Annotated in this window: 108 protein-coding genes, 3 tRNA genes and 2 pseudogenes (1 of these 113 running past the window's edge); 72 read left to right on the top strand and 41 right to left on the bottom strand. The window is 57.4% G+C overall.

Annotated elements, in window-relative coordinates; genetic code table 11:
- The 15 genes from tpiA to D1224_RS00885 form a co-directional block, all read left to right on the top strand.
- Positions 1–43, top strand: partial view of a triose-phosphate isomerase gene (tpiA, locus tag D1224_RS00955; RefSeq protein ID WP_119378070.1) — the 3' end only. The gene continues 713 nt to the left of window position 1, outside the view; only the last 43 of its 756 coding nucleotides appear in the window; the start codon falls outside the window, past its left edge; it ends in the stop codon at positions 41–43.
- A 67-nt stretch (positions 44–110) separates the two neighbouring features.
- Positions 111–620 (top strand): preprotein translocase subunit SecG, encoded by a 510-nt coding sequence (gene secG / locus D1224_RS00950; RefSeq protein ID WP_119378069.1) that lies wholly within the window; start codon positions 111–113, stop codon positions 618–620.
- A 59-nt stretch (positions 621–679) separates the two neighbouring features.
- On the top strand, positions 680–2,314 hold the full coding sequence (locus tag D1224_RS00945) for a CTP synthase (protein WP_119378068.1): 1,635 nt from the start codon (positions 680–682) through the stop codon (positions 2,312–2,314).
- 86 nt (positions 2,315–2,400) lie between these two features.
- Complete coding sequence (gene rpmF / locus D1224_RS00940; protein ID WP_119378067.1) at positions 2,401–2,580, top strand: 50S ribosomal protein L32; 180 nt, start codon at positions 2,401–2,403, stop codon at positions 2,578–2,580.
- A gap of 111 nt (positions 2,581–2,691) precedes the next feature.
- A complete protein-coding gene (gene eno / locus D1224_RS00935) occupies positions 2,692–3,966 on the top strand; it encodes a phosphopyruvate hydratase (RefSeq protein ID WP_119378066.1) in 1,275 nt (424 codons plus the stop codon).
- 68 nt (positions 3,967–4,034) lie between these two features.
- Complete coding sequence (locus tag D1224_RS00930; RefSeq protein WP_119378065.1) at positions 4,035–4,334, top strand: FtsB family cell division protein; 300 nt, start codon at positions 4,035–4,037, stop codon at positions 4,332–4,334.
- Positions 4,335–4,403: 69 nt separating this feature from the next.
- Positions 4,404–5,423: a pyruvate dehydrogenase (acetyl-transferring) E1 component subunit alpha gene (gene pdhA / locus D1224_RS00925; RefSeq protein WP_119378064.1), complete on the top strand. Its 1,020-nt coding sequence runs from the start codon at positions 4,404–4,406 to the stop codon at positions 5,421–5,423.
- Positions 5,423–6,817, top strand: coding sequence for a pyruvate dehydrogenase complex E1 component subunit beta (locus tag D1224_RS00920; protein WP_119378063.1), 1,395 nt, complete (start codon positions 5,423–5,425; stop codon positions 6,815–6,817). Before pdhA ends, D1224_RS00920 begins: the two co-directional genes overlap by 1 nt.
- Positions 6,807–7,130: a DUF5076 domain-containing protein gene (locus D1224_RS00915; RefSeq protein ID WP_119378062.1), complete on the top strand. Its 324-nt coding sequence runs from the start codon at positions 6,807–6,809 to the stop codon at positions 7,128–7,130. The genes D1224_RS00920 and D1224_RS00915 overlap by 11 nt, the downstream gene beginning before the upstream one ends.
- Complete coding sequence (locus D1224_RS00910; RefSeq protein ID WP_119378061.1) at positions 7,130–8,581, top strand: pyruvate dehydrogenase complex dihydrolipoamide acetyltransferase; 1,452 nt, start codon at positions 7,130–7,132, stop codon at positions 8,579–8,581. The genes D1224_RS00915 and D1224_RS00910 overlap by 1 nt, the downstream gene beginning before the upstream one ends.
- Positions 8,582–8,596: 15 nt before the next feature.
- On the top strand, positions 8,597–10,006 hold the full coding sequence (gene lpdA / locus D1224_RS00905) for a dihydrolipoyl dehydrogenase (protein WP_119378060.1): 1,410 nt from the start codon (positions 8,597–8,599) through the stop codon (positions 10,004–10,006).
- 76 nt (positions 10,007–10,082) lie between these two features.
- On the top strand, positions 10,083–10,817 hold the full coding sequence (gene pdeM, locus D1224_RS00900; protein WP_119378130.1) for a ligase-associated DNA damage response endonuclease PdeM: 735 nt from the start codon (positions 10,083–10,085) through the stop codon (positions 10,815–10,817).
- Between the two features lie 46 nt (positions 10,818–10,863).
- Positions 10,864–11,700: a mechanosensitive ion channel family protein gene (locus D1224_RS00895; RefSeq protein WP_119378059.1), complete on the top strand. Its 837-nt coding sequence runs from the start codon at positions 10,864–10,866 to the stop codon at positions 11,698–11,700.
- Positions 11,701–11,727: 27 nt separating this feature from the next.
- Positions 11,728–12,093: a DUF6460 domain-containing protein gene (locus D1224_RS00890; protein WP_119378058.1), complete on the top strand. Its 366-nt coding sequence runs from the start codon at positions 11,728–11,730 to the stop codon at positions 12,091–12,093.
- Between the two features lie 44 nt (positions 12,094–12,137).
- Positions 12,138–13,040: an SDR family oxidoreductase gene (locus D1224_RS00885; protein WP_119378057.1), complete on the top strand. Its 903-nt coding sequence runs from the start codon at positions 12,138–12,140 to the stop codon at positions 13,038–13,040.
- Here the strand turns inward: D1224_RS00885 and D1224_RS00880 are convergent.
- The 4 genes from D1224_RS00880 to D1224_RS00865 form a co-directional block, all read right to left on the bottom strand.
- Positions 13,037–14,032, bottom strand: coding sequence for an alpha-L-glutamate ligase-like protein (locus D1224_RS00880; RefSeq protein ID WP_119378056.1), 996 nt, complete (start codon positions 14,030–14,032; stop codon positions 13,037–13,039). The genes D1224_RS00885 and D1224_RS00880 overlap by 4 nt on opposite strands.
- Positions 14,029–15,600 (bottom strand): UUP1 family membrane protein, encoded by a 1,572-nt coding sequence (locus D1224_RS00875; protein WP_119378055.1) that lies wholly within the window; start codon positions 15,598–15,600, stop codon positions 14,029–14,031. Before D1224_RS00875 ends, D1224_RS00880 begins: the two co-directional genes overlap by 4 nt.
- A 39-nt stretch (positions 15,601–15,639) precedes the next feature.
- Positions 15,640–16,152, bottom strand: a complete 513-nt coding sequence (locus D1224_RS00870) for an ATP-dependent zinc protease family protein (RefSeq protein WP_119378054.1) — start codon at positions 16,150–16,152, stop codon at positions 15,640–15,642.
- 87 nt (positions 16,153–16,239) lie between these two features.
- Positions 16,240–17,826 (bottom strand): AMP-binding protein, encoded by a 1,587-nt coding sequence (locus D1224_RS00865; protein ID WP_233350339.1) that lies wholly within the window; start codon positions 17,824–17,826, stop codon positions 16,240–16,242.
- 131 nt (positions 17,827–17,957) lie between these two features.
- Between D1224_RS00865 and lipA the strand changes: the two genes are divergently transcribed.
- Both lipA and D1224_RS00855 read left to right on the top strand, forming a co-directional pair.
- Positions 17,958–18,905, top strand: coding sequence for a lipoyl synthase (gene lipA / locus D1224_RS00860; protein ID WP_119378053.1), 948 nt, complete (start codon positions 17,958–17,960; stop codon positions 18,903–18,905).
- A gap of 9 nt (positions 18,906–18,914) precedes the next feature.
- Positions 18,915–19,373, top strand: coding sequence for a type II toxin-antitoxin system RatA family toxin (locus tag D1224_RS00855; protein WP_119378052.1), 459 nt, complete (start codon positions 18,915–18,917; stop codon positions 19,371–19,373).
- A gap of 4 nt (positions 19,374–19,377) precedes the next feature.
- Here D1224_RS00855 and D1224_RS00850 read toward each other — a convergent pair whose 3' ends face one another.
- Together D1224_RS00850 and D1224_RS00845 are read right to left on the bottom strand one after the other, a co-directional pair.
- Positions 19,378–19,869, bottom strand: coding sequence for a CinA family protein (locus D1224_RS00850; protein WP_119378051.1), 492 nt, complete (start codon positions 19,867–19,869; stop codon positions 19,378–19,380).
- Between the two features lie 9 nt (positions 19,870–19,878).
- On the bottom strand, positions 19,879–21,024 hold the full coding sequence (locus D1224_RS00845; protein WP_119378050.1) for a bifunctional 2-C-methyl-D-erythritol 4-phosphate cytidylyltransferase/2-C-methyl-D-erythritol 2,4-cyclodiphosphate synthase: 1,146 nt from the start codon (positions 21,022–21,024) through the stop codon (positions 19,879–19,881).
- Positions 21,025–21,184: 160 nt separating this feature from the next.
- Here D1224_RS00845 and D1224_RS00840 point away from each other — a divergent pair, with 160 nt between their 5' ends.
- From D1224_RS00840 to hflX, 9 genes are all read left to right on the top strand, one after another.
- Positions 21,185–22,135: a tRNA dihydrouridine synthase gene (locus tag D1224_RS00840; protein WP_233350338.1), complete on the top strand. Its 951-nt coding sequence runs from the start codon at positions 21,185–21,187 to the stop codon at positions 22,133–22,135.
- On the top strand, positions 22,132–23,184 hold the full coding sequence (locus D1224_RS00835) for a two-component system sensor histidine kinase NtrB (RefSeq protein WP_119378048.1): 1,053 nt from the start codon (positions 22,132–22,134) through the stop codon (positions 23,182–23,184). Before D1224_RS00840 ends, D1224_RS00835 begins: the two co-directional genes overlap by 4 nt.
- Positions 23,181–24,548 carry a sigma 54-interacting transcriptional regulator gene (locus D1224_RS00830; protein WP_119378047.1) on the top strand — a complete coding sequence of 456 codons (1,368 nt, stop codon included), beginning with the start codon at positions 23,181–23,183 and terminating at the stop codon, positions 24,546–24,548. Before D1224_RS00835 ends, D1224_RS00830 begins: the two co-directional genes overlap by 4 nt.
- Positions 24,549–24,622: 74 nt before the next feature.
- Positions 24,623–26,818, top strand: coding sequence for a sensor histidine kinase NtrY-like (locus D1224_RS00825; RefSeq protein ID WP_147372296.1), 2,196 nt, complete (start codon positions 24,623–24,625; stop codon positions 26,816–26,818).
- Positions 26,815–28,203: a nitrogen assimilation response regulator NtrX gene (ntrX, locus tag D1224_RS00820; RefSeq protein WP_119378045.1), complete on the top strand. Its 1,389-nt coding sequence runs from the start codon at positions 26,815–26,817 to the stop codon at positions 28,201–28,203. Before D1224_RS00825 ends, ntrX begins: the two co-directional genes overlap by 4 nt.
- Before the next feature lie 2 nt (positions 28,204–28,205).
- Entirely contained in the window at positions 28,206–29,579 is a 1,374-nt protein-coding gene (gene trkA, locus D1224_RS00815) for a Trk system potassium transporter TrkA (protein WP_119378044.1), read from the top strand.
- Positions 29,580–29,618: 39 nt separating this feature from the next.
- Complete coding sequence (locus tag D1224_RS00810; protein WP_119378043.1) at positions 29,619–31,025, top strand: potassium transporter TrkG; 1,407 nt, start codon at positions 29,619–29,621, stop codon at positions 31,023–31,025.
- A gap of 85 nt (positions 31,026–31,110) precedes the next feature.
- Complete coding sequence (gene hfq, locus D1224_RS00805) at positions 31,111–31,365, top strand: RNA chaperone Hfq (RefSeq protein ID WP_018147228.1); 255 nt, start codon at positions 31,111–31,113, stop codon at positions 31,363–31,365.
- Positions 31,362–32,696: a GTPase HflX gene (gene hflX, locus D1224_RS00800; protein WP_119378042.1), complete on the top strand. Its 1,335-nt coding sequence runs from the start codon at positions 31,362–31,364 to the stop codon at positions 32,694–32,696. The genes hfq and hflX overlap by 4 nt, the downstream gene beginning before the upstream one ends.
- Positions 32,697–32,700: 4 nt before the next feature.
- On the opposite strand, the gene tyrS is transcribed toward hflX, so the two are convergent.
- Complete coding sequence (gene tyrS, locus D1224_RS00795; RefSeq protein ID WP_119378041.1) at positions 32,701–33,954, bottom strand: tyrosine--tRNA ligase; 1,254 nt, start codon at positions 33,952–33,954, stop codon at positions 32,701–32,703.
- A gap of 50 nt (positions 33,955–34,004) precedes the next feature.
- Between tyrS and D1224_RS00790 the strand changes: the two genes are divergently transcribed.
- Positions 34,005–35,135 carry an anhydro-N-acetylmuramic acid kinase gene (locus D1224_RS00790; RefSeq protein WP_233350337.1) on the top strand — a complete coding sequence of 377 codons (1,131 nt, stop codon included), beginning with the start codon at positions 34,005–34,007 and terminating at the stop codon, positions 35,133–35,135.
- On the opposite strand, the gene D1224_RS00785 is transcribed toward D1224_RS00790, so the two are convergent.
- Positions 35,132–35,878, bottom strand: coding sequence for an alpha/beta hydrolase (locus tag D1224_RS00785; RefSeq protein WP_119378039.1), 747 nt, complete (start codon positions 35,876–35,878; stop codon positions 35,132–35,134). The genes D1224_RS00790 and D1224_RS00785 overlap by 4 nt on opposite strands.
- 119 nt (positions 35,879–35,997) lie before the next feature.
- On the opposite strand from D1224_RS00785, the gene D1224_RS00780 reads away from it, so the two are divergent.
- From D1224_RS00780 to D1224_RS00740, 9 genes are all read left to right on the top strand, one after another.
- A complete protein-coding gene (locus D1224_RS00780) occupies positions 35,998–37,140 on the top strand; it encodes a cysteine desulfurase family protein (protein WP_119378128.1) in 1,143 nt (380 codons plus the stop codon).
- Complete coding sequence (sufB, locus tag D1224_RS00775; RefSeq protein WP_119378038.1) at positions 37,141–38,676, top strand: Fe-S cluster assembly protein SufB; 1,536 nt, start codon at positions 37,141–37,143, stop codon at positions 38,674–38,676. It begins immediately after the preceding gene.
- A gap of 9 nt (positions 38,677–38,685) precedes the next feature.
- Complete coding sequence (locus tag D1224_RS00770) at positions 38,686–39,093, top strand: nuclear transport factor 2 family protein (RefSeq protein ID WP_119378037.1); 408 nt, start codon at positions 38,686–38,688, stop codon at positions 39,091–39,093.
- A gap of 100 nt (positions 39,094–39,193) precedes the next feature.
- Positions 39,194–39,907, top strand: coding sequence for a hypothetical protein (locus D1224_RS00765; RefSeq protein ID WP_119378036.1), 714 nt, complete (start codon positions 39,194–39,196; stop codon positions 39,905–39,907).
- A gap of 64 nt (positions 39,908–39,971) precedes the next feature.
- Entirely contained in the window at positions 39,972–40,733 is a 762-nt protein-coding gene (gene sufC, locus D1224_RS00760) for a Fe-S cluster assembly ATPase SufC (RefSeq protein ID WP_119378035.1), read from the top strand.
- Positions 40,730–41,956 (top strand): Fe-S cluster assembly protein SufD, encoded by a 1,227-nt coding sequence (gene sufD / locus D1224_RS00755; protein WP_119378034.1) that lies wholly within the window; start codon positions 40,730–40,732, stop codon positions 41,954–41,956. Before sufC ends, sufD begins: the two co-directional genes overlap by 4 nt.
- The gene (locus tag D1224_RS00750) at positions 41,956–43,179 is read left to right on the top strand and encodes a cysteine desulfurase (protein ID WP_119378033.1); all 1,224 of its coding nucleotides are present in this window, start codon (positions 41,956–41,958) and stop codon (positions 43,177–43,179) included. Before sufD ends, D1224_RS00750 begins: the two co-directional genes overlap by 1 nt.
- 9 nt (positions 43,180–43,188) lie before the next feature.
- The gene (locus tag D1224_RS00745) at positions 43,189–43,572 is read left to right on the top strand and encodes an SUF system Fe-S cluster assembly protein (RefSeq protein ID WP_119378032.1); all 384 of its coding nucleotides are present in this window, start codon (positions 43,189–43,191) and stop codon (positions 43,570–43,572) included.
- Positions 43,573–43,607: 35 nt separating this feature from the next.
- The gene (locus D1224_RS00740; protein WP_119378031.1) at positions 43,608–43,964 is read left to right on the top strand and encodes a HesB/IscA family protein; all 357 of its coding nucleotides are present in this window, start codon (positions 43,608–43,610) and stop codon (positions 43,962–43,964) included.
- Between the two features lie 5 nt (positions 43,965–43,969).
- Here D1224_RS00740 and D1224_RS00735 read toward each other — a convergent pair whose 3' ends face one another.
- Together D1224_RS00735 and D1224_RS00730 are read right to left on the bottom strand one after the other, a co-directional pair.
- Positions 43,970–44,533: a hypothetical protein gene (locus D1224_RS00735; protein WP_182482114.1), complete on the bottom strand. Its 564-nt coding sequence runs from the start codon at positions 44,531–44,533 to the stop codon at positions 43,970–43,972.
- 201 nt (positions 44,534–44,734) lie between these two features.
- A complete protein-coding gene (locus D1224_RS00730) occupies positions 44,735–45,229 on the bottom strand; it encodes a hypothetical protein (RefSeq protein WP_119378029.1) in 495 nt (164 codons plus the stop codon).
- 376 nt (positions 45,230–45,605) lie between these two features.
- On the opposite strand from D1224_RS00730, the gene yajC reads away from it, so the two are divergent.
- From yajC to secF, 3 genes are read left to right on the top strand one after another with little or no spacing between them, the layout of a single operon-like run.
- On the top strand, positions 45,606–45,989 hold the full coding sequence (gene yajC, locus D1224_RS00725; RefSeq protein ID WP_119378028.1) for a preprotein translocase subunit YajC: 384 nt from the start codon (positions 45,606–45,608) through the stop codon (positions 45,987–45,989).
- 22 nt (positions 45,990–46,011) lie between these two features.
- Positions 46,012–47,688, top strand: a complete 1,677-nt coding sequence (secD, locus tag D1224_RS00720; RefSeq protein WP_119378027.1) for a protein translocase subunit SecD — start codon at positions 46,012–46,014, stop codon at positions 47,686–47,688.
- A gap of 9 nt (positions 47,689–47,697) precedes the next feature.
- Positions 47,698–48,666 (top strand): protein translocase subunit SecF, encoded by a 969-nt coding sequence (gene secF, locus D1224_RS00715; RefSeq protein WP_119378026.1) that lies wholly within the window; start codon positions 47,698–47,700, stop codon positions 48,664–48,666.
- Positions 48,667–48,668: 2 nt separating this feature from the next.
- Here secF and D1224_RS00710 read toward each other — a convergent pair whose 3' ends face one another.
- A complete protein-coding gene (locus D1224_RS00710; RefSeq protein ID WP_119378025.1) occupies positions 48,669–49,433 on the bottom strand; it encodes an NAD kinase in 765 nt (254 codons plus the stop codon).
- Positions 49,434–49,537: 104 nt separating this feature from the next.
- Between D1224_RS00710 and D1224_RS00705 the strand changes: the two genes are divergently transcribed.
- The 11 genes from D1224_RS00705 (at position 49,538) to D1224_RS00655 (ending at position 60,247) form a co-directional block, all read left to right on the top strand.
- Complete coding sequence (locus tag D1224_RS00705) at positions 49,538–50,329, top strand: class II aldolase/adducin family protein (RefSeq protein ID WP_119378024.1); 792 nt, start codon at positions 49,538–49,540, stop codon at positions 50,327–50,329.
- A gap of 120 nt (positions 50,330–50,449) precedes the next feature.
- Positions 50,450–51,667 carry a 5-aminolevulinate synthase gene (hemA, locus tag D1224_RS00700; RefSeq protein WP_119378023.1) on the top strand — a complete coding sequence of 406 codons (1,218 nt, stop codon included), beginning with the start codon at positions 50,450–50,452 and terminating at the stop codon, positions 51,665–51,667.
- Between the two features lie 158 nt (positions 51,668–51,825).
- On the top strand, positions 51,826–53,130 hold the full coding sequence (gene glyA / locus D1224_RS00695; RefSeq protein ID WP_119378022.1) for a serine hydroxymethyltransferase: 1,305 nt from the start codon (positions 51,826–51,828) through the stop codon (positions 53,128–53,130).
- Between the two features lie 7 nt (positions 53,131–53,137).
- Positions 53,138–53,608 (top strand): transcriptional regulator NrdR, encoded by a 471-nt coding sequence (nrdR, locus tag D1224_RS00690; protein ID WP_119378021.1) that lies wholly within the window; start codon positions 53,138–53,140, stop codon positions 53,606–53,608.
- Positions 53,605–54,261 (top strand): RibD family protein, encoded by a 657-nt coding sequence (locus D1224_RS00685; protein WP_119378020.1) that lies wholly within the window; start codon positions 53,605–53,607, stop codon positions 54,259–54,261. The genes nrdR and D1224_RS00685 overlap by 4 nt, the downstream gene beginning before the upstream one ends.
- 93 nt (positions 54,262–54,354) lie before the next feature.
- Entirely contained in the window at positions 54,355–54,984 is a 630-nt protein-coding gene (locus D1224_RS00680) for a riboflavin synthase (RefSeq protein ID WP_119378019.1), read from the top strand.
- The gene (ribB, locus tag D1224_RS00675; RefSeq protein WP_119378018.1) at positions 54,981–56,108 is read left to right on the top strand and encodes a 3,4-dihydroxy-2-butanone-4-phosphate synthase; all 1,128 of its coding nucleotides are present in this window, start codon (positions 54,981–54,983) and stop codon (positions 56,106–56,108) included. Before D1224_RS00680 ends, ribB begins: the two co-directional genes overlap by 4 nt.
- Positions 56,108–56,536, top strand: a complete 429-nt coding sequence (gene ribH, locus D1224_RS00670; RefSeq protein WP_119378017.1) for a 6,7-dimethyl-8-ribityllumazine synthase — start codon at positions 56,108–56,110, stop codon at positions 56,534–56,536. Before ribB ends, ribH begins: the two co-directional genes overlap by 1 nt.
- Positions 56,533–57,009: a transcription antitermination factor NusB gene (nusB, locus tag D1224_RS00665; protein ID WP_119378016.1), complete on the top strand. Its 477-nt coding sequence runs from the start codon at positions 56,533–56,535 to the stop codon at positions 57,007–57,009. Before ribH ends, nusB begins: the two co-directional genes overlap by 4 nt.
- Before the next feature lie 7 nt (positions 57,010–57,016).
- Complete coding sequence (thiL, locus tag D1224_RS00660; RefSeq protein ID WP_119378015.1) at positions 57,017–57,946, top strand: thiamine-phosphate kinase; 930 nt, start codon at positions 57,017–57,019, stop codon at positions 57,944–57,946.
- A 135-nt stretch (positions 57,947–58,081) separates the two neighbouring features.
- Positions 58,082–60,247, top strand: a complete 2,166-nt coding sequence (locus D1224_RS00655; protein ID WP_119378014.1) for a sodium-translocating pyrophosphatase — start codon at positions 58,082–58,084, stop codon at positions 60,245–60,247.
- Positions 60,248–60,355: 108 nt separating this feature from the next.
- Here the strand turns inward: D1224_RS00655 and D1224_RS00650 are convergent, their stop codons facing one another.
- A complete protein-coding gene (locus tag D1224_RS00650; protein ID WP_119378013.1) occupies positions 60,356–60,835 on the bottom strand; it encodes an outer membrane protein assembly factor BamE in 480 nt (159 codons plus the stop codon).
- 70 nt (positions 60,836–60,905) lie between these two features.
- Here D1224_RS00650 and D1224_RS00645 point away from each other — a divergent pair, with 70 nt between their 5' ends.
- The 6 genes from D1224_RS00645 (at position 60,906) to D1224_RS00620 (ending at position 64,529) form a co-directional block, all read left to right on the top strand.
- Positions 60,906–61,433: a ubiquinol-cytochrome C chaperone family protein gene (locus D1224_RS00645; protein ID WP_119378012.1), complete on the top strand. Its 528-nt coding sequence runs from the start codon at positions 60,906–60,908 to the stop codon at positions 61,431–61,433.
- Between the two features lie 98 nt (positions 61,434–61,531).
- A complete protein-coding gene (plsX, locus tag D1224_RS00640; protein ID WP_119378011.1) occupies positions 61,532–62,572 on the top strand; it encodes a phosphate acyltransferase PlsX in 1,041 nt (346 codons plus the stop codon).
- On the top strand, positions 62,569–63,537 hold the full coding sequence (locus D1224_RS00635; protein ID WP_119378010.1) for a beta-ketoacyl-ACP synthase III: 969 nt from the start codon (positions 62,569–62,571) through the stop codon (positions 63,535–63,537). Before plsX ends, D1224_RS00635 begins: the two co-directional genes overlap by 4 nt.
- A 50-nt stretch (positions 63,538–63,587) precedes the next feature.
- The gene (locus D1224_RS00630; protein ID WP_119378009.1) at positions 63,588–63,887 is read left to right on the top strand and encodes an integration host factor subunit alpha; all 300 of its coding nucleotides are present in this window, start codon (positions 63,588–63,590) and stop codon (positions 63,885–63,887) included.
- Between the two features lie 10 nt (positions 63,888–63,897).
- Positions 63,898–64,395, top strand: a complete 498-nt coding sequence (locus tag D1224_RS00625) for a MerR family transcriptional regulator (RefSeq protein ID WP_119378008.1) — start codon at positions 63,898–63,900, stop codon at positions 64,393–64,395.
- A gap of 57 nt (positions 64,396–64,452) precedes the next feature.
- Positions 64,453–64,529, top strand: a tRNA-Pro gene (locus D1224_RS00620).
- A gap of 2 nt (positions 64,530–64,531) precedes the next feature.
- Here D1224_RS00620 and glpK read toward each other — a convergent pair.
- Entirely contained in the window at positions 64,532–66,040 is a 1,509-nt protein-coding gene (gene glpK, locus D1224_RS00615) for a glycerol kinase GlpK (protein WP_119378007.1), read from the bottom strand.
- Positions 66,041–66,165: 125 nt separating this feature from the next.
- Here glpK and D1224_RS00610 point away from each other — a divergent pair, with 125 nt between their 5' ends.
- Positions 66,166–68,604 carry a putative bifunctional diguanylate cyclase/phosphodiesterase gene (locus D1224_RS00610; protein ID WP_182482113.1) on the top strand — a complete coding sequence of 813 codons (2,439 nt, stop codon included), beginning with the start codon at positions 66,166–66,168 and terminating at the stop codon, positions 68,602–68,604.
- 136 nt (positions 68,605–68,740) lie between these two features.
- A tRNA-Asp gene (locus tag D1224_RS00605) sits at positions 68,741–68,817 on the top strand.
- A gap of 86 nt (positions 68,818–68,903) precedes the next feature.
- Here the strand turns inward: D1224_RS00605 and D1224_RS00600 are convergent.
- The 7 genes from D1224_RS00600 to D1224_RS00575 form a co-directional block, all read right to left on the bottom strand.
- Positions 68,904–69,719 (bottom strand): crotonase/enoyl-CoA hydratase family protein, encoded by an 816-nt coding sequence (locus D1224_RS00600; RefSeq protein ID WP_119378005.1) that lies wholly within the window; start codon positions 69,717–69,719, stop codon positions 68,904–68,906.
- A gap of 103 nt (positions 69,720–69,822) precedes the next feature.
- Positions 69,823–70,854, bottom strand: coding sequence for a 1,9-bis(guanidino)-5-aza-nonane synthase (locus D1224_RS00595; RefSeq protein ID WP_119378004.1), 1,032 nt, complete (start codon positions 70,852–70,854; stop codon positions 69,823–69,825).
- A 116-nt stretch (positions 70,855–70,970) separates the two neighbouring features.
- Complete coding sequence (locus tag D1224_RS00590) at positions 70,971–72,158, bottom strand: type III PLP-dependent enzyme (protein ID WP_119378003.1); 1,188 nt, start codon at positions 72,156–72,158, stop codon at positions 70,971–70,973.
- 98 nt (positions 72,159–72,256) lie between these two features.
- Positions 72,257–72,412, bottom strand: a complete 156-nt coding sequence (locus tag D1224_RS16375) for a hypothetical protein (protein WP_182481959.1) — start codon at positions 72,410–72,412, stop codon at positions 72,257–72,259.
- 124 nt (positions 72,413–72,536) lie between these two features.
- Positions 72,537–73,697 carry a cystathionine beta-lyase gene (metC, locus tag D1224_RS00585; protein ID WP_119378002.1) on the bottom strand — a complete coding sequence of 387 codons (1,161 nt, stop codon included), beginning with the start codon at positions 73,695–73,697 and terminating at the stop codon, positions 72,537–72,539.
- Positions 73,694–74,545: a sulfurtransferase gene (locus D1224_RS00580; protein WP_119378001.1), complete on the bottom strand. Its 852-nt coding sequence runs from the start codon at positions 74,543–74,545 to the stop codon at positions 73,694–73,696. Before D1224_RS00580 ends, metC begins: the two co-directional genes overlap by 4 nt.
- Complete coding sequence (locus D1224_RS00575) at positions 74,545–75,549, bottom strand: cysteine synthase A (protein ID WP_119378000.1); 1,005 nt, start codon at positions 75,547–75,549, stop codon at positions 74,545–74,547. The genes D1224_RS00580 and D1224_RS00575 overlap by 1 nt, the downstream gene beginning before the upstream one ends.
- 46 nt (positions 75,550–75,595) lie before the next feature.
- Between D1224_RS00575 and D1224_RS00570 the strand changes: the two genes are divergently transcribed.
- Together D1224_RS00570 and D1224_RS00565 are read left to right on the top strand one after the other, a co-directional pair.
- On the top strand, positions 75,596–76,201 hold the full coding sequence (locus D1224_RS00570; protein WP_182482112.1) for a cupin domain-containing protein: 606 nt from the start codon (positions 75,596–75,598) through the stop codon (positions 76,199–76,201).
- Complete coding sequence (locus tag D1224_RS00565; protein ID WP_119377998.1) at positions 76,198–76,905, top strand: DUF6134 family protein; 708 nt, start codon at positions 76,198–76,200, stop codon at positions 76,903–76,905. The genes D1224_RS00570 and D1224_RS00565 overlap by 4 nt, the downstream gene beginning before the upstream one ends.
- Positions 76,906–76,954: 49 nt before the next feature.
- Here D1224_RS00565 and D1224_RS00560 read toward each other — a convergent pair whose 3' ends face one another.
- The 4 genes from D1224_RS00560 to D1224_RS00545 are packed head-to-tail and all read right to left on the bottom strand — an operon-like array spanning position 76,955 to position 81,793.
- Positions 76,955–78,187 carry an SAM-dependent methyltransferase gene (locus tag D1224_RS00560; RefSeq protein ID WP_119377997.1) on the bottom strand — a complete coding sequence of 411 codons (1,233 nt, stop codon included), beginning with the start codon at positions 78,185–78,187 and terminating at the stop codon, positions 76,955–76,957.
- Entirely contained in the window at positions 78,184–78,987 is an 804-nt protein-coding gene (locus D1224_RS00555; RefSeq protein WP_119377996.1) for a DUF1365 domain-containing protein, read from the bottom strand. Before D1224_RS00555 ends, D1224_RS00560 begins: the two co-directional genes overlap by 4 nt.
- Positions 78,984–80,315 carry an NAD(P)/FAD-dependent oxidoreductase gene (locus D1224_RS00550; protein ID WP_119377995.1) on the bottom strand — a complete coding sequence of 444 codons (1,332 nt, stop codon included), beginning with the start codon at positions 80,313–80,315 and terminating at the stop codon, positions 78,984–78,986. Before D1224_RS00550 ends, D1224_RS00555 begins: the two co-directional genes overlap by 4 nt.
- 2 nt (positions 80,316–80,317) lie before the next feature.
- Entirely contained in the window at positions 80,318–81,793 is a 1,476-nt protein-coding gene (locus D1224_RS00545; protein WP_233350336.1) for a cryptochrome/photolyase family protein, read from the bottom strand.
- A gap of 136 nt (positions 81,794–81,929) precedes the next feature.
- Between D1224_RS00545 and rfaE2 the strand changes: the two genes are divergently transcribed.
- Positions 81,930–83,381, top strand: coding sequence for a D-glycero-beta-D-manno-heptose 1-phosphate adenylyltransferase (gene rfaE2, locus D1224_RS00540; RefSeq protein WP_119377994.1), 1,452 nt, complete (start codon positions 81,930–81,932; stop codon positions 83,379–83,381).
- On the opposite strand, the gene D1224_RS00535 is transcribed toward rfaE2, so the two are convergent.
- From D1224_RS00535 to D1224_RS00525, 3 genes are read right to left on the bottom strand one after another with little or no spacing between them, the layout of a single operon-like run.
- Positions 83,378–84,286, bottom strand: a complete 909-nt coding sequence (locus D1224_RS00535; RefSeq protein WP_119377993.1) for a hypothetical protein — start codon at positions 84,284–84,286, stop codon at positions 83,378–83,380. The genes rfaE2 and D1224_RS00535 overlap by 4 nt on opposite strands.
- 2 nt (positions 84,287–84,288) lie before the next feature.
- Positions 84,289–84,666 carry a DUF6285 domain-containing protein gene (locus tag D1224_RS00530; RefSeq protein WP_119377992.1) on the bottom strand — a complete coding sequence of 126 codons (378 nt, stop codon included), beginning with the start codon at positions 84,664–84,666 and terminating at the stop codon, positions 84,289–84,291.
- On the bottom strand, positions 84,659–85,666 hold the full coding sequence (locus tag D1224_RS00525) for a phosphotransferase family protein (RefSeq protein ID WP_119377991.1): 1,008 nt from the start codon (positions 85,664–85,666) through the stop codon (positions 84,659–84,661). The genes D1224_RS00530 and D1224_RS00525 overlap by 8 nt, the downstream gene beginning before the upstream one ends.
- Before the next feature lie 80 nt (positions 85,667–85,746).
- Here D1224_RS00525 and D1224_RS00520 point away from each other — a divergent pair, with 80 nt between their 5' ends.
- Positions 85,747–86,487, top strand: coding sequence for a DUF502 domain-containing protein (locus D1224_RS00520; protein WP_119377990.1), 741 nt, complete (start codon positions 85,747–85,749; stop codon positions 86,485–86,487).
- Here the strand turns inward: D1224_RS00520 and recG are convergent.
- Positions 86,437–88,503, bottom strand: a complete 2,067-nt coding sequence (recG, locus tag D1224_RS00515; RefSeq protein WP_119377989.1) for an ATP-dependent DNA helicase RecG — start codon at positions 88,501–88,503, stop codon at positions 86,437–86,439. The two genes, D1224_RS00520 and recG, sit on opposite strands and share 51 nt — an antisense overlap.
- A 111-nt stretch (positions 88,504–88,614) precedes the next feature.
- Between recG and D1224_RS00510 the strand changes: the two genes are divergently transcribed.
- From D1224_RS00510 to D1224_RS00495, 4 genes are all read left to right on the top strand, one after another.
- Positions 88,615–88,875: a succinate dehydrogenase assembly factor 2 gene (locus D1224_RS00510; RefSeq protein ID WP_119377988.1), complete on the top strand. Its 261-nt coding sequence runs from the start codon at positions 88,615–88,617 to the stop codon at positions 88,873–88,875.
- Between the two features lie 57 nt (positions 88,876–88,932).
- The gene (mfd, locus tag D1224_RS00505) at positions 88,933–92,379 is read left to right on the top strand and encodes a transcription-repair coupling factor (protein ID WP_119377987.1); all 3,447 of its coding nucleotides are present in this window, start codon (positions 88,933–88,935) and stop codon (positions 92,377–92,379) included.
- Between the two features lie 111 nt (positions 92,380–92,490).
- The gene (locus D1224_RS00500; RefSeq protein ID WP_119377986.1) at positions 92,491–93,588 is read left to right on the top strand and encodes a CaiB/BaiF CoA transferase family protein; all 1,098 of its coding nucleotides are present in this window, start codon (positions 92,491–92,493) and stop codon (positions 93,586–93,588) included.
- Between the two features lie 325 nt (positions 93,589–93,913).
- Positions 93,914–94,288 carry a helix-turn-helix domain-containing protein gene (locus D1224_RS00495; protein ID WP_119377985.1) on the top strand — a complete coding sequence of 125 codons (375 nt, stop codon included), beginning with the start codon at positions 93,914–93,916 and terminating at the stop codon, positions 94,286–94,288.
- 11 nt (positions 94,289–94,299) lie between these two features.
- Here D1224_RS00495 and D1224_RS00490 read toward each other — a convergent pair whose 3' ends face one another.
- Positions 94,300–95,253, bottom strand: a complete 954-nt coding sequence (locus D1224_RS00490; protein WP_119377984.1) for a LysR family transcriptional regulator — start codon at positions 95,251–95,253, stop codon at positions 94,300–94,302.
- A gap of 199 nt (positions 95,254–95,452) precedes the next feature.
- Here D1224_RS00490 and D1224_RS00485 point away from each other — a divergent pair, with 199 nt between their 5' ends.
- The 4 genes from D1224_RS00485 to D1224_RS00470 all read left to right on the top strand — a co-directional run bounded on the left by D1224_RS00485 (position 95,453) and on the right by D1224_RS00470 (position 98,280).
- Entirely contained in the window at positions 95,453–95,950 is a 498-nt protein-coding gene (locus tag D1224_RS00485) for a hypothetical protein (protein WP_119377983.1), read from the top strand.
- Positions 95,950–96,594, top strand: a complete 645-nt coding sequence (locus D1224_RS00480; RefSeq protein WP_119377982.1) for a GNAT family N-acetyltransferase — start codon at positions 95,950–95,952, stop codon at positions 96,592–96,594. Before D1224_RS00485 ends, D1224_RS00480 begins: the two co-directional genes overlap by 1 nt.
- Before the next feature lie 108 nt (positions 96,595–96,702).
- The gene (locus tag D1224_RS16370; RefSeq protein ID WP_182482111.1) at positions 96,703–97,086 is read left to right on the top strand and encodes a hypothetical protein; all 384 of its coding nucleotides are present in this window, start codon (positions 96,703–96,705) and stop codon (positions 97,084–97,086) included.
- A gap of 504 nt (positions 97,087–97,590) precedes the next feature.
- The gene (locus D1224_RS00470; RefSeq protein WP_119377981.1) at positions 97,591–98,280 is read left to right on the top strand and encodes a hypothetical protein; all 690 of its coding nucleotides are present in this window, start codon (positions 97,591–97,593) and stop codon (positions 98,278–98,280) included.
- Positions 98,281–98,344: 64 nt separating this feature from the next.
- On the opposite strand, the gene D1224_RS00465 is transcribed toward D1224_RS00470, so the two are convergent.
- The 11 genes and pseudogenes from D1224_RS00465 to D1224_RS00415 form a co-directional block, all read right to left on the bottom strand.
- A complete protein-coding gene (locus D1224_RS00465; RefSeq protein ID WP_119377980.1) occupies positions 98,345–99,652 on the bottom strand; it encodes a hypothetical protein in 1,308 nt (435 codons plus the stop codon).
- Positions 99,653–99,654: 2 nt separating this feature from the next.
- On the bottom strand, positions 99,655–100,113 hold the full coding sequence (locus D1224_RS00460) for an RNase H family protein (RefSeq protein WP_182482110.1): 459 nt from the start codon (positions 100,111–100,113) through the stop codon (positions 99,655–99,657).
- A gap of 111 nt (positions 100,114–100,224) precedes the next feature.
- Positions 100,225–100,974, bottom strand: coding sequence for a M48 family metallopeptidase (locus D1224_RS00455; protein ID WP_119377978.1), 750 nt, complete (start codon positions 100,972–100,974; stop codon positions 100,225–100,227).
- A complete protein-coding gene (locus D1224_RS00450; protein ID WP_119377977.1) occupies positions 100,961–104,032 on the bottom strand; it encodes a type I restriction endonuclease subunit R in 3,072 nt (1,023 codons plus the stop codon). Before D1224_RS00450 ends, D1224_RS00455 begins: the two co-directional genes overlap by 14 nt.
- Before the next feature lie 42 nt (positions 104,033–104,074).
- The gene (locus D1224_RS00445) at positions 104,075–105,307 is read right to left on the bottom strand and encodes a restriction endonuclease subunit S (RefSeq protein ID WP_119377976.1); all 1,233 of its coding nucleotides are present in this window, start codon (positions 105,305–105,307) and stop codon (positions 104,075–104,077) included.
- The gene (locus D1224_RS00440; protein WP_119377975.1) at positions 105,304–107,742 is read right to left on the bottom strand and encodes a type I restriction-modification system subunit M; all 2,439 of its coding nucleotides are present in this window, start codon (positions 107,740–107,742) and stop codon (positions 105,304–105,306) included. The genes D1224_RS00445 and D1224_RS00440 overlap by 4 nt, the downstream gene beginning before the upstream one ends.
- A 164-nt stretch (positions 107,743–107,906) precedes the next feature.
- Complete coding sequence (locus D1224_RS00435) at positions 107,907–108,431, bottom strand: hypothetical protein (protein WP_147372295.1); 525 nt, start codon at positions 108,429–108,431, stop codon at positions 107,907–107,909.
- An 879-nt stretch (positions 108,432–109,310) separates the two neighbouring features.
- Positions 109,311–110,750, bottom strand: coding sequence for a tyrosine-type recombinase/integrase (locus tag D1224_RS00430; RefSeq protein ID WP_182482109.1), 1,440 nt, complete (start codon positions 110,748–110,750; stop codon positions 109,311–109,313).
- A gap of 100 nt (positions 110,751–110,850) precedes the next feature.
- Positions 110,851–110,935: transfer RNA gene (locus D1224_RS00425), tRNA-Leu, on the bottom strand.
- 336 nt (positions 110,936–111,271) lie between these two features.
- A pseudogene (locus tag D1224_RS00420) lies at positions 111,272–111,972 on the bottom strand (IS6 family transposase).
- 436 nt (positions 111,973–112,408) lie between these two features.
- Entirely contained in the window at positions 112,409–113,425 is a 1,017-nt protein-coding gene (locus tag D1224_RS00415) for an alpha/beta hydrolase (RefSeq protein ID WP_119377972.1), read from the bottom strand.
- A gap of 104 nt (positions 113,426–113,529) precedes the next feature.
- Between D1224_RS00415 and D1224_RS00410 the strand changes: the two genes are divergently transcribed.
- The gene (locus tag D1224_RS00410; protein WP_182482108.1) at positions 113,530–113,880 is read left to right on the top strand and encodes a MerR family DNA-binding protein; all 351 of its coding nucleotides are present in this window, start codon (positions 113,530–113,532) and stop codon (positions 113,878–113,880) included.
- Between the two features lie 90 nt (positions 113,881–113,970).
- On the opposite strand, the pseudogene D1224_RS16905 reads toward D1224_RS00410, so the two are convergent.
- Positions 113,971–114,063 (bottom strand): annotated as a pseudogene (locus tag D1224_RS16905) (IS6 family transposase); the annotation flags it as partial.
- A gap of 73 nt (positions 114,064–114,136) precedes the next feature.
- On the opposite strand from D1224_RS16905, the gene D1224_RS00400 reads away from it, so the two are divergent.
- Positions 114,137–115,317, top strand: a protein-coding gene (locus D1224_RS00400; protein WP_119377970.1) for an IS3 family transposase whose coding sequence is annotated in 2 segments (ribosomal slippage) — positions 114,137–114,386 and positions 114,386–115,317 — 1,182 coding nt in all. Because the reading frame shifts where the segments join, the coding sequence is not laid out codon by codon here.
- The last annotated feature ends 26 nt before the right edge of the window (positions 115,318–115,343 follow it).

Here is a 115,343-nt window from a genome sequence, read left to right as displayed (position 1 = left end):
TGACTTTCTGGCCATCTACGGCGCTTGTGTCAGCGCAAAGTGAGCTTCAGGGCTTGGCCTTGGCGTCTGAAAAGCCTATCGGGCGCGATTGAGATATTCAAGGACGATCCATGACCGTTATTCTCGTCATTCACATTCTGGCAAGCCTCGTGCTGGTCGGTGTCGTACTCATGCAGCGCTCTGAAGGGGGCGCTCTTGGCGTAGGTGGTGGCGGCGGTGGCGCAGGCGGCGGCGGCCTGATGTCAGGACGCGGCGCAGCTGGCGCACTTGTTCGGACGACAATCATCTTTGGTGCGATATTCTTCATCACCAGTCTTGTGCTGACCACGATCACCACCCGTAATCTTGGTGACCAACGTACCGATGTCGAACGGGCGCTAGACGAGGAGTTTGGAGGTTCTGGAGCAGGCGGTTTCGACCTTGATGATCCGACGTCGCCGCTTCTGGATGATGATCCGGTTACCCTGCCGTCTCAGCAGGGCACTGATCCGGTTCTTACGGAAACGGAACAGGATACGAGCGATCCGCTCGCCGCTGACGTTCCGGCTGACATCACTGAGCCAAGTGGCGTCGAAACAGAGCAGGGCGAAGATACGGCTGACGCGCCGACGCAGCCCTAACGCAAAGCAACGTCATTGCGCGTGTGCGCCGTGACGCGAATCGGGCAAACTGACTTCCCATGATCCGCTACATTTTCATCACAGGCGGCGTGGTTTCCTCGCTGGGTAAAGGTATTGCTTCGGCGGCCATGGGCGCGCTGCTGCAGGCGCGCGGCTATAAGGTCCGGTTGCGAAAGCTTGATCCGTATCTGAACGTCGACCCTGGCACGATGTCGCCGCGCCAACACGGTGAAGTCTTCGTGACAGATGACGGCGCCGAAACTGATCTCGATCTTGGCCACTATGAACGCTTCACAGGCGTGTCAGCTCGCCAGTCGGACAACATCACGACCGGTCGAATCTACCAGTCCATCATTGAGAAAGAACGCCGCGGCGATTTTCTCGGCGCGACCATCCAAGTCATTCCCCACGTAACGGACGCCATCAAGGATTTCATCCTGTCCGATCCGGGCGAGGGCGTTGACTTCGTTCTCTGTGAGATTGGCGGCACGGTCGGGGACATTGAGGGCCTGCCATTTTTCGAAGCGATCCGTCAGGTTGGGCAGGAGCTCGGCCCCGAGCGCACCTGTTTCATTCACCTGACCTTGCTGCCTTACATTCCTGCGGCCGGCGAGATGAAGACAAAGCCGACGCAGCACTCGGTCAAGGAGCTGCGCTCCATCGGCATCCAGCCACAAATCCTGCTTTGCCGGTGTGACCGCCCGATTCCCGAAAACGAGAAGGGCAAGATCGCCAGCTTCTGTAATGTGCGCCCATCAAGCGTGATTGAAGCGCGCGATGTCGGCCATATCTATGACGTGCCGGCAGCTTACCACGCCGAAGGGCTCGATACTGAAGTCTTGTGGCACTTCAGGATCAATGACGCGCCTCTGCCGGATCTCTCCCGGTGGAACGGCATCGCCAACACCATCCACAATCCGGATGGAGAAGTCTGCATCGGCCTCGTCGGCAAATACACGGATGTACCTGACGCCTATAAATCGGTGTCAGAAGCGCTGGTCCACGGCGGTCTGGCAAACAAGGTGCGCGTCCAAGTCCGGATGATCGATTCCGAGCAGTTTGATGACGAGCATCACCCGCTTGATATCCTTGACGGCGTGCATGGCGTGCTGCTGCCCGGTGGGTTCGGCGAACGCGGCGCGCGCGGCAAGATGCGAGCGGCGCGGTTCGCGCGTGAGAAGAATATCCCATGCTTTGGCATTTGTTACGGGATGCAGCTATCCGTGGTTGAGGCTGCTCGTCATCTGGCTGAGATCAAGGAAGCCTCGACCACTGAATTCGGGCCGACTGATGAACCTGTCGTGGGCCTCATCGAAGAGTGGACGAAGGGTAACCAGAAGATCACGCGGGATGAAACGACCGATAAGGGCGGCACGATGCGACTTGGTGCCTATCCGGCCTTACTGGAGCCCGGAAGCAAGGTTGCTGAGATCTACGGCACGACCGAAATTTCAGAACGTCACCGTCACCGCTATGAGGTGAACCGTTCCTATATTGATCGCATGAAGGGGACGGGGGTTCGATTCTCCGGCATGTCGCCCGATGGGCTGTTGCCGGAGATTATCGAGCTGGATGATCATCCGTGGTTCATCGGGGTGCAATTCCACCCGGAACTGAAGTCGCGCCCGTTTGAGCCGCACCCGCTTTTCGCAAGCTTTATCGAGGCAGCCAAAGTGCAGTCGCGTCTTGTCTGACGGGTTGCATTTGGCGAGTCGCACGGATATACGCGCGGTTTGATTTTCACGCAGTGTTCGCACTGCACAGAAACTGGAACGACAAAATGGCAGTCCCTAAGCGAAAAACGACGCCGTCCAAGCGCAACATGCGCCGTGCGCACGACCGTCTGTCCGCCCCGACCTTCATCGAAGATGCTGATTCCGGCGAGCTTCGTCGTCCGCACCACATTGATCTGAAGACCGGTGTCTATCGCGGCCGCCAGATCCTTGAGCCAAAGGACTAACGCTACGCGCAGTCTTGCGCTGCGTGGTGACACAAAGTAACCGACATGGCGCCCCTGGGAGACCGGGGGCGTTGTCATATCTGCTGAAGACGTAAGAGAGAGTGCGCCCCAATGAGCGAAATCGTCGATATCTATGCCCGCCAGATCCTCGATAGCCGCGGCAACCCGACAGTCGAAGTCGATGTGACACTGGACGACGGCTCCACCGGCCGCGCCGCCGTTCCATCCGGCGCCTCAACCGGCGCCTATGAGGCTCATGAGCTTCGCGACGGCGGGAAGGATTATGGCGGCAAGGGCGTCAATCAGGCCGTCGATGCCGTCAATGGTGAGATCAATGACGAGCTTGTCGGCCTCGACGCGACAGAGCAGCGCCTGATCGACGGTCTGATGATCGAACTCGACGGCACGGACAACAAGAAGCGCCTCGGCGCGAATTCGATTCTCGGCGTCTCTATGGCTGTTGCCAAGGCCGCTGCAGAGAGCTGTGGCCTGCCACTCTACCGCTATATTGGCGGGTCGAACGCGCGTATCCTGCCAACCCCGATGATGAACATCATCAATGGCGGTGAGCACGCGAACAATCCGATCGATATCCAGGAATTCATGATCATGCCTGTCGCAGCTGACAGTATCGCTCATGCGGTGCAGGTAGGATCGGAAGTCTTCCAGTCGCTGAAGAAGCTGCTGCACGCGGACGGTTTCAACACCGCGGTTGGCGATGAGGGCGGTTTTGCGCCGGACATCTCCTCTACCGAAGCTGCCATCGACTACATCATGAAAGCCATTGAAAAGGCCGGCTATACGCCCGGTGATGAAGTTGCGCTTGCGCTCGATGCCGCCTCGACCGAGTTCTACAAGGACGGCAAGTACGTCCTGAAGGGCGAAAACAAGACGCTCGATGCGGCTGGGATGGCGCGCTACCTCGAGGATCTTGTTGATCGCTATCCGATCATCTCCATCGAAGACGGCATGGCCGAGGATGATTGGGAAGGCTGGGGCATCCTGACCGAAACCGTCGGCGACAAGTGCCAGCTCGTCGGTGATGACCTGTTCGTCACGAACCCCGAGCGCCTGGCCCAGGGTCTGGAGCGCGGCGCAGCTAACTCCATCCTCGTCAAAGTGAATCAGATCGGTACGCTGTCTGAAACCCTCGATGCTGTGGAACTCGCGCATCGCCATGCCTACACGGCCGTCATGTCCCACCGTTCCGGTGAGACGGAGGATTATACGATTGCGGACCTCGCGGTTGCGGTAAACTGTGGACAGATCAAGACCGGCTCACTGTCGCGTTCTGATCGCCTGGCCAAGTACAACCAGCTGATCCGTATTGAAGAAGAGCTTGGCGCGACAGCGCTCTATGCGGGCCGTACGCTCATCAACGCGTAGGTCGCTTAAGACTAAATTTACCCAAATGGATTCCTCTGCCGATTCGCTTGTTGGCAGAGGTTTTTCCCATGGCTCCCAAATACGCAGCTGCAGGCATCTCCGCGCTGATCGCTTATTTCGCCTATCACGCCTTCGCGGGCGAGCAGGGCCTTGGGCGCTGGACTGATTTGCAGCAGGAATTATCCGAGAAAGAGGCTGAACTCGACGCAATCACCGCGGCGAATGACGTGCTGCGCCGGGACATTGCGCGCCTGACACCGGGGCGGGTCGATCCGGATCTCGTTGAAATCATGGCGCGCGAAGACCTGAATCTGGTCTACGCCGATGAGATTATTATCATAAATGACAGCTCCGGGGCTGCATTTTGACATAGGTGCTAAAACTGGACGAAGACCTGCTTCGGGGTACATAAAGGTAGCTTGATCAAGGGAGGCCTCATGGCCAAATCGCCGTCCAGAAGCAAGACTTCCAAATCTCCACCAAAGCTGCAGCGCGACGAAGCGCTTAAATACTATCGCGACATGCTGTTGATCCGCCGGTTCGAAGAACGGGCTGGCCAGCTTTATGGCATGGGTAAGATTGCCGGGTTCTGTCACCTTTACATTGGGCAAGAAGCTGTCGTTACCGGCATGCAGGCCTGCCTGAAAGAAGGCGACCAGATCGTTACGGGTTACCGCGACCACGGACATATGCTCGCCTGCGACATGGACCCGAAAGGCGTCATGGCTGAGCTGACAGGCCGCAAGGACGGCTACTCGAAGGGCAAGGGCGGCTCGATGCACATGTTCTCGCGGGAGAAGAATTTCTTCGGCGGGCACGGCATTGTCGGCGCACAGGTGCCCATCGGTACGGGGCTTGGCTTCTCCAACAAGTATCGCGGCACGGACAATATCTGCGTGACCTATTTTGGCGACGGCGCGGCCAACCAGGGCCAGGTCTATGAGAGCTTCAATATGGCGTCCCTGTGGGACCTGCCCGTCGTGTATGTGATCGAAAACAACCAGTATGCCATGGGCACGAGCGTTGCGCGCGCATCGGCTGAAACCGAGCTGTTCAAACGCGGTATCTCGTTCGAGATCGAGGGCGAGGAAGTTGATGGCATGGACGTTTACGCCGTGAAGGCGGCAGGCGAGAAGGCCGTCAAATATGCGCGGTCCGGTAAGGGGCCGTACATCCTCGAAATGAAGACCTATCGCTATCGCGGCCACTCCATGTCGGACCCGGCAAAATACCGCAAGCGCGAAGAGGTCGACGATATTCGAACCCATCACGATCCGATTGATGGCCTGAAAGGGCGAATCCTGGAGCAGGAAATTGCGACCGAGGAAGAGCTCAAGGATCTCGACAAAAAGATCAGGGAACTCGTGAAGGAGGCGGCGGATTTCTCTCTGGATAGTCCTGTGCCGGACCCGGAAGAGCTCTGGACGGATGTGTTGCGTGAAGTGGAGTCAGCCTGATGGCTATTGATGTTCTGATGCCGGCTCTGTCGCCGACCATGGAAGAGGGCACGCTCGCGCGCTGGCTCAAAAAAGAAGGCGACGAGATTTCGTCTGGCGACGTTATCGCCGAGATTGAGACCGACAAGGCAACGATGGAAGTCGAAGCCGTTGATGAAGGCACACTTGCCAAGATCCTCGTTCCCGAAGGTTCTGAGAATGTGAAGGTCAATGCGGTCATCGCGCGTCTCGCTGAAGAAGGCGAAAGCGTCGACGACGTGGATGACACGCCTGCGGGCGACGAGGCCACGGAGTCAAAAGCGCAGACCGAAGCTAAAGATGCCCCGGCCACCGAAGGCGACGGTGCGTCGGCGCCGCCGCAGCCTGATGAAGACGCGCTGACCGATCCTGACGTTCCTGAAGGTACGAACTTCGTAGACACGAGCGTCCGCGATGCGTTGCGTGATGCTATGGCCGAGGAAATGCGCCGTGACGAAACAGTTTTCGTCATGGGCGAGGAAGTCGCAGAGTATCAGGGCGCCTACAAGGTGACACGCGAGCTCCTTCAGGAATTCGGTGACAAGCGCGTTGTCGATACACCGATTACCGAGCACGGCTTTGCCGGTCTTGGCGTCGGTGCGGCCTTTGGCGGTCTTCGCCCGATCGTTGAATTCATGACTTTTAATTTCGCCATGCAGGCGATTGACCAGATCATCAACTCGGCGGCTAAGACGCTATATATGTCCGGCGGACAGATGGGTTGCCCGATTGTGTTCCGTGGCCCGAATGGCGCTGCATCCCGCGTCGGCGCGCAGCACAGCCAGGACTACAGCAACTGGTATGCGCATGTGCCCGGCCTGAAAGTCGTCGCGCCCTACGACGCGGCTGACGCAAAAGGCCTTCTGAAAGCAGCTATCCGCGATCCAAACCCGGTTGTCTTCCTAGAGCATGAGCTGCTCTATGGCGAAAGTTTCCCGGTTCCGGATGTTGAGGATTATGTTCTGCCAATCGGCAAGGCGCGTGTGCGCCGGACGGGTAGCGACGTGACGCTTGTTGCCCATTCGCGGATGGTTGGATTTGCGCTTCAGGCGGCTGAAAAGCTGGCCGAGGAAGGCATCGACGCAGAGGTTGTCGACCTGCGTTCGCTTCGCCCGCTCGATACGGATACGGTTATCGAAAGCGTGAAGAAGACCAACCGGGTCGTCACATGCGAGGAGGGCTGGCGTTTCATGGGTGTCGGCGCTGAAATCTGCGCGACGGTGGTGAACGAAGCGTTCGATTACCTCGATGCGCCTCCAACTCGCGTGCATCAAAAAGATGTGCCGCTTCCGTACGCGGCAAACCTCGAAGCCATGAGCCTTCCGGGCACGGCGGATATCATCAAGGCGGCCAAGCAGGTGTGTTATGTCAAGTGATCACAAAGAACTCTCCAAGCCCGGCACGATCCAGCAGGACGCCTTTGCGCAGGAAATGATCCGGTTCTGGATTTCTAACAATCAGGACCATGTTAGCCTGAAAGTTGGAGCCACGGGCGATCCGGAGAAAGAGCCGCCTATGTGGGGCTTCATGCTCGCGGACATTGCCAAACATGTGACCCGCGTGCTGCGCGAAGAAAACCCTGACGGTCCATCCGCGCAGGAGATCATGGAGCAAATCCTTGGCGGCATCGGTGAACGGCTTCGTCATGCGCCGGATCTCACGGGTACGACGATCAAGGGCAGGAACTGATGGCCATCAATATTACTATGCCCGCACTTTCTCCGACCATGGAGGAAGGTACGCTGGCCCGCTGGATGGTGAAGCCGGGCGATACAATCTCTTCCGGCGATGTCATCGCAGAGATTGAAACCGACAAGGCAACGATGGAAGTCGAAGCCGTCGATGAAGGCACCATTGCTAAGATCGTCGTTGAAGCCGGCACGGAAGGCGTGAAGGTCAATTCGGTGATCGCCGTGCTCGCTGAAGAGGGCGAAGACCCGGACGATGTGGAAGAGCCCGAAGCGGAGGCCTCTGGCGGCGTAGATGAAGACGACGACGCTTCTGAAGGCGACAAGAACGAGGAGGCTGAAAAGCCTTCCAAGTCAAAAGAAAAAAAGGCGTCCGACGAAAAGCCCGAGGAGAGCGATGCCGAGCGCACGACCTCCAAGGGTGAAAGCGCCCAGAAGCCGCGCGAGGCAGAAGGCAAGGACCTGCGCAAGGAGCTGGAAGGCACCACGTCAAAGCTTGCCGATGTTGGCAGTGGCAAGGATCGCATAAAGGCAAGTCCGCTAGCTCGGCGGATCGCGGCGCTGCGCGATATCGACCTCTCCACGCTTCAGGGTTCCGGCCCACGCGGACGAATCGTGAAGGCTGACGTCGAAGGCGCAGAGCCTGGCAAGAAGCAGGCAGCTTCCGAAAAGAAGGCGGACGACGCGCCGGCCGAAACGCCGAAGGCAGCGCCTGATGGTCTCATACTGCCACAGGTTCTCGACGACCGCGTCTACGACCCTGAGAGCTATGAGCTGAAACCGCTCGACGGCATGCGCAAGACGGTCGCCAAGCGCCTGACGCAAAGCTTCATGCAGGTGCCGCACTTCCCGCTTAACGTCGACATCAAGCTCGATAAGCTTCTCGCTTCGCGTGCTGATATTAATGAGGCAGCGCCTGAAGGCGTGAAGATCTCGGTCAATGACATGCTGATCAAGGCTTCGGCCCTGGCCCTGATGTCAGAGCCAGATTGCAATGCAAGCTTCACCGACAAGGGCATCGCCTACCACAAGTCGGCTCATGTCTCGGTGGCAGTCGCCATTGATGGCGGCCTCATCACGCCGGTGATTCGAGATGCGCAGACTAAGGGGCTCGCGACCATCTCGCGCGAGATGAAAGACCTTGCTACGCGCGCACGGGAGCGGAAGTTGAAGCCGCAGGAATATTCCGGCGGCACCTTCTCCATCTCCAATCTCGGCATGTTCGGCATCAAGTCTTTCGGCTCGATCATCAATCAGCCAGAAGGCATGATCCTATCGGTGGGGGCTGGGGAAAAGCGTCCTGTCGTCGATGAAGCCGGTGAAATTGTGCCAGCGACCGTCATGACGGTCACGCTATCATGTGATCACCGCGTTATTGGTGGGGCTGAAGGCGCGAAATGGCTCGCCACCTTCAAGCGCTATGTCGAACACCCCCAAAGCATGCTGCTTTAGAACTGGAGGCCAAGAATGGCTGACTATGATCTCATCGTCATCGGCTCCGGCCCTGGCGGCTATGTTGCCGCGATCCGCGCAAGCCAGCTTGGCATGAAGACAGCGATCGTCGAGCGCGAAAGCCTGGGCGGTATCTGTCTCAACTGGGGCTGTATCCCGACCAAGGCACTGCTGCGCTCCGCGGAGGTCCTCCATTACGCGAACAATGCCAAGGATTTCGGCTTGAAAATCGACAAGGCGGATTTCGACCTAGAGGCTGTCGTGAAGCGGTCGCGCGGCGTTGCAAAGCAGCTTTCATCCGGCGTCAGCCATCTGATGAAGAAAAACAAGATCGACGTCATCATGGGCGAAGCCTCCCTCAAGAAGGGCAAGCCCGCGCCGACAGTTTCGGTGAAAGACAAGGACGGAAAGTCTAAGGAATACAAAGCGAAGAATGTCATTCTTGCGACGGGGGCTCGGGCCCGCGCCATTCCTCAGGCTGGGCTTGAGCCGGATGGCGACCTCATCTGGACCTATCGCGAAGCGATGGTGCCGAAGGAAACGCCGAAGAAGCTTCTCGTGATCGGCTCAGGTGCGATCGGGATCGAGTTCGCAAGCTTCTACAATGAGCTTGGAAGCGATGTGACTGTCGTTGAGGCCGTGGACCGGATCCTGCCAGTTGAAGACGAGGAGATATCTGGCCTCGCTCGCAAGCAGTTCGAAAAGCAGGGCATCAAGTTCCGCACGGGCGCGCAGGTCAAATCGCTGAAGAAGGCGAACGGCAAGGTAACGGCCGATATTTCGTCTGGCGATAAGACCGAGAAACTTGAGGTCGACCGGGTGATCCTGGCAATCGGCATAGTCGGTAATGTTGAAGGACTTGGGCTCGAAGAGCTCGGTGTGAAGATCGAGAAGACCCACGTTCTGGTCGACGGCTTTGGCCGCACGGGCGTCGATGGCCTCTATGCGATTGGTGACCTTACGGGCGCGCCATGGCTGGCGCACAAGGCCAGCCATGAAGGCGTCATGTGCGTTGAGGGCATAGCAGGCGCTGAGGATGCTCATGCTTTCGACGCCTGGAATGTGCCTGGCTGTACCTATTCGCACCCTCAGATTGCCAGCGTCGGCATGACTGAAGCCCAAGCAAAGGAAGCTGGCCATAAGGTCAAGGTCGGAAAGTTCCCGTTCATCGGGAATGGTAAGGCGATTGCGCTTGGTGCTGCTGAGGGGCTCGTCAAGACGATTTTCGATGCGGAGACTGGCGAACTGCTCGGCGCGCATATGATCGGCGCAGAGGTGACCGAGCTCATTCAGGGTTATGTCATCGCGCGCGAAGGCGAGCTTACCGAAGAAACACTGATGCATACCGTCTTCCCGCACCCGACCCTGTCAGAGATGATGCATGAGAGCGTGCTCGCTTCGCAGGGGCGCGTTCTGCACATGTAGCAAAGAAAGCCCGGCGTGCAGCCGGACGGTTCTTGGCAAATTGACCTTGGAGGCGGCGCCCGGCATGTTTCTGCACATGTCGGCACCCCTCAGAAACACCGCCTATACACTGCAGCTGCACCATCGCGGTGAGCTGATGACGCCGCTTGCACAGGGGGGCCTCTGGTGGGAAGCGCGCCGGACGCTGATCGTTTCTGACCTGCACTTCGAGAAGGGATCCAGCTTCGCAAGGCGCGGCCAGCTCCTGCCGCCTTACGACACCAGTGTGACGCTGAAAGTGGTCGAAGCGTTGGTCGACGAATTCGCGCCTGACTGTGTTGTTTCGCTCGGAGACAGCTTTCACGACCCGGCTGCAGAAGCGCGGCTTTCCCCCGCTGAACGCCTGCGTATACGCGCCCTGACCGCGCGGACAGACTGGGTCTGGGTTGAAGGAAACCACGATCCGGATCCTCCGGCGCATCTGGGCGGACGCGGTGCGAAGACGTTCCGGTTGGGCGACTGCGTCTTTCGCCACGAACCAACCGGGGAGACCGGCGAGATATCAGGACACCTCCACCCCGTCGCACGCGTGGCCGGACGGGGCAGGGCCATGCGCCGCAAATGCTTCATCACTGACGGGCACCGTCTGATAATGCCATCCATGGGCGCTTATACAGGCGGGCTGAACATCCTGGACGACGCGGTTACACGCCACTTCGCAGACGGCTGGATAGCCTTCGCGGCAGGGGAGAAGCAGGTTCACATGATTGACCGGAAGCTTCTTGCGCAAGATCACCCAGCTTCTGCTAATGGACGGCGCTGGCGTTTGTAATCTCAGGATTTTGTCCTAGCTGAGGCTGTGGCAAAAAGAGGTCTACATGGAACAGCTAGAGAATATCGATTTTAACGCGCTTATGGCTGAATATTGGCCGGTACTGGTTAGCGGAGCTCTTAAAGTGCTCGGCGCGCTGGTTGTCCTTGTTATTGGGCTGCGGATCGCAGGGTGGCTCTCAAACCTCGTCCGTAAGCAGACGACCAAGCGCGCCGGTGTAGATGAAACGCTGGGTGCGTTCTTCGGGTCTCTGGTCCGCTGGTTTGTCACAGCCGCGGTAATCATCGCCTCGCTGCAAGTCTTTGGCGTTCAGGCGACCAGCTTCGTTGCCGTCCTTGGTGCGCTCACCCTTGCTATCGGCCTGTCTCTGCAGGGCGCTCTGGGTAATATCGCATCGGGCGTAATGATCATGCTGTTCCGCCCGTACAAGAATGGTGACTTTGTCGAGATCGCCGGTCAGGTTGGTACGGTGAAGGAAATCAACCTGTTCCAAACCATCCTCGCGACGTTGGACAATGTGAAGATCATCATTCCGAACACCGAAGCCATCGATGGCGTGATCAAGAATTATTCCGGCTACGATACCCGCCGCTGCGATATCGTTTTCGGCATCGACTATGATGACGACATGGACAAGGCACTGGGCATAATCCAGACGCTTGTCGACGCTGATGAACGTGTCTTCCGTGATCCCGAGCCATTCGTGAAGGTAACCAATCTTGGCGATAGTTCTGTCGACATCACGTGCCGTCTGTGGTGCGCCGCGACGGACCTCTGGGACCTCAAATTCGCTATCACCAAGAAGGTGAAGGAAGAGTTCGATGCGCAGGGTATTTCCATTCCCTATCCGCATCGCACACTGGTCCAGAAAGTGGCGAGCTAGCCCCGCAATCAGGAAAGTATTGAGGCAATGGCAGACACAGGCCCGGTGGAAGCGCCGGTCGTCACCAAAATTGGAGAGCCGGGGGGCAACGGCCCCACAGCTTCCAAGCCTCGACGCTCGCTGCAAAGACGCCTGTTTTCCGTTGGCCCGATTCAGGTCGCTGGACTGGTCGCGGCGAGCGTACTCCTTGGCATGTTCTTGCTTTCGCTTGATCTTGACCCGACCAGCGACAATCTGAATTTCAGAGGCGCGGTCTGGGGCGTCATCCAGAGCCTGTACAATTGCATTCTTTGGCTGCTTAGTACGCTCTGGAAGCCATTCCTTGCCGGTGCGGCAATCGTGGTGCCGGCGTTTCTTTTGTGGCGCCTAGCGAGTTTGCCCTTTCGAAAATAGCTTCGCGAACTAAGCTCTCCTGAGACGATAAAGGGAGACTATTCGTGGATATAGACAAGCTGATGTTCAAGCCGGGCCTCATGGATGGCGAACGGGTGCTCGTAACCGGCGGCGGCACCGGTCTCGGCAAGGAAATGGCGGAAGGCTTTTTGAAGCTTGGCGCTGAAGTTCACATCTGTGGGCGCCGCGGCAAAGTTTGTGAGGACACAGCGGAAGAGCTGATGTCCAGCCATGGTGGAAAAGTCGTTCCGCACGCGTGCGATATCCGGGTGGCAGAAGCCATTACAGACATGAACGATGCTATCTGGTCAAAACACGGTTCGCTGACCGGTCTGGTGAACAACGCGGCTGGTAACTTCATTTCGCGGACAGAAGACCTCTCGATTCGCGGCTTCGACGCGATCTCGAACATCGTCTTTCGCGGCAGCTTTTACATGACCCACGATATCGGCAAACGCTGGATTACGCAGAAGCAGCGCGGGAATGTAACGTCCATCCTTACGACATGGGTCTGGAATGGCGGCCCATTCGTGGTCCCGTCTGCAATGTCCAAGGCTGCGGTAAACACCATGACGCAGAGCCTGGCCGTCGAATGGGGTCGCTATGGTCTTCGCTTCAATGCGATTGCGCCAGGCCCATTTCCGACCGAAGGCATGTCCAAGCGGCTTTCACCTGAGACAGAAGGTGGCGAGAGCCGCGATTCAAGCGCAGCGAACCCGATGGGCCGCGTTGGCGATATGCATGAACTTGTGAACCTGGCCGTCTTCCTAATGGCGCCTGGCGCAGAATATGTGAACGGCCAGACGATTGCGATTGATGGTGCGATGTACAACGCATCGGGCGGCAATTTCGCCCAGCTGACGCAATGGGGCGATGAGGAGTGGAAAGCTGCGCGCGACGCGATTGAAGCTCAAAATAACAAGGACAAGGCGGCGCGCACGGTTTAGTGGCGGCGCATCTCTTCACCTGGGGCGAGAAATCGCTCCAGGGATTCTCCGTTCCAGTTGGCGTGGGCGATCTCGATCCGCTGATGTACATCTTCCGGTACCGATGGGAGCTTGTGGATAGGTAGCAAAAGCGGGCGCAGGCCCCTGAGGTTAGCGGTCTGAATTGCGATACCCGGGCGGGCATTCAGTTCGAGGAGAGTTGGCCCTTTGTGCTCGCAGATTACGATATCCACACCGACATAGCCCAGGCCAATATGGTGGCCGAGGCGGCTGGCGAGATCGAGTATCTCCGGCCAGGATGGCACCTGAAAGTCACGGACTGGAGTTTCGAAATCAGGATGAACATCCACCGAGTCATTGTGCTGAACGCCGCGCGTCGTAATGCCGGTCACCAGGTCGATGCCTGCGCCGATGCCACCCTGATGAAGATTGGCTTTCCCGTCAGACTCGGCGGTTGGAAGACGCAGCATCGCCATAACCGGTATGCCACGAAAAACAATCACGCGAACGTCAGGCACGCCCCCAAAAGCGAGCTTCGAAAATGCCGAATGTGGAACGAGGCGTTCTTCGACCATCACCTGATCTGAACCGTCCCCCATCGAGAACATACCGCTCAGCATATTGTTGAGATGGTAGCGGATGTCGGACCACAACATGATCTGGCCATTCATGCGGCGAAGTCCTGTTTTCGCTACACCGTTGAACACCATGATACCGCCGCCGCCTGATCCATTGGACGGCTTCACAACAAACGAGCGATGCTTTTCTGCGATCTTTTCGAGCAGGTTCATCTCGCCGCCATAACGTATTACGCCATACAGCTCCGGCACTGTCACGCCTGCTTCGATGGCAAGCTTCTTGGTGATGACCTTGTCGTCTACGAGAGGGTAGAAGCGCCTCGGATTATAAGCCGCGATGAAGTCCAGGTTCCGGCTGTTCATACCGAGCACGCCGGACCGAGCCAATTTGGATATCGGACCGAAACCGATCATGAGGTCTTGTCGCCTGCATTCGCCAGGACCTTGAAGCGGTAATACTCCGTCACTTTGTAACCAGTGTACCGGCCGAGCAGCAGCACGACAGCGAGCACGATGAGCAGCAGCTCAGGGAAGACAATTGCAAAGTGTTCAATGTATTCGCTGGTGAGGATATAATACGCCGGAATGGCACCGGCGAGCGATCCTAGCGCCTTCTTCATTGCTTCTGTCGCTCCGTCTTCTTCCCAGGTCAGCGACATGCGCTCGATGGTCATTGTTATAATGACAAGCGGGAAGAGTGAGATGGAGAGGCCGGTCTGGATACCCATCGCTTCACCCGCAAGCGCGATGAACATCATGACAAAAGTCACGATGATCAGGACTGCTGCGAGACGCGGGACCAGAAGCAATTGGAGCTGATTGAAGTAAGCGCGGAGCAGAAGGCCGACCGCCACGATACCGGTGAAGAGGGCGATACCGGTAAACAGTTGTGTCTCGCGGAATGCGAGCGCTATCAGCACGGGCATGAAGGTGCCGAAAGCGGGCATGCCGATGACCTGCTTAAGAATGACGATGATCAAGGCGCCTAACGGGATCAGCAGAAGCACGCGGAAGACGAGTTGAAGGTCAATCGGCAGACTGAGCAGGGACGTCGCGTTCACCCAGGGCGCAAATTCAGAGCCGCGCTCCATGGCACGGGACAGCTGGCTCTCGAAGTTCCGTGCCACCGACCAGGATACGCCGACACGATTGAAGCCATCACCGGCCACAATTGGTTGTCTGTCGTAGACGATGGGAAGGGTACGGGCATCGTTCAGGGGTTCCGCAGTGGTACCGTTCGCACTGACCCAGGTTTCACCCAACCAGTACTCTACCCACGTCGTAAGTGGTGCCTGGCGAGTGTCCGTGTCGAGAATAATGCCCTGAACATGCCGGGCCGGCGTACCCGCTGCGTTTAGCAAAAAAACGAGCCTGTCGGATGCATTCGAAATTTCAGGGGGACCACCTTCGATGATCGTCGAGATACGGTCTTCATCCTCGTCGGCGCTCAGGCGGGCCAACTGTGTAATGAAACTTCGCTCACCTGCCGACTTCTCAAGCGCTTCGGTGAGGATCGAATCCAGTGCGACCAAGAGCGGTGTCGCGTTCTCCTCAATCGCGCGGCGGCGTTCGGATCGACGGTAGTCAGATACTGCTTCAGGCGTGGGGCGGGCGTCATCGGCATAACGCTGATCAACAGCTATCAGCTTGGCACTGTAAAAAAGCACAGCGCTTCCGTCTTGCGCCCGGCGTTCAAAAACCGCCTGACGGCCAATTTCAGTTGTATCGGTTTCAACGCCAAAGCCTGAGGCAACGAAAGTCTCGTCGACAACAGTGAACTGGCCTTCGGAGTTTGGAAGGGCGAGACGAAGGGTAACCGGGTCGCCCCGCCCGCGGAATGAAACTTTCGCCTCAATTGTCCATGTATCGGAATCGAGATTCGGCACGACCGGAAAACCGAGGCGCGTGACCTTGTACGAGAATATGCCGAGCGCGGCCGCGATAAGCGCGCCCACGATAATCAGCAATTGAGTGCGTTTCAAAAATCAGCTCCGAGTCGCCCTTAAACCCCAACGGCCCGACTACTTAGAACAACGTGCCCGCTTCGTATAGATTTCACTTGCGTCGACGACGATGTCTGCTTTTTCAAGCATATTACGGCCGATCAGCGTCTCGTAGTTGAAGTTGCCTCTATCGGCGAGCGTGACCTCATCTTCGATGAGAAGGCCACCGAGACAGAACTCAAGCTCGACAACCGGCCGATGGATCAGGCCGCCCCGCTTGGTCTTGATGGCAGCCCAGCGGACAATCTCTGTCTCGATCGTGCGCTCTTCGTCGTCCTCATTGATGACTTTAAAAACAATGTCGCGCGACTTGTCTTCGTCGTCCCAGTCCTTGCGGGAGGGCGCATTGAGGATGACGGCGTGAATGGACGAGGTCTTGGCGCCTGAATCAAGCTTGGCATCAAGCTGAATATCAAGATCAGCAATCCGCACGTGCTCAAGCCAGCCGAGGACGTTTTTGTCGGTATCTGCAGCGGCGCTGAACGTCGTTCCAGCTATAATGGAAGTAGCGATGAGAAGTTTGCGCAACATGGATTCTTGCCTGCCTTTGTTTGTCTGGCGCTTTGAACAGCAAGAATGTGATTTTCGCGTGGCGAAACTCGTATCTAACTTTGACGCTCAGGCATCGCTGAGTTTGCGAACCAGCTGGTTCACGGCGCCATAGTCAATCTTGCCGGTCCCAAGCACCGGTATGTCATCGACATGATAGACCTTTCGGGGGACGGAAAGTTCCGAAACGCCGTGCGATTGCGACCAGGCCAGTATCTCGCTTCGGTTCGCTTCTCCTGATGTCGTAAGAAGCACGACCTGTTCGCCCTTGCGCGGGTCAGGAATAGCGCCCGCCGCGTGCATGTCATCCGGCCAGATAGCGCTGGCACAGTTCTCAACAACAGCAAGCGAGACCATTTCGCCGCCAATCTTTGCAAAACGTTTTACGCGGCCCTGGATACGAATGCAGCGATCCTTGTCGATTGCCACGATGTCACCGGTGTCGTGCCACCCTTCGTCCAGCGGCTCCAGCACCCCCGGCTTGTCAGCCCGCATATAGCCCTGCATGATGTTCGGGCCGCGAATGCGTAGCTTGCCGCCATCCTCGATGCCCTCGACCGGCAAAAGTTCATATTCCATGTCGGCCATAAGGCGGCCAACAGTGCCAGGCTTGTTCATTTCAACGCTGTTTGCTGCGACGACAGGCGAAGCTTCTGTTGCGCCATAACCCTCGAGGATCTCGATCTGGAATTTGCGGCGAACGAGCTGGCGAGTTTCATCGCGCACGCGTTCAGCGCCGCATACAGCGAGACGGACGCTGCTCATGTCGCCTTCCTCGCCTGCACGAGCGTATTGGGAAATGAACGTGTCGGTCGCAAGCAAGATGGTTGAACCGGTCTGTCGGATACGTTTGGCAATTTCGCGCGGCTGAAGCGGGGTAGGGTGAAATACGGCTTTCACGCCCGCGATGAGTGGCAGCAACGCACCGACTGTCAGACCGAAGCAATGGAAAGTCGGCAGCGGATTGAACACCGAATCCTTCTCTGGCGAGAGACCGATATGGGCGCGCACCTGTTCCACATTCGCGACGATGTTCTGGTGGCTCAGGACGACACCCTTTGGCTCTCCCTCAGTTCCGGAAGTAAACAGGATGACGCCGGTCTTCTTATGATCTGGCCCTTGGTAGACGAGCGATGGAAACAGGGGACCAATGGCACCCCTTGCCTTGTCGGTGAGAGACAGGTTCTCGCGCACGTCTTCAAGGTAAATGAACTCTGCGTCTTCGCTCAGACTTTCGACAAGCGGCTCGAGGCTACCAAGTTCGATGAACTTGTTGGCCGTGATGATCTTCGACACCTCCGCCGCGCGCATGGCGGAGCGGATGTTTGCCGAGCCCGCCGTGAAGTTCAGCATCGCCGGAATACGACCGGCAGCAAGAACAGCAAGGAACGCGATCACGGCACCTGCGCCGGTCGGCAGCATGATGCCGAGTACTTCGTTTTTAGCCGTCTTGCCGCGAATCGCCGAACCAAGTGCGAAGGCGGCCCGGGCAATCTCTGTGTAGGTCAGTTCCCGCTCATCGCCATCGACAATGGCCACGGTTGAGCCGCCAAACTCTTTCCGGGCCCGCATAAAGGCAGAGAAGATGTCGGTCCGCGTTCGCTTCAGGTTGAATTGGATCGGTTCTGGAACTGATGTCATAGCAAGCTTCGGCATTGTGATTTCTAAACTCAGTGTCACAAAATGTCACAGAGAGTGATAAAGGCAACTCGCTCAGGGCAGTAGGTCATTGCGGCCTTGCGATATTGCAGCTTGATGACGGGGGCTCATCGGTCCATCTATGCCGCATGGTTACACTGATCGAGAGCAAGCAGAAATTCCGGCATCCGGAGAAGCGCAACAGGCCGGATACGCCTGTGCTGCGCAAGCCCGACTGGATACGTGTGAAGGCGCCGACGAGCCAAGGCTTCCGCGATACGCAGGAGATCGTGAAATCCAAAGGTCTCGTGACGGTGTGCCAGGAAGCTGGATGCCCGAACATTGGTGAGTGCTGGGACAAAAAGCACGCAACAATGATGATTCTGGGTGAAGTCTGTACCCGCGCCTGTTCATTCTGCAACGTATCGACTGGAAAGCCATCACCGGTTGACGAGGATGAGCCGCGCCGCGTTGCTGAAGCGGTCCAGGAAATGGGGCTTCAGCACGTCGTTATTACGTCGGTCGACCGCGATGACCTTGAAGATGGCGGTGCGCTGCATTTTGTGAACGTAATCAGCGCCATCCGTGAAGCTTCACCTGGCACGACGATCGAGATCCTGACACCCGACTTTCTTCGCAAGGATGGCTGGGAAAACGCGGTCATTGATGCGCAAGCCGACGTCTTCAACCACAATCTCGAAACAGTTCCCCGCCTTTATTTTTCAATCCGGCCGGGCGCGCGCTACTATCATTCGCTGCGTCTGCTTGAACGTGTGAAGATGCGCGATCCGAACCAGTTCACGAAGTCTGGTCTGATGGTTGGGCTCGGTGAGACCAAGGAAGAAGTCATGCAGGTGATGGACGATATGCGTTCCGCCGGCATCGATTTCCTGACTATTGGTCAATACCTGCAGCCGACACGCAAGCATGCCGCCGTTGATCGCTTTGTTCACCCAGATGAATTTAGCTCTTACGAGGAAATTGCCCGCTCCAAGGGCTTCCTCATGGTTTCCGCATCTCCACTGACCCGGTCGAGCTATCACGCCGATGAGGACTTCGCGAAGATGAAAGCGGCGAGACAGGCCGCCAATCAGTAGGAGCAGCCTTTGCCGCGCCTCTCAAAACAGCTGGTGATCGAACATCGCGCCGACGAGGTGTACGATCTGGTCGCTGACATCCAGCGCTATCCCGAATTCATCAAGTGGATTCGGACAATGAACGTAAGCGGGCAACGCGAAGAGGACGGCGTTCGCAAATATCGCGGTGAAGTCGATGTCGGCTTCAAGGGGTTTTCCGAACGTTTCGCGACTGATGTGGCAGCTAACGACGCCAACAGGACCGTTGAGGTTTCGCTAGCACGTGGCCCATTTAAGAAGCTTCAGAACAGATGGAAGATGTCACCTGACGGCGAGCTTGGGACGGTGGTCGACTTTTTTATTGATTATGAGTTTCGCAATCCGATTCTCGCGCTCCTCGCCAAGGCAAATACCTCTCTTGCGGTGAATAAGATCATGACGTCATTCATTGACGAGGCTGACCGCAGGTATGGCGCAAGACGCACATAGGCGCTCAGGGAATTTGCTGGCGTATCATGTTAAGCGCGGCTTCAATCGTCGCCATACGGACTTCATGGCGACCGATGTCTCCGAAATAGCAGGCTTCGTGAAGTACGGCCTTGTTCTCGCGTGCGCAGGCAATGTGAACCGTGCCAACTGGCTTCATAGGCGTGCCGCCACCGGGGCCGGCTACGCCTGTTACGGCAATTGCCAGGTTCGCGCGGCTGGCTTCCAGCGCACCTTCTGCCATTAGTCGGGCAACTGCTTCCGAGACTGCGCCATAATCGGCGATCAGATCGCCCGGCACGTTGAGCACTTCTTCCTTGGACCGGTTGGAATAGGTGACGAAGCCCCGCTCGAACACGTCCGAGGAGCCTGAAAACTCTGTGAACAACGCCGCGATGAGGCCACCTGTACACGACTCAGCGGAAGCGATCTTTACGCGGCGCTCTCGCGCTTCGTCCATTGTCAGGAGGCAAAGGTTGCGGAGGCGGTCTGGAAACATTGGATTCTCCTAACAGATCTTGCGAAGCGTCGCGGCAGCCTGCGCGGCAATGCCCTCCCGGCGCCCCGTGAAGCCGAGACCTTCAGTCGTGGTTGCCTTGATGCTCACGGCATTGAGCGCAAGCCCAACAACTTCCGCGGTCCGCCGCCTCATCTCTGCGCGGTGCGGTTTTATCTTCGGTGATTCACAGATGAGCGTGACATCGCAATGGGAGACTTCCCAGCCCTTTTCGCGAGCGAGCTCGATGGCATGGCGAAGAAACACGCCGGAATCGGCATCTTTCCATCGATGATCAGTCGGCGGAAAGTGATCGCCGATATCGCCGAGCGCGACAGCGCCCAGAATGGCATCTGTCAGAGCGTGCCAGCCGGCGTCGGCATCGGAATGGCCTTTCAGGCGCGCGTCGTGCTCGATAAACGTGCCGCAGAGCATGACACCGGGGCCGGGCTCAAACGCGTGAACGTCAAAGCCGGTGCCGAACCTGAATTCTGTCTTCTGGCGGTCCATCATTTCTCCCATCTTGTCGAAGTCGCTCGCAAACGTAATTTTGCTTAGTCGTTCGCTTCCTTCAATCAGGGCAGCAGATGCACCCTGTGCTTCTACCGCTTCGAGGTCATCAACGAAATTCCTGCCATTGTGCGACAGCGCTGAAGCGAGCACGCCCGCCCTGAAGGCCTGTGGCGTCTGAACCCGGTAAAGATCTGATCGATTCACAGTCTCGAGCGTGCTGCCAGATCGACGCTTCAACGCATCGATCATGGGTAGGGCAGGGGCCGCCGCACTATGTATTTCCATAGCTTTTAGCAGCGCAGTGATCGTATCGGTTTCGAGCCCGGGGCGCGCAGCGTCATGAACAAGAAGGATGTCGTCATCGGCTGGAGTCAGCGCCTGCACGGCACTCCGTACAGACTCCGACCTCTCCCCGCCGCCAGCAACCAGTGAAAGGCGGTGACCCCCCGGTGTTTCGGCCCGAATTTCATTCAGGTGACCGGCTGGCAGAACGAGGCAGACCGTATCAATCCGCTCATCAGCAAGGAATGTATCCAGCGACCAGCGATAGACGGGCTTGCCAGCAAGGCTCTCAAATTGCTTGGGCAGTTTTCGACCAGTCCGGCTCCCCGAACCGGCGGCAACGATGATCGCATGAATTCTCATAAGAGCAGGGACTTACTCCTGCTGATGCAGATTGGCCACATGATTTATTGCAGCGTCAGCGGCACTAATGCGCAACTATTGTGCAGAGCAAAAAAGTGTTCAAACTAATTCTATGGAAGAGATGCCCCAATCTTTGGCAGAGCGCGTCTGGTTGGCCCCTATGTCAGGGTCGACTGATGCAGCTTTTCGCAGACAGGCCGTACGCTTCGGTGCGGAGGCCGTAGTTTCAGAGATGGTTGCAGGCGAGACGCTGGCAGTCGCGCGCCCAGATGTTGTGCGGCGCACATGCAGGCATGAGGGCCGGGGGCGCTGGATCGTACAACTGGCCGCCCGCCGTCCCGATGATATGCGGCGCGGCGCAGAGTTACTCGCAGAGTCCGGTGTCGATCAGATCGACATCAATATGGGCTGTCCCTCGAGGCAGGTTACCGGCGGTCAGTCGGGGTCTGCGCTCATGAAAGAGCCGGACCTTGCAAAGGCCATTATCGATGCCGCCCTGGAAGGGGCACACGGCCTGCCTGTCTCCCTGAAGATGCGTCTTGGCTGGGATGATGAGATGCTCAATGCGCCCGAGCTGGGACAGTACGCGCAAGCGGCCGGACTATGCATGGTTGCGGTTCACGGGAGAACGCGCTGTCAGTTCTACAAGGGCACGGCTAATTGGAGGCGTGTGCATGATACGGTCGACGCCATCGATCTTCCGGTAATCGTCAATGGCGACATCGACGACTGTGAGACGGCCGATGCCGCACTAGAACAATCAGGTGCTCATGGTGTGATGATCGGACGCGCAGCGATGGGGCGTCCTTGGCTTCTTGGACAAGTCTCTGCTCACTTGGCAGAGAGAGATGACTGGCAAGAGCCGAATGAAGCGGAAAAGCTTGATAGTCTGGTCGAGCAGATCGAAGACAGCATGGCCCTTTACGGCAAAACGCTTGGTCTACGCATTGTGCGCAAGCATATCTCGGCGGCAGTGGACCACCTGAATGGCAACTGGAGCCTCGATGTGCGGCGGGAGTTGCGTGCGCGCGCGTGCGGCTTTGACGAACCCATGCCGCTCTACGCGTTCCTCAACGAGCTCTTTGCAGACAGTGCGCAGGTCGCAGCATGAACGAGAAGACCAACCTCTCGGATCTTATTCCCGTCGCTATTCTTCAGATCGACAACCGCCGGAACATCATATCGGCGAACACCGAAGCACAGATCATCCTTGGCCACTCGCTAGCAAGCTTGCAGGGACACAATCTCAGTGAGTTCGTGTATCATGACTCGCCTTTGTTTGAATTGCTCGACAGGGTGACGAGCGAAGAGGGCGATATCTCTTCACACGGCCTGACGATCGCCGGCCCATCGGCCGTTCGGAGTAAGCTATACGATATCCGTCTCAGACCCGGGCCAGAAGACACGATCATTCTCGCCATTGCCGAAGCCCTGGTGCGCGATCCGTCTGACAGCGCCGTGGGGATTTCAGGGTTCGGGCGTATCTTGGGGCACGAAGTCAAAAACCCGCTCGCAGGCATTTCGGGGGCTGCCCAACTCCTGCTGCGCAATGCCAAGGATGACGAAGTTCCGCTGCTTGAGATCATCAAGAGTGAGGCAAGCCGGATAGAGCGCCTGGTCAGTCGGCTTTCCGCGTTTGAGCTTTTCTCCGCGCCGCGGCGGGACCGCTTCAATATCCACCAATTGCTGGACAAGATCCTGATCGCAGAAGAGGCCGCGCATGGTGGAAAGATCATGCTGAAGCGTGCCTATGATCCATCGCTACCAGAGATACTTGGCGACGAGGATCACCTGCACGAAGCCTTCCAGAACATTGTGCGCAATGCAGCTGAAGCGGCAAGCGAAACGGCAGGCCAGGGGCAGGTAACTCTTCAGACAGCGTTTGAGACAGGCTTCGCCTTCTCCAGCAAACGCAATGCTAGACGCCTTCAGCGCGCAATTCGCATCACTATTGAAGACAATGGCAAGGGCATCAGCTCTGAAACGCGTGACCAGATGTTTGACATGTTCAGTTCCACCAAGGCGGGCGGACGAGGTCTTGGCCTGAGCGTCGTATCCGAGGTGGTCGCCGCTCACGAAGGTCGCATAAAAGTCGAGAGCAAACCCGGGCAGACCAAGTTCTCGGTCTTCCTGCCAATGAAACGGGATACCGTCCAATGACACAGAAAACCGTCCTGCTCGCTGAAGATGATGCGAGTATCAGGCTCGTCGTCAATCAGACGCTCGTGAGCGCCGGCTACCAGGTGCGCGCCACAAGTTCCGTGGACGCGCTGGAGCGCTGGGTGCGCAATGGTGAAGGCGACGTGGTCGTCACGGATGTCTATCTCGGCGATACCGCCATATTCGAAGTTCTGCCATCCATACGACTGGCGCGCCCAGACCTCCCCGTGATCGTGATGAGCGGTCAGAACACCATTCTCACGGCCGCTTCGGCTGCGCGTCACGGCGTATACGATTATCTTCCGAAGCCGTTTGATATCGACCAGCTGACGGGTCTTGTGGGCCGCGCCCTGAAAGCACCGCTCCGCAAGGATGCGGCCGCGACTGAGGCATTGAAAACAAACGGCGAGCAGAGCCTTCCGCTTATCGGACGTTCTGAACCGATGCAGGATGTCTACCGGATCATCTCGCGAGTGATGAACACCGACCTTACGGTGCTCATCGAGGGCGAGTCGGGAACCGGTAAGGAGCTGGCCGCTCAGGCCATTCATGAGCTTCAGAGCGACAAGAAAGGGCCGTTCAGGGCTTTGGACCTCGCGGCTATGCCGACCGACCGCATCAGCGAAGACCTGTTCGGGGCGCCGGATAATCCTGGCATTGCTTTCGATCCCGGCGCGACGCTTTATCTTGATGAAATTGGCGACCTTCCGGCCGAGGCCCAGACCCAGCTCGTGAAGCTTATGCGTGAGGCGGGGGGCGCCCGGATCATTGCTTCGACGCGCAAACCGTTAAGTGCTCTGGTGGAAGAGGGCCGCTTCCGGGAAGACCTGTTCTATCGCATAAATGTCGTTCGCGTGTTCATGCCGCCACTCAGACAGCGCAAGGAAGACGTTCCGGAACTCGTTAGAGCTTTTTTGATCCGTGCACAGCGTAAGGGCTTGCCCAACAAGCAGGTCGAACCAGCGGCGATGGACCTGATCATGGCGTATGACTGGCCGGGAAATGTACGTGAGCTTGAGAATCTCATCATGCGCCTTGCTGCACTCAGCCCAGACCCTGTCATTTCCCAGCGCGATGTCGAACGGGAGCTCCGGTCAGAGGCGTTGAAAGACATTTCGTCTTCCGGTAACTTCGAGAAGGAAGTCGAGACACTGCTGCACAAATACGTCATGGCCGACCTTCTGCAGGCAGACCCGGACGACAGCGACATTCATCGAAAGATCATGGAGCAGGTCGAGCGACCGTTGATAAAGCTCGCCCTGTCAGTGACTTCGGGTAACAAGCTCAGAACAGCGGCGCTGCTTGGAGTGAACCGGAACACGCTTCGGTCGCGGATCAACCAACTAGGTCTCGCAGACGATTAATTGACCATGGCACGAGTGTTGCTTTATGGCCTCAGTGTTGCGGTTTGAGCACAGCCGCACGAGCGAGGTACAGTTTGGTCGACACCACCGCACCCGGAAAGCCGCGATCAGGCTGGGCATTGTTTCAGTGGCTTTTCCTTGTGGCAGCATTCCTGGCCGCGGCCGTGACGTTCGTTGCCGTATCGGGCATGGATCCGATCGAACCCGTCAGCCGAGACGTTCAGGCGATGATCATCGCCAACACGCTCATCATCATCACGCTCGGCATTATCGTGGTGCAACGTTATCGTGCTTCGCGTACTCTTGAGAAAGGCGCAGAGGGTAACCGGCTGGCGCGCCGTTTTCTGCTGCTTTTCAGCCTCTCCGCCGTTATCCCGGCGCTCGTGGTGTCTGTTTTCCTCTGGGCCGCAATCTCCAGAGGGTTCGATACCTGGTTCGGCGAACGTGTCTTCACGCTGGTTGAACAAACCGCCACGGTCGCGCGCGAGAATGTCGACGAGTACAGCGATGCGCTAGAAGAGGATACGCGCTTGGCAGCGTCTGACATCAACAATGCGCTGGAGGGCCTGACACAAGAGCCGGAGGCTTTTTCCTCCTATCTCGGCATGCAGGCCCTCATCCGGAACATGCGGGTGGGGTATGTCATCGACCGTGAGGGTCGGCCGCTCGCGATTGGTGAGAATGCATCAAATGACAGCCTCTACAGGCGCCCGACGCCCGACATGTTTGATGAAGCTGACGCTGGAGAGGTTTACCTCTCACTGTTCGAGGCGGAAGGCTTCACCACTTCGCTTATAAAGCTGGGTGGGATGGAGAACGCTTATCTCTATCTCGCAAAACCACTGGACCGGGACGCCTTCGCGCGCCTTCGCCGAGCAGAGCAGGCGCTTGAGGAGTACCGTATTGCAGGGGATATGAGCTCACGATCCCAGGCGCTCTTTTTCGTTGCCTACGGGCAGATCGTAGCGCTCGTTCTGCTAATGGCCATTCGTCTGGCACTGGAGGCAGCCAGCCGCATCACAGGACCGATCGGCCGGCTCGCAAATGCAGCTCAGTCGGTGCGCGACGGCGACCTTGATATCCGCGTGCCGCTTCCACAGGGCGAAGATGAGGTGCGCGCGCTGACGCGTTCGTTCAATGTCATGACCGAACAGCTTGGTGCGCAGCGCTCCGCCCTGATCTATGCACGCGAGGAAGCGGAGGACAGGCGGCTATTCCTGGAAACGCTGCTCGAGGAAGTTAGTGCCGGCGTCATCCGTATTGATGAGAGCTTCGTTGTTACGCTGGCCAATCCATCGGCGCAGAAACTTCTTGAGGCCGAGCCGCCAATTGACGGCTGCCACTTGTCAGAAATTGCTCCGGCTTTCATGCCGCATGTCGAAGAGGCGATGGCAACGCGGCTACCCATTGATGCGTCGCTGGATATGAGAACGGCCGGTGGTGCGCGTCATTTCAGGTTGAAGGCGGCGAGAGATTCGACAGGTGGTCTTGTACTGACATTCGATGACGCCACGCGCCTCGTCACGGCGCAGCGCCAGCTTGCTTGGCGTGATGTCGCCCGACGAATTGCGCACGAAATTCGGAACCCGCTTACGCCGATACAACTCTCTGCCGAACGCATTCGCCGACGTTACAGTCAGTACATACCGGAAGACGATACGGTGTTCGACAAGTGTACGGATACTATCCTGAGGCAAGTGAGTGATATCGGGCGGATGGTCGAGGAGTTCTCGGGCTTTGCCAGAATGCCGAAGCCAACGCTTGAGAGCTTCGATCTCGCTCAGTTGATCGATGAAACCGGTTTCTCGCAACAGGTGGTCAGTCCGGACATTGATGTCGAAATTAAACACGTGCGCAAACCGCTGATCATTTCTGCAGATGAGAGACTTCTCGGTCAGGCAATTGGCAATATCGTAAAGAACGCGGCCGAAGCTATCGAGCGGCGCCCCGAGAATGACGAAGCCAAGGGCGGAATCGAGATCACGACTGAGGATACTGAGGACTTCATCACCATAATCATTGAAGACAACGGGCCAGGATTTCCGGAGGAGGCCCGTGAGCGCCTGCTCGAGCCCTATGTGACTACACGCGAAAAAGGCACTGGCCTTGGACTTGCTATCGTGAACCGGATCATTGTCGATCATGGCGGCGCGATTCAGCTTCAGGAGCGTGATGAGTCACGCAGTGGCGCAAAAGTGAGGATCACTTTGCCAAAACAAGCCAATCTCGATGAATTCGCCGAACCAGAGACCACGGAGGCTCTCTCATGACCACGGACATTCTTGTTGTCGACGACGAACCCGATATCAGAGACCTGATCTCCGGCGTTCTTGAAGATGAAGGTTACGCTGTGCGCAGCGCGGCGACAGCTGCGAAGGCGCTCGAGGAAGTGCGCAAACGTGCACCGGGCCTCATCATTCTCGACGTCTGGCTGCAGGGCAGCGACATGGACGGCCTGTCCGTGCTGAAATTCATCAAATCCATCGATCCGCTGATCCCCGTCATCGTGATCAGTGGCCACGGCAATATAGAGACAGCCGTCGCTGCCATCCGACGCGGTGCCTATGACTTCATCGAAAAACCTTTCAAGTCGGACCGACTGCTTCACCTTGTGGCACGCGCAATCGAGTCGACCTCATTGAAGCGCGAAAACGCTTCGCTTCGTAACATGGTTGTCAGTAGCGAAGACTGGATCGGGTCGAGCCAGGCCGCAGCAACGCTTCGCGCCTCTATCGACAAGGTCGGCCCGACTAATTCACGAGTCTTGGTCACCGGTCCTGCCGGCGCAGGCAAAGAGCTCGCTGCCCGCCTGATCCATGCACAATCCAACAGACAGAACGGCCCCTTCGTCGTAGTGAATGCAGCAAATATCGCGCCCGACCTGATGGAGCAGGAGCTATTTGGCGAGGAGGATCATGACGGACGCCCACGTCGGATCGGCTTCTTTGAGAAAGCGCACACGGGCACACTGCTGCTGGATGAAGTCGCGGACATGCCGCTGGGCACGCAGAACAAAATTCTGCGCGTACTGACAGAGCAACGTTTCCAACGGGTTGGTGGGAAATCCGACGTCCACGTCGACGTGCGGGTCATGTCGGCGTCGACCAAGGACCTGAAAGAAGAAATCGATGCGCAGCGCTTTCGCGAGGATCTTTTCTACAGACTGAGCGTGGTCCCCATCAGAGTACCATCGCTCGCTGAAAGGCGTGACGATATTCCTGCTTTGATCGGTCACTTTACAGGCCGGATTGCAGACAGCTCCGGTCTCAACGCACGGACCTTTTCAGCTGAGGCCATAGCCGTGCTCCAGTCTATGGACTGGCCTGGGAATGTGAGGCAGCTCAAAAACCTCGTAGAGCGCATCCTCATTCTGTCCCCACACGACGCCAAACGACCTGTGTCGGTTGATGAATTGCCACAGGAAAGAAGTGGCCTAGCAAAGGGCGCTAGCCCGACAGCATCGGCCGATCTGGTCGGTTTGTCGTTGCGCGATGCAAGAGAGCAGTTTGAACGGGAGTACCTCTCACTGCAGATTACCCGTTTTGATGGCAATATCTCACGTACGGCCGAGTTCATCGGCATGGAGCGGTCAGCCCTGCACAGAAAGCTTAAAGCGCTTGGTGTGAATGCGTCAGCTTCACGGACGGACATCTAGCTATGCGTGTCATCATCTGCGGCGCCGGGCGGGTCGGCCAAGGCATTGCGCGGCGTCTCGCTATTGAGAACCACGACATTGTGATGATCGATCAGGACACCAAGCTCATCGATGTCGTGCAGACTGAGCTCGATGTTCGCGGCGTGGTTGGCCACGCAGGACATCCGGAAGTCCTGGAAGCGGCGGGTGGCAACGATTGTGATATGATCATCGCAGTCACGTATTCGGACGAGATCAATATGGTCATCTGTCAGGTGGCCGACACGCTGTTTAATATTCCGAACAAAATCGCACGGATACGAGCCCAGCAGTATCTTCAATTCGGCTATCGCCAGCTCTTCTCTCGCGAAGGGCTTGGCATCGACCTCGTGATCTCTCCGGAAATCGAGGTCGGAGACGCAATCCTGCAGCGGTTCAGCACGCCGGGCGCAATCATGAGCGTAAATTTTGGGCGCGGCGACGTTCAACTCGTTGCCATTGAAGTTCTGGATGACAGTCCGGTGCTCGATACTGCGCTTGACCAGATTCAAGGACTCTTCCCGAGCTTGAGTGCCCGTATCGTTGGCATCAATAGGGCGGGCCATGTTTTCGCGCCGCGCGGGAACGACCAGTTAAAGACGGGTGACACCGCCTATGTCGCTGTTCTGAAGTCACACAGTCACAGGCTGAACAGCATCTTCAACAGGCCTGAGCCGGAAATGCGCCGGGTCGTCATCGTCGGTGGGGGCAATGTTGGTCTTTACGTTGCCAAGGGACTGGAAAAACAGACTGGCGTCCGGGTCCGCGTCATCGAGTCTGAAATCGAGCGCGCTGAACGCGCAGCAGCGGAGCTGTCACGAACGATCGTTATCCATGGCGATGGCCTGACCCGGTACATCCTTGAGGAATCAGACGCCCCGACAGCTGATCTCGTCATCGCAACAACACATGACGACAAGACCAACATCCTCATCTCCAAGCTCGCAAAGCAAATGGGAGCGAAGCGGGCTCTCGCACTAGTAAATGCACCAGAGCTGGCGGGACTTGCGCGCGAGATGAAGCTTGATGCCGTGCTCGACCCGCGGGCGCTGACAGTCTCGCGCGTTCTTATGAAGATGCGCCGTGGACGAATTCTGGCTCTCCAATCACTGGAAGACGGCGCCGCAGAGATCGCGGAAGGCGTAACGCTTGATACGTCGCCTCTGATCGGCAAGTCACTTGGCTATGACGACCTTCCCAAAGGCATTACAGCCGCCGCCGTCTTGCGCGATGGCGAGGTCATATTTGCTTCGAGCGAGGTCACCGTCAGGGCGAACGACCATGCGTTGCTCTTCTATGAAGGCTCCATGACTAGCAAGGTGGAACAATTCTTCCGCGTCAGCGCCGACTTCTTCTAGCATCGGCCCTATAGTCTACAGGGAGGACAAACGGCCCGCATGAATTATCCCGCCATCATCCGCATGCTCGCATTCAGCGGCTTCGGTCTCGTGATGGCCATGGTGCTATCTGCGGTATTTGCCGTCCTCGCAGGGGAGTGGGCCCAGTTCCGTGTCTTCCTGACAACCGGAACGCTTGTGGTGACCGTGTGCGCGGCTATTATCGTAATGATTGATCGACCACAACGGCGGGCTCAGCCATCTGATGGTCTCGCCTTCATGGTGTTCTTTTGGGTTTTTGCTGGGATTGCCTGCGCACCACCCTTCCTGATGGGGCTGCCGAATGAGAGTGCGGTCGCAGCGCTTCACGAGGCTGTATCCAGCCTTACGACGACCGGTCACTCGGTATTTGATCCACAGACGACGGTGCTGCCCGACTCGATTCTCTTCTGGCGCGCGCTTCTACATCTGGCGGGCGCTCTTGCAACCATTACCTTTGCAGCCACCGTGCTTGCTGCTCTCAGTCTTGATGGCCCTGGCATCCACAGGACGCTGCTTTTCAGCCATTCAGATGAGAGTTTCTTCGACTCGATGCCGCGCGTCATGCGGATCACAAGTGTTTACTTCGGAGTCTGCCTACTCATCGTTTTCGTGCTGGAGGTCGTCGGGGGGCTTCCTGTCGGCACCGCATTCCTGGACGCCGTCAGTGCGCTGACAACTGGCTTGGCGGATCCCCGCAGTGCGTCAACAGACATTGTAAACGGGGCACGGTCCTTTGCGCTATCGCTGGGTCTCATTCTAGGCACGCTTGGTCTCTTCTTCATGATACAAATCGCAAACCGCGATTGGCGCGCTGCCGCGTTTGATGCTGAAACGCTAGCTTTTGGTCTCGCCATCATCGTCTTCACGGCTATCGGCCTTGCGTGCGGTCTTGCGGGACTGAACGCGATTGGCTGGTCCCTCTCGAGCCTGTCCACCAGCGGCATTGCGCTCGTCGCGCGCGAAACCACACGGGACCTGCCGCTCCTCGTGCAAGTCGCGCCATGTATGGTCGGGGGGGCTGCGCTCTCAGCAGCTGGTGGGATGAAGCTCGCCCGCCTCTACGTTCTCTTCAGGAGGGTGGGACAGGAATTTCTGCGCATGGGATACCGTGAATCATTGGTGCACTTTCAATTCAGGGGGCGCATTCAGTCCGATAGAACACTGATGGGTATCTGGGTCTATCTCGTAGCCTACATCATAGCTGTGGTAATCGGTTTACTGCTGTTTTCCCTCGCGGGACTTGGATTCGAAGACGCGCTATCGACGACATTCGGTAGTCTGACGAATTCGGGGCAGTTAATCCCTCAGGCCCAGCTGGAAGACGCAACGTTCTATCAAGTGCTGGCGATATTTGGTATGATATTGGGCAGGCTGGAAGTTCTCGCGTTGATTCCACTCCTGACCATCTCATTTTGGCGTCGGTAGGCAGCCGGGACTTGCAATACTCGGGCAATCCGGATAGCGCCTGCGAAAACGCATAGCGAACAGCGCCAGCATACGGATAAAGACCATGTCGTCGGATAAAAAACAGAACCTGCAGGACACGTTCCTCAATGCGGTCAGGAAATCACGGACGCCCCTCACCATCTTCTTGGTGAACGGCGTAAAACTTCAAGGCGTGGTTACCTGGTTTGACAATTTCTGCGTTCTATTGCGCGGAGACGGACGTCCACCTCAACTTGTCTACAAGCATGCCATCTCGACGATTGCGCCTGGCGCCCCGGTGCAGCTGTTCGATGAGGAAACAAGCGCGGACAAGGATTGAGCAGCGAACTGATCGATAGAACGCCGGTACCGGATAGGGCCGGCGTCATCATTCCCTGGACTATGCCTGTCGACAGGCCCGACCGCGAAAGGCTGTCGGAAACCTCCGGTTTGGTCGAAGCTCTGGGCTGCAACCTCGCTTTTTTGCGCCCGGAGAATGTTCGCAAGCCAAGTGCGTCTCACCTTCTGTCCGGCGGTATCCTCGAACGCCTTCGTGAAGATATTGCCGCTTCTGCGTGCACTTTATGCGTCATTGATGCGGCCCTGACCCCGGTGCAGCAACGCAACCTTGAACGATCGCTCAGCTGCAAGGTCATCGACCGGACGGGACTCATTCTGGAAATCTTCGGACTTCGTGCCCGCACCAGGGAGGGCAAGTTGCAGGTTGAGCTGGCGCGCCTCTCCTATGAGCGCTCACGCCTCGTTCGCACCTGGACGCACCTTGAACGCCAACGCGGCGGCCAGGGCTTTTTGAGTGGCCCTGGCGAAACCCAGCTTGAGGCCGACCGCCGTATGCTGGATCGTCAACTCGCTTCGCTAAAGTCTGATCTAGAAGAAGTGCGCCGGACGCGTGGGCTTCAGCGTTCTGGCAGGCGCGATGCTGGCTTTCCGGTCATTGCTCTTGTCGGATATACCAATGCTGGCAAGTCGACGTTGTTCAACCGCATGACTGGCGCGAACGTCTTTGCTCGTGACATGCCTTTTGCAACGCTGGATCCGACTATACGTAGACTGGAACTTCCAGGTCTGGGCGACGCTGCGCTTGTCGATACAGTTGGTTTCATCACGGACCTGCCCACCCATCTTGTCGACAGCTTCAGCGCCACCCTGGAAGAGACGCTGGAAGCTGATCTTCTCATTCATGTACGCGACCGGTCCGAGGACTCTGATGAGGCCCGCAAACAGGATGTCTTGTCTGTTCTGCGCCGACTGGAAGAAGAAAGCGAGAGACCACTTCCGCCGATCATTGAGGCCTGGAACAAGATCGATCTACTGCCTGAGGACATTCAGGAAACGTTGCGCATATCCGCGCACACTGGCGTTCACGATACGCCAGCGGTGATCACCTCCGCATTAACTGGGGAGGGAATAGACGATCTGCTCGCACTCGTGCAGCACTCAATTCAGGATGAACTCAAGACATTTGCGGTGCGGCTTGCACCAAGTGAGGGGGCGGCCCGGGCCTGGCTTTTCGAGTATGGAGCCGTGTCTCAAGAACAGGTGCAGTCTGATGGCCGTACTGATCTTGTTGTGGGACTAAGCGAAAAGCATGAGGGCCGCTTCAGGTCTCAGTTCTCTGACATTGAACTAAAACTTAAAACCGGCCCCTAAATACTCAGAATGCTTTCAAGAGCGCATGGCGTTTCTTGCCCGCCGACAGTTTCACTGCATCGCCTTCGCCAAGATCCGCAGCGGTGAGCGTCGCGTTCTCATCGCTGACAAGATCGTCGTTTATGCGAACTGCACCCTGTTTGATGAGACGACGAGCTTCGCCATTCGATTTGGAGAGCCCAGCCAGAGCGAATGCGGCTGCAACCAGGATGCCGCCCTCTAGTTCACTGCGTGCGATATTTGTCGTTGGAAGCGCTTCGTCGCGGCTTCCAGCGCCAAAGACTGCCGACGCTGCGCGCTCGGCATCTTGCGCCGCATCAGCACCGTGCAGCAAGGTCGTGGTCGCATTCGCGAGCGCAATTTTGGCCTGATTGATCTCAGCCCCTTCGAGGCTTTCCAGCTTCGCAATCTCGTCGAGGGACAGACCGGTGAAGAGGCGAAGGAAGCGACCGACATCGGCGTCTTCCGTATTCCTCCAGAATTGCCAGTACTCATACGGTGACTTCCGGTCAGCGTTCAGCCAGACGGCACCATCGGCAGTCTTGCCCATCTTGCCCCCAGACGCTGTCGTGATGAGATGGGCCGTGAGACCGTAAGCGTCGCCGCCATCGGCCTTGTGAACAAGGTCGACACCACCAACGATATTGCCCCACTGGTCTGATCCACCGATCTGAAGGCGGCACTCATGCTGTCGGAACAGTTCAAGGAAGTCGTAGGACTGCATGATCAGGTAATTGAATTCGAGGAAGGTGTAGGGCTGCTCATTGTTCAGTCGGCGAGCCACCGTTTCCTGCTTGGTCATCGTATTGATCGTGAAGTGGACACCCACCTCGCGAAGAAGATCAACATAGCCAAGCTTGCTCAGCCAGTCGTCATTATTGACCATGACAGCGTCTGTCGGCCCGTCGCCGAAGGTCAGGAAGGGTTCGAAAGCCTTCTTGATTCCTGCGATATTCTCTTCGATCTGTTCATTGGTGAGTAGAGGCCGGGACTTTTCCTTATCGGTAGGGTCGCCAACCTTGGTCGTGCCGCCGCCCATGAGGACAATCGGCTTGCCACCTGCCTTCTGGAGGTGGCGCAGCATCATGATCTGCAGAAGTGACCCAACATGCAGGCTGTCTGCGGTCGCGTCGAAACCGATATAGGCGACAGGCACACCATTGGCGCAATACGCATCGAGCTCCACTGGATGCGTGACCTGCTTGATATAGCCGCGGGCCTCAAGCGTGTTCAGGAAGTCTGACCTGTATTGGCTCATGCCGGTTTCTCCATTATCGAAGGGCGCTGCTAGCACGGGTCGCGGGACAATTGGAACAGCCTACAAATCATTTTGAGCCAGTGTGGGCCGCAGGCTTCATGTCCGGCACCTCGATTGATGCCGTTGATGCGGCGCTAATCCTGACCGACGGTGAACGGGTTCTTGATTTCGGTCCGGTGGCTGAGCGCAAATATAGGCCTCAGGAGCGGTCAATAATTAGGACGGCAGTCGACGCCGCACGGGCATGGAACTGGAGCGGCCCGCGGCCGGAAACTGCTATCCGCGCGGCCAATGAAGTGCTGACCCAAACCCATGCGGACGCATGGCGTCAGCTTATCGAGGGATGGAATGGTCCGGTACCAGCCATCGCGGGCGTACACGGGCAGACCGTTCTGCACAGGCCACCAACAGCTGAGGTGTCAGGCCAGACGCTTCAGATACTCGACGCGAGCAGTTTGCGTTCGCAACTCGGTGTGCCGCTCGCATATGATTTCCGAAGTGCGGATGTTGGAGCTGGCGGTCAAGGCGCACCACTGGCGCCCGCTTTTCACGCCGCGCTATTGCAGGCGCTTGGAGACACCAGTTCCAAAGCGGTCTTGAACCTTGGCGGCGTCGCCAATGTTACTTATCGCGCGGCGGACGGAAAACTTGTCGCCTTCGACACAGGCCCTGCGAACGGTCCAATCGATGAATGGATGGAACAGCACGGTCTCGGCACACATGATGAGAACGGCAGAACAGCAGCCGCAGGTCGCGTCGATGAGATGTCCATAGACCTGTGGATGGACAAGCCGTGGTTTGATCTGCCCGGCCCGAAAAGCCTCGATAGGTTCGACTTCGACGCAACGCTTGCGCGCGGCATGAGTGTCGAAGATGGCGCGGCAACACTGACGGCGTTTTCGGCCGAATCCGTCGCGCATGCGATCCGGAGTTTCACAGATCGGCCGGACCAGCTGATTGTCTGTGGAGGCGGGCGGCGCAATCCTCAGCTCATGCAAGAGCTAAGAGTCCGCGCGCCATGTGCCGTAAAGAGCGCCGAGGATGTCGGTTGGCTTGGCGACTCAATAGAGGCTCAGGCCTTTGCTTTTCTTGCAGTGCGCACGCTTCGCGGCCTGCCGATCAGTTGGCCAGGAACGACAAGTGCGCCCGCGCCGATAACGGGCGGGCGCCTCATCGATTAATCGTTGTCGCTCTCGGCTTCTTCCGTGTCGTCAGATCGATCGGCAATGGCAGCAGCGCCGCGCTTTTTCGAAGTGTCCGCCTCAAGACGCATCTTCTGCTCATCTTCGACAAGGCGGCGATCAACATAGGCCTCGCACTTCGCAAGCAGTTCTTCGTGCTTGTCGACGAAGAAGTGGTTGGCGCCGGCGATTGTGTCCCGCTCAATGACCTCGCCTTTTTGAACGCGAACCTTCGTCAGTGAACGCTCCACGTCTTTCGGTCCGGAAATCTTGTCATTCTCCCCAGAGATGATGAGGCCTGAAGCCGGGCAGGGCGCAAGGAAGGAGAGATCGTAGTGATTGCATGGTGGCGCAATTGCCAGGAAGCCGTCGATTTCAGGCCGACGCATTAGTAACTGAAGCGTAATCCATGCACCGAAAGAGTAACCTGCACACCACACGAAGCGCGGGTTCTCGGTCAGGTTTTCCATATAATCGAGAACATATGCGGCATCTTCAAGTTCGCCGACACCCTGGTCGTACACGCCTTGCGAGCGGCCAACGCCGCGCGTGTTAAAGCGCAGAACGCCAAAGCCGCGCTTTTCAAACATCTGATAGAGGCGGATCGTGATCGGATCCTGCATGGTGCCGCCAGCGCGTGGGTGCGGGTGAAGTACCAGTGCGATCGGCGCGCCTTCCTGTGCCGGTTCGGTATAGCGGGCCTCGATACGGCCCGCCGGACCAGGAATAATGAGTTCTGCCATGCTGGGCGCCTCTTTCTGTCGCGTATAGCTGGGAAGTGAAGTGGGCGCTTTAGGCGAAAGCAACCGCGGAATGCAAGTTTTTGTGTAAGGACGCGCCGTGTTATCCTATGTGCAGCACCATGATCTACGCTGATTACAATGCCACGGCACCGCTCCGCCCGGAAGCGCGGGAAGCGATGATTGCCGCGCTGGAAGTGGGGGCAAACCCTTCAAGCGTCCATGGACCGGGCCGAAAGGCGCGCAAGATACTTGAAACCGCTCGCATGCAGGTCGCGTCAGCGATCTCCGCCATTCCGCAGGATATCGTTTTTACGTCCGGGGGCACTGAGGCCATAGCGCTTGCCATTCATGGCGTTGTGCGCCAGCTCGAAAACAGATGCACGCTGCTTGTCTCCTCGATCGAACACGAAGCAGCCGCCAAGAATGCAGGTTACTCGGGCGCAGCCGTGCAATCTGTCTACGTCACCAATACTGGGCAAGCTGATCTGAAAGACCTGTCCGAGCGGCTGGCAGGCTGGGATGCGGACAAGCACGGTACGCCTGTTCTGGTGTTGATGCTGGCCAATAACGAAACCGGCGTGATCCAGCCTGTTGCCGAGGCTGCTTCCATGGTGCGCGCGGCAGGCGGCCTCACAATTTGTGACGCGGTGCAGGGACTCGGTAAAATTCCACTGAACGTTTCGTTGCTCGGCGTCGATTACCTGGCATTGTCTGCCCATAAGGCAGGCGGTCCGCAGGGTGCTGGTGCGCTCTGGCTACGAAGTGGCGCACCGTTGAAAGCCAGCCTGTTCGGCGGCGGCCAGGAGCGGTCATTGCGTTCTGGAACAGAAAACCTCGCAGGATTGGCTGGGTTCGGTGCGGCAGCTGAAGCGAGCATCGCCGATCTGTCGAAGTTCGAGGAACTGGCAAAGCTCAGAGACAATATGGAAACCCGGCTCAAAGCGGAAGGCGACGTCACGGTATTTGGAGAAGGCGCGCCGCGCCTACCGAACACATCCAACTTTGCCTACGGTGGATTCAGGGCTGAAACTCAGGTCATGGCGATGGACCTCGCTGGCATCGCTGTCTCGTCCGGATCTGCATGCTCGAGCGGGAAGGTGAAAAGATCGCTTGTCCTATCGGCAATGGGCGCAGATGACGCTCTTGCAGAAAGCGCAATCCGCACCAGCTTTGGTTGGAGGAGCACACCTGAAGATTTCGACCGCACTGCGGACGTTTGGCTGAAGGCTCTGCACCAGAGGAAGACGAAGGAGACGGCTTGAATGCCCGATGATGTAAGGGTCAAGGATAGTATCGATAAAGGCACTGTGGCTGCCGCGAAGGCGCTCGAGTCCGAGAACTACTCCGCAGGCTTCAAGACCGATATCGAAACCGAATATGCCCCGAAGGGCCTCAATGAAGAGGTTATCCGCTTCATTTCCGAGAAGAAGGGCGAACCCAGCTGGATGCTCGATTGGCGTCTGCAGGCCTATGAACGCTGGCAGACCATGGATGAACCAGACTGGGCTAAAGTCGACTACGAAAAAGTCGACTATAACGACATCTACTACTACGCCGCGCCAAAGCAGGGCGCGAAGTATGAGTCCATCGACGACGTCCCAAAGGAAATTCTTGAGACGTATGAAAAGCTCGGCATTCCGCTGCGCGAAGCCGAAGTCCTTCTTGGTGTGGAGGGTGCTGCTGATACGGCGGCTGAAGCACGCGGCGGCGATCAGAAACCAAGAGTAGCCGTGGACGCCGTTTTTGACAGTGTTTCCGTCGCGACGACATTCCGGAAAGAACTCGAGAAAGCCGGCGTGATTTTCATGTCGATTTCAGAAGCTTTGCGCGAACACCCTGATCTTGTTCGCAAATATCTTGGCTCCGTTGTGCCGCAATCTGACAATTTCTTTGCGACGCTGAACAGCGCAGTCTTCTCTGATGGCACGTTTGTGTACGTGCCTGAAGGTGTCCGCTGTCCCATGGAACTCAGCACCTATTTCCGTATGAACGCGGAAAATACGGGTCAGTTTGAACGCACCCTGATTGTCGCCGACAAAGGGTCCTACGTCTCGTACTTGGAAGGTTGCACTGCGCCGATGCGCGATGAAAACCAGCTTCATGCGGCCGTTGTTGAGCTGGTTGCGCTAGAAGATGCAGAAATCAAATACTCCACCGTGCAGAACTGGTGGCCGGGCGACGAGAACGGCAAAGGTGGCATTTTCAATTTCGTAACGAAACGTGGCGATTGCCGCGGCGCACGCTCGAAGATCAGCTGGACGCAGGTGGAAACCGGCTCAGCCGTTACCTGGAAGTACCCGTCCTGTATCCTGCGTGGCGATGATAGCCAGGGCGAGTTCTACTCAATCGCAGTGACCAATGGACGGCAAATGGCCGATACCGGCACCAAGATGATCCATCTGGGCAAGAACACGCGCTCGCGGATCATTTCGAAAGGCATCTCGGCGGGTCGGTCCGATAACACCTATCGTGGGCTCGTTTCGATCAACAAAAAGGCTGAGAAAGCCCGTAACTTCACGCAATGCGACTCGCTCCTGATTGGCGGTGATTGCGGCGCTCATACGGTCCCCTATGTCGAGAATCGGCGCGCTGACGCACAGCTTGAGCATGAGGCGACGACCACGAAGCTTTCAGAAGATCAGCTGTTCTATGCCCGGCAACGTGGGCTTGGCGAAGAAGAGGCAGTAGCGCTGCTCGTAAACGGCTTCGTACGCGAGGTTATGCAGCACCTGCCCATGGAGTTCGCTGTCGAAGCCCAAAGCCTGCTGAAGGTGAGCCTTGAGGGTTCTGTGGGCTAGTAAGCAGTTATGATGCTGACTGAGACCTTCTTCTACGAGTGGCTCCAAGCGTTTGGTAAAGCCTGGTCTGATCTCGACATTGAAAACTTCTCCCAGCTTTTTGCTACGGATGTCGAGTTCTACCAAAGTCCTTTCGTGGCGCCGACCCAGGGGCGGGCGGCGCTGACTGAAGTGTTGACCGAGACGTTTGCCCGACAAAAAGAGCCGAGTTTCGGGTTCGAGATAATCAGCGCTTCAGACCAGACCGGATGGGCCCATTGGACCGCATTTTTCACGCGTGACGGAATTGATGATCCGGTTCGTATGAACGGTGTTCTCAAAGCGGAATTTCGCGATGGGGCATGCTGCAGCTATCGACAATGGCACCACCGCCTCGAACCCGGCCAAGGCGATCTTATGCGCGATTTCGACGCTTGAAGGACTTCTTGTTTATTTTGGTTTAGGCTTATTAACGGTCGGCACACGGATTGCTGTTATGGAACGGAGAGTATCTTTAGGTTGACGTGATTGGACCTTCATGGCCCGCCTTTGTTTCATTTTGGGATGTCTCGCGCTTGCTTCCTGCGCGTCACCGGCAAAGCCCACTCCGTATTACATCCCGTATGATGGTTATGGCGCATCAGCTTCCTTTTCGGGATTCTCTCGTGGTGAAGTCATCGGCCGCGACGATGGGCGTTATGCGGCCAGCCTATCAGTTGCTGACATCGGCCCCGGTCTCGACCGCTTCATGTCCCCGCAGGCCGATAGCCTCATTCTGCTGCCCAACCGTCTGGACCGGTCGAAGCTCAATTACTCGATCGAAAGCCTGAAAACGATCGATGAGTGGCTAAAAGACGTTCACACCGTTAACCGGCTTCAAGCCGCCGAAGGCAGGGCAGGGGAGTCGCTTATTGCAGACGGGCGTGGCGACAACACGGTTACCTTTGCCGGCCTCTATCTAGGCGAAGTCATTCGCGCAAATTCTCATCTCGATTGGCGCTGGGAACGTTTCGACAGGTTCATGGCCGCCAATCCTTACTTCACCGAGCATTATGGTTTCGATCCGGGCCTCGACAGTTTCGTACTTGTAGGCCCCCAAGGTGTTGCGACGCCGATCAATACGGCGTTGAAGCGAATTCTGAATGGTCAGGAGGAGAGCCTCCATTATATCGGCACGCTTCTGCTCGATCCGATCGACCTTGATGCCGCTGTTTCCGGACATGATTTCTACGGTCTGACAGATATAAGCTGACATTTGCTTGCAGGTGCGGCGAAACGGGCTTTGAAAACGGGTCCGACATCTCTACATCGGCAGCATGTTGAAGCTTGATAATCTGACCGCCGATGTGGGCGAAGGTGATGGTCGCAAGACGATCCTCAATGGCCTGTCGCTCGAGGTGCCTGCGGGCGAAGTTCATGCGATCATGGGGCCGAACGGTGCTGGCAAGTCCACCTTGTCCTACGTGCTCACGGGCCGAGATGGCTACGAAGCGACCAGCGGCGCCGCAACGCTCGACGGCGACGACCTTCTGGAAATGGAACCCGACGAACGGGCAGCCGCCGGCCTGTTCCTGTCCTTCCAGTACCCGGTTGAGATTCCGGGCGTCCCGGTAATGACGTTCGTTCGTGCCGCGATAAACGCCCAGCGCAAGACACGCGGCGAGGATGAAATCTCTGCCCCCGACTTCATCAAGAAGGCTCGCGAAATCGGCCAGAAGCTGAATATCGACGCGGATATGCTGAAGCGTCCAGTGAATGTCGGTTTCTCTGGTGGCGAGAAGAAGCGGCTCGAGATCTTCCAGATGATGATGATGGAGCCACGCTTTGCCATTCTCGACGAAACCGATTCGGGGCTCGACATCGACGCGTTGAAGACGGTTGCAGACGGTGTGAATGCACTTCGGAACGAAGATCGCGGCATGCTCGTCATCACGCACTATCAGCGCCTGCTTGACCATATCAAACCTGACCGTGTGCATGTGCTCGCAAAGGGCCGGATCATAAAGTCTGGCGGTCCAGAGCTTGCGCTACAACTCGAGAAAGAAGGCTATGACGGGATCCTCGGGGAGGTCGCTTGACTACGACCGCCCTCAAGAACCCAAGCGAGGCAGAGCGCCAGCTGACGGACCTCTTCTCGCAGCAAAAGCCTGAGGCGTCTCAAAAGGCCGCTTTCGAAGCGTTCACGCGATCAGGGCTTCCTCATCGCCGGATGGAGCAATGGAAGTGGACCGATGTTCGGCAAGCGGTGTCTAGGCTCGCAACCGTTGACACAGCAGCGGACACATCAATCGAGCTTCCTTCTGACGCTATCGAACTACGTTTCGACGGCTCCGCCTGGACTATTCCTGACAAGCTATCTGAAGGTCTGAAAATTTTCGCGAAGTCGGGCGGACACGATTTCGCGCAGGCCGACGCGCTACCGCTAGGGGCGCTTGCTTCGTCGATGACCGGTCACTCCGGTGAAGACATGCTGATGATTGAAGTCTCAGCGAAAGTCGATCAGCCACTGGTCCTCACTTATCATGGCGGCGGCGCTGCAGCATTTTCACGTGTCGTCTTCGTCGTGCGCAAGGACTGTCATCTGGATTTGTTTGAGCATTATAGCGGCGGTGCGGGTTTTTCCGCCTTCCTGGCCGAATTTGGCCTGGCCGAAAATGCCAGTGTTGACCGGACGGTGTTGCAGGAATCCAGCCGTGAAGAGGTGACTGCAATCACCACCACAGCTCACCTGGATGCCAAGGCGACATTCAAACAGACGGCGCTGTCCTTTGGCGGCAAGCTTTGTCGCATGGAAACGCGTCTTGAGCATCAGGGCGAAGGCGCAGAGGCAACGCTCAACGGTGCTTACCTAGTCGCTTCAGGCTTTCATACAGATTTTACGACGCATGTAACGCACGGCGCGGAATCCTGTGTGACGTCACAGCTTACAAAAGGCGCGGTTGCCGATGGCGGACGCGGCGTCTTTCAAGGCAAGTTCCTGGTCCCGCGCACGGTCGGTCAGTTTACCGACGCCGAGATGCAGCATCAGGCGCTCCTGCTCGAAAACGGGGCCGAAATATTCGCTAAGCCCGAGCTTGAAATCTATGCCGACGACGTCGAGTGCGAGCACGGCAATACGTCTGGTCAGCTAGACGATGACGCCCTGTTCTATATGCAACAGCGAGGCATTCCTAAACCGGAAGCACGCGCTCTACTTACAGAGGCCTTCATCGCAGAGGCTCTCGGAGACGCGCTAAAGGGCGTGCGCGACCAACTCATCGAAGCAACCCGCCGTTTCCTCCGGAACCAGGGAAGCAATTAATGGCACGCGCTTTAGACCTCAACGCAGTCCGGAGCGAATTTCCGATTCTCGGCCGCGAAGTAAACGGCAAGCCGCTTGTCTATCTCGACAATGCAGCAAGCGCTCAGACCCCTGATGCTGTGCTAGACAGCATGTCGAACCAGGCGCAGACAGCTTACGCCAACGTGCACCGGGGGCTTCATACGCTCGCCAATGAGACCACAGAGGCCTATGAAGGCGCGCGCGGAAAAATCCGACAATTTCTGAACGCTGAAAGCGACGAGAACATCATCTTCACGAAAGGTGGTACCGAAGCGATGAACCTCGTCGCGAACGGTATCGTCGACATGATCGAACCGGGCGACGAGATTGTCCTATCGGTCATGGAGCACCATTCGAACATCGTTCCTTGGCATTTTCTGCGAGAGCGACACGGCGCGGTGCTGAAATGGGTCCCGGTACTCGATGACGGCTCGCTAGACATGGAAGCGCTGCAAGCAGCGGTCGGGCCCAAAACGAAACTCGTGTCACTGACGCATATGTCTAACGTGCTCGGCACGAAGGTAGACGCGAAACGCGCTACTGAGATTGCCCATGCTGTCGACGCCTATATTCTCATCGATGGCTGCCAGTCGGGTGTCCACCTCGATATCGATGTTCAGGACATCGGCTGTGACTTCTACGTCCTTACCGGACACAAGATCTATGGGCCGACCGGTATTGGTGCGCTCTACGGCCGTGTAGCGGCTCTTGAAGCTTTGCGCCCGTACCAGGGCGGCGGGGAAATGATCGAGATCGTCGAACAGGACCGCGTGACCTACAACGTCCCACCGCACAAATTCGAAGCCGGCACGCCGCCAATCCTGCAAGCCATAGGTTTCGGTGCTGCGATCGACTGGCTGTCTGCGTTCGATATGGACGCAGTCCGTGCCCACGAAACCAAGCTTCTGGAGAAGGCAACGGCTGAGCTTTCTGCGGTCAACGGCATACGTCTTCACGGCACTGCGACAGGCAAGGGCCCGGTCATATCCTTCAGTGTTGAAGGCGTTCATCCGCACGATATCGCGCAGCTCCTGGACCGCTACGGTGTCGCCATACGTGCAGGCCACCATTGCGCTCAGCCTTTGATGACCCACCTAGGTGTTAGTGCAACCGCACGCGCAAGCTTTGCGCTCTATAACACCGAGGAAGAAGTAGACGTGTTCATTGAGGCGCTAAACAAAGCGCGCGGAATGCTGTTATAAGGTCCTGTAATGCCAGACGATATGAGCCTTTCAGAAACGCCAAGAGCTAGCGACGAAACCAGCGGGTCTCAGATCCCGCAGGAGGAGCTTGACCGGCTCACTGATGAGCTGATCATGGCGTTCAAGTCCGTATTTGACCCGGAAATCCCGGTCGACATTTACGAGCTTGGCCTGATCTACAAGGTCGATATTGATGATGACCGCAAGGTCGACATCGATATGACACTTACCGCGCCAGGCTGTCCTGTTGCGGGCGATATGCCAGGCTGGGTCGAGAATGCTGCTCGCACAGTAGAAGGGGTTAAGGATGTCGAAGTCCGCCTCACATTCGATCCGCCCTGGGACCCTTCGCGCATGTCGGATGAGGCGCGTCTCGCGCTGAACATGTTGTAGTTGAAACACGAACTGACAGGTCACATCTAACCATCATGGCCAGAAGACCACGCCCACAACTTGTTACCCTGACAGACGCCGCTGCAGAGCGCGTCGGACAGATCATGACTGAAAAAGGCGCAGGCTATTTGCGCGTCGGCGTCAAGAATGGCGGCTGCGCGGGCATGGAATACGTCATGGATTACGTTGAAGCCCCCGCAGACCTCGATGAAGTTGTCGAGGACAAGGGCGTCAAGATTGTTGTCGATGCGAAAGCTGTGCTGTTCCTGCTCGGCTGCACCGTCGATTATGAAACGACGATGCTCCACGAGAAGTTCGTGTTCCGTAACCCGAACCAGACAGATGCCTGCGGCTGTGGGGAAAGCGTGACAATCGCGCCCGCTGAAGCCTGAATATCTTAGTCTGCGGCAGCCCTGGAAGCTGTCGCGGCCTTTACCTCGTCGGCAATCTCCGACGCTTTCTCACAATTTTCAACAAAAGCCATCACTTCCTCATCAAGCGGGGGGAGGGGAAGTGTCACGTCGAAATAGCCACCCGATTTGATGCGGATAGGCAAGCCTTGCAGAATTGCCCCCATGGCGATCGCCGACTGAATTGGCTTCTGGTTAGCAAGGACCTTGTCGGAGCGACGGACCATGTAATAGGCCGAGTCGTTCCTGTAATTGCCCGTCCAGACCCACATTGGAATAGACCGCAGACGCCGTGACTGTTGTGGCTCAGTGAACAAAGACAGCAGGTCAACAGCGTCGAAACTATATAGCACGTTCATGCCATATTCTTCGCTACAGGAGAACATCAGCCCCGGTTTGTCCGTCGCCGTTGTGTGCAACGTGTACAAGTCATAGGTCAGGTCTCTCGCTTTGCCGCCATTGTAGGTGATCTGACGCTTCCAGGAGTTGGCCTGCCAGCCTTCTTCGGCTGTCTCCTGAGCAATTGCCGCTCCTGAGCCCGCAATGATCATAACACTAGCTGCAAATAGCGCGATCTTCATAGCTCGCCCCTCAATCAATTCTGGATAGGATTGGCCCATCCCCACGGTCGGGTCAATCGAGCCCGTGTGAAACAGCAAGTAATACTAGCGGTCGAGGTTACGCGACCAGCGCTGCTCGCCCCCGACCACCAGATTTACTCAATCAATTGGCGCTCAGCCCATCTGGTGAGACTACTCTCCGGCAGGTGGCGAGCAGGTTGTCGCAAAAGCGCGGAAAACATCGTCCACAGCTGGGAGCACGAGCGCGACGTCGCCTTCCCGCTGAATGCTCACGGTCACGTCTTCGCCGAGAATTGTGGCGTTATAAATCTTGCCCGCGTCACCATGGGATTTGGTGTGTATCAGGTCCACCGCTGGAATGATTGTCCACGGAGATTCGGCGCTGTCGGAACCGTCGCGGACGATGCCGACATCTACCGTGCGTCGAAATGGGGCATTGGCCTTCATCTTTCGGGTGAGGTCGCCTCCCTCATAGGAGATCATTACGGATAGGTCGCCCTTCGCGTCGCACGAAAGAAGCGTCGCAACGCCGTCATTTTCCTGTGCGTAGATTGAACGAGGCGCATCAGCGCTGTGCTGCCCGTACGGTTGCCAACTTGCAGCAAAGGCTGCGGGTATAGACGTCGTACAAAGGATTGCGATTGCAGCTATCTTTATCTTCTTCATTTTGATGTTCCTAATTGGCCTGCCCTGCCTGAACGTCACATCGTTTATCATAAAAGCCATATCGAATAAAGATATATATTGTGAATGACCGATGCGCGCTTATGTTTTCAGGGGGCGCGCGGGCTTGCCCGGTCTCCCATTCGACGGTTTCCGCCAACAGACTGGAAACGACGAGTGGCCGTTTTTACTTTACGGGCCACGCGAGCCGGAAAACAGACTTGGTAAGTCTCGGCTCGATAGCTTGGAGGAACAGAAGCACTTGTCTGTTGCAGGGCGGTGTTTGCCCCGTACTGCAATCGCGCATTGATTGGTCTTGTTTGCAATGTAAGCCCTCCACAGATATAGCGACGAGCCTGAAATCCGCGGAGAAACAAAGATGAATTCAAGACTGGTCCTGGCTGCCCTGACAGCAGCAAGCCTCGCACCACTGGCATCGGCACAGGAAGCAGGTGGGGCAACCGGCGGAATTATCGGTCAGCTCATCTTCTTCGTGCCGCTGATCCTGATCTTTTACTTCCTGCTTATCCGCCCGGCGAACCAGCGTCAGAAGAAGCATCGTCAGATGATCGAAGCGGTCGTTCGCGGTGACACGGTGATTACGTCAGGCGGCCTGATCGGCAAGGTTGTGAAAGTTACCGAGCAAGAGCTTTCCGTAGAGCTTGCCGACGGCGTACGCGTTCGGGTCGTCCGTTCCATGATTGCCGACGTGCGCAGCAAGAACGATCCGGCACCGGCCGCGAACGACACCAAATCGTCCTGATCGCTCTGAGGGGGAGAGGGCCATGCTGAATTTTCCGGCCTGGAAAGTATCTCTGATCCTGATCGTGCTCGTCTGGGGCGCGCTCATGGCTATTCCGAACGCATTTACTGATGGGTTTCTTGGTGTTGAGCCGCGCGAACCACAATCGGATGCGCCGCAGGATATTGCTGCATTCCAGGATCAGATGGATGCGGCAGAGGAATCCTGGTGGCCCGGCTTCCTGCCGACTAGCAAGGTCAATCTTGGCCTCGACCTTCAGGGCGGTGTCTATTTGCTGACCCAGATCGATCCGGCTGAGGTCGCGGCAAACCGCCTCGAAACGCTGCAGACTGATATCGTGCAGGCGCTGAACAGGGACCCGCTCATTCAGCGAGACGTTCCGGAACAGCAGGGAACGACACTTCCGATCCAGCTGCGCAACCCGGAAGACATGGAAGAAGCGCTTCGTCGTCTGCGTCGTATCAATCCAACGATTGGCGCAACCGGCAGCGACCGCGTTCTGTCAATCGAGCGGGCGGGCCCGCAGCGTATCATGGTGAGCGTCAGCGAAGGTGCACAGCAGGCGCTTGCAGCCGATGCGCAAGGCACGATGATCACGATCATTCGTCGCCGCCTCGACCCTGATGGTGTCAGTGAAGTTTCTATCACCCCACAAGGCGATACGCGGATCGTTATTGAGGCGCCTGGTGAAGCCGACCCGCGCCGCATCAAGAACATTCTCAGCCAGGCAGGTCGTCTGACCTTTAACATGGCGAACATGGACCAGTCAGCCGTGAACGCTGCCCAGGCCACACGCCCGCCTCCGGGTTTTGAACTGCTCGTGGATGAGTTTGGTCGCCCGATGCTGGTCAACCGGACGCCTGTCGTTACCGGAAGCGACATTGCAAGTGCCAGCCAGGGGCGAAACCCAGATGACAACTCGCCTGCCGTCGACTTTCGCCTGAACGGCACCGGCGCCGAGCGTTTCGGTCAGACGACCGCAAACAATCGCGGGCAGATCTTCGCGATTGTACTGGACGGCACGGTCATGTCTGCCCCGCGTATCAATGAGCCGATCTGGGGCGGCAACGTCCAGATCACCGGACAATTCACGCTTGAGGAAGCTCAGGACCTCGCCGACATTATCGAAGCCGGTGAGTTGCCAGCAAAGCTGAACTTCATCGAAGAGCGTACAGTCGGCCCGGGTCTCGGCGCAGACTCGATTGCAGCCGGTACAAATGCGAGCCTTATCGGCCTCGCACTCGTCGGTGTGTTCATGATCATCGCCTATGGCCTGATCGGCAGTTTCGCAGTCGGCTCACTACTTGCCAATATCGTGCTGATCCTCGGCGCATTGTCTGGCCTCGGTGCGACACTGACCCTGCCGGGTATCGCAGGTATCGTTCTCACCATCGGTATGGCGGTGGACGCGAACGTCATCGTCTTTGAACGGATCCGTGAAGAACAGCGCAATGGCCGCTCTCCAACCACCGCCGTCATAGCGGGCTATGAGCGCGCGCTCTCGACCATTCTTGACGCCAATATCACGACCTTTATCGCCGCATCGATCCTCTATCTCCTCGGCTCTGGCCCGGTGAAAGGCTTCGCCGTGACGCTGGCTATTGGTATCGTGACCTCCGTCTTCACAGCATTCGTGGTGACCCGCTGGTTTACTTCGATGTGGCTGCGCCTTGCGCGTCCGCGCAAGCTTTCGATTTAGGGGACCGCTATGCTTCTCCAGTACTGGCCTAAAAGCACCAATGTCCGCTTCATGTCGTTCAGGCTGCCGGCGCTGCTATTCTCAGCGATCCTGATCGCGGCATCCTTTGCCCTGATTTTCACCAAGGGCATGAACTTCGGCATCGACTTTGCTGGCGGCTCCGTCATCGAGATCGAGCAGCCTGAAGGTGTTCAGGAAGAGGATGTCCGCGAAGTCATGGGAGGTCTTGGCCTTGGCGAGGTCGGCGTCAACGCCGCACGTGGCACAGGCGTCGAGGCTATCGAAGTTATCGTCATCCGATTTGCCACCCAGCCAGCTGAGCCGGGCACGGACCAGGATACAGCACAGCAGCAGGCGAATGACCGCGTGCGCGCGGCCCTGAACGAAGCGTTCCCCGGCCTTAATGTCCGAAGCAGTGCCGCCGTCGGGCCGAAGGTATCTGGTGAACTTCTGCGCAGTGGTTTGATGGCGCTGGCCGTCGCGCTTGCACTAATGATGGCCTACATATCGGTGCGCTTCCAATGGAAGTATGCGCTTGGTGCCGTCGCTGCGCTTTTCCACGATGTCATCATCACGATGGGCATGTTCTCGCTAACCCAGTTTGAGTTCAATTTGTCGACCATCGCCGCGCTCCTGACCATCGTCGGCTACTCTATGAACGACACCGTGATCGTCTTCGACCGCGTCCGTGAGGAAGCGCGTAAGTACAAGAAGATGGAGCCGGACAAGGTGATCGACCTTGCCGTAAACCAGACACTGTCGCGAACCTTGCTGACCTCTGGCACTACGCTTCTGGCGCTGTTCAGCATCTATCTCTTCGGCGGTACTGTGCTCAGCGGAATGAGCTTCGCACTCATCTTTGGTGTAATCATCGGTACATATTCGTCGGTTTTCGTCGCGTCTTCAGTGCTACTCCTGCTCGGCCTCGATCAGGGCGAGAAGCAGCGCCGCGAAGTTGAAGGCTTCCAGGGCGTCTGACGCTAGAAGGAAAACTGTTCGCGAAGGATGCGCTCATCCAGGGCGTGCCCCGGGTCGAACAGCATGGTAAGCGGCTTGCTTCGGTCTTCAGTGACCGTGACTTTGGCAATGTCGCGCACTTCCTGATTGTCTGCGGCCGCAGAAACCGGGCGCCGATTCGGTTCGACAATCTCGAACTCGACCCGCGCATCGTGGCGCAACAACGCGCCGCGCCAACGCCGAGGTCGGAATGCGCTGACAGGCGTCAGGGCGAGCAAGTTTGCTCCGATAGGTAGGATCGGGCCGTGTGCCGAAAGGTTGTAGGCGGTTGAGCCGGCCGGTGTGGCCACCATGATACCGTCGCAAGTCAGCTCAGTCATACGTTCATTGCCGTCGACACGAATGCGCAGTTTGGCGCTCTGGGCCGTCTCCCGGAAAAGCGACACCTCATTTATGGCGAGGCGCTCGAAGTGTTCTCCATGCACATCAGTCGCTACCATGCGCAGCGGCACCAGCATGGCTTTTTCGGCCTTGTTAAGTCTTTCGACCAGCTTGTCCTCGACATAGTCATTCATCAAGAAACCGACCGTGCCGCGGTTCATGCCATAGACCGGTTTGCGGTCATCGAAGCGCCGCCGCATCGCGTTCAGCATTGATCCATCGCCGCCGAGCGCCACGATGACCTCTGCTTCCTCTTCGGAGTATTGGCCATACTGACGGCTCAGACGTTGCAGGGCTTCCTGCGCTTCTGGCCTCTGCGACGCGGTGAAAGAGATCTTGATACTCATTTGCGTGGTGTCGCTGTGCTTGGAGCGAAGGTCAAGCTTGCGTAGGGGGATAGTGCAAACGGGGTCAATTGCTGTATGTTCGCGCAAAGACTTGGAGGACGAACATGCCGGACGATATGAAATCAGTTGATGTGAAGAATGCTGTTTCCGCAGAGGAATGGCAGGCACGTGTCGATTGCGCGATGCTTTACCGCCTCACAGCCCTGCATGGCTGGGACGACATGATCTTCACGCACATCTCGCATCGCGTCCCGGGCCCCGAGCATCATTTCCTGATTAATCCATACGGGATGCTCTTCGACGAAATCACGGCAAGCTCCTTGGTCAAGGTCGACCTTGAAGGCAACATCGTGATGGACACGCCGTACTTCATCAATCCGGCAGGTTTCACCATTCATTCCGCCATCCATGCGAATCGCGATGATGCGAATGTAGTAATGCACCTGCATACCGATCAGGGCGTCGCGGTCTCCTCGCAGAAGGAAGGCCTGCTTCCGATTTCGCAAACAGCGATGATCGTCCGTGCGGACGTCGCCTATCACGACTATGAAGGCGTAGCGCTCGATCTTGATGAGCGCGATCGACTTGTCGCCGATCTTGGACCGGAAAAGCATTCCATGTTGCTGCGCAATCACGGCACGCTGACTTGCGGTGAAACCGCGGCGATGACTTTTACCCGCATGTTCTTCCTGGAGCGTGCCTGTTCCATGCAGGTCATGGCACTATCGGCAGGCCGAGACGGCGTTCTTGAATGCGATGATGACCTGCAGGGCAAAGTGGCCGGGCAGGGCGGCATGACAGGTCACAGTTCGGGTATGGGTTCGCTCACCGAAAAGCTGGTCTGGCCAGCGATGAAGCGCAAGCTGGACCGCCAGTCGCCGGGCTACGATACCTGATTTCTAGCTGCTGCGACAAAAGCGGTATAGCGGAAAACACCTATGGATACCGGCTGTTGGCTTTGCCATATAGCCGGAAAGTCATTCACGAGCCCCAAGTACGGGAAAGGTGAAAAGCCGATGAAACATCTCAAGGCGTTCGAAGATGCGCTGACTGATATTCGCGATGAGGGCCGTTACCGGGTCTTTGTCGACCTTCAGCGTCACCGCGGCAATTTTCCGAAAGCGACCGCCAAGTTTGAAGATGGCGAGCGCGAGATAACCGTCTGGTGTTCGAATGACTATCTTGGCATGGGCCAGGATGATGATGTCCTGAACTCAATGCATGAGGCGATCGACAGCTTCGGCGCTGGTTCCGGCGGGACGCGCAACATTTCTGGCACCACGCGATATCACGTCGAACTGGAACGTGAACTGGCTGACCTCCACGGCAAGACCGGCGCGCTTCTGTTTACCTCGGGTTACGTCGCTAATGACGCGACCCTGTCGACGCTGGGCAAGATTCTGCCGGGCCTCATCATTTATTCTGACGCACTGAACCATGCCTCCATGATTGAGGGCATTCGCCGTTCAGGCGCAGACCGGCGTATTTTCCGTCACAATGATATTGAGCACCTGCGCGCTCTGATGGAAAATGACGATCCAGAGCGTCCAAAGCTTATCGCTTTCGAAAGCGTCTATTCCATGGACGGCGATGTCGGCCCGCTGAAAGAGCTGTGTGACCTCGCAGATGAATTCAATGCCCTTACCTATCTCGACGAAGTCCATGCGGTTGGCATGTATGGCGAGGAAGGTGCGGGCGTGGCGCAGCGTGAGAAGTTGATGGACCGCATCGACATTATCGAAGGAACGCTCGGAAAGGCTTATGGCGTCATGGGAGGCTACATTGCTGCACACGACACCATAATCGACGCGATCCGTTCAATGGCGTCGGGTTTTATCTTCACGACCTCGACCTGTCCGGTCATGGCGGCAGGCGCACTTGCCAGTGTTCGCAAGCTACGCACCGAAGATGGCCGCGCCCTTCGCGCCGACCACCAGGCGAAGGCAGCGCTCCTGAAGGAAAAGTTCCGGCAAGCTGGCCTCCCGGTCATGGATAGCGTTACACATATCGTCCCACTGCTCGTCGGTGACCCGGAGAAGTGCAAAGCACTGTCTGACACGCTTTTGTTTGATTTCGGCATCTATGTTCAGCCGATCAATTATCCGACGGTACCACGCGGCACGGAGCGCCTACGTTTCACGCCAGGGCCAGTACATGACGAAGTTATGATGGATGAGCTGGTTGCAGCGATCCTCGCCGTCTGGAAACAGCTCGGGCTCGAAGAAGCCGCCTGATTACAAGTCGCCATCAACAAGCCAAATGATGGCCAATTGCAAGCGCGCATCCAGCATGGGTGGTCGCGGGCATTGGTGCATTCGTCGCACACGCTCCTGTCTTGCTCCGGGACGTGAGGCCTCTTAGACAGTTCGAAACTCAAGATGAGGAATTGACCATGCCCGACACGTCTTCTTCGGCAAGCTTTGACCGCACGCATTTCTTCTCGGCCGGTGTGACTGATACCGACAAGGAACTCGCTGATGCGATCGCCAAGGAACTTGATCGCCAGCAGCATGAAATCGAACTGATTGCTTCGGAGAATATCGTTTCGAAGGCCGTCCTTGACGCGCAAGGCTCGGTTCTCACCAACAAGTACGCAGAAGGCTATCCGGGTAAGCGCTATTATGGCGGCTGCCAATTCGTTGACCTTGCCGAAAACCTCGCGATCGAACGCGCAACGAAGCTCTTCAACTGCACTTATGCAAACGTCCAACCAAACTCTGGTAGCCAGGCCAATCAGGCCGTCTTCCAAGCTCTTATCAAGCCGGGTGACACCATTCTTGGCATGAGTCTCGATGCTGGTGGCCACCTCACGCACGGCGCAAAGCCTAACCAGTCGGGCAAATGGTTTAATGCCGTGCAATATGGCGTTCGTGAGGACACACACCTCATCGACTTTGATGAGGTCCGTTCGCTGGCCAGGGAACACCAGCCAAAGCTGATCATCGCTGGTGGCTCTGCCTATCCACGCCAGATCGATTTCGCCAAATTCCGCGAAATCGCTGACGAGGTCGGCGCGTGGTTTCTGGTCGATATGGCGCACTTTGCGGGCCTGGTGGCCGGCGGCGCACATCCGAACCCACTCGATTATTGTCACGTCGCAACTACAACGACACACAAGACGCTTCGCGGCCCGCGCGGCGGCATGGTCCTGACCAATGACGAAACCATCTCCAAGAAGGTAAACTCGGCTGTCTTCCCGGGTATCCAGGGCGGTCCCCTCATGCATGTAATCGCCGCGAAAGCCGTAGCGTTCGGTGAAGCGCTCACCGACGATTTCCGTGCTTATGCCGCGCAGGTTGTAAAGAATGCACGCGCCATGTCAGACGCGGCAAAGGCGTCCGGTCTGGACCTCGTCTCCGATGGTACCGATACGCACGTTGCGCTGATCGACCTTCGGCCGAAGAAGGTTACCGGCAAGGATGCCGAGGCGGCCCTTGGCCGAGCCTATATCACCTGTAACAAGAACGGCGTTCCGTTTGACCCTGAAAAACCGGCCATCACCAGCGGCATCCGCGTTGGCTCGCCCGCTGGCACGACACGGGGCTTCGGCGAGGCTGAATTCCGTCAGATCGGCGAATGGATCGGCGAAATCGTAGATGCTGTGGCCAGCGGCGACTCGGCTGCGGCTGAAGCCCGCATCGCCGAGGACGTGAAAGCGCTGACCGCACGCTTCCCGATCTATCACACGCTGGGATAGACAGAAGGTGAAGTGTCCGTTCTGCACCGCTGAGAACACCGCCGTGAAGGACTCGCGTCCGGCTGAGGACAATACGGCAGTCCGCCGACGCCGTGCGTGCGAGGTCTGCGGCGGTCGTTTCACAACATTTGAGCGTGTTCAGCTTCGAGAAATCATCGTTGTCAAACGCGATGGCAAGCGCGCATTGTTCGATCGCGAGAAGGTCGCCAAATCGGTTACCATCGCACTGCGCAAGCGTGCCGTAGGCGATGAGAGTGTAGAGCAGCTCGTCTCGGGCATCGTTCGCAAGCTCGAGAGCAGCGGCGAAACCGAGGTCCGATCGGAAGATATCGGCGAGCTAGTGATGGACGCTCTGAAAACCGTGGATCCTGTCGGCTATGTTCGCTATGCGAGCGTCTATAAGGATTTTCGCGACCCAACCGATTTTGCGAAATTCATCGATTCCTCTTCGCTGGACGAATCTGGTTCAGACGAGTGAGCAGCAACGTTTCTGTCACACTGAAGCTCGCAACTTCGCTTGATGGCCGTATTGCGCTGTCGAACGGCCTCAGTCAGTGGATCACAAACAGTAAATCACGTGCGCGCGTTCATGAAATGAGGGCGCGCCACGATGCGGTGCTCGTTGGCGTCGGCACCGTGCTCGCCGACGACCCCTTGCTAACGGCGCGCACTGTTCCCGCGCCGGCAAAACAGCCCGCCCGGATTGTTGCCGACAGCCGCCTGCGCACACCGGCCCACTCACGGCTCGTGGAGTCTGCCGGGCTCGGCCGCGTCATCCTTGCACACGCCGACGATGCAGAGAGCGATCGCTTCGCGAATACAGGCGCTGAGACCTGGCCTGTTGGGACGGTAACCGAGCGACTTGACCTCGAACAGCTATTGCGTCGCTGCGAAGCTGAAGGTTTTCAGCGAATCTTTCTCGAAGGCGGCGGCACGCTTGCGGCCAGCTTCCTGTCCGCGGGGCTCGTCGATGTGTTGGCCTGGTTTCGTGCACCGATCCTGATCGGTGGTGATGGCATCCCGGCGGTCAATGCGCTGGGGCACGAACAGATGGATCAGGCTCGCCGGTGGGAGTTGCAGTCGCGTGAATCCTTTGACGCCGACTGTCTAGAAATCTGGACGCCAGCTTAGACGCACCGCGCCCGCGCGTCAGATTGACCCGAGGAAAGTGATTGGTACGTCTCCATCACACGCCTATATGCCGGTTGAGGAAGAGGAATTGCCATGTTTACTGGGCTCGTCACCGACATCGGCCAAGTTAAGAACGTCGACGACCAAAATGGCCTACGCAGGCTGCGCGTCGTCTCTCGCTATGCCGCCGATAGCATCACCATGGGCGCGTCAATCATGCATGAGGGCGTGTGTCTTACGGTTGTGGACTTTGGCGCAGAAGGGCAGGGCAGCTGGTTCGAAGTTGAGGCAGTCCCTGAGACTTTGTCACTCACCACTTTGGGCGAGCTTTCAACTGGCTCTAACGTCAATCTGGAACTTTCGCTCAAGCTTGGCGACGAACTTGGCGGCCATCTCGTTTATGGACATGTCGATGGTCTCGGCGAAATCGTCTCTATTGAAGCCGAAGGCGAGAGCTTTCGGGTCAGGATCCGCCCGCCTTCTGAAATCGCTCGATACTTCGCTACAAAGGGCTCGGTCACTGTAAGCGGCGTATCCCTAACCGTTGCCAAGGCGCACGACGACGGCGACTTCGATGTCGCGATCATTCCTCACACCTGGCAGGTTACGACGCTCGGCGCATTACAGCCGGGCAGCAAAGTAAATCTTGAGGTCGACATGCTCGCGCGGTACGTCGCCCGGATGATCGGTGCCGACGCACCGGAGACCAAGGGCACAACATGAGCGGCGATCTCCATTACGCAATCTCATCCATCGATGAAATCATTGAGGATGCACGCAACGGGCGCATGTTCATTCTGGTCGATGCGGAGGATCGCGAGAACGAAGGCGACCTCGTCGTCCCGGCAAGCTTTGCAACGCCGGAAGCAGTAAACTTCATGGCGAAGTATGGCCGCGGCCTCATCTGCCTTTCCATGACGAGGGAGCGTGCCCGCACGCTGAATCTCGACATGATGGCCCGTGACAATCGCGAAAGCATGCAAACCGCATTCACTGTGTCGATCGAAGCCAAGGATGGCGTGACGACGGGCATTTCAGCGGCTGATCGTGCAAAGACCGTCGCCGTTGCGATCGATCCCACGAAAGATCACCACGATATCGTGTCGCCAGGCCACGTCTTTCCGCTCGTCGCCCGTGACGGCGGAACGCTTGTACGTGCCGGTCATACCGAAGCGGCCGTCGATATTTCGCGGATGGCAGGGCTCTATCCAGCCGGCGTCATTTGCGAAATCATGAATGATGACGGGACGATGGCCCGGCTTCCTGAGCTCGTTTCTTTCGCGCAGCTTCACGGCCTAAAGATCGGCACGATTGCCGACCTCATCGCCTGGCGCCGCAAGAATGACCGGTATCTGGAGCGCCGCGTCGAAGCCCCGCTCGATAGCGAATATGGCGACGGCTTCAAGACGGTCGTTTTCCGCAATACGCTCGACAATTGCGAACACATCGCTGTTGTGCACGGCAAGATCACGCCAGATGAAACAGTCCTGGTTCGCGTCCATCGAACCGACGTCCTCTCTGACATACTCGGTCAGAAGGGACCGCGCGCCAACCTCGTTGAACGCGCCATGAAGATCATCGCGAATGCCGAAGAGCCGGGCGTTGTCATCTTCGTGAATACAATGCGCCCCAACTCAATTGCCGAGCGCCTTGGTCTCAAGACGTCCGAAGGCGACGATGGGCATATGCCGCTTCGCGAATATGGCGTCGGCGCACAGATCCTGCGCGAACTTGGTGTCCGCAAGATGATCTTCCTTTCTGATACCAAGCCGACGCGCGTGGCAGGCCTCGAAGGCTATGGCATGCAGATCGAAGGCTGGCGAACCCTCAATGATGGAAACAGCTGATGGCCCACCGCATCCTGATCGCGACCTCGCGCTACTATGAACATATTTCCCTAGAGCTTGAAGCAGGCGTTGCTGAAGCCCTCGCAGACGAAGACGTTACACTTGAAACGATCAAGGTGCCCGGCGCATTCGAAGTGCCTGGCATAATCGCCATGGCCGCTGATAGCGGTCGCTATGACGGCTTTATCGCTCTTGGTTGTGTAATCCGCGGTGAAACGAGCCATTATGACTATGTTTGTGGTGAAAGCGCTCGTGGCCTGATGGCGCTTGCTGTCGAACGTCGTCTCGCAATCGGTTACGGCATTCTCACCGTCGAGAATGAAGAACAGGCGCTGGCGCGCGCTGATCGAAAGCGCAAGAATAAGGGCCGCGACGCAGCTGTCGCCTGTCTGGAAATGCTGAAACTCCGCAAGAAGTTCGTGGGATGAGCGAAGCCCAGAAACTCCCGTTTGAAGTGATCCGTGCCCGCAGGGCAGGGGCACGCCTTGCTGCCGTTCAGGCACTCTACCAGATGGAGCAAACCGGGCGGGGCGCTCGCGCGGTCATCCGTGAATTCATGGAAGACAGGCTCGGCTTCGGCCCTGACGAGGAACCTGTTGAAGAGGCGGACCCGGATCTCTTCAAGGAAGTTCTGCGCGCAACTGTTGAACATCAGGCTGAAATCGACAAGGCCATCCTGAAACGCCTCAGCAAGGGCTGGAAGCTTTCGCGCCTTGATTCCACCACTCGTGCCATCCTGCGCGCGGCGACCGCCGAATTCATTGCTCATCCGGAGCTTACCCGGCCCGTCATTATCGATGAATATGTCTCGCTCGCCCACGACTTCTTCGAAAAGACGGAAGCAAATTTCGTGAACGCGGTGCTCGATAATATTGGCAAGGATATTCGCCCCGGAGAGTAGGGCCTGGATGAACGAGTTCGAATGGATCGATCGCTATCTGCGTCCCCTCGCCAAATCGCCGGGCGCAGACCGCCTGAAAAACGATGTGGGCGTCCTGCGCTCTGCAGGTTCGCCCCTCATCGCGACGCTCGATACGCTGGTTGAAGGCGTCCACTTCCTTAACACCGACCCGCTTTCGTCGGTGGCTCAAAAGCTTCTGCGAGTGAATATCTCTGACGTCCTCTGCAAAGGCGGTGTGCCTCGCGATGCGCTGCTGTCTATTGCGATGCCAACGAGCTTCACAGAATCTGACTTCGCGTCGCTTTGCGAAGGGCTAAGAACCGACCTTGATGATTGGAATATCGCTCTGATTGGCGGCGATACCGTTAGAACACCTGGACCGCTCACTCTCAGTCTTACACTCACAGGCGCATGTTTGACTGAAAGCGTCGTCCAGAGAAGCGGGGCCATCGTTGGGGATACCGTGTACGTAACCGGCGTTATTGGCCGTGGCGGACTTGGCCTCAGTGATGCGCTTAGAGGCGAAGAAAGCGATCACACCGATCATTATCGCATCCCTGAGCTCCCACCCGCAGCTATCGCTGACTTGATTGCCGCATTTGCGACCGCCTCGATCGATGTGTCGGACGGTCTCATCTCTGATAGCGGCCACATCGCTGGGGAAAGCGGCGTCAGTATCCAGTTGGACTTAAGCAAAGTCCCCTTCGCAGAACAGGTTCACGACGCTGAGGGGGCTCTAACGCTCGCAACAGCAGGCGATGACTACCAGACGCTCTTCACCGCCGCCGCGGAGGATGAGCACCGTCTTCTCGCGACGGCTGCAACACTGGGTATCCGTATCTCCTTCATCGGAACAGTAGGACAGGGCGACGGCGTCAAACTGAGCTTCAACGGTGAGGACGTGTCGTTGCCGGCGCTCACTGGCTACCGCCACTAGCGAGCCAGGCGCCAATCCTACCCAATCGAAGTTTCTTGCTAATCGCCCCACGGTTTGGCAGTCCTGAATCCACACAACGAGCAGAGCTGATTCACTTCGAATACAGCTCAGCCACAAAAGGGAGGAAGGGCACTAATGACCCTATGGTACTGGATCGCACTGGCGGCGGGCTTCGCCGCAGTGCTGTATGGCTGGCTACAGTCGCGCTCGATTATGAGCGCCGATGCTGGCACAGAGAGAATGAAGGAAATTGCAGGCGCAATCCAGGAAGGCGCGAACGCCTATCTGAAGCGCCAGTATACCACGATCGCCATGGTCGGTGTCGGGGTAATAGTCGTTCTTTTCATTGCCTTCAGAAGTTGGGAAGTCCCTGTCGGCTTCATCATCGGTGCCGTCCTTTCGGGCGCCGCCGGCTTCATAGGAATGAAAGTGTCGGTCCAGGCAAACGTCCGCACCACGCAGGCCGCGAGCAAGAGCCTGCAGGGCGGCCTCGATATGGCGTTCAAATCTGGAGCGGTAACGGGGCTTCTCGTCGTCGGTCTCGCTCTGCTGGGGGTTGTAGGTTATTATGGCCTGCTAACCGGGGTCGTCGGCTACGCTGATAGCGACCGTGCCGTCATCGATGGTCTCGTCGCCTTGGGCTTTGGTGCGTCTCTCATCTCGATCTTTGCACGCCTGGGCGGCGGCATCTTCACCAAAGGCGCTGACGTCGGCGGTGATATGGTTGGCAAGGTCGAAGCCGGGATTCCTGAGGATGACCCGCGCAACGCAGCAACGATTGCTGACAATGTCGGCGACAATGTCGGTGACTGTGCCGGCATGGCCGCAGACCTGTTCGAAACCTTTGCTGTTACAATCGTGGCGACGATGGTCCTCGGCGCGATCTACTTCAGTGGCCTCGGTTATCTTGGTTCGATCATGCTGTTGCCTCTGGCAATCTGTGCGGTCTGTATCGTGGCATCGATTGCGGGCACCTGGTTCGTGAAGCTCGGGAAGGGCTCCACCAACATCATGGGCGCTCTTTATAAGGGCCTGATCGCTACCGGCCTGTTCTCGCTTATTGGTCTTGCCATTGCGATCAATTACGGCCTGCCGAATGGCTTTGGTGAGCTTGAGGGTGCTGGCGCAGCGCTTCGTCTACTTTCCGGCGAAGGCGGTGAAGCCGCCACGGTTACAGGTCTCGACATCTTCTTCTGCGGCGTCGCTGGCCTGGTCGTAACGGCGCTGATCGTCGTCATCACTGAATACTATACCGGCACGGCCTACCGTCCGGTGCGTTCGGTGGCGAAGTCATCAGAGTCTGGCCATGGTACCAACGTGATCCAGGGTTTGGCTGTTTCGCTCGAGGCGACTGCACTTCCGGCGATCGTCATCATTGCGGGCATCATCCTGACATTTAACCTCGCTGGCCTCTACGGTATTGCGATCGCAACAACGACGATGCTTGCACTGGCCGGAATGATCGTCGCGCTCGACGCCTTCGGGCCGGTCACCGACAATGCCGGTGGCATTGCTGAAATGTCTGACCTTCCAAGCGAAGTGCGTGACACCACTGATGCGCTCGACGCTGTCGGCAACACGACCAAGGCCGTGACGAAGGGCTATGCCATCGGGTCTGCGGGCCTTGGTGCGCTCGTTCTTTTCGCCGCCTATTCGGAGGATCTCAGTTACTTTGCGACCAATGCAGCAGAGGGCAGCGTTCTTCTTGGAACTTCGGTAAACTTTTCTATTGCCAACCCTTATGTGGTGGTCGGCCTGCTGTTCGGGGGTCTCTTGCCATTCCTGTTCAGCGGTATGTCGATGATGGCTGTTGGCCGGGCCGCCCAGTCTGTGGTCGAAGAGGTTCGCCGTCAGTTCCGCGAAATGCCCGGCATCATGAAAGGCGAAGTCAAACCGGATTATAGCCGTGCGGTCGACATCCTGACCCGCGCAGCTATCAAGGAGATGATCGTTCCGTCCTTGCTGCCAGTCCTGTCTCCAATCGTCCTGCTGCTGGTCATCTGGCCAATCGGTGGCATCTCAGCGGCGCTTGCAGCCGTAGGTGCCATGTTGCTCGGCGTGATCGTAACAGGTCTTTTCGTGGCTATCTCAATGACGTCAGGTGGCGGCGCCTGGGACAACGCCAAGAAGTATATCGAAGACGGAAATCATGGCGGTAAGGGCTCCGAAGCTCACAAGGCTGCCGTGACGGGTGACACCGTCGGTGACCCTTACAAGGACACCGCAGGCCCCGCCGTGAACCCGATGATCAAGATCACGAACATCGTCGCGCTTCTGATGCTGGCCGTTCTTGCCCACTAGGCAGGACTGATACTTCCAAAAGAAAAGCCCCGGTCCTGAGCGGCCGGGGCTTTTTCGTATATGGTCTGACTTGTAGGCTTGAAGAGCCCGGACAAATGTCTGTCCGTTTTAGTTGCGGCGTCCCGTTGGATTGCCGGGTGTCGCTTCGTTCGTCTGTGGCAGTACGGAGCGCCCCACATTGCCGAAGATCTGCTCCCAAAGCCCAAGCTCACGGCCACGGGTCGGCGTTTCGCGCGACGCGTAGTTCAGGACGCGACCGTCATTCTGATCATACTCAAGAACTTCTTCGACCACGTCCTCATCACTAAACCGGATGGCGGTCACGGTACGCGTAGAGATGTCCGGACGGTAGAACGCAAAGCGTTCCTGGATGGTCGTGATGTACATCCATGTATTGTCGTCAAATATGGAACGCGTCGAGGGAGAGCCAAGCTGCGCCAGAACGCTCGATCGGGTGTCGACGCCCGGCGTTATTTGATTGGGCGCGACCTCGTCGGGTGCATAGCCGTGATATTCCTGCATGGGCGAGATGCAGCCAGCCGTAAGGCAGGCCAATGCCAGGCTAGCGAGAATGGTCCGATGTGCCATGAACAATTCCTTTCACTGCCAAATCGCTTACATGGCGGTACAGGCGATTGGCAAGTTATAGAGCGCAGATATGAATTGGCTCCGCAAACTTCTTCCAGGCAATACCGCAAGGGCGGACAGGGCGGCCGTCTCAAACCTCTATGCGGCCATTCTGAAAAGGGCACGCAATCCGGACATTTTCGGCGACCTTGGATTCGCTGACACGATGGACGGGCGAACTGGAGCGCTTGCAATCTATTCCAGCCTGGTGACCACGCGTCTATCTGCCATCTCTCAGCCCGGTCGCGCACTTTCTTCCCGGCTAACCGACAGGGTATTTGATGACATTGATGCTGGACTTCGGGAGACAGGGGTCGGGGACGCCTCCATCGCTCGTAAGGTAAGGACGATTGGTGAACGTTTTGTAGGTCTGGGGATCGCGGTGAACGAAGCGTTCCTGACGTCCGATCCTCATGTCAGTGTCAGCGATATTCTGGACAGGAATGGACTTACAGGCGGTACAGGCACGTCAAACGTGGCTGACGATATCATCGACGCTCGCCGAGATCTGGAGGCCCAATCTGACGATTCGCTGCTGTCAGGGCAGCTTGACTGGTAGCTTTATTGATTTCATCGCCAGTTGCGTTCAGTGAGTTGCACTGATCTGGCCGCGTGCGTACTGTCCGGCCAATTCAAGATTGGACCTGTTTTTATCCAATGAGTGACCTCACCCTTTCCATCGACGCAATGGGCGGCGATTCGGCACCAGAAGTGGTGCTGGACGGACTCAAGCTTTTCCGCGGGATGTCGCCGGGCGTGCGTTACCTCCTCCATGGTCGTCAGAGCGAACTCGTGGCGGGTGTTGCCTCACGCGGTCTGACCGACATCTGCGAGATCTGCAACCAGCCCGAAGTTGTCAGCATGAACGCCAAGCCGTCCTCTGCACTGCGCAAGGCAAAAGGTACCAGCATGTGGAGCACGGTTGAGGCCGTGAAAGATGGACGCGCAGCCGCGGGCGTTTCTGCCGGAAATACCGGCGCGCTGATGGCGATGTCCATGCTCGCTCTTCGCAAGATGGAGGGGGTACACAGACCTGCAATGACGGCTGTCTGGCCAACGCTCAAAGGGCGCGCCGTCGTGCTTGATGTCGGCGCTAACCTTGATGCTGATGCTGAGCAACTCGTTGAGTTCGCCGTTATGGGCGAATCGTATGCCCGCGCGGTTTTCGGCATTGAAAAACCAACGGTGGGTCTGCTCAACATCGGGGCTGAAGACGAAAAGGGCCCTGACGCCGTCAAGCTAGCGAGCGAGATACTCCGAACGCGCGATCTTGGCATCGAATTCAAGGGTTTCGTGGAAGGCAACGACATTTCCATGGGCGAGGTCGATGTTGTCGTCACAGATGGTTTCACCGGTAACGTCGCCTTGAAAACAGCCGAGGGCACGGCACGGCTTGTGTCGACCTATGTGCGTCAGGCACTCACATCGAGTCCGCTTTCAAAAGTCGGCGCGCTACTTGCGAAACGCGGTCTCATGGACCTGCGCACCAAGATGAATCCATCCAGCGTTAATGGCGGCGTACTGCTCGGCCTCAATGGCGTGGTCGTCAAGAGCCATGGCGGCACGGACGCGGAGGGCTTCGCGACGGCTGTCGGTCTCGCCGCGAATCTGGCACGCAGCAACTACATGCAGGAAGTTGCCACGGGGCTGACCCGTGTGGGACGTCAGGACATTGCAGCAGAATCGGTCAGCAAATGAGCATGCAGCGTAGCTTTATTCGCGGATCCGGTTCGTATCTGCCCAAGCGTATCCTTACCAATGCCGATCTATCGAAGATGGTCGACACGTCTGACGAGTGGATTCGCGAACGGACCGGGATCGAGCAGCGCTATATCGCGGCTGACGGAGAACTCACGTCAGATCTTGCAACAGGCGCCGCCAGGGACGCGTTAGTCAATGCAGGCATTGATGCCGGTCAGGTCGACCTCATTGTGCTGGCGACGACGACGCCAGACCAGACATTTCCGGCAACGGCTACCACGGTTCAGGACAAGCTTGGCATAAGGCAGGGCGCAGCTTTCGATGTCCAGGCGGTATGTTCCGGGTTTCTGTTTGCACTGGCAACGGCGGACTCAATGCTGCGTCAGAACCTTTTCAAGACAGCGCTCGTCATAGGCGCGGAGACGTTTACCCGCATCCTCGACTGGTCGGACCGCTCGACCTGCGTGCTGTTCGGTGACGGGGCAGGGGCGGTTGTCCTGCAGACCGGTACAGGTGCTGAAGATGAAGGTGTAATCGCCCACCATGTGCGCACTGACGGCTCGAAAAAAGACCTTCTCTACGTAGATGGCGGGGTATCCTCGACCGGCACCATCGGCCACGTGCGTATGCAAGGGAATCAAGTTTTCCGCCACGCCATTGCGAACATTTCCAGCGCGGTCGCGTCGGTTCTCGATGACACAGGCTACACGATCGATGACATTGACTGGTTCGTGCCGCACCAGGCCAACCAGCGTATCCTCAACGGGGTTGCCAAGAGACTTGGCCTCGACGAGGAAAAGGTCATATCTACTGTTGCGAAGCACGGGAACACGTCTGCCGCTTCCATCCCGCTCGCCCTTCACACGGCGGTTTCGGATGGTCGCATCAAGAAGGGCGATCTTGTGCTAAGTGAGGCAATGGGCGGTGGCTTTTCCTGGGGCGCTTCCCTCTTCCGGCTGTAATCTTTTCGTTAAGAACTCAGCCATATCTGTTAACCAGAGGAGCTGAATTCGTGAGCAATAAGACCGTTACCCGCGTAGAGATTTCCGACGCCATCGTGCGCGAGGTGGGTCTCACCCGTCAGGAATCAGGCGACATTCTCGACCGAGTGCTCGATCTAATCGGCAAGAGCCTCGAGCATGAGAATGAAGTTAAGCTCTCACGGTTTGGAAACTTTGTGGTTCGCAAGAAAGCGGCCCGGGCGGGGCGCAATCCGAAGACTGGCGTTGAGGCCAAGATTTCGGCACGCCGCGTCGTGACCTTCAAGCCGTCTCCGCTCCTCAAATCTGCCGTGGAAACAGATAAAGACTAGAGGGAAATTCATGGGAAATGCCGCAAAGCGGATCAAGAAGTCCGCAGCCGCCTATCGATCAATTGGTGAAGCCGCTGAAGAACTGGGTCTTCAGCCCCACGTGCTTCGCTATTGGGAGGGCAAGTTTAAGCGGCACCTTAAACCCATGAAGCGGCCCGACGGCCGTCGCATGTATCGGCCAGAAGACATTCGCGCTCTGCAAGCGATCAAGATCCTCGTCCATGAGAAGGGCTTCACTCTCAAGGGTGCAGGTCAACTTCTCAACGAGCAAGGGTTGGACGCCGTACTTGATGGTGCCGCTGTGCTTGGGTCGCATACGACACGCGCCAATGCCTCGACCGAAGGCCCGGCCCGAAAGCTTCAGGAAGCGGTTCGGGACGCTTTCTCATACGAAGACTCAGCAGAAGCTAACGGACCGAAAGGCAGTGAACGGCTCGAAACCATGCTGAGCGACCTGATGGATATCAAGGCTCGGCTTGATGCAGCGCGTCTGCGAAAAGCTGCCTGAGAGCTGCAGCAACAGTGATTGCAATCAAGAGGCGCGGCGATTAAGCAAGCGCCTAGTCGGAGCGTAGCGCAGCCCGGTAGCGCACTTGTCTGGGGGACAAGGGGTCGTGGGTTCGAATCCCGCCGCTCCGACCATTTCACTCGCGGTCGAGTTGAGCCCTGTAAAGCGTTGTCTTTACAGCCTTCTGCCATCCTGTAACGAGCACCTTGCGTTCAGCATCGTGCATCGACGGCCTGAACACGGTCTCGCTCTGCCAAAGCTTCTCAAGTGTGTCGACACTATCGAAGACGCCAGATTGGAGTCCCGAGAGAAAAGCCGCGCCACGTGCTGTGCTTTCGATCATGTCCGGCCGATCAATTGTCGTCGCCGTCACGTCTGCCAGAAATTGCAGGAACCAGCTATTGGCGACCATGCCGCCGTCAACGCGAATGCGACCCGCATCAAAGCCATCAGCGTTCAGCGCCGTAAGTAGGTCGAGCGTCTGGTACGCTACCGATTCCAGTGCTGCGCGCGCGATATCGGCTTTGTTGGTGCCTCGCGTAAGACCGTACATTGCACCTCTCGCGTCAGCGTCCCAATGCGGCGCGCCAAGCCCGGTAAAAGCGGGCACGAAGTAGACGCCCTCATTGCCACCAGCTTGCTGGGCCAGAAGTTCAGTTTCACTCGCACTCTTGATGATCTGGAGGCTGTCGCGGAGCCATTGCGAGACGGCACCCGCGATGAATATCGATCCCTCAACGGCGAATTGTGGCGCCGCGCCGGTACGGCAGGCAATTGTAGACAATAGGCGGTTTGTCGAGGTCAGACACTCATCTCCGCAATTGGCGAGCAGGAAGCAGCCCGTGCCGTAAGTGCTTTTTACCATGCCGGGGTGGAAGCAGGCCTGGCCGAATGCGGCAGACTGCTGGTCGCCCGCAACACCTGTCACGGGCAGCACGCGTCCAAACCATTCCGGCACCGCATCACAGAATGCTGCTGCACTGGTTTTCACGTCGGGGAGAACAGAGCGCGGCACTTTCAGGAGTCTGAGCAAGTCTTCGTCCCAACGTCCCTCTCGAATATTGTAGAGGAGGGTCCGACTGGCATTCGTTTCGTCCGTTACGTGCGCCTGACCACCACTCAGGCGGTACATCAGAAAGCTGTCGACCGTGCCAAAGGCTAGTTTCCCGGCATCGGCAAGGCTGGCAGCGTCAGGGACATTCTCCAGTATCCAGCGAAGCTTTGTGCCAGAAAAATAGGGGTCGATGGTCAAGCCGCTTCGTTCATTGACCATGTCTTCGTGTCCGCCGGCCTTTAGCGCCTCACACATCGAAGCGGTGCGCCTATCCTGCCAGACGATTGCCCGACTGACAGGTTTTCCGGTTTCTCGATTCCATACGATGACGGTCTCTCGCTGGTTGGCGATGCCAATCGAGACGACTTTTCCACCCGTCTCGGCCTCGGCGGCCACCATCGCACGCCGCGCTGTATCGAGCGTGGTTTGCCAGATGTCTTCCGGGTCGTGCTCAACCCAGCCAGGCTTGGGGAAGTGCTGGGCGAACTCTTCCTGAGCAACTGCGACGACAGCGCCGCTGGCATCGAAAACCATCGCCCGGCTGGACGTCGTTCCCTGGTCGAGCGTCAGGATGAGCGCATCAGATTGCATCGCGAAGACTCCTGTTTGACCAGAACACTCTCACCCAATCGATCAAATTTCAAAGATTGGTCTTGAGAGGATGTTCACATCTTCTCTCTAAGAGACGTCCCATAATTGCGCAAAGAGGAATGGTGATGGGCGATGCATCGCACCCGGCGGAGCCACCAAAACTGAAATCAGCCAACATTCTTGGCTCGATCGATATTCCGGATGAACAGCTTGGCGCAATTCGCGAAAAGCAGGTTGCTGCCGTCGGCTCGCTGTTGCCTGTGATTGGGCTCGCAAATCTCATAAATGCAGCCGTGGTGATGATCTCATTCGCCAACACACCCGCTAACCGATTGCTTGGCATCTGGTCGATGACGATGGTCATCGCGACATCTATCATGTTGGTCGGATTTTTCATCATGCGCCGGCGTGCCGAAAATCCGAGTGACTCACCTTTGGCGGACGGTGGTAAGAACAGCATTGATCGATTTGCGCGTTTCGCCTCGGTACTTGGCATGCTATGGGGAATACTGCCGCTTTTGATCCTCCCGCTCACGGATCATACCAACCAGCTTGCCGTAAGTTCGATCGTGGCGGGCGTCATGTTCGCCGGGGTCCTGCTCATCGGCCGGATACCGGAAGCCGCGATGGGTTTCCTGATCCCGACCGTGATCGGTTACATCGTGGGTCTCCAGCTCGGACAGGATCCGCGCAACGATTTCCTGTCGGTTCTGGCGTTTGTTTACGCTGTCGTATTGTGGACGTCTTCGAAGTGGTCATTCAACCAGTTCGTCGAACAACATCTCAACGGCTCCGCAGTCAAACAACAGGCCCAGCTTATCGGACTGCTTCTGCGAGACTTTGAAGAAAGTACGTCAGACTGGCTGTGGCAGACGGATGAAACCAATGCGTTGATCGATATTCCGCTTCCGACGGTATCAGAGCAAAACAATTTTGAACTGATGGCGGTTGGTGTCAGCCTAGGCTCGCTTTTCAAAGAGAACGAGGACGCAAGGACGCTGGCGCGGTGCCTCGACCGTCAGCAAAGCTTTCGCGACCTGAATCTGGAAGTCGAAGGCGAGGATGAGACCTGGTGGTCTCTGACCGGCAAGCCGATCTTCGATGGAGCAGGCAAGTTTCAGGGATTTCGTGGCGTTGCCTCTGACATTACCCAGTCGAAAGCCATTGAAGACCGCATTGCCTTCATGGCCCACTTCGATCCTCTGACGTCTCTGCCAAACAGGGCGAATTTGCATGAGTATCTTGAGAAAGCGTCGACCCGCCCGGTTCCTGGCGGTCGCTGCCGAGCTCTTCTCTGGCTCGATCTGGATAACTTTAAATGGGTCAATGACACGCTCGGCCACCCTGCGGGGGATGAACTTCTTTGCCAGGTCGCAAAGCGCCTGAAGGATGCCGCGCCTGATGCAGACGTTATCGCGCGTCTCGGCGGTGATGAGTTTGCAATGCTGCTCGAGTGTGATTCGCAGGATGAGCTCATCGAGACAGTGAAAGCGATGAGTGAACGTCTGAACCGGCCATACGATATCTGGAGTTCAATCGTTCATTGCGGCGCGAGTATTGGTGTGCGGATCATTGAGCAACACAATATGGAAATTCAGACGCTGCTCAAACATGCCGACCTTGCTCTCTATCAGGCCAAAGAGGCGGGGAAGCGCACTTGGTGTGTTTTCAGCCAGAACCTCGAAGACCGGGCCAGAGCGCGTCAGAGCATTGAGCTGGACCTCAACAAGGCGCTTGAGAACAACGAATTACGCCTGTTCTTCCAGCCCCAGCTCAACGCCCAGACTAATGAAATCATTGGTGCTGAAACCCTCATTCGCTGGCAGCACCCGACCCGCGGCCTGATCGGACCGGGTCATTTTATCCAGCACGCCGAAGATAGCGGCATCATCACCCGACTTGGCGACTGGGCGCTACGCGAAGCACTCAGCGCGGCCCGCCGCATGCCGGACAATATGCGCGTCGCGGTGAATATCTCTCCGCTGCAGATTCATAGCTCAAGCCTCGTGACGACGATCATCAACGCAATTGCGGTGAATCAGATTGATCCAGCCCGGCTTGAACTGGAAATCACCGAGTCGGTTCTGATGACAGATACCGAATTCACGCTGAAGCGTCTAAATCAGCTGAAGGAAATCGGCCTGCGTATCTCGCTAGACGATTTCGGCACCGGCTTTTCATCGCTGAGCTACCTGCGCCGGTTCCCGTTCGACAAACTCAAGATCGACAAAAGCTTCGTAGAAGATATCGACCACAATCATGAGAGCCGGGCCATCACAAAGGCGACGCTCCAGATTGCCAAGGCCCTTAATATGAGCTGCACCGCTGAGGGCGTCGAAACCGAAACCCAAAAGCAGTACCTCACCGAAATCGGCTGCGACGAACTGCAGGGCTATTTGATCAGCCGGCCGCAGCCGCTAGAGAAACTTGGCCATCTTTTCCCTGTGCGCTCTGAAGAAGAAGCGGACAGACTGCTCGCGAATTCAACCTCGGGCATTTCAATGTCAGGCGATGTCATCCGCCTCGAAGGCACGCCGCGCAACCGACAGACCGCCACGGGCTGACCCTGGTCACCAGCGAAATTCACTGTGCGAAGGGTGCAGCTGCAACTCGTCTGCATACAGGCACACTTCACGCTTGACCGGTGCGCGTGGCTTGTCTAATCAGGCGCCTCACCGCCAAACGCGGTGGACGATCTGCGCGGGTGTAGCTCAGTTGGTTAGAGTGCCGGCCTGTCACGCCGGAGGTCGCGGGTTCGAGCCCCGTCACTCGCGCCACTTCGTTTGAAGTGGAAAAACAGATCAAGAAAAAAGGCGACCGCCTCAAACGGTCGCCTTTCTTTTTGGACGAAATGTATTTGTCCTTAGCTATCCGCAAAGACAGCAGGGCGCTTCTGCAGCTCGGCCATAATTGCTTCGATCTGGTTCTTGCTTCCGATCAGTTTGTCCTGCAGCACCGATTCCTGAAGCAGGGCTTCTGCAGCCGTCATGTCCGGGAGATTGTTGAAGATCTCCTTGTTCGCGCGGATGGCGTCCGGGTTCTTTCCGGCAATCTGTACCGCAAGCTCCATGGCGCGCTCATACGGTGTCTCGCTGACTTCGGTGGCAAAGCCATATTCAGCCGCGTCAGCGCCCGAAAAGATACGTCCGGTATAGGTCAGCTCGCGCAGGCGATCATCGCGGCAGAGCGAACCCATGATCGCTGTACCCGCCATGTCTGGTACGAGGCCCCACTTGATCTCCATGATGGACAGCTTGGTCTCGGGATGAATAATCCGCATGTCGGCGCCCAGCATGACCTGGAAGCCGCCACCTAAAGCGACACCATGCACAGCGGCGATGACAGGCACGGGCAGGGCACGCCAGCCCCAGACAGCCTGCTGAGCCCGGTTCGTAATACCGTGTGTGCGTGGGGTGAGTCCCTGACGCCCGCTAGGCGAACCGCCCTCCTTGTTGCCTTCGGCCATCTTGCCGAAATTGCCCATATCCAGGCCTGCACAGAAGGCACGTCCGTCGCCGGACAGGACCACGCAGCGGACAGACTTGTCCCTCGCCAACTCTTCTGTGGTTGCCAGTAGCGCTTCGAACATCGCATCGTCCAGCGCATTCATCTTGTCGGCGCGAACGAGTTTGACGTCAGCGACGCCGTCTTTCTTCGTGACCTGAATCCTGTCGGACATGTGCGGTCTCCTCATGCTTGGAAATCTCGAAATAATCTGCCCAACGAAAAACGCCGGGACAAGTAATGTCCCGGCGTCATGGTCTATCGTGTCGCGGCGCGTTCTAGAGGAAGAGCTTTGCGAACTCTCGCTTCTTGCGGTTTTTCCAGGCCCCCTTATGCCAGGCAGCAGAGGCAAGCAGAGGCACGACGGAGCCGGCTTCGGCAAACACCATCTGCTCATGCACGGTCTGCACCTTGCCCCAGCTTGCGGCTTCTTTCAGCGTCGAGGATGAGCAGGCCCCATCGCGCGTGTCGGCCACAGTGATTTGCACGGCGTATTTGTGCATTTCGCATTCCTTGCCGAGAATTTCAGCGCAAACCACTGTGTCCTGCACGAAGTTCTTCGGCACACCGCCGCCAACCATAAGGAGTCCTGTCGTACCGGCTGCGATCTTCACATCGGTGAGCTCGCGGAAGTCAGCAACGCTGTCGATCGACATGTAATTTCCGGGATTTTCGACCTGGTGCTTCACGAGACCAAACCCTGCCGAACAGTCCGAAAAGGCCGGAACGAAGATCGGAACATTGTGGTCATAGCAGGTCTCGATCAGCGAGCCCTTCTTGACGGCATTATCCTTCAGCCACTTGCCCATTTCCCAGATGAATTCACGGGAAGAGTAGGGGCGCGGCTCCAGCTTGTTTGCGATGTCGTAAATGACATGGTCACAGGCCTGCAGCTCTTCTTCATCGATGAATGTATCATAGATGCGGTCGATGTAGAGATCGCGAAGGATGTTGTCGTCGACCGACTCTGGCGCCTGATAGTGCTTGTATCCGAGCGCTTCGAAGAAATCCATGTCGATGATCGACGCTCCGGTGGCGACGATACAGTCGATCAGGCCGTCCTTCACAAGGTCACGGTAGACATGCATGCAGCCGCCTGCCGACGTGGACCCTGCCAGCGTCAGGATGGTCGAGCAGTCCTCGTCCTCAAGCGCCATGTTGAAGATGTCGGTTGCCCGCGCGAGATCGCGAGAGGTGAAGGACATCTTGCCCATCGATTCCACGATTGGGCGGGCATCGAACTTGGTGATGTCGATATGCTCGACCGGATTGCTTAGAAGCTCGGCCTTACGGTTGGAATTGTCAGACATTTGGGTCTCCAATGACTTGGAAGGCGTTGTAACGATGTGGGGTGACGGGGTCCAGCAGGCAGGCAGCCCTCGCCCATGCAGGCGAAGGCTGCTGCCAGACTTGATTGAAGGGGTGACTACGCCATAACGGCGACGGTCGTCTCGCTGTAAAAGCCATTAAACCGCGAGGAAAGGGCCTGACCATAGGCACCAAGATGGCAGATTTCGACCCAGTCGCCTTCCTGCACGTCGGAAGGCAGATCGAAGGGGCCATTCATGACATCCAGGCTATCGCAGGTTGGGCCAAAGAAGCGGAACGCTTCGGTTTCAGCTTCGTCGCGCGGTTCGACCGTGTGGAGCTTTACAGGAAACTTCCAAGCGCACTGGGCCGCATCAAACAACGAGCCGTAGCTACCGTCATTGAGGTAAAGGTCGCCGCCTTTGCGAAGTTCAACACGGGCGAGCGTCGAACCACCCTGCGCGCAGAGGGCACGGCCCGGCTCGCCAAGGACTTGCAGGCCCGTAAAGCCATGAGCCGACAGCGATGAGCGAATTGCACTGAAATACTCACTCATCGGGCGGGGCGACATGCCGGGATAAGGCACCGGAAAACCGCCGCCGCAATCGATGGAATCGATCTCGACGCCGGACGCCTCCACGATGGAGCGGACATAGGCCAGAGCTGTGTCGTAGTCGCCAATCTCAAGGCACTGCGACCCCACATGGAAAGTAACGCCCAGCTTGAATGCGTGCCGCCTTACGTCAGCGAGCAGTTCAATCGCCTGATCGCGATCTGCGCCAAACTTGCCTGACAAAGGCATCGCAGCCCCGCCCTTTGGCAGCGCGACTCGCAGGTGCAGGTTCAGATCACTCGCATACCCTGTCACTTCAAGCATCTTTTGAAGCTCGTCAGCGGTGTCGAAGGAGAAATCACGTACGCCGCACTCATAGGCGTGACGGATCGCGGTACGCGACTTTACAGGGTGCATGAAAAACAGTTTCGCGCCTGGCACGACACTCTGAACAAGGTCTACCTCTCGGGTCGAGGCCACGTCAAAATTGCGGACACCGCTGGTCCAGAGCGTCTTCAGGACGGCTGGGTGCGGGTTCGCCTTCACGGCATAGAGAACCTTGCCGGGAAACCCATTCAGGAAGGTACGCGCAGCTGCAGCGATCTTCTTCGGGTAGAGTACGAAGATCGCATCATCGCCCTCATAGGCGCGCAGCACGTCACCCACACTCGCAAAAGCCGGAAGCCCAGTGCGGGTGGTGGTGTCGGGAAGAATAGCAGGGCGCGCCAGCGGCGCAGAACCAGATTTGAACATGGCAAGAATTCGGATTTTGGCTGGCACGAAGCCAGTGAACTTATTGACTGCACCAGAACAAACGTCTGATGCGCACGACAGTTCGGCGGGCGAACCCGCTACGGCCTTATAAGTTCAGCGACCGCAGCCGCATAATCTCCGAATTTCTTGTCGTAATAGTTGTAGAGCCCGGTGTCCCAGGCCACATCCAAACGGCTGTACGCTGCCGCCAAAGCGATCATGTTCGGTGCCATCCAAGTATCCTCGTCCAGCATTACCGGGCTCAGCACCCGATGATGAAAGTGAAGACATCTGGGCTCACCCGTACTGACGCCCTTTCGGGACCGTCGTAGCTCGCTTGCGTGTCGGCGGTCGAGATATTGAATCGCAATTCAAAGATCAAGTATTTTTTACGTTATCTAAGACGCTGAATGCTCGGGCCAGATCGTCGATAAGATCTGCGGTATCTTCGAGGCCTGCATGAAGGCGGATCAGCCGACCGTTGCGGGCTTGCGACCAATCTTCCGGCAGGCGGGTAAGCTGCTCATCAGAAGGAATGATCAAGCTCTCGAATCCGCCCCAGGAAAAGCCCATCTTGAACAGTTTGAGCGCTGACAGAAACGCATCAATGTGGACTTCATCGGGCGCATCGAGCAGAAACCCGAAAAGACCACAACTACCCGAAAAATCGCGCTTCCAGACTTCATGATCGGGATGATTGGGCAGGGCAGGGTGAATAACCAGGCTGACGTCTTCCTGCTTGCCAAGCCATTCAGCAATTTCGAGCGCACTGGCTTCGTGCGCTTTCAAACGGGTGTTGAGCGTACGCGTGCCGCGCAACGCTGCATAGGCATCGTCCGGTCCAAGGGAAATACCCCAGTCTTCGGTCAGGCTTTCAACTGACGCTGCTAGTTTCCGGTTTTTAGTTACGACAGCACCACCGAACGCATCAGCATGGCCGACGATATATTTTGTGAGTGCCTGAACAGAGATATCAACGCCGAGGTCCAACGGCCGGTGAAACACGCCAGCGCCCCAGGTATTGTCCATTACGGTCGTAATTCCTGCCCGGCCGGCAATGGCGACAATCGCGGGCGTGTCAGAAATCTCAAAGGTCAACGATCCGGGAGATTCTAGCACAATCAGCTTCGTGGAGGGCGTAATGGCGGCTTCAAGCGCCGCCGGGTCCCTCGGATTGAAGCGGGCAGCACTAATGCCCATGGTTGGCAGGCGCTTTTCACAAAAACGCCGGGTGGGGCCGTAAACTGAATCTGAAAGCAGCACGTGGTCGCCCGCCTCGACAGCTGAGGCGATTGCTACGGCGCATGCACTAAGCCCCGAAGGCGTCAGACGCGCATGCGTGCCGCCCTCGAGATCACACAGCGCCGCCTCCAGCTCCCTGTGAACCGAGAGCCCCATGCGGCCATACCCGGTACCGCCGCCATAAAGTGATTGCCGGTCAGGCAGGAGTACAGTCGATGCGCGCTCGACAGGGGGGTTCACCGTTCGCCGCTCCGGGTTTCCCTTGCGGTTATGGATGAGCCGGGTCGGGAGTTTCATACCGATGCTGTCGCGATCTTGCTTTCTGGATGTGAGGCCCATTCAGACCATGAGCCATCATACACCGCGCCATCCCAGTTGCCGATTTCTGCCAGCGCCAGCGCGATAACCGCGGCCGACACGCCAGAACCACAACTCGTAATCACCGGTCTCTCAGCATAGTCACCGAGAAGGGACTGGAGCTGTTCTCTCGCGGCGAGTTTGCCGTCCGCGCCGACCAGCTTGCCTGATGGGACATTGAAACTTCCCGGAATGTGCCCGGATGGGAGATCTGGGCGAGGCTCTTTCTCAGCACCAGAAAAACGGCCCGTGGGGCGGGCATCAAGTATCGAAAACTCGCCCGAGGCGGAAGCAGCCGCCACCTGTTTGCGCGACTTGATCAGGTCCGAGCGCACGCGCGGCGTGAAGTGCCGCCCGCCAGTAATCACAGGCGGCAGGTCTTCCAGTTCGCCGCCTTCTGTCTGCCAGGCCCGTAAGCCGCCATTCAGTACGTAGACCTCCTTGTGCCCCATGACGCGGAACATCCACCACACGCGCGCAGAGGCGAAAAAGTCATTCGCATCGTAAACAACGACCCGGTTGCCGTCCCCGATGCCGAGCTTGCGCACACGCGAAGAGAACTTCACGGAATCTGGCATCATGTGGGGCAGATCGCTTTCGCTGTCGCTGATCTCGTCGATATCGAAATAGACCGCGCCCGGAATATGCCCCCGGTCATAAGACTGGCGACCGGCACCGGCACTCGACGTCCAGCTCGGAAACCAGCTTGCATCGACGACGCGAAGGTCGGGCGCCTTCAGATTATCCTTCAACCAGCTGGCAGAAACGAGCGGCGATGCATGTGCCATCAGGACTCCTCCATCCATGGCGGAACAGGCAGATCCTTACTGCGTAGGAATTCCGGATTGTAGAGCTTGGATTGATAGCGATTGCCGTAATCGCAAAGTATCGTCACGATCGTGTGACCGGGTCCAAGATCCTTTGCCAGGCGGACAGCCCCGGCAATGTTGATACCGGCAGATCCGCCGAGGCAGAGCCCTTCATGAAGGATCAGATCGTAGAGAATCTTCAGCGCCTCATCGTCCTGACACCTGTAGGCGTAGTCAACTTTCAGCTCTTCAATGTTCTTTGTGATCCGGCCCTGACCAATACCTTCGGTAATCGAAGTACCTTCGGACTTCAGCTCGCCATTCTTGAAATACTCATAGAGTGCCGCGCCGCCCGGATCGGCGATCCCGACCTTCACGTCCTTGCTCTGCTCCTGAAGGTACTTCGCGACGCCAGCGAGCGTGCCGCCTGATCCCACCGCGCAGATAAATCCGTCGACCTTGCCTTTGGTCTGCTCCCATATCTCGGGACCGGTCGTGTCGTAATGCGCTTCGAGATTGGCAGTATTGTCGAACTGGTTCGCCCAGATCGCGCCATTTGGCTCTGTCTTGGCAAGCTCTCCGGCGAGCTTGCCAGAATATCGGGCGTAATGGTTCGGGTTGGAGTAGGGGACCGCATCCACTTCAATGAGCTCTGCGCCCAGGAGCTTCACGGCCAGTTTCTTTTCCTGGCTTTGCGTGCGCGGCATGACGATCACAACGCGATAGCCAAGCGCGCTACCAACCAGAGCAAGGCCAATGCCGGTATTACCGGCTGTACCTTCAACAATCGTGCCGCCAGGCTTCAGGGCTCCAGAGCGCTCTGCGTCTCGGACAATGCCAAGAGCCGCCCGATCCTTTACAGACTGTCCTGGATTGAGGAATTCGGCCTTGCCGAGGATGGTGCATCCGGTTTCCTCAGAAACACGCTGCAGCTTGATGAGGGGTGTATTCCCGATAGCGTCGAGAACCGAGTTGAGGATCATTCAGACTACTCCGTTTGCAGTTTCGATGTAGCTATCAGCCACCGCAGTGACAACACCGGGACCGGCTGATCCAGTCTGGCTCTCTGCGCGTATAGATTTCGAACCTAATCTGTTTGAGCGCACACAAATGTCCAACCCCGATACCTATCACGCCTTTATGCTGGATTACGCGACCGGAAATTTGTCGGCCAGCATGAGCCTCGCCGCAACACTGCACCGTCTCATGACCGAAGAAGGAGATGAGATAGCACGCACCTGGGAAGCGGTTCGGGACAACATCAAACCGGCAGGCGAAGATCACCTTGAAGCGCTGTTTCGGATGGAAGATATCGCGACCGAGATAATAAACACCGATTATGACGATGTTCCTTGGCGCAAAGGCCTCTCGGGGGCCCATTTCTGCAAGTTACCAGAAACGAGTGGGTCGCTGATGCGCCTGCAGCCCGGTGACCGGGTTTTTGCTCATGGCCATAGTGCACTCGAGGCAATGATTGTTCTTGATGGACGACTGGAAGATGGCCGCGACACCTTCGACGCCGGCGATCTTGTCCTGGCAGCACCAGGAGAGCGTCACCGCCCGGCCGCAGCGGGGAACAAGGCTTGTACCTGCTTCGTTGCTCGAGCTGATACACCATTCTGGAGATTTACGTGAAAACCACGATCAGCACACTCGCACTGGCTACCGCTCTCACCGCTTTGCCTGCTTTCGCAGACACTGCCGAAACAGACACCATGAGCGCACCAGTGTCACAGGAAGCGCCGGCCGCCTGGCAGCCCGAAGATGGCGACCAGATCGTCTTCAACGTACTGCGTAAAGGCAAGGAGTTCGGGACCCACAAGATTTCTTTCGACGTCGAGTCTGATGACACGTTTACTGCGCGGTCTGATGTCGAACTGAAGGCCGGTCTCGGCCCGATCACCGTTTTCAAATATGAACTCGACGCCACTGAAACCTGGGAAAACGGCAAGCTTGTTGGCTTGAAGGGACAGACGAATGACGACGGCGACGACGAATACGTAGAAGCGAGTGTCGACGGCGACAGCCTCGTGATTGATGGCTCGGCTTATTCGGGCGACGCACCAATCGGCATCATTCCGTCGAGCCACTGGAACATCCAGCAGGCTTTCAGCAGTCAGATCCTTTCGACTGAGACTGGTGAGCTGCTGGATACGAATGTTGAGAAAATAGGGCGTGAAACTCTCACGATCGGCGGTGAGGAAGTGGAAACAACCCACTACCGTCTTCAGTCAGACCTCACGGTAGACCTCTGGTACGATGATAAATCGCGCTGGGTGAAGCTCGGCTTCGAAGCGCGCGGTCAGCAGATCGATTATGTCCTCACACAGCTTTACTAGAAAAAAGCCACGATCAAGAAATGAAGGCGGGCAGCGATGCCCGCCTTTTTTATGCCCGAGACAGCTGGAACTGGCCGACATTGATCCGGCCGTTGCCGAACCCAGCTTCGCAATAGCTGAGATAGAAGCGCCAAAGTCTGCGAAAACGTTCATCGAAGCCAAACGTCTGGATCCTGTCCCACGCCTCTTCGAAACGCTCAGCCCAGAGCTTCAGCGTGCGGGCGTAGTCCTGCCCGAAATAATGCACAGCATCGAAACGAAGGCCTGCGTTGGCCAGTGATTCTCGTAGCGCTTTTTCGCTCGGCAACATCCCGCCAGGGAAGATGTAACGCTGGATGAAATCAGTGCGTTTGCGATAGCGCCGGAACAGGCCGTCATCAATTGTGATGATCTGGAGCGCTGCCTTGGCGTTTTCATTGAGGCTTTCGCGGACTTTCTCGAAATAGCTGGGCCAGTAGGCCTCTCCGACCGCTTCGAACATCTCGATAGACGCGACACCATCATACCTGCCTTGATGGTCGCGATAATCCTCCAGACGTATATCCACCCGGTCCGACAGTCCTGCGCGCTGCATGCGAGCCGCCGCGTAGTCGCGTTGCGCTTCTGAGATTGTCAGGCAGGTGACCTTTGAGCCGCGTGCTTTCGCCGCATATTCAGCAAACCCGCCCCAACCACAACCGATCTCAAGCAAATGGCTATCAGGGCCAGCGGCCAGCTGGTCTGCAATGCCCTTGTATTTGGCTGTCTGCGCCTGCTCCAATGACAGGTTTGGCTTGTCGTACAGGGCCGACGAATAAGTCATCGTTTCATCCAGCCAGGCAGAGTAGAAGTCGTTGCCGAGGTCATAGTGCGCCATGATGTTGCGGCGCGCGCCCGCACGGCTGTTGCGATTGAAGAAGTGGCGCATCTTGTTGATGGCCTTTACCATCGATCCGCCCACCGCAAGCTTGCCAGCTGCCTCGAAGTTCTCGGAGAAGTATTCCAGCACAGACGTTAGATCTGGCGTTGACCACTCGCCGTCCATGTAGCTCTCGGCGAAACCGATATCGCCGCCTGCCAGCGCACGTTTCGCAAAACCAAATTCGTGGACATCGACGACCGCGTGCGGCCCCGGCCTACCCTGATCGAACAGGACCGACCGGCCATCAGGCAGATTGAAGCGAAGCGAGCCATTTTCCGTCCGGAGGAGGAAAAGCCCAGCCAGCCTGAACCCTGCCGGAACACCTGACAATTGCCTTAGCGATGAGACCGTCGCGCGAATTTCGCCTGTGTGCTGGTTCATTGATGTGTCTCCTCCGAAAGGCGGCCAGAGGCCGTAGCAACCGACACCTTCCGCTGCGCCTGATGCGGTTTTGGATGATAGTTTGCGCCCTTCAGCCATAGCTTCAAGGCTTCCCAGTGAATGGCAAGAGTGACCCCGAGGGTCGAAAACGGCATTGAAACCGCCTTGCGGATCAGCGCACTGTCCGTAGCTGCAGCCGCTTTTGTCGACAGGGTCGCCATATGTTTCACGCCGCCTTCAGAGACAGTGCTCACCCCCAGGCGCAGCGTCGTCTCGTCTCGCTGAAGTGAAAACTCATACTTTCCGGACACGTCAAAGAACGGCGAGACGTGGAAGACCTTGTCCGCAGCATGCCGGCTCCACCCGCCGTCGGCCGCTGCCACATAAACGTGGCGCTCACCAAACGTGTTGCGCACTTCGTAAATGACCCCCGCAGGTCGTGCATCCTCATCCTCCGCAATCCAGACGGATATGGGTGCAAACTTGTAGAACAGGTGGCGGGGAAAGGTGATCAGCTTCAGCCTAAGCGACGACGCGTCGATACCGGCTTCCAGCAACCGTTCTTCCGCCCACCCTCGCAGAGACTGCTCACCCTGGGCACCGTGCTCATCAGTTTGAAAGCTGAAAAGCGCGCCCTCATCAATGCCGAAAAGGCGGCATTGCTCGCGCGCGTCTGGCAATCGGTCGATATCGACTTCAAGCATGAAGATGCGATAGCTGAAATCAGATACGAACGGCGTGAACCGGCGATGTACGGTGTCGCCTTCGTGTAGCCGAAGTGCAGGGCTGGCGCTGCTCACTGCGCTGCCGTCCCGGCTGCTCTAACATCGGCGGCCACCACCCGGTCCGCTGAGGGAACGACGCGTTCTACACCTTCAGCATCCCATGGGACTTGCCCGCCTAGCGACAGCGCGGCTCGAAGCCCGCTCTTGAGGCCATCTTCGTGAAAGCCGGAGCCTAGCCATGCCCCAGCCATCCACAGCCCCCGGTCGCCCTGAATGCGTTCCAGTGATCTGCAAGCAGCAGCGGCAGGCGCATCGAACTGGGGATGATCGAACGTCACTTCGTGGAATACGTTCTCAGGCGCTGGTGGAACTGACGGGTTCAGCGTCACGAAGAGAGGGCGGTCGTTCGGCAGGTTCTGCAGCCGGTTCATCCAGTAAGTGAGGCAAATGTTCTCGCCGTCAGAATACTTCTGAATCACGTTCCAGCTTGCCCAGGCAGCCTTTCGGCTCGGCATGTAAGCGGGATCGCGATGCAGAAAAATGCGGTTTGGCCTGTATCCGACCGAATTGAGCAGGAAGCGTTGATCTTCATAGGCCGGAGCCAGCATCTGCTGCGCCGTGTCTGAATGAACAGCCAGAATGACATCATCGAAAAGATGTTCGCGGCCATCCTCAGTCGTTACACGCACATGCTGGCCGAACGGGCTGACCTGTTTGACCGGCGCGTTGAGGCGCAGGCGCGATCCAAGGGCGCGGCACGCCTTGTCGACATAGCGCTTTGAGCCACCCGTCACCGTGCGCCATTTCGGGCGCTCTGCATGCATAAGGCGATGGTTTTCGAAAAAGCGGAAGAAGCTGAGCGCGGGATAATCCATCATTTCCGCGGGCGGCGTCGACCAGATCGCGCCCCCCATGGGCAGAATGTAGTTCTGCTTGAAGTCTTCGCTGAAAGCCTTCTGGTCCAGCCAGACGCCAAGCGTCTCATTTCCAATGCAACCGGCGGCGAGCTCCTCGCGCGCAATGTCATTGAACTTCAGGATCGTTCGCCAGAATTTGTGGAACCGCGGGCGAAGGAGGTTTCGCTTCCGCGCGAACATGCCCTTGACGGTCGAAGCCCATTCAAACCCGTCCTCGTTTGACACAGCAAAGCTCATATCGCTTTGCTCCGTTTCCACCCCCAGCGCCTCGAAAAATCCCGTCAGGTTTGGATAGTTGCGACCATTATAGACGATAAAGCCGACATCGACATTCAGCTCTTTCCCGTCATAGTCGATGGTTCTGGTGTGCGCATGGCCGCCGGCGCGCTCACGCGCTTCAAATACAGTGACGTCAGCGGTATCTTTCAACGCAAAGGCAGCACCGAGACCGGTAATTCCTGAGCCAATGACAGCTATCTTTTTCATGCTCAGTCCTGCTTTCCCTTAAGCGTTTCCCAGGCGTCCAGCGCACGCTGGCGGCCTTGCCTGTGTTCGATGATCGGTCGCGGATATGTTTTCCCGAGTTCGATCCCTGCTTTCTCCAGTACGTGGCGTCCTGCTTCCCAGGGTGCATGGAGATGTTTGTTGGGCAGCTTTTTCAGCTCCGGGCACCATCTGCGAACATAAGCGCCAGTCTGGTCGAACTTCTGGCCTTGTGTGATCGGGTTAAAGACACGGAAGTAGGGCGATGCGTCAGCGCCCGAACCAGCCGTCCATTGCCAACCCGCAGCGTTAGATGCCGGGTCAGCATCCACGAGCGTATCCCAGAACCAGTCTTCGCCTTCTGTCCAGTTCAGTAGCAGATGCTTGGTCAGAAGCGAGGCGACGATCATACGGACGCGATTATGCATCCAGCCGGTGGCCCACAGCTGGCGCATGCCAGCATCCACGATCGGGTAGCCGGTCTTTCCCTTTTGCCAGAGCTCAAGATCCTTTTTATTAGACCTCCACTCCATCTTGTTGAATTTGCTGTCGTAATTTTCCCGTCCCATCTTCGGATTATGATAGATCAGAACGTACGAAAACTCACGCCAGACAATTTCGGAGAGGAATGACCAAGCGCTTTCTTCTTCTTGCAAGCCGCGATTGATACGACCCATCACGGCGCGCCAGACAGTGGCCGGACTGATCTCGCCATGATGCAGGTGAGGAGAAAGCCCGGACGTCCCATCTTGATCTGGGCGGTTGCGCATCTCTTCATATTCGCGGACCGGGCCATCGAGGAAGCTCTGCAATCTCTCTTGCGCGCCTTCCTCACCCGGGGTCCACATGTCGTCGAACCCCTTGGACCAGTCGGGCTTGCTTGGATGCAGCTCCCAGCTCTCAATCTCATCGCCATTGATCCCGATACCGGCAAATGTCTCCGGCGCCTGCACCGGGTCCGGCGCTTCGAAGCTGCTGCGGACCGCCCGCCAATAGGGAGTAAATACCTTGTAATAGCCGCCAGACGTCGTCTGATAAGACCAGGGCTCGGTCAGAAGGCATGTGTTGAAGCTTTCGGCCTCTATGCCTTCATCCTGAAGCGCTTTCTTGATATCGGCATCACGATCCATTTCAGGCTGGGTATATCTGCGTCCCCAAAAGACCGCGTCAGCACCTGTCTCGCTGACGAGATCATGCAGGACCTTCTCAGCATCTCCCTTCCGGCAGATAAGCTTGCCGCCGCGCTGCGAGATAGCAGAGCGAAGCGATTTAAGAGACTTGTCCAGCCACCATTTCGAGGCGCCCCCAAGCTTACGTCCCCCGGCGACGGTATCCTCGAGTATGTAGACCGGAAAGATCTTCGCATCCGCTTTGACCGCGGCGGCGAGGGCTGCATGGTCTGCGAGCCGAAGATCGTTCCTGAACCAGACGATCACTGAGGTTGGATTTTCCTGTCCCAGCTTTTTCTCCTGTGTGCGCAATGTCGTAGGCGTCTACGCGGCAAACTGTGGCTCGGATCAGTCTTGTCCACATTGTATGTGTCTGGCGCCAAAGGAAATATTTGTTTAGTCAGGCGTGGCGCGACCAAAAACAGAGGCTGGCACGGGGAATTGCGGCTTGAGACAGCAAATATCTGACATTCTGCACAAGGCCAGCGGCAAGCAGATCATCTGCGTCGGCGATTTGATGCTGGACCGGTATGTTTATGGCAGCGTTGGCAGGGTCTCGCCAGAAGCACCTGTTCCGGTTTTGCGCAAATCGAACTCAACTGAAGTGCCCGGCGGCGCAGGAAACGTTGCCCGCAACCTCAGCGCCCTTGGCCTGCACACCATCATGATTGGCTGTATCGGCGATGATGATGCCGGCACGCATCTTACAGAACTTCTCGAAGCCGACCCGCTGATCAGCTGTCAGCTTGTCCGCACGAGCAGTATGCCGACGGTGATAAAGACCCGCTTCATTGCTGGCACACAGCAATTGCTACGCGTCGATACCGAGGACGATTGCCCAGACCTTGCTGACGCCTCATCAGAGATCGGCAAACTGGTCACAGACGCTGCAAGAACGGCCGCACTGATCATTGTGTCAGATTATGCCAAAGGTGCGGTCAATCCGATTGTTTTCGACGCCTGCATCAGAGCTGCCCGGGACAATGGCATACCCGTTCTGGTCGACCCGAAATCAAAGGATTTCAGCGTCTACACGGGTGCAAACCTGATCAAGCCGAATGCGAGTGAGCTTGCGGCTGCCAGCGGCCTGCCCACCACAAGCGATAGCGATGTCAAGGCAGCACTTGGCACCATGGCCGATAGCCTGCCTGACACCAGCTTTGTTGTGACTCGCGCTGGAAAGGGTATGTCCTGGTTTGAGGGAACGAAAACCTTTCATATGAAGGGCGAGGCCCGGCAGGTTTTCGACGTCTCGGGCGCTGGGGATACCAGCATGGCGGCGCTTGCAGCGGCCATCGCGGCAGGCGCAGAGCTCAAGGACGCGGTCGAACTCGCTATCGCAGCTTCCGGCATCGTCGTTGGCAAAGTCGGCACAGCAACGGTCAGCGCAGACGAGCTTCAACGTGCGCTCTCCGCGGGTGAGGCACCGCAATCGGCAGGATTGCTGACCCGCGCGGATATCGTTGAACTTGCAACGCGCTGGCGAGCGTCTGGACTACGCGTCGGATTTACCAATGGGTGCTTCGACATTCTGCATCCCGGCCATTTGAGGGTTTTGCGTCAGGCCCGGGCTCAGTGCGACCGCCTGATCGTCGCGGTCAACACCGACGCCTCGGTCAAGCGCCTCAAAGGCGAAAGCCGCCCGGTAAACACTGAACAGGACCGCGCCGAGCTGCTATCAGGCATTGCTGCCGTCGACGCTGTTACCAGCTTCGACGAAGATACACCTGCCGAACTGATCGAAGCCCTGCAGCCAGATGTTCTGGTAAAGGGCGGCGACTATAAAGCCGATGAAATCGTGGGCGCCGACACGGTCAGGGCCCGCGGCGGTGAAGTGATTATCGTGCCGCTGCTGGAAGGCCGGTCGACGACGAATATCATTGAGCGCTCGCGTAGCTAGTTCCCACGCTCGCCCGAAATATCGCGTTCCGAATTCGGGCGTCGGATGGGGGCTACATCCACCACTTCCTCTGCAGCCCAGGTGTCGAAGGGCTCTGCTGGTTTAGGCAGATTTTCTTCCAGCCATACTGACAGCGTATCCGCCCGCTCGTCGATCGTGTTGGCGAGAGTGCCGTCATCGCTATAGACTAGACGTGGACGCGGAAGGCTTGGCAGTAAGAAGCGCCTGAAAGGTTTGCTGGCGTCGAGACCTGTTGAGACCACGCAAGCATCCACGCCATCGCTGCAGGGGCCAGCAACTTCCATCCACTCGGCAACATCCATATCCGCTGGCAGCATCACGCCGCCAAACCTTTGACGGAAATCTTCATCAGCGGGCAGGGCGCTTAGCGCCCCTTCAAGAAGCGCCTCAGTGCCAGGTGCAGCCACAATCAGGACACCGCGCTTGCGGTTGTCGGCGGATGCATAACGGGACACGGCGGCAGCAACATCGGCGGCTGCCAGCGCGCTCGCCTCGTCGCGCATGCGCTTACCTAAAGCAGGCGAAGGCGCACGATAGGAGGGGGCATAGACGACCGAACTGAGCTCCGATGAGAGACCGGCCTCATCCATGAAACCGTCAAAATCGTTCTTGATGACATCGCTGGACGCTGTGAGCAGGCCTGCAGGCTGCGGCGTCGTTGGAAACGGAGCCAGTATGACGACATCTATGCCCCACGGGCTCGCCCATCCACCCGGCGGGGCCTCTGCCGGGCGCTCAAGCCAGTCGTCCTCCAGCGCATAGTCAGGCTCTACCGCTTCTCGCTCTCCCTGACCAAGCCAGGATGCGTAGATACCATCCTTGAACGCAACCCAACCAACAGCCAGCGCAGCGACAATGCCAAGCGCGATCAGGATAGGGCGCATATTCAGTCCTCTAGAGCGGTTGCCAGTCCGGAGTATTTCGGTTGATCGACTTTCAACTGCGCAATTGCGGTCTTTTTGAGGTGTTCCATCAGCGCCGCCGACGCGATCGTCAGCTCACCAGACCGGATCCTACCTTGAAGCTCCTCATTGAGAGCCTGTCTGGTTTTGCCGTCACTATCGGGCAGCAACGCCTTCAGCCGCTCATACTCGGCCCCATCATTGGCTTCGCGGGCGTCCAGATCCCGCAGGATCGTGGCCAGAACGTTGGAGGCGACGCGCGCATGGAAGGCGGCACGACCTTTCAGTTCCGGCATTGCTGAATGGTCGACGAAATTCTTCACCGCCTGTACGAGTTCACTGACGCTTGGCTGATCATGCATGACGCTGGCCCTCCAGAAGGTTCACAAGGTCCATTTCCGTCTCGGAAACGCGGCGGCCAATGGCGGCGCGCTCGACACTGGCATCAGCGCCTGAGCGGAACGTCTCGTACATTCCCATGCACATAATGCCCCATTTCATGCTGCCCAGCATGTCCCACCAATCAATATCTCGCGGTGTGAACTCTGCGCCGCCAGCTTCAGCATAAGCCTCCAGCAGCGGCTCAACGTCGCCGAAGCCGCCGAGGCGTTTCTCAGACTGTCCAAAGCGCCATGAATTGGTGCACATCCAGCCAATATCCTCACGCGGGTCGCCGTAATGGGCGAGCTCCCAGTCCAGCACCGCTGCGAGACCCTGTTCGTCCACCATGATATTGCCGAGCCGGAAGTCACCATGCACCAGCAACGGCGCGAGCGGCTTTGGGGCATTTTCCTTCAACCAGACAATTGCGAGGTCAAAGATCGGACGGCAAACGCCGATCTCCTGATAGGTCTGCTCATACTGTTCGACCTGGGCGAGGCCGGTACTCTCGCGAATGCGCGGGACGTCAGACCCGTCGATGCGGTGAATGCCCGCCAGCGCGCGGCCACACTGCGCAGGCAGGTGCTCCCTCGCTTTCGCATACTCGTCGTCTCGCAGGATGCGGCGGGCAATTGTTTCACCTTCAACACGCGACATGATGAAGCCTTCGCCGACACCTTCATCCGGTTCTAGAACATGGACAACTTCAGGGACGGCGACGCCCGTGGCCGCTGCCTTCCGGATAAGCCGTGCCTCATTCGGCAGGCCGATGGCGCGCGAATCATCGGTCGCTTCCATCCCCTCAGGCGCGCGGCGCAGAATAAGCGTGTCCGGCGCCCCGGTACCGCTGAGCGTAAGCAGCCAGGTTTCCTGGCTTGCGCCACCTGACAGCCTGTTTGCAGAGGCCAGCGCTATCTGCTCGCCATACACGCGTCTAAGGACCGCCTGCAGCCTGCTATCGAATTCTTGTTTCTCACTCATCTTCGCCACAATTAACGGAAATCATATGATCTCCAAGCCATACTCAACGTAAACCCAGACCACTTTTCAGGAGCGCTTTTATGGCGGACAAATCCGGTCACTCTGACCATGGATTGATGGCACCCGAGCCCAAACGGCCCAGTCTGTGGGCATGGCTGCGGGGCAGATTCCTTGCAGGCATAGTCATCGCCGCCCCAATTGCGATTACGTTTTTCGTCCTGCAATTCCTGATCAATTTCATCGACAACAGGGTCAAACCCCTGCTGCCGCCGATCATCCAGCCCGAAACATATACGAATATCGCGATACCCGGATTTGGCGTGATCGTAATGATCGTTGCGCTCACGATACTGGGCGCGGTCACGACAAACCTGCTTGGCCGCTCAATCGTGCGGGGGGCAGACCGGCTTCTGTCCAGCGTGCCAATTGTTCGCAACGTTTATGCAGCTTTCAAACAGCTGATCGAAGTTCTCACCAACAATCAGCAGGCCTCTTATGACCGCGTGGTCTTGGTAGAGTACCCAAAGGTCGGCTCATGGTGCATCGGATTCGTATCATCCAGCGCAAAGGGTGAGATCGCGCATAAGCTAGGCGATGATTTCATCGGTGTTTTCGTGCCGACGACCCCGAACCCGACATCCGGCTTCCTCATCTATGTACGCGAATCGGAGTGCATTGAGATGAACATGTCGATCGAGGAGGGTGCGAAGATGATCCTGTCGGCTGGTCTCGTCGTGCCGGAACATGGGGACGAAGCGCCGGAACAGCGTTCACTCCCGCTGACGGACGAGGGGACTGAGAAGCTCTCTGAGGATGCTTAGAGCCTGGCCCCGGTCGCTCGTAAGGCCGGGATCTGTCTCGATTGCATAACGCGCATCCTTGCGGGCAATCTCGATCAGGTCAGCGTCGGCTTGCAGATCGACAATACGGTAATCGACGGCGCCGGACTGGCGAACGCCCAACACATCGCCAGGTCCGCGAAGCTTGAAGTCAGCTTCCGCAATCGCAAAGCCGTCCTCCGTCTCGCGAAGCGTTTCCAGCCGTTTGTGTGCGATTTCACCGAGAGGCGGGCGATAAAGCAGGATGCAATAGGATTTTCGGTCACCGCGCCCGACACGTCCACGAAGCTGGTGCAGCTGCGCCAGGCCGAAGCCTTCGGCGCGCTCGATCACCATGACCGTGGCGTCGGGCACATCCACGCCGACCTCGATTACCGTCGTTGCAACCAGCACTTTCGTATCGCCGCGCCGGAATGCCTCAAGCGCCTCATCCTTCTGGTCCCCGCGAAGCCGGCCATGGACGAGCCCGACCTTCTGCCCCAGCCAGTCCTCTAGCGCGGCGGCGCGGGCAACGGCGGAACTATCGTCCTCGTCCGAATCGACGCGCGGACAGACCCAGAAGACGCGCTCACCCCTGTCGATGGCCCGCCCGATGGCTTCGACCACATCTTCAATGCGCGTATCGGGAATAGCCCGCGTCTCGATTGGCTGACGCCCGGCAGGTTTCTCATCAAGGACCGAGATATCGAGGTCACCATGAACTGCCTGTGCAAGGGTTCTGGGAATAGGCGTCGCGCTCATCACCAGCATATGCGGCGCCGATGCCTTTTCGATGAGGCGCATCCGGTCGGCGACGCCAAAGCGGTGCTGTTCATCCACCACAATAAGGCCAAGATTCCTGAACGAGACACTTTCCTGAAAAAGCGCCTGCGTGCCGACAGCGACATGAATGCTGCCATCGGCGAGCCCCATCAGCGTTGATTCGCGCTTGGGGCCTTTCTCCCGACCCGTGAGGATCGCGACTTCGTGCCCCAAGGGCGCAAGCAGGCCGGCCACCGTCTCAAACTGCTGCCGCGCCAGCACTTCGGTCGGTGCCATGAAAGCTGCCTGATAACCGGATGAAACAGCCTTCAGTGCCGCCATGACTGCGACTAGCGTCTTACCGGCGCCGACGTCGCCCTGCAGCATCCGTCGCATGGGATGGGGTCTCGCGACATCATCGGCAATTTCGCGGACAGCGCGCCTTTGCGCGGAGGTCAGCTTGTAAGGCAGGCGCGCCGAGAGCGCGTTCAGCGGATCATTCGGACCTTCGAGTGGCGGTGCAGTTCGCCGCGTCCGGCTCTCCCGGGCAAATGCAAATATGATTTCGCGCGCCAATGCTTCGTCATAGGAGAGGCGCCGGCGTGCGAGTTCGAACGCATCCGGGTCGTAGGCGTCCGGTGTGTGCAGACCGCTCAGCGCGGCCTTGAAGCCAGGCCATTGCTGCGCGGCAACCAGATCGCTCCCGAGCCACTCCGGCAGATCCTCTGGAACAAGTTCCAGGGCGGCGGTCATTGCCGAATGAACCCGCTTGTTCGTCAGGCCCGCGGTCAAACGATAGATCGGCTCAACGGGCGGCGGCGGTTCACCTCGTGTCGGATCTACGACATGGTCCGGGTGCGACATCTGCCGTTCACCCTGAAACTCACTGACAAGGCCGGACACGATCCGTTCCTTCCCGATTGGAAACTGGCCCTGAAGCCAGCGTGGGTCGGCGCGGAAATAAGTCAGCGTGAGGAAGCCGCTGCCATCGAATAACTGGATGCGGTGCGGCGCCCGGTCGGAATAGGGCGCCTTGTACGACATCACCTCGCCGCGAACCGTCGACACTTCGCCAGAGACCAAGTCCTGAAAACTGTCACGCACCCGGCGGTCCAGCCATTTTTCCGGCAGGTGTAATAGCAGGTCCCATACCGTTTCACCGTCGACCAGCCGCTCGAAAACCGGCTTCAACTTCGGACCAATCCCCGGGAGCTTGTCGACGGGCTGGAACAGGGGAAAGAGTCGTTCATCACGCATGGGTCGGCTGACAATATCGAAAGCGTCGCAGGCTTCAATTGAAGAGGTTGGTGGGCAATTGGTAAAGCTTCACCTATGTGACGGTTTCACGCTCAAACAGAGGTATCTCTCGTGGAAGAACGTAAACGCAAACTCCAGTTCCGCGCCTCGCGTCGCGGCTTCCGGGAAATGGACCTGATCATGGGCCAGTTCGCCCAGCAGAAGATTGACGCCATGTCCGAGACAGATCTGGATGAGTTCGAGCGCCTGCTCGCAACGCCGGACTGGGAAGTCTATGCCTGGATCATCGGCAACAAGCCTGTGCCGCCAAATTATGCAGGCCCTGTGCTGGACCAGCTGCTCGGCTTTAGATACGACGCGCGCGCTCTCTAAAAACACGGCGAACGCGCTGAAGGCGCGCTCCTGTCTATCCCGCCAGGTGATCGACCAATGCCCAGCCTTTCGCGCCTTTCCAGCCTGTCTGCGCCAACAAACGTAACTGGCGCCCCGTTCGGGGTGGACCTCAAGGCTTTCCAGGATTCCCTGCTGAACAAGGGCGGCATCGCGCTTTATGTAGCACGGGACGACAAGACCGCCGCTACGGCGCTCAAACTGGCAGAGTTTTTCCACCCGACGATGGACAGGGTGCTTCTGCCCGGCTGGGACATGCTTCCCTATGACCGGGTCAGCCCCAGTGCCGCGGTCGCCTCCCAGCGTTGCGCAGCACTTGCCCGCATTGCCCAGCAGCGCGACGGCAGCAAGCCGCTCCTGGTGATTACGACTGGCTCATCCCTGATCCAGCGCCTGCCACCTCGCGAGACGATGCACGCAGCCAGCTTCTCGATGAGCGTGGGGGAAGAACTCGCTGAAGACGCGCTCACCGACTACCTTTCGGTCAATGGCTATATCCGCTCCTCCACCGTCAGTGAGCGCGGCGAGTATGCCATTCGCGGCGGTATTATCGACATCTACCCGCCGACCAGCGATGAGCCGATCCGCCTCGACCTGTTTGGCGACACGCTGGATCAATTGAAAGCCTTTAACCCCGAAACCCAGATTTCGACGCGCGAACTGCCATCGATCACGCTTGCGCCGGTGTCCGAGATTCTCTTCTCCAGCGACACACTCAGCCTGTTTCGTGAAAAGTACCTCGATGCCTTCGGTGCGCCGGGCGGCGACACGATGTATGAAGCTGCACGGGCCCAGATCAGGCGCCAGGGCCTCGAAAACTGGCTGCCGCTCTTCCACGACCACCTTGATAGCCTGTTCGATTATATCGACAGCGATGCGCTGGTGGGTTTTGGCTATCTGGCTGGCGAAGCGTCCAGCGAGCGCCGTTCGCAGGCAGAAGACTATCACGCCGCGCGCCTCGAAGCGGCGACGGATGACCGGCCGGCGCGCGTCCTGCCGCCGGACGCGCTTTACCTCAATGCAAAGGATCTCGACGAAGAGCTCTCCTCGCGCGGAATTGCGCGGTTCACTGCGACCGGTGCCGAAACTGGCATCGACCTGGGCGGCAAGCATGGCCGCGATTTCGCGCCAGAACGCGCACAGCCCGAGACGAACGTCTTCAAATCTGCCGCAGCCCATGCAGAGGCGCTGCGCGAAAAAGGTCTCACCGTTATCTTCGGCGCATGGACATCCGGCTCGGCAGACCGGCTCGTCAATGTCATGGAAGACCACGGGCTCGGCGCGCTTCCACGAGTCTACTCGCTGGATGCAGCAGCCACTGCAGGTCTCAGCATCTGCGAACTGCCGCTAGAGCAGGGCGTCGAGACCGAGAACCTCGCCATCATCTCTGAACCGGACGTACTTGGCGACCGGCTCGCGGCCCCGCGCCGCAAGCGCAAGGCTGCCAACTTTATTTCCGAGGCTGCGTCTCTCAATACCGGTGACCTTGTCGTCCACGTCGATCATGGCGTCGGTCGCTACGAAGGCCTCAAGACGCTTGAGCTGACGGGCGCGCCACACGACTGCCTCGAGCTTGAATACTCAGGCGGAGACAAGATTTATCTGCCGGTTGAGAACGTCGATCTGATCAGCCGCTATGGCAGCGACGACGCTGAAAGTGCCGTCGACAAGCTGGGCGGTGTCGGCTGGCAGACCCGCAAGGCCAAGGCCAAGAAACGCATTCTGGAGATGGCCGCCGAACTGCTGGAGATCGCGGCAGCCCGGGAGCTCAGGAAAGCCGAACCGACGACGACAGGGCAGGGGCTTTACGAGGAGTTCGCCGCCCGCTTCCCTTATGAAGAGACAGACGACCAGCTCAACGCCATTGAGGACACGCTGGAAGACCTTGCCAGCGGCAAGCCAATGGACCGGCTCGTCTGCGGCGATGTCGGCTTCGGCAAGACAGAGGTTGCACTGCGCGCTGCTTTCGTCGCCGCGATGAGCGGTATGCAGGTCGCAGTCATCGCGCCAACCACGCTGCTTGCCCGCCAGCACTTCAAATCCTTTGCTGAGCGGTTTGCAAACTGGCCAGTGAAAGTCCGGCACCTTTCCCGGATGGTCACGCAAAAGGAGGCGAATGACGCCCGCGACGGTCTGACCAGCGGTGATGTTGATATCGTCGTCGGCACGCATGCGCTTCTGTCAAAGTCCATCGAGTTCAAACGCCTCGGCCTTCTGATTGTCGATGAGGAGCAGCGTTTCGGTGTGAAGCACAAGGAACGTCTGAAAGAGCTGAAATCGGATGTCCATGTCCTGACGCTTTCGGCAACGCCCATTCCGCGCACCCTTCAGATGGCGCTCACAGGCATTCGCGATCTTTCCATCATCGCGACACCGCCTGTCGACCGTCTCTCCGTGCGTACCTATGTGGCCGAGTTCGACACCGTCACGATCCGTGAGGCCCTGCTGCGCGAGAAATATCGCGGCGGCCAGGCCTTCTTCGTAGCCCCCCGGATTTCCGATCTCGATTTCCTAGAAACCTTCATGCGCGACAATGTGCCGGAAGTGAGTTTCATCGTCGCGCACGGCCAGATGCCACCGACCGAACTCGAGGACATCATGACCGCCTTCTATGAGGGTGAGTATGACGTATTGCTCTCGACCACTATCGTTGAAAGCGGCCTCGACATTCCGCGCGCAAACACGCTCGTCATCTATCGGTCCGACATGTTTGGCCTGGCCCAGCTCTACCAGCTTCGCGGACGTGTCGGCCGCTCGAAGCTTCGCGCCTATGCCTATCTCACCACGCCGCGCGAACACGTCATGACGCCCGGCGCCGAACGCCGTCTTCGCATTCTCCAGTCGCTCGACAGTCTCGGCGCGGGCTTCCAGCTCGCCAGCCACGACCTCGACATGCGCGGCTCCGGCAACCTCCTCGGCGACCAGCAATCGGGCCATGTCAAAGAGGTTGGGGTCGAGCTCTACCAGTCCATGCTGGAAGATGCCGTCGCCGCCCTAAAATCCGGCAGCGACCTTGAGGAAGAAGTCGCCGACGACTGGTCGCCGCAGATCAATCTTGGCGTCGCCGTCCTCATTCCGGAAGACTATGTTGAAGACCTCGGTGTCCGGCTCGCCCTCTATCGACGACTGGCTGAAATCGACACTGACGAAGGCCGTGAGCGTTTCGCCGCTGAGCTCATCGATCGCTTCGGCCCGCTGCCGGAGGAAACCAGGCAGCTACTCGACATCACGGCTATCAAGGCGGCCTGCAAAAAGCTTGGGATCGGCAAGCTCGATTCCGGTCCGAAAGGCATTGTGATGGCGTTCCGCGAAGACACACCGGTAGAGCCGCGCGAGCTGATGACCATTGTTCAATCTCGTCCGAACTCCATGAAGCTTCGCCCTGATGGCAAGCTTGTCGTGACCCGCGCACCGGATGAGAAACACAAACGCATCCAGCTCATCCGCAACCTGCTGCGAGAGCTTGGCGGCCTCGTGCCTGCCTGACGCCGCCCCACCGGTGCAAACCAGCGTCTGGCACGACGCGACGGCAAGTCTTGGCAGCAAGACCGGCTCTTATATGGTCTCGCCATTGCGAAATCATGGAGGAGCGAGGCAATGGCCAGCGGACCACTTACAGGCGTCAGGATTGTTGAATTTCAGGGCATTGGGCCAGGGCCGTTCTGCGGCATGCTCCTGTCGGATCTGGGGGCCGATGTTGTGCGGATCGACAGGGCAGGGAAGGGCGGCCGCGCCGCAACCCCAGCCAATGTCGAATCACGTGGGCGCCGCTCCATCGCGCTCGACCTCAAGAACCCCGACGATGTCGAAACCGCACTCAAGCTGATCGAGAAGGCAGATGGCCTGATCGAGGGTTTCCGCCCAGGTGTCATGGAACGCCTCGGCCTCGGCCCTGACGTCGTTCTCGCCCGCAATCCAAAGCTTGCCTATGGCCGCATGACCGGTTGGGGCCAGTTCGGCCCGCTGGCACAGGCCGCCGGCCACGACCTCAACTATATCGCCCTGACTGGCGCTCTCGGCGCAATGGGCCGCAAGGATGAACGCCCATACCCGCCGCTCAATCTGATTGGCGACTATGGCGGCGGCGCACTCTATCTCGCTTTCGGCCTCCTTGCGGCAATTCTGAATGCTCGAGGCGGCGGAGAGGGCCAGGTCATCGACGTTGCCATGACCGATGGCGCAGCCTCTCTCAGCTCCATGTTCTTCGGCATGCGCGCCATGGGCGTCTGGAACGATGAGCGCGAAAACAATCTTCTTGATGGGGGCGCGCACTTCTACGACACCTATGAAACCAAGGATGGCGGCTACGTCGCCATCGGCTCGATTGAACCGCAATTCTACGCGCTCCTGCTCGAGAAAGCCGGGCTCACCGATCCTGACTTCCAGCACCAGATGGACCGCTCCAAATGGCCGGAGCTTAAGGCAAAGATCATTGATGTCTTCAAGACGAAGACCCGCGATGAGTGGTGTGAGATCATGGAGGGCACAGATGTCTGCTTCGCGCCGGTTCTGTCCATGGCAGAGGCGCCTGAACATCCGCATAACAAGGAACGCCAGACCTTCGTGAATTATGAAGGTGTGACCCAACCGGCTCCTGCGCCGCGCTTCTCCAGAACGCCAGGCAAAATTCAGCGTCCGCCGGCAAGCCCGGGCGCGCATACCGACGAAGTCCTGAAGGACTGGGATATCGGCTGACCTCGGCCAGCCTAGCTGAACACGGCACAACGAGCCGTATGCGAAGGTGTTCAGCTGGGCTTTGCTATCAAAGGGACGTCGGCTGCAGCGACAGGAGAAAAGTTCTCCTGAAGTTTTGCGGTCCGGCGTCCTTCTTGCTTGAACTGGGCTGCCTTAGGGCGGCCCTTTTTTTTCAATTTTATATTATTGAAAACTTTCTCTAAACTCGAAGATGTATTTGTGTTTCATTTTCTTTATGAACGCCCCAATTGATGTAACGGGTAAAGCTAGGCGATAATGTAGATCGGAATATGTCAGTTAGAGTTGCAATTCACGAGGGGTTCCAATGAGTACTGTTTTGACTGCTTCGCCGCGCAAGGTAAGTGACGCTGATCGCGGAATTGGACAACTCGTAAGGCAGGCGCGCCGCCGTGTGGGTATGACCCTCGACGATCTCGCCAAGCAGCTTGGCCTGTCATACCAACAGGTTCACAAGTATGAGAACGGCACCAACCGCATCAGTGCAGGTACGCTTGCAGCCATCGCCAACCTTCTGGCGGTACCAATCGACCATCTCTTCCCGGACGAAGTTTTGCTCGGCGGCACGGACGGCGGTGACAGTGAGATTGATCGTATGCGCTCGGAGGTTAGCCGCGTGACCCGAACCATCGATGACCCCAAAAAACTTGAGGCCATCATCACCATTCTAAAGACGTTCTAAAGTATAGAGGCCTATTTTCCTCGCTCCGCGTACTTATCGAACTGGTTAGGATGCACGAACGTGTCCTGAAACCAGGGCGATTTCTCGCTGGAGAATTGCTTTCTCGTCCAGTCGATAAACTGGCGTCCCCGTGAAAGGCGCTGGATCCGGGGCGTATAGGTCAGCCAGAACTGGATCGGTGCAACTTCCGGCAGCTCCAGCGCGATCAGACGCGGATCAAGTTCCACCACATAGGATGGCATGACGGCGATCCCGCCGCCATTCGCGCAAACTTCGCGCAGGACAGTTCCTGAATTCGTCGTCAGTTTGAATCGGATTGCTTTCTTCAGATCGACTGCCCGGCTCGACCAGCTCTCGATCTGGTAGGAATAGGCGTCGTGCATCAGCACATCGTGACCAATCAGGTCATAAAGGCTTGCCGGCGCCGTACGCCCCGCAAGATAGTCTTTCGTCGTGAAAAACATGTAGTGAAGCACGCCAAGCCGGATTGAGAGAATATCCCTCAGGCGCGGCTCATTGAACGTGATGCTCAGATCCGCATCGCCTCCTGCGAGATCTGCTTCACGATCGGCGATCTGGAAGTCGAGATCTACCCCCGGTCTTTCTTCCTGGAATTGCGGGATGAGGCGGGCAAGCCAATGCGACGCCACGCCATCCTGTCCTGAAAAACGAAGGCTTCCGCTTCCCTCCAGATCAAAGTCGCTGACCGTGTTGACGATGTCGTTGGCGCTGTCAGACATGGTGCGGGTTCGTCTCTGGACTTCCCGGCCGGCCTCCGTCAGCTCCACGCCCTTCGTGGTGCGATTAAACAAGTCGCACCCGAGCATTTTCTCAAGCTCGTCTATTTTACGACTGACAGTTGGCGTGGACTCTCCGAGCCGTTTGCCTGCTGCGGTCAGGCTTTTCAGTTCAGCGACGACGCCAAAAACGCGCAGCTTGTCCCAGTCGAGGGATGTCTTTTTCATTCAGAAGCCTTCCGGACCAGGGTGACAGCAATGCCCTGACCGCGAATTCGAAAAAAGTAAATCACACAACTTGACAACCCTTGCGCGAAATCCGAAGAATCTCGCGTAAAGGGAGTTTTTCATGACCATTCACCGCACAGTTGTATCTCAAACCGCCCGGCCATACTGCAGCACATCACCCGGCCACGTCGCTGGGATCATGAGAAAGTACGCCATCCGCCGCGCTGAGCCTAGCGAAATCATCGAGACTTTAACGCTCGGCGAAACTCTCATCGGCGGCGCCCTCGCTCGGCCGGAAGTCGTCGCAACCATTGACGCAATCACGCAGATGACTGTCTGGAACACGGGTAATCCGATAGCAGGCATCTTCCTCTTGGTTCCGGTAACTGAAGAGGGGAGGGCCGCTGTCGAGAATGGTAGCTTCAACCCTGCAGACCCGGCCATTCGGCATATCGCGCCGGCTGATACACCGATCTTTGGGGTCTATTGTGGCATCTATGCTGGCGCCACGCGGGAGGCGCGAAAATCAGTGCTCATGGCAGCGGGAGATCTGCGTCTCAACGCCTTTGCGCCTGTTCCCACTTATGCCCGCGGCGCAACCGAAGATGGCGCACGATCCATGCTGACGCTGGGCTACCGTCGCGTATCTGGCGGACTAAGAGACCTTTTCGTTTCTGATCCTGTGAGCGCCACCTGATGTCCTATCCGCTTTCTTACCCGGCCATAGGCTGCAAGGCACTGCGCCGCGCGCCCTCGCCAGACAGTTTTCGCGCGCTGCGTGTGCGCCCCGTACAGTCACTGGATGACCTCCAGCGTGTCTTTGCCATCCGCGCCGCCGTCTTCATGGCAGAGCAGCGCTGCCCCTATGATGAAGAATATGACGGCAATGATCTTGCCGCGCTTCATCTCATTGCCTTCATGGGCAGGGAGCCTGTCGGCACACTTCGCCTCAGATGGTTTGCTGAGTTCGGAAAGATCGAACGCGTCTGTATTCTGCCTTCAATGCGAGGCCGCCACATTGAACGTATTCTGCTCGCCCACGCGATCGAGATTGCATCACGCAAAGGCTACCGCCTGATGATCGGTCAGATACAGGCACGCCTCTGGCCACTCTGGTCGCGCGTGCTCCACTGCGAGCTTCAGGATGGCAGGGAAAGCTTCAGCTTCTCGGACTTCGAGTATCTTGAGATCGACATTCCCGTTCCACGCCATCCGAACCCGATCACATCCGGAAGCGATCCCTTCATCCTGATACGTCCCGAAGGCGACTGGGACCGGCAGGGCATACTCGAGGAATCAGCCCAGCGTTCCACTGACCGGGACTGCGAGGAGGCTGCCTGAGCAGATTCCGAGGACAGACCTCCAAAAAACACCGTCACTACACCGGCACAAACACCATTCCTGCACCAGAGTTTCCGACACGTTCGTGGCCCGATTACGTTGGCTTCCATGATCGCCCGCGACTGGATCCTTGATGTGTTGGCAGAGCTGGAGCTCTGGTACTGGCCTATATTCCTCTGGGAACTCTACTGGCTGGACCGCTACCTCATAGCGAGACGTGCCGAAAATCGTTCTGGTCTTGTCGGCTACTCGGTCTGCAGAAAGGGCCGTATCTATATCACGCTGCAGGCTTTCGGGGACCAGCCAGATCCGAACGACTGGACCGCTTTTGCGCCCCGCCAACCGTGGGACAGACTGCCGCTCGATGCTTCAGGCCCTTGGCAAGGCATAAGAGACGCCGAATTCAAAGCACCCCCGCTACGGGTCCCGCAGGCAATGTATGACGCCTCGGGACACACACTTGCCGCACCCTTCGAACTCGTACCGCCTTAGTGACATGCGCCTCCGTGCCAAAGATACCTGCACAGGCAGGCATCCATAGCCCCGCACATATACAGGCGCGCTCACTGCTTAAGTCTCACCCTAGACACCTGACCCTCATCCGGAGCCCGTCAAAAAGAACGCAGGTGGCAGCAGCCGTCGCACCACCGATCACCGCAGCCCCAACGGGCCTGCGGCCGCAAGTGCTGGCCAGCCCCCAAGGTATTGGAGAGAAAGCCATACATTGATTTTAGAAATTTTCCGATGGTGCCAGGAGAGGACTGGAGGGCATCTGAGTGATTGAATTATTCCGTTTCTATACAAGAGGTTACAGAAGCGGTCAAGCAGGGGTACAAACCGCAATATGGAGTTTTTTGTACTCGAACCTTGCCGCCGCTTTGTACCGCTCATGCCGACTTTCAGTTACGCGGAACCAGCGACTCCAACGCGCGTTCATACCGTCCTGCCAAACAGCAGATACTTTCCTTTCCACCTCATCTCCACTCCGAGAGTCTCATGACAACAAAACGCTTGCGGCGCCAGACTAAAGTGCCGTCTCCCTTCCGTGCTGAAGACCATGCAAGAGCTGCTCGTCTTCCGACGATCCAACTCGGTCCAGATCTTCGCATTGAGTACAGCTTGAGCGCACCCGAGCCGGTTGGGCTCTATGACGTTCCTTTGGACGAGTTAATGTCGGTTATCCGGCGGCAGGTCTGTGACGCCTGGATCTTCTTGGGCTCTGACATAGTCGGCGGCGTTCAGCTCATGCGCTACAGTATACCCGCGTTTATGGACGCCGAAGAAGTGCTCTACGTAATGGATATGGATGAGCAGGAGGAAAGCGATCTTGCTTGCGCATTGGAAGCTGAGTTCGGCGACATTGGAGAAGAGGTCGGCGCCTATGGTGATATCGTTGAGATCCGTCGGGTCTGGATGAAACCCATCTCGTCCTTGGCTGGCCGGAGCTCGGATGCCGTGAACTCATTGGTAGGCGCCTTCTGTCCTGACTTCGCGTTGATCGTCCTCAAAGCGTTCCCGCTAGAGTATGAACATGCTTTCAACTCCCCAGATGAGTCCTTCGCTGATTTGGCGTTCAACAGACGGCGGGCTGCCATGATGCGGCTCTACACCAAGACCTACAGCGTCCAGCCGATGCAAGGATCTCACGGGGAGCAAGGTTGGATGTATCGACGCCGAGCAGAATAAGCGGCAAGGCGTGAAGAGATCGCTGTTGCCTTTGTTGGGCAGGCCAAGGAGCTTAACATTATTCCTATGCATCCTCGAAGAGATCACCGCCTGCAGACATCTCACCACGAACCGCTTCAGCCCCACCAGTCATCACAACCATGGCCTCACCCCCGCAAATGTCTTTGAAGGCTGTTCTCATGATCTCCTCTGCCAACTTCGTTTTGGAGTAGGGAACGTAGAGTGCATCATGAACTGGTAACGCCACGAAGCCGCTCTCCAGCGCTAACCTTGTGGCGCGGCTTATGATGTCACTCTCATAACGTTGAAGCTCTAGGCCTCGACCACACTGCAACCAGGGCTGTACGGCTTGATGATGGTCCAAGACCAATGCAGAGGCAAATCGTCCGGTCATAGGTCTGAAGGCAGGCGCTGTGCCTCGTGGAAGCCTTGTGCGCGGCTTCTCGTCCCAGATCATGGCATTGACGAGCTTCTTCACGTCGTCTCTTTGCGCCGCCTCTAAACCGGGAATGGCATAAACGTCTGAGCGCGGCGGAGCGGTCTTTTCAAGTGCGTAGGCGATGCGCAGCATAATACCAGAGTAGTCGAGCTCTACAGGGCGTTCCCCCTGAAGGCAAAGATAGTCAAAGCGGCTTTGTTTGCTCATCTGAAACCAGAAGCCACCAGCCATACGCCCGCCCAGCGTGCAAGCTTCGTCTCGAAAGCTTCGGTGTAACGTACGCTGTGAAAGGTCGACGCCATCAAGGGGGGACGTCCATCGGATATCAGCATTAATCAACCGCTTATTGATGTCGACCATCTCGGCCTGCACATGAGTAACTCGAGGCGAGTTGAACGAAGCAGCATCATGGGAGCGGCCTTGAGCAATGACCGGCGAACGAAGCAGTCGCTCGACAACATCAGTATCCTCGACGCTCCAAAGAGCGATCCGCCGCTGCAGCATTTCCCCGGCGCGTAGAACCGTCTGACGGCGCCCTTGGCTTGCCGATCGGCGGCCCCATTCGACGTTGAGCCATCCCTTCGATTCCAGTTCTTTGACGCGCTTTGGCAATCCAGAACTCTCTGCCAACGGCTTTAATAAGTCCTGGCGCCCGAGAAGCGCGACGTCCAAAGAGAGATAGACCCCAAATCCGCCGCCAAGCAGGTATTCTTGAGTGCAATTGCAGACCAGCATCGAGACTGCAGCCTCGAATGGATCTCGAAAGGCGGGCCGTAACGCTCTTGCCTGCTTCCCACTTTGTGTGGACCGCTCACGTCGAGCATCGTCGGCATCTTTAGTCGCCTCGGACACCAGGCAGCGCATCCTGTCTGAAGCGGGTACTCTGTTCCAGTTGATCGGCTTGTCGTTGAAGGGCTTTCTCGCCTCTGTCATCGCTATGTGTGTGACGCCAATTTCTGCGCCTGAAGAAGCTTCTTGGTGACTGCCTTCAACCTCGCCAGCTCCTCTCGTTCGGCATCTCCAGATGGGTGTTTAGCGTCGACTGTATGCACAGAAAGCCGCGCATAGATCCTCTGCCAGAGGTCGGCATTGCTAACCTCTTTTCCTTTCGCTGTCTTGAAGCCCTTGGAGACCCAGACCGGCAAGTCGCTCATGATAGATTTGACGATGTAGTCCTGATCGGAAATCACATGCAGAGTCGCTGGGTCCTCAACTTTTTCGAGGACATCACAAAGAGCCAAGAGGGCAGCTCTTGGACCAGTGGCCTCGCTAATCAATGCCCTATTAGTTTTGTCCTCCCTGTGGTGGCGGCGCCAGCATAGCGCCCACGCCGCATCTGGGCCTGAGGCTGTAGAGACGATGAAGACAGTCGCTTCGTGCTTCGTGATATTCAAACACGTATCTCCCGAGGGGTGATCAAAGATTGGATTGCGAAGGAACTGGGCCGGTGCCCGGGGAACTCGACAGTGCTTATCTTGAAGCCGTTATCCTCACAATGATCTCAATCAGGCAGATCTGTGGGTTTCGAGCTCGTCTTCAAAGGCTAGGGGGAGCGCATTGAGCTCCGCCCGGCGCTGGCGCCAGTTTGGCATGTGGTGATCCAGAAGCGCGACGAAGCGCTCATCATGCGTTGGCGAGAGGAAGTGCGCCATCTCGTGGAGGATCACATAGTCAATGCAGGGCTTCGGCTTCTTAGCAAGTTCGAGGTTCAGCCAGACTAGGCCGTTGTCTGGATTGCAGCTCCCCCACATCGTCTTCATTCGGCGAATGCCAAATCTTGGTACTTCAACGCCCAGGCGTTTAGCCCAGTCCTCGAGTTTCGGCTCTGCGTAAGCTTTCAGCCTCGCTCTGTAGAAGACTTGCAGCGCCCTTGCTCGGTCTTCGCGCATTGCGCTGTTGCTGACTTCCAGGGTCAATCGATCTGGCGAGGTTTGCGAGACGTTTACTCGCCGCCCTTTCGGCCTGACTTGAAGTTTCAATGGCGCACCGAAGAGATAATGTGTCTCGCCGGAAACGTAGTGCCGTTCCGTCTCTCTTGCCTGCTGCCGGAAGTCTCGCTGCATACGCCTGATCCAGTGGAGGCGGTTCAGGACGGAGAGTCTGATGGCCTCTTCGGCGATGAAGCCAGGCGCCGCCACCCTCACATGACCTTCCGGTGGGTAGACGCCGATGTGAAGGTTTTTGATGGGCTTGCGGACGACTTCGATCGGCAGGCCTGCAACTTCAAGGATGGTGCTAGCGTCAGTACTCGCCATTGGCTCTCGCAATCTCAAGGATGTTCTCAGGATCTGCGGCATCACCAAGTACCGGCTTGAGACTTTGCAGGATGCGGCGCTGCTTCATCATATGGTCGCGCCAACCAGCTTCTGCACTTGACCTGATCGCCTCGTCTGCCCGTCTGGCCAACTCTTCATCACTGCCGAGATTATCATAGAGCGCCTTTCGCCCCGGCGTATCCATGGAGGAAGGATAGGAGCGGCCATGCCCTGCGCGCGCCTGTCGGACAAGCTCGGCGATTTCCTTGAGGTACTCTGCATATTCAATGGCATCTTCGCGCCGCCGTTGTACGAGATCTGTCAAGAGCTCCGACATGTTCTCATAGAAACGCGGATTGACCGGCATTTCCTCGATGATCAGACGGCGGACATTATTGGCTATCGCTTCGGCTGAGTTTTCGCGATTTCGTATAAGCTCATCCGGCAGGCCCTTATCCAGGTCAGAGCCCTTGGCCTCGACCAGATCAATGAGGCTGACATCGTCAAGGTGAGAGATAACCTCTGGAGCGTCTGCCTTGATGTAGTTGTCGATGAGATGCCGCATGGCGGGCTCATAGAGCTTCATGTCGACGGCGTCCCCACTATGCAGGCGGACAGCGTCCCGAATGGCGATAGCCCGTTCAACCTCCTGACGGCACGTTTCGAGAAAGGTGCCCGGAAGTTCTGACGCATCCGGGTCTTCAGCCACTGCGCCATAGGCACGCGCATAGCGCCCGGCAAGATTGTAGAGCGTTTCTCGGCGCCGGGCTTTGTCGTCCTGAGACACGTCGCCTTCAACACCGTCGAGTGTCGAGAAGTACGAGTAGATCTCGGTGTCTCCAGCGGGCGGCGCCACGCGTTGCATCAGAGCAAGCCAGGCTTCCCGCGCGACTTCGAGGTCCTCATCCGCACGCTCTGCACGATCAGAGATCAGGCCCTCGACATCTTCCGCGTCAAAGCCGTCGAACGCTTCCGATGTGTAATCCTCGACCGCGTTTTCGATGCTCTTGAAGAGGTCCTTGTAGTCGACGATGTAGCCATACTGTTTGTCGTCCGTATCGAGACGGTTCACTCGGCAGATGGCCTGGAAGAGGCCGTGATCGCGCATCTGCTTGTCGATGTAGATATAGGTCGCGGTGGGCGCATCAAACCCGGTAAGCAAGCGGCTCACCACAATCAGAAGCTTCATCTGTCCCGGCTCCCTGCGGAACTTACGGAGCGCTTCCTTCTCATACTCTTCTTCGTCTTCGTCGCCGAGAAGATCATCGTAGACCCGGTAGACGTATTGGCGCTCAGTCTCACCGAGTCCTGTTTCCTCGCCTGTCAGTTCGCCTGCCGTGCGCTTGTAGGAAGTCACGATGGCGCACTTGTTCGCCAGCATCGAGCCGGACTTCTTGAAAATCTCCAGGAACTTGCAGGCCTCAGGGATCGAACCGGCCACTAGCATTGCGTTGCCGCGCCCGGACTCAAGGCGGGACTTGGTCTCCATATCGAAGATGATGTCGCTTGCGATCTGGTCCAGCCGGTCACGACTTGAGAGCACGCGCTGCAGCGTTCCCCAGCGCTGGCGCAAGGAAGCCTTTGCGACGGGCGTAAGCCCCTTGGTCTTCGCCTCGAACCATTCGTCAATTTTGCCCGGCGCGCTGATGCGTTGATCGATGTCGCGAGCCTCATAGCGCAGGTCTAGAACCACCTCATCTTCCACAGCCTGGTCAAAGCGATAGGGCTTGCCGATATAGGGGCCAAACACTTCAAGCGAGGTCTGCTTGTCTGAGCGCAGGAGCGGCGTGCCTGTGAAGCCGATAAACATCGCATCCGGTAGGATGGACCGCATGGCCTTTGCAAGCTTGCCCGATTGCGTCCTGTGGCATTCGTCGACGAAGACGAAAAATTCGCCTTGCGGCACGCCAATGCCTGAACTCTGGATCTTGGAGACGAGCGCCTGCATCTCCTCTTCCTCACTCTTGCCGAACTTGTGAACAAGGGAGCTCACAACACGGTCTGCGGGGTTGGCGAGGGCCGCCATGAGATCGGCGCCGCTCTTGGCTTGTCGGACCTTGTCACCCGTGCCCCCGAAGACGTCTTCCACGATTTGGCGGTCAAGCTCCTTGCGGTCCGTGATGACGAGGACCCGCCCATCCGGATAGGCTTCCCGGATCCAGCGCGCCAGCATGACCATGATGAGGCTCTTGCCTGACCCCTGGGTCTGCCAGATGATACCGCTAGAGCGCTCCCTTATGCGCGCCTGGGCAGCCTTCACGGCGAAGTATTGGTTGGGCCGTGCGATCTTCTTGGTGCCCGCATCGAAGAGCGTGAAGTCGTGGATAAGCTCCAGGAAGCGAGCGGGCGCCAGCATCTGTGTGACATCGCGGTCCAGGCGTTCGGCGATCTCGCTTTCTTCCTTCCAGGCGAGCCAGTAGGATTGCGGCGTGTCGATCGCCCCGTAGCGCAGTCCCTCGCTGTCATTGCCTGCGAGGGTCAGCTGAACGGTCGTGAAGAAGTGACGAATGAACTCCGCGCGCTGATTGTCTAGCGTCTGGCGAATGCCCTTGCCGACGCTCTGGGTCGACTTCTTGAGTTCGATGACGCCAAACGCGATGCCGTTCACATAGAGGACGAGATCCGGGCGCTTGTTGTAGGCCTTGGAGGACTTGCCGTTGATTGAGACTTCCTCCGCGACGCCGAGATCGTTTACGGCTGGATTTGACCAATCGACGAACGTCACGGTCACTGGGGCTTCACCCGGTCCCGGCGAGACCGAAATGCCGTAGCGCAGGGCTTCGTAGAAGGCTTTGTTGGCCTCATAGAGCTTGTCGCCCTCAAGGCGCGCCTCACGCTTCAGGAGGTTGATTGCCTGAGCGACAAGATCCCGCGCATAGCCTCGAGACAGAAGCCAGGGACGAAGCAGACCTTCTTCGATGTTGGCGTTGCCGTCTTGCTTCTGCCAGTCGCCGAGATAGCGCCAGCCGAGACCGCCCACTGAGCCAGATTTTCCGCCGCAGAGAAGATCTATGGTGCGGTTTTGCGCCTTGCGCTCTGCTTCGCCGATTGTGCTCATGCTCTGGCCCCGCGGTCTGGGTGGTCTCTGCGTGTCATAGCCTCAGACCAGCCTGATCCGTCCGGTCAGAAGGTTCTGCATCATGCCTTCCTTCACCTGCCGCGCCTTGTCGAGGCGAGTTTCGAGGGCTTGGATTTCGGTGTCCATATCAGCGAAGACACAGGAAATAGCTGCTTGTTCCTCGATGGTTTCGGGTACGAAGACCTCTGCTGCTTCAATGATCGCCGTGTTGATATTCATTTGTGAGCCTGTTTGGCCGTGCTGAGACCACTCAGGTTCCATTGTTTTGAGAAGATAATAAAGAAACAGCTGATCGACCTTGAGATCCGAGAACACGACAAATCCGTCGTGTATGCACGTGTCGATAGTAGTGATCGCAGGTTTTCCGACGGTCGCCGCGATGCTCATTATCAGACTGCCGATCGGAACGCGCCTGCTCCGGTCAATACCGTCTTGAGAGAGACGCTGAGTTGTTTGTGTGAGGAAACGCCCGGATTGAGGAAGATCTGAGATCCGAACCCATCCGGTTGACGAGGAATTATCAAACCATCTGGCACTGGCGATTGGTCGGGGTGAGGCTCCGCGGCTAACCTTGCATAGTGTTCTAAGCCGACGCTCTCCCCACTCTCCCGAGAACCCCGGGAGGCGGCGCTTGGCGGTCAGGAGGTCCTGCATCGCGCCCTGCTTGATGAGCCGCTTCTTGGCGATCAGCCGATCCAGCCCCTCGATCAGCGCATCCGCATCCGAGAGCACCTCGGCGATGGCTTCCTGCTCCGACCGGCAGGTCGGGACATAGAACGGATGATCTAATATATCGTCCTTTCCGAGGTTCCCCTGCGCACCTCCGGTCGCTTTTCCCGCCATGGCTTCAACGAAGGTCGGCTGCAGAAGAAGTTGAAATAGGAAACTCCGGGAGACGCGTCTCGGAGAAAGCTTTCCGACTCTCTGATTTAGTAAGCAATTGTCCTCGTTGACAAGACAAACGCGACCAACGTTTCCTGTCATGGAGATCAGTATGTCCCCATGGGAAAGGAGCTGATGACTTTGCAAATCTTTCGGAGCAGAAACGATACGACTGCATTGCCTCAAGTCCATTCGCCCCTGCTGAACGTTCGCGATAGTCACAATTCGATATTGGCCCAGGACATTGTAGGTAGAGCTAGCAAAGGCATACCCATTCTTTAGATCTGCAAGGTCGCCGAGCGAGACCTCGACCCAAGGTTCGCTGCCCTCTCCAGCTCGTACAAAACTTGGGCTATTAACCGCATCGTTCATTGTGCAAAGCCCATAGATGCGAGGTGCTTCTCCACCTTACATGTGAATTTCGACAGTCTTTCAGCTAACTCCGGCAACGTTTGCCCATACCGTTCCGTCAACACTCGCACCCTGGCCGTTAGCTGCTTTGTTCGAGCCTCGATTTCGGCCTCAACGAGTTTGGCAATATCTGACAACCACTTGTCTTCCATAACCAGCGCGCGGATCTCATCCTCTGTCAGCTTAGGATATTTCTTTAAAGTGGCCTCGGTCAGAGCCTCATCGGCCACTTTCACCGCCTTCTTCGCTGCCGTATCAGCGTCCATCAGTTTCTTAGCCTGCTTGAGCATTGCCAATTCTCCGGCGTCAGCTTTGCCCGATCCAATGCGGTCCTTGAGTGTGCCTTTTGTGAGCTTACCGGCATCCGAAAGCGCATCTGAGAGCAGCCCCTCGTCGCCGCCATGTTCTTCCACGAGCTCGTCGATCTCCGCCGCAATCGCATCGGCCTTCATCTGAGCCTCGTCCAAGGCCTTATGCAATTCCGGAAAGAAGCGGGCGACGATCAAGGTTGGCGGGATGACATCCGCGACCAGGCGCACCTTGTTGACGGTAAGGTCGGCCTCTTCCAACCACTTCGTTTTGTTGCCGTCGACTTCCTTGCGCGCCTCCCGAAGCTCCTTCGCCGCTTCCCAGCCCGCATCGGCGATGATGAAGGCGTCATCCTGCATGGTCTCCTGCCAGTAGGACATCAGCCGCTGATAGGCTTCATACTGATCAATGAGCGGAGCTTCGGCGAAGCGGGCCAGCATGTCCTCGGCGATCGTGTGGATGAACTCTGAGGGCTTCGCACCTTGACCAAAGGCCTGCATAAGTAGCCGATTGGCGTCGATCCAGCCCTGAAGGATGGCGCGAACCCGGTCGCGATAGGCCACAAAGTCTGCGTGATTGCGGATCGCCGCGCGGACGTCTTCCGGCTCGACCAGAGGGTCCGAGTAGCCCGGCCTCTCGTTCGGCCCGAAGAGCGTCACGCGTATACCAGGCATGACGGTCCAGAAGTCCTGCAACAGGTCAATGTCGCGGTTCGGCACGCCGCCCTTGAGGTGGGCTTCGATGTCCTGAAGGTCTTCCGGCTCCGAGCCATCGATGTAACGCGGGAGGTTGAGATTGAAGTCGTTGCGCTGGATCTCGTCGAAAGGGACGAGCCGCGAATAGCTGGGAATCTCGGCCTGGCGCGCGAAGGCGTCGGTAATCTTGTGGATGTCACGTTCCCGCAGGCGGTTCTTGTTGCCGTCCTTGATGAACCCCCGCGAGGCATCAATCATGAAGATAGGGCGCTCGGCTGTGGCTGCCGACTTGTCCAGAACGACGACGGACGCCGGGATGCCTGTGCCGTAGAAAAGGTTGGCGGGCAGGCCGATGATGGCCTTGATGTAGCCGCGCTTCAGCACCTTTTCGCGAAGCTCAGCCTCCTTGTTGCCCCTGAAGAGCACGCCATGAGGCAGGATGACCGCGCCGGAGCCTGTCGCCTTCATCGAGGCGAGGATATGCAGGAGATAAGCGAAGTCACCATTCTTGGCGGGCGGCACACCATCGGCGAAGCGATCGAAGCGATCGGCCTCTGCATTCATGCCGTCGCCCCAGGCCTTGTCCGAGAAAGGCGGATTGGCGACGACAAAGTCAAAGGTCTGCAGGCTGCCGTCCGTATTGGTGAATTCCGGATCCGAGAGCGTGTCCCCCTGGCGGATGTCTGCTGTCTCCTTGCCGTGGAGGATCATGTTCATAACGGCGAGGCCGCGCGTCGTGATGTCCTTCTCCTGACCGAACACCGTTAGCGACACAGGAGCCTGATCTGCTGCTTTCAGCAGGAGTGAACCAGAGCCACAGGTTGGATCATAGACGGATTGGCTGACGCGTTCTGCCCGCTCTACTCCTGCGACGGAAGCTACTACGCGGGAGACCTCTGCAGGCGTGTAGAACTGGCCTTTGCTCTTGCCGGACTCCGTCGCAAAGTTCCGCATGAGGTATTCGTAGGCGTCGCCCAGGATGTCATCGCCGCCCGCGCGGTTGCGGCTAAAGTCGAGCTCTTGGCGGCTGAAGATGTTGATAAGCGCGGTAAGTGTGCGCACCATCTTCTCGCCCTTGCCGAACTTTTCAGTATCATTGAAGAAGGCGCGATCGATGACGCCGCTCAGGTCATTTGCTTCGGCGATCTGGGCGATGATCTTGTCGATCTCTTCGCCAATGCTCTTGCGACCACGCAGCTTGCGCATGTCGTCGAAGGTGCAGCCCTCAGGGACGTGGATAAGCGAGTCCGCCTGGCCTGCCCGGTCAGAGACATATTTCACGAAGAGGAGGGTTAGGATGTAGTCCTTGTAGAGGGAGGCATCCATGCCGCCCCGGAGCTGGTCACAGCTGTCCCAGAGGGAGCGGTAGATGTCTGTCTTCTTGATTGCCATGGGGCCTCGCGTGCCAAGAATGAGTCGTCAATCGGTACGCTAATGCTGGATAGCGCATGAGTTCAACGTTGGGTGAATGCGCCGGGGCAACGGATGCCATCTTGTCCACTAGTTTTGGAAAAACGATAGAGGGTCACAGGGAGACACTCGAAAGCGGGGCTGCTCTAGAATGTCTCGCAGCTGCCTACCGCCATGAAAGACCCTGTGTAGCCGATTGAGTTCTCCCACTGATCCTTCGTGAAGGTTGACGACGTTGCGGTGTAGGGGTGCGTAACCAAGCCCAATCGCTCGCCGCGATAGATGAACGTATTGTTCTCTGTGTTGAAGGCGAAACCGGCACCCAAGGTCTGGCAGTCTATGTGATCAGACACCTCAAGTGGATTGCCCTTCTCGGCGAGCTGTCGGCGGAGATCGCCGCTTTCAGTCATATCTAGATAGCAAGGCAATTCGTCGCTGCGCGTGCTCAATTTGGCGGCAACAAGGCTTGGTTCATCCGAGCTTTCGACGAACGCAACTGTGAAACGGCGCTCAAGCTCGCTGGTCCGCCTTGCATCCGATGCAAACTCTCCATCCACAAGCCCCAAGTAAGAAACTTCGTCGGGGATGCAGTAGAAGACCTGTTCTGCAACCGCGAGCGACTGGGTTGAGAAGAATGCGATTGCGCCTACAAGCACACTAGAGCTCTTCATGTCGGCGTTCCCTCTGTTCTATTTACTACAGAGCTCATCTATACGCAGCGTCGCGGTCCGATCCATCCGACGGATCGTAAAACTCGTCAATCACATTGCTTGGCGCGATCTCCGAATACGATGCCCTACTCAGGACTCCTCCATATACGGCAACTTTTGATTGCCTGGCTTTCACTCGAGGACGTGAAGGCGAGGAAAGTCTGCCGCCGGAGATTGCATTGGCTACAGGGCAAGCAGCCCCCCCCGAGGGGGTAAACTGAGGCGAGTTGCTGCGATTAATACCCCTGAGAATTTTGTGCCAGATTTCGATTTGCCCTGGCATCCACAGCTTTCTAGGTCAGAGCTACTAGCGGAACTTGTTCCCAGTTCGTTCACGTGCTTCTTCTTCATGGGAGATCTTCGAACATCGCTTTACGTCGCAATCAGAACGGCACCCAAGCACGTGAGACTTGGTCTGACTGATCGCAATGCCCTGAAGGGGGACGCTGCTGCCAGCGCGCTTACAGAGATCCTTCTGAGCAGTGTGCAAACTTGGATTGAGAATGAATGTCGGCTCCACAGGGAGCCTGCACCAAGCGCTAGACAGCGCCAGTCGAGCAAAGAGTAGTCGAGAGGATTACTCGAATGCCCGGTGAGCGCTTACAGAACAATCAGGGTCAAACCCTTGGAGGGCCTCAAGGCACTTCCAATGTTCCCTAAGCCGCTGTGGAGCAATGAACCCTATCAGTTACCCATAGGAATAATGCTAAGGATGAAGGCAGGTTGATGTCTCAAGAGCTACTCTGAGAGCGCCCAGAGTAGCTTCTTTATCCCTAATACGCGGGGTTTTGATAAGGCTTTGTAATTGCTGCGTTTATATCTGTTCCGCTTGCAGCCGATTTATCCCTTATCAGATCTCGAAACCTTCAACATCTCAGGCTTGTACAAAACCGCGTCTGACTTGCCGAGATACGCCAACGCACCACTCAGCGCGTTATGGCTCTCCACCAATGGCTGCTCCTTCGCACCATACTGAGCGCGTCGTCGCCCCAAGACCCGCTCTCTGACAACGTGAGCGATATCGGGAGTTTGATCTAACGCAGCGGCCATTGTGTGTCTGAAGCTATAACAGACTAACTGTGGCGTATCGAAAATACCCGCATTCCGGATGACCGCATTTATGCGCGCAGATATCCTGTTGTTGTCATTCAGGTCCCCCGAAGATGGAGCCAACGAAGGGAAGAGCCAGCCCTCAGGTGTTCGAGCTTTGGCCGCACGCGCCGCCTCAAGAGCTCCGGCGAGCAATGGCACTCGACGTTCGCTATCGTTAGTCTTCAGACGTCTATCCTCGCTCCATCGAACCAGAGCAAAGGGGAGGTCGCCATCTAATGACAGGTCCTCTGCCATGAGACCTCCGATCTCACTTGGTCTACAGCCAGTGTACTTCAGGAGCTGAACAACCCACGCTGTTTCCTCAAGCACTGAACCCCGCGCCAGGTACTTATCAAGCGCCGCGAGATGGACCTCGTGAAAAGGCAACCGATCAAGAGTTGCTTTGGCATGGTCCGGTGGCTGATGACCCACGAACGGATTGTCGCCCACGAAAGCGCCACGCTTCTTTGCGAAGTTGACCATCGCCTTCATGGCGCCAAGGCGTTTCTTGACGGTCTCGTAGCCTTGTTTGCGATTGTCCACCAGATGGTCGAGCCAATCCATGACCAAGGGGCTGCGGATGTCCGACACGGACATATTGCCATGAAACTCCATGAACTGCCGAAGGGCGTTCTGTGCCTGTCTGTCTACACGACCAGCTTTCTTCTTCTGAGTGTAGAGCTCGAAGGCCTCCTGAACTGTAATTGCCGTAGCGGACACAGAGCCTTTGTTGATCGCTTCGATCTTCATACGATCCTCCAAGCTTAGCTTGGCAGGGCCACCCTCAAGCGACGAACCGTATCGCTTTTCAGCTGCTTCCAGAATGCGATCGATCTCCATACTACCAGCTGTTTCTTCGATTGTGACTGGGTTGCCGTGATTGTCGAAGCCGAGCCGCTCGAGCAACACTGACGCGAGCTCCACACTATTCTCAGCGTGCCACTTACGAACTTTAGCAGCAGTTTCCCACGCAGGCGCTTCGCCGCCATTCTCGCGGATCGATCTTAGCGTACGATCAAACTCACGGTTCAGTGTAACAGCTGTCAGGATAGCTTCATCCTGTCCGCCCGGGGCGAGGAACGACTTTTTAAGTTCGCGTGGCAGGTCGGGCAGTGCGTCACGCACGTCCTGAGGCCAGATCCTTCGATATTGATATTTGCCGTTGGGAAGCAGCTTCAGGTGTTTCAAGACTACACGCATGGTTTGGCTTTTGTACCTCGATTTGTACTCGAGATGCTGTCAGCCAAGGCTAAGACCATTGAAATTGAAAGATTTTTCCGAATTCCGATGGTGCCCAGGAGAGGACTCGAACCTCCACGTCGTGAGACACACGGACCTGAACCGTGCGCGTCTACCAATTCCGCCACCTGGGCAATCCGGCTTCGGAAGGCGGGTTGATACGGTGGGCACGCGTCAACGTCAACGGGCAAATCCAGCGAAATATCGGCGCATATGATGCCGAATTCTCCCGATGTTTTGCCAGAGCGAATTTTCGACCCAGCCTATCAGGCCGCGGAGCAAAATACCTCTACAGCTAGTGATTTCATTGGGTTCGAGAACCTGACTGAACTTTATTCGTTTTTGCTGACCAGCAATGTCGAGCCCCACGCGAGACGCGCGGCTTCGAGAGGGTCACTGAAACAAATAAAGCCTGGCGGTGTTGTCAGACTAATGCAAACTCGTCTCTGTTTTCGGGGAAGCAAACGCGGTTAGGTCGCCAGAAGCAGGCGCCATTCGAGGAGGGCGGCGTCACGGTTCAGCTTGAAGCGGGATCTTGAGTTGCGATGGCGATCCAAATTGAAGTGATTGTGAAACGAGGCGTGGGTTGAGGCGAACTTTTGTAGATTGCCCATCCTTCGAAATCGCGACATCGCTCGCTCCCGTCGCCGGAAGGGCAGGTGACTATTCTCAGCCCGATTGTTGAGATGTCGACCGACCTCCTGACGGTCGATGTTGCCGATTTCTTTCATGGCTGCACCATAAGAACGAAGTCGGTCAGTCACCACTTCATGCGGCGTGCCGTACCGCTTCTTGGCTTTCTTTAGGAAACGCAAAGCCGCTGATTTATCTCGAGTGTTCGTAACGTAGCTCTCGAGCACTTCACCTTCGTGACGGCGCGCCATAGGTAATGCGTCTTGCCATTAATCTTCACATAGACTTCGTCGAGGTGCCATCGCCATTGTGCGATTTGGCGAAGTTGCTGAGATCTGCGCATTCGAATCTCGCCTGCGAACAGCGGCCCAAATCGGTTCCACCAATATCGCACCGTCTCATGGCTTACCTCGATCCCGCGTTCATGTAGGAGGTCTTCTACATTGCGGAGCGATAGCGGGAAGCGGACATTCATCATTACGGCGAGGCGTATGATTACCGGCGACGTCTTGAAGTAGCGGAATGGAGATTTGGTCATGTCGCAAAGAATAGGGCGGGCGGCAACCGCCGTTCAAGCGAAGTTCTTCTGACAATACCTTCTGTTTCGCTCCCAGGCTGACCCGAAAGCTGGCTTGTGCTCACTCTGGCTACAAGGGCAAATTGGCGTGGGGGTGACCTGCTGTTGAGGCAGTCTTACGAATGCAAAGGAGGCGGCCGGCAGGCCGCCTCGATCTGTTGTAAGTTCTCACTTATTACCAATGAAGTTTCTCGTTTGATTTTGTTGAGGCTCTACTTTAAATTGAACGCTTTGACGAAGGAAACTAGCGGATCGATCAAGCTTGGGTGGTGTCGATTGTTCGACATAGCACCGGCATTGTGCGGCCGTTATTCTACCGGTTTCGATTCGAGGTTCCTGTGGCTTGAAAAAGAGCTGCGATCAGGACCGATGCATAGCGAAGCTTGGCTTTTATGAATTATTCAAAATGCCGATCGAAGAAATCGACGAGTTCTTCGGGGTATTTGTTGAAGTAGCCATAACCATCGAAGCGCTGGCCCGTGCCGTGCGGTTTATCGCCGGTCTCTCGAACCCAGATTAACTCTTTTTCGGTGGGGGCAGCATCAAAGATCATCTGGACATCATTGGTGCCGGTTTCGTCGTCGAATGTGTATTGATCAGCCTCAGACTGTAGGAACAGAACTGGCACTGTGAGGCTCTTTATATCGTTGAGATTATCCGCAAAGCCGAAGCCATAATTTTCGATCTGCGCGTCGAGCACTTCATCGACGAGGTCCATTCCGGCCTTGGCGATGATGAAGCGTTCATTCATCTTGTAGGCGATGGGCGGCTGTATGGCGACGACCGAGCGGATCTTTGGATCGGAGAAGGTTTTAGGTTTTTGCGACCAGGCCTTGAAGGTGGCGCTTGCGCCCATGCACTGACTGAGGAATGCAATCTGATCGTCGCGAAATTGCGGATGGTTTTGGACATACTCAAGCGATCCGATCACATCCTGCCATTCAGTTGCGCCGACACCCACGGGGGCTTCGGTTCCGATTCTCGTCTTTCCTGTGCCGCCGTCGCTTTCGCCCTGGCCTCGATGATCGTACATGACGACATTGTAGCCGGCGTCATGAAGGTGTTTCACCATTGGGAGATGCTCTACGGACACGCCATCGAGTCCCTCGACCGCACCATACCGAGTAGTGCCGAGAGCGTGGTTCATGATGATCGTTTTATCCGAGCCATCGGGGGCGGGAATTTCCCAGGCGCTTAAGCGTACACCGTCCGGCGTCATTATGTCAGTCTCAGTGAACGCCATCCCGTAGTCTTGCGGTGTCTTTGGATTCGTCAGACGCTCGGGCGAGACACGCATCTTTACGATTTGATTGACGAAGATGCGCTCTTTAATTCCGCCAAGATTTGCAAACCAGATCAGCCCCGCGAGCATCGCGAGCGTTCCGATCACGCCGATTATTATTTTGAGTGCCATTCCGGACTTCCTTCCCAAAGGTTTCGCTTGTCCCTCGTCAAGAGGAGGGATTCGTGCTCTAGCCTATGGGGTTAACCCCACAGTCAAGCGTTACAGGACAAGAAATGCTGATCGGAGAAGTCTCTAAGCGGGCGGGCGTTACGAAAGAAGCTGTCAGACACTACGTCGACCTTGACCTTTTGAGGCCGACACCCAAACAGGCCGGTACACGGGTCTATCAAGATTTCTCCGAACGCGATCTTGAACGGCTAAAGTGGGTCGTTGTCGGAAAGTCGCTGGGCTTCTCCCTCTCGGAGATCGAGCATTATCTGACCCTGTTCATGGACGAGCGGCTGTCGCGCGAGAAGGCTGCCCAGATGTTTCGCGACAAGCTCAAGGATGTCGACGAAAAGATCGGCCAGCTTCAGGTAATAAAGCATCGCTTGGAAGAGAAGCTGAAGACGACCTATTCGTGATGGTGTTGTGAAAAGGGTGAGAAGGATGTTGTCAGACATGCAAACTCGCCTCTGATAGCCGACGAATAGGCTGGTTTAGGCAGCCATAAGCTAACGCCATTCAGCAAGGGCGGCATCACGTTGAGATTTGAATATCTGTCCTCGGTTGAAGTGGCGGTCGAGGTTGAAATGATTATGGAATGATTATGGAATGTGACCCAGCCCCGTAATTTCCGGCCATGAATTTGCAGAGTCCTCGACACGAAGAGGATGACAGATGCGCAAATCACGATTTTCCGAAGAACAGATCATTGGGATGATCCGGGAGCACGAAGCTGGTGTGAAGACGGCCGATATCTGCCGCAAGTACGGCATCTCGGATGCGACCTTCTACAAGTACAAGGCGAAGTTCGGCGGCATGACGGTGTCGGACGCCCGGCGGTTGAAGACGCTGGAGGAGGAGAACTCGAAGCTGAAGCGCCTCCTGGCCGATGCCATGCTGGACAATGCCGCCCTGAAGGACCTGGCGACAAAAAACTTCTGACGCCCGATGCGAAGCGGAAGGCCGTGCACCACGTGATGGAAACGCATGGCCTGTCGGAGCGTCGGGCCTGCCTGCTGGCCGATCTCGATCGGTCCACCTTCCAGTATGAGAAACGCGATGGCGGTGACGAGAAGCTGCGCCAGAGGCTACGGGAGCTGGCTGGTGAACGCCGCCGGTTCGGCTATCGCAGGCTCGGCATCCTGCTGGACCGCGAGGGCCTCAGTGCCAATCACAAGAAGATCTACCGCATCTATGCCGAGGAGGGGTTGGCCGTGAAACGACGACGCGGGCGAAAGCGGGCGACAGGCACGCGTTCGCCCATGCTCCTGCCGGAACAGGCGAATGAGCGATGGAGCCTGGACTTCGTGTCGGATGCCCTCAGCGATGGCCGCCGGTTCCGCACGCTCTGTGTTGTCGACGACTTCTCCCGGGAAGCCCTGGCTGTGGTCGTCGATGTCTCCTTGTCCGGCGTGCGGGTCGCGAGGGAGCTGTCCCGCCTCATCGCCCAGCGGGGCGCTCCGAAGATGATCGTCTCCGACAATGGCACTGAGCTCACCAGTCATGCGATCCTGAAATGGGTCCGCGAGGTCGGCATCGAGTGGCATTACATCGCGCCGGGAAAGCCGACACAGAATGCCTTCGTCGAAAGCTTCAACGGCCGGCTGCGCGACGAGTGCCTGAACGAGCATCTCTTCGACAGTCTCGGTGACGCCCGGCGCATCATCGAAGCCTGGCGGATCGATTACAACACGACACGGCCGCACACCGCACTCGGCGGACTTGCTCCGTTGACCTATGCCGCTCAGCACCGCAGACACCGGCCCGGCTCGCTTGAGCGTCGCGGTGGCTCCGCTCGCCGGGCCTTGACCTCAAACCAACCAACAGAAAGAAAGGCGAACAGACTCTCCGAATGAACGGCCCGGATCACGGGGCTGGGTCA

Source organism: Henriciella barbarensis (assembly GCF_003576345.1).
Classification (GTDB): Bacteria; Pseudomonadota; Alphaproteobacteria; order Caulobacterales; family Hyphomonadaceae; genus Henriciella; species Henriciella barbarensis.
The sequence above is the reverse complement of the archived record's forward strand: the minus strand, read 5'-3'. Positions and strand labels throughout refer to the sequence as shown.

Coding starts and splice junctions, on each gene's coding strand:
- secG (WP_119378069.1), top strand. CDS start 111: ATGACCGTTATTCTCGTCATTCACATTCTGGCAAGCCTCGTGCTGGTC.
- D1224_RS00945 (WP_119378068.1), top strand. CDS start 680: ATGATCCGCTACATTTTCATCACAGGCGGCGTGGTTTCCTCGCTGGGT.
- rpmF (WP_119378067.1), top strand. CDS start 2,401: ATGGCAGTCCCTAAGCGAAAAACGACGCCGTCCAAGCGCAACATGCGC.
- eno (WP_119378066.1), top strand. CDS start 2,692: ATGAGCGAAATCGTCGATATCTATGCCCGCCAGATCCTCGATAGCCGC.
- D1224_RS00930 (WP_119378065.1), top strand. CDS start 4,035: ATGGCTCCCAAATACGCAGCTGCAGGCATCTCCGCGCTGATCGCTTAT.
- pdhA (WP_119378064.1), top strand. CDS start 4,404: ATGGCCAAATCGCCGTCCAGAAGCAAGACTTCCAAATCTCCACCAAAG.
- D1224_RS00920 (WP_119378063.1), top strand. CDS start 5,423: ATGGCTATTGATGTTCTGATGCCGGCTCTGTCGCCGACCATGGAAGAG.
- D1224_RS00915 (WP_119378062.1), top strand. CDS start 6,807: ATGTCAAGTGATCACAAAGAACTCTCCAAGCCCGGCACGATCCAGCAG.
- D1224_RS00910 (WP_119378061.1), top strand. CDS start 7,130: ATGGCCATCAATATTACTATGCCCGCACTTTCTCCGACCATGGAGGAA.
- lpdA (WP_119378060.1), top strand. CDS start 8,597: ATGGCTGACTATGATCTCATCGTCATCGGCTCCGGCCCTGGCGGCTAT.
- pdeM (WP_119378130.1), top strand. CDS start 10,083: ATGTCGGCACCCCTCAGAAACACCGCCTATACACTGCAGCTGCACCAT.
- D1224_RS00895 (WP_119378059.1), top strand. CDS start 10,864: ATGGAACAGCTAGAGAATATCGATTTTAACGCGCTTATGGCTGAATAT.
- D1224_RS00890 (WP_119378058.1), top strand. CDS start 11,728: ATGGCAGACACAGGCCCGGTGGAAGCGCCGGTCGTCACCAAAATTGGA.
- D1224_RS00880 (WP_119378056.1), bottom strand. CDS start 14,032: ATGATCGGTTTCGGTCCGATATCCAAATTGGCTCGGTCCGGCGTGCTC.
- D1224_RS00870 (WP_119378054.1), bottom strand. CDS start 16,152: ATGTTGCGCAAACTTCTCATCGCTACTTCCATTATAGCTGGAACGACG.
- D1224_RS00865 (WP_233350339.1), bottom strand. CDS start 17,826: ATGCCGAAGCTTGCTATGACATCAGTTCCAGAACCGATCCAATTCAAC.
- lipA (WP_119378053.1), top strand. CDS start 17,958: ATGGTTACACTGATCGAGAGCAAGCAGAAATTCCGGCATCCGGAGAAG.
- D1224_RS00850 (WP_119378051.1), bottom strand. CDS start 19,869: ATGTTTCCAGACCGCCTCCGCAACCTTTGCCTCCTGACAATGGACGAA.
- D1224_RS00845 (WP_119378050.1), bottom strand. CDS start 21,024: ATGAGAATTCATGCGATCATCGTTGCCGCCGGTTCGGGGAGCCGGACT.
- D1224_RS00840 (WP_233350338.1), top strand. CDS start 21,185: ATGTCAGGGTCGACTGATGCAGCTTTTCGCAGACAGGCCGTACGCTTC.
- D1224_RS00835 (WP_119378048.1), top strand. CDS start 22,132: ATGAACGAGAAGACCAACCTCTCGGATCTTATTCCCGTCGCTATTCTT.
- D1224_RS00830 (WP_119378047.1), top strand. CDS start 23,181: ATGACACAGAAAACCGTCCTGCTCGCTGAAGATGATGCGAGTATCAGG.
- ntrX (WP_119378045.1), top strand. CDS start 26,815: ATGACCACGGACATTCTTGTTGTCGACGACGAACCCGATATCAGAGAC.
- trkA (WP_119378044.1), top strand. CDS start 28,206: ATGCGTGTCATCATCTGCGGCGCCGGGCGGGTCGGCCAAGGCATTGCG.
- D1224_RS00810 (WP_119378043.1), top strand. CDS start 29,619: ATGAATTATCCCGCCATCATCCGCATGCTCGCATTCAGCGGCTTCGGT.
- hfq (WP_018147228.1), top strand. CDS start 31,111: ATGTCGTCGGATAAAAAACAGAACCTGCAGGACACGTTCCTCAATGCG.
- tyrS (WP_119378041.1), bottom strand. CDS start 33,954: ATGAGCCAATACAGGTCAGACTTCCTGAACACGCTTGAGGCCCGCGGC.
- D1224_RS00785 (WP_119378039.1), bottom strand. CDS start 35,878: ATGGCAGAACTCATTATTCCTGGTCCGGCGGGCCGTATCGAGGCCCGC.
- D1224_RS00780 (WP_119378128.1), top strand. CDS start 35,998: ATGATCTACGCTGATTACAATGCCACGGCACCGCTCCGCCCGGAAGCG.
- sufB (WP_119378038.1), top strand. CDS start 37,141: ATGCCCGATGATGTAAGGGTCAAGGATAGTATCGATAAAGGCACTGTG.
- D1224_RS00770 (WP_119378037.1), top strand. CDS start 38,686: ATGATGCTGACTGAGACCTTCTTCTACGAGTGGCTCCAAGCGTTTGGT.
- D1224_RS00765 (WP_119378036.1), top strand. CDS start 39,194: ATGGCCCGCCTTTGTTTCATTTTGGGATGTCTCGCGCTTGCTTCCTGC.
- sufC (WP_119378035.1), top strand. CDS start 39,972: ATGTTGAAGCTTGATAATCTGACCGCCGATGTGGGCGAAGGTGATGGT.
- D1224_RS00750 (WP_119378033.1), top strand. CDS start 41,956: ATGGCACGCGCTTTAGACCTCAACGCAGTCCGGAGCGAATTTCCGATT.
- D1224_RS00745 (WP_119378032.1), top strand. CDS start 43,189: ATGCCAGACGATATGAGCCTTTCAGAAACGCCAAGAGCTAGCGACGAA.
- D1224_RS00740 (WP_119378031.1), top strand. CDS start 43,608: ATGGCCAGAAGACCACGCCCACAACTTGTTACCCTGACAGACGCCGCT.
- D1224_RS00735 (WP_182482114.1), bottom strand. CDS start 44,533: ATGATCATTGCGGGCTCAGGAGCGGCAATTGCTCAGGAGACAGCCGAA.
- D1224_RS00730 (WP_119378029.1), bottom strand. CDS start 45,229: ATGAAGAAGATAAAGATAGCTGCAATCGCAATCCTTTGTACGACGTCT.
- yajC (WP_119378028.1), top strand. CDS start 45,606: ATGAATTCAAGACTGGTCCTGGCTGCCCTGACAGCAGCAAGCCTCGCA.
- secD (WP_119378027.1), top strand. CDS start 46,012: ATGCTGAATTTTCCGGCCTGGAAAGTATCTCTGATCCTGATCGTGCTC.
- secF (WP_119378026.1), top strand. CDS start 47,698: ATGCTTCTCCAGTACTGGCCTAAAAGCACCAATGTCCGCTTCATGTCG.
- D1224_RS00710 (WP_119378025.1), bottom strand. CDS start 49,433: ATGAGTATCAAGATCTCTTTCACCGCGTCGCAGAGGCCAGAAGCGCAG.
- D1224_RS00705 (WP_119378024.1), top strand. CDS start 49,538: ATGCCGGACGATATGAAATCAGTTGATGTGAAGAATGCTGTTTCCGCA.
- hemA (WP_119378023.1), top strand. CDS start 50,450: ATGAAACATCTCAAGGCGTTCGAAGATGCGCTGACTGATATTCGCGAT.
- glyA (WP_119378022.1), top strand. CDS start 51,826: ATGCCCGACACGTCTTCTTCGGCAAGCTTTGACCGCACGCATTTCTTC.
- D1224_RS00680 (WP_119378019.1), top strand. CDS start 54,355: ATGTTTACTGGGCTCGTCACCGACATCGGCCAAGTTAAGAACGTCGAC.
- ribB (WP_119378018.1), top strand. CDS start 54,981: ATGAGCGGCGATCTCCATTACGCAATCTCATCCATCGATGAAATCATT.
- ribH (WP_119378017.1), top strand. CDS start 56,108: ATGGCCCACCGCATCCTGATCGCGACCTCGCGCTACTATGAACATATT.
- nusB (WP_119378016.1), top strand. CDS start 56,533: ATGAGCGAAGCCCAGAAACTCCCGTTTGAAGTGATCCGTGCCCGCAGG.
- thiL (WP_119378015.1), top strand. CDS start 57,017: ATGAACGAGTTCGAATGGATCGATCGCTATCTGCGTCCCCTCGCCAAA.
- D1224_RS00655 (WP_119378014.1), top strand. CDS start 58,082: ATGACCCTATGGTACTGGATCGCACTGGCGGCGGGCTTCGCCGCAGTG.
- D1224_RS00650 (WP_119378013.1), bottom strand. CDS start 60,835: ATGGCACATCGGACCATTCTCGCTAGCCTGGCATTGGCCTGCCTTACG.
- D1224_RS00645 (WP_119378012.1), top strand. CDS start 60,906: ATGAATTGGCTCCGCAAACTTCTTCCAGGCAATACCGCAAGGGCGGAC.
- plsX (WP_119378011.1), top strand. CDS start 61,532: ATGAGTGACCTCACCCTTTCCATCGACGCAATGGGCGGCGATTCGGCA.
- D1224_RS00635 (WP_119378010.1), top strand. CDS start 62,569: ATGAGCATGCAGCGTAGCTTTATTCGCGGATCCGGTTCGTATCTGCCC.
- D1224_RS00625 (WP_119378008.1), top strand. CDS start 63,898: ATGGGAAATGCCGCAAAGCGGATCAAGAAGTCCGCAGCCGCCTATCGA.
- glpK (WP_119378007.1), bottom strand. CDS start 66,040: ATGCAATCTGATGCGCTCATCCTGACGCTCGACCAGGGAACGACGTCC.
- D1224_RS00610 (WP_182482113.1), top strand. CDS start 66,166: ATGGGCGATGCATCGCACCCGGCGGAGCCACCAAAACTGAAATCAGCC.
- D1224_RS00600 (WP_119378005.1), bottom strand. CDS start 69,719: ATGTCCGACAGGATTCAGGTCACGAAGAAAGACGGCGTCGCTGACGTC.
- D1224_RS00595 (WP_119378004.1), bottom strand. CDS start 70,854: ATGTCTGACAATTCCAACCGTAAGGCCGAGCTTCTAAGCAATCCGGTC.
- D1224_RS00590 (WP_119378003.1), bottom strand. CDS start 72,158: ATGTTCAAATCTGGTTCTGCGCCGCTGGCGCGCCCTGCTATTCTTCCC.
- D1224_RS16375 (WP_182481959.1), bottom strand. CDS start 72,412: ATGCTGGACGAGGATACTTGGATGGCACCGAACATGATCGCTTTGGCG.
- metC (WP_119378002.1), bottom strand. CDS start 73,697: ATGAAACTCCCGACCCGGCTCATCCATAACCGCAAGGGAAACCCGGAG.
- D1224_RS00580 (WP_119378001.1), bottom strand. CDS start 74,545: ATGGCACATGCATCGCCGCTCGTTTCTGCCAGCTGGTTGAAGGATAAT.
- D1224_RS00575 (WP_119378000.1), bottom strand. CDS start 75,549: ATGATCCTCAACTCGGTTCTCGACGCTATCGGGAATACACCCCTCATC.
- D1224_RS00560 (WP_119377997.1), bottom strand. CDS start 78,187: ATGAACCAGCACACAGGCGAAATTCGCGCGACGGTCTCATCGCTAAGG.
- D1224_RS00550 (WP_119377995.1), bottom strand. CDS start 80,315: ATGAAAAAGATAGCTGTCATTGGCTCAGGAATTACCGGTCTCGGTGCT.
- D1224_RS00535 (WP_119377993.1), bottom strand. CDS start 84,286: ATGCGCCCTATCCTGATCGCGCTTGGCATTGTCGCTGCGCTGGCTGTT.
- D1224_RS00530 (WP_119377992.1), bottom strand. CDS start 84,666: ATGCATGATCAGCCAAGCGTCAGTGAACTCGTACAGGCGGTGAAGAAT.
- D1224_RS00525 (WP_119377991.1), bottom strand. CDS start 85,666: ATGAGTGAGAAACAAGAATTCGATAGCAGGCTGCAGGCGGTCCTTAGA.
- D1224_RS00520 (WP_119377990.1), top strand. CDS start 85,747: ATGGCGGACAAATCCGGTCACTCTGACCATGGATTGATGGCACCCGAG.
- recG (WP_119377989.1), bottom strand. CDS start 88,503: ATGCGTGATGAACGACTCTTTCCCCTGTTCCAGCCCGTCGACAAGCTC.
- mfd (WP_119377987.1), top strand. CDS start 88,933: ATGCCCAGCCTTTCGCGCCTTTCCAGCCTGTCTGCGCCAACAAACGTA.
- D1224_RS00500 (WP_119377986.1), top strand. CDS start 92,491: ATGGCCAGCGGACCACTTACAGGCGTCAGGATTGTTGAATTTCAGGGC.
- D1224_RS00495 (WP_119377985.1), top strand. CDS start 93,914: ATGAGTACTGTTTTGACTGCTTCGCCGCGCAAGGTAAGTGACGCTGAT.
- D1224_RS00490 (WP_119377984.1), bottom strand. CDS start 95,253: ATGAAAAAGACATCCCTCGACTGGGACAAGCTGCGCGTTTTTGGCGTC.
- D1224_RS00485 (WP_119377983.1), top strand. CDS start 95,453: ATGAGAAAGTACGCCATCCGCCGCGCTGAGCCTAGCGAAATCATCGAG.
- D1224_RS00480 (WP_119377982.1), top strand. CDS start 95,950: ATGTCCTATCCGCTTTCTTACCCGGCCATAGGCTGCAAGGCACTGCGC.
- D1224_RS16370 (WP_182482111.1), top strand. CDS start 96,703: ATGATCGCCCGCGACTGGATCCTTGATGTGTTGGCAGAGCTGGAGCTC.
- D1224_RS00470 (WP_119377981.1), top strand. CDS start 97,591: ATGACAACAAAACGCTTGCGGCGCCAGACTAAAGTGCCGTCTCCCTTC.
- D1224_RS00465 (WP_119377980.1), bottom strand. CDS start 99,652: ATGACAGAGGCGAGAAAGCCCTTCAACGACAAGCCGATCAACTGGAAC.
- D1224_RS00455 (WP_119377978.1), bottom strand. CDS start 100,974: ATGGCGAGTACTGACGCTAGCACCATCCTTGAAGTTGCAGGCCTGCCG.
- D1224_RS00450 (WP_119377977.1), bottom strand. CDS start 104,032: ATGAGCACAATCGGCGAAGCAGAGCGCAAGGCGCAAAACCGCACCATA.
- D1224_RS00445 (WP_119377976.1), bottom strand. CDS start 105,307: ATGAACGATGCGGTTAATAGCCCAAGTTTTGTACGAGCTGGAGAGGGC.
- D1224_RS00440 (WP_119377975.1), bottom strand. CDS start 107,742: ATGGCAATCAAGAAGACAGACATCTACCGCTCCCTCTGGGACAGCTGT.
- D1224_RS00435 (WP_147372295.1), bottom strand. CDS start 108,431: ATGAAGAGCTCTAGTGTGCTTGTAGGCGCAATCGCATTCTTCTCAACC.
- D1224_RS00415 (WP_119377972.1), bottom strand. CDS start 113,425: ATGGCACTCAAAATAATAATCGGCGTGATCGGAACGCTCGCGATGCTC.
- D1224_RS00410 (WP_182482108.1), top strand. CDS start 113,530: ATGCTGATCGGAGAAGTCTCTAAGCGGGCGGGCGTTACGAAAGAAGCT.